This window comes from Bilophila sp. (assembly GCF_057864385.1).
Genome location: NZ_DBMAFI010000004.1, coordinates 1 through 115,343, shown reverse-complemented (window position 1 = coordinate 115,343; position 115,343 = coordinate 1). Strand labels below are relative to the sequence as shown.

The window sequence follows — 115,343 nt, the reverse complement described above, 5'->3', positions numbered from 1 at the left end:
AAATGCCGCAGTCATAGAACCCGCCAAAGAAAAAACGGGGAAAAAGGCCGTATTGTCACCATGCTGTGAAGAGGAAACAGGCACGTCCTATGACAGGGCCTTTTCAAAAAAGAGGTGCCCGGTATGGGAGATCACCCCGCCGACCTTCATCGTACCCGTTTCAGCCAATTGAAAGCCCAGCTTTTTGTAGAGCGAAGCGGCGGGAATGTTTTGCGCTCCCGTATCAAGCCTTACCGCTTCGCAGGAATGTTGCCGTGCCTTTTCTAGGGCATGCTTGACGAGGGAGGAACCGATGCCTTTCCTGGCGGCTTCAGGGCATACCATGACTAGATGGATGACCATCACTTTCTCGGCAGGGGCATGGCTTGGCCAGTCTATTGTTTCGTATTCATCCGGCTGGTTCCTGTCGGCAATGATGCTCCCCAATATTTTTCCATTCTCATCATAGACATACAATGCCCCTCTTGCCAGGGCTTTTGCCGCGTCCGCTCTTGTCGGATACACGCCCTCTCGAAAAACGGTGAAGGCTCCATGTTCCTTTTCATGCAGAAAGTGTTTCTGATACCCTTCTTCAACTTGGTTCAAATCCGCATCTGTTGCCTGCCTCAACATATCGTTTTCTCCTCTGTCTGATTGTCTGGGAAGATCGGCATGGAGTGCCGAAACCAAAGGCTGTGCCATAGTGAACGGCTGATGTTTATTGCTTGAAATTCCAAACAGCTAATGAATGAACTGCCTCAGCCATGGATTGTTTTATGGGGCTCTGCCATTAGGATGTGGCTGTTCCATCTCCCAGATTGGTGGACATACGGCCTTTTTCCAGTTTTCCCGTTGGCGGGCTTCATGGCTGAGGCATTGTATTGGTTGTCCCTGTGGAACTTCAAAGAAGAAGGCTGTGCTATAGAAAATGGCTGATGCTTTTTTCCTTGAAGCTCCAAAGGGATAACCGGCAAAATGCCTTAGCCGTGGATCCCGCCAAGAGGAAAACCGGAGAAAAAGGCTGTATTTTTCACCGCACTGTGAAGATGAAACAACCACATACTATAACAGAGCCAAAAAGAAAGCATCAATCATTTCTTATGACACGGCCTTTAGTGAAGGCGCTGTCAGCGTATATGGTCGTTTTATTTTTACAATATGATAAAAATATAGACTTTTTTCCGGTTTCTCGCTGATGGGCTTCATGATTGGGGCATTTTATCCGTTATTCCTTTTGAGTTTCAAGAAAGAAAGCATCAACCGTTTCCCATGACACGGCCTTTAATGAAAAGTATTCTATAAAATACTGTATATTCAATATATTGTAAATATATCAACCATATCCTGTGGCAGGGCCAAGCGGAAAAGAGGCTGGTATGGCTGTCGGCATGCCGTTTTGCCTGTGGGGGATGATTCCATTTTCCGGGGCGTCTGTTTATTTTCCACAATCGGAGGGATCGCCGTGCAGTTTTTCGAGGGCATGGCCGAGGGCCGGGAGGATGGCGGCGAGGTTTTCGGAGACGGCTTTGCGGCTGCCGGGGAGGGTAATGACGATGGTGCGCCCAAGCGTCCCGGCAACGGCGCGGGAAACGGCGGCGGTGGGCGTCTTGGCGAGGCTGGCCTGCATCATGGCCTGTTCAAACCCCGGCAGGCGGCGTTCAAAGAGTGGAAGCAGGGCCTCAGGGGTGGTGTCGCGGGGGGCGAGCCCTGTGCCGCCGCTGGTAAGGATGAGATCGTATCCCTGGCCGAGCGCCAATTCCATGACAAGGGCACGCAGCGCCTGCGGATCGTCTGGAATCATGAAACCCTGCTCGTGGCAGAGCGGCAGCTTGGCGCGGGTGTCGGAGGCCATGAGCGGCCCGCTTTCGTCCGTACGCAGCCCGGCGGCTCCCTTGTCGGAAAGGGTAATCCATGCCAAAGCCCAATGTTCGCGGCGTGCGGCCAGCGTCCGCGTCCCGGCTTCGATAGGCGTGAGTGCTTCGAGCAGCGGGCATATCTGGGTATGCGGGGCATCCAAGGCAAGGACGGAGGGGGGCAGGAACATCCGGCCCGCGACCTTGAGCCGGGCGATGCCAGAAGCGTCGTAAAGGCAGGTTCCCACGCGCCAGTCCCTGTTGCCGTCGGGAAGGGGGCGGGCCGCCATGCCGTGGGCCGGAAACGGCGTGGGTGCGGCGGTGGCGGGCAGGAAGGCAAGGGGCAGGATATCGCCTTCGGCGCAGGCGTGCAGGCTGAGGGTGTGGAACGTTTCGGTCACGGGAACCTCCTGTATGGTGCCGATGGGCATTAGGTGAAGGTGGCTGAGGAAAAGGAGCTGTACATTCGCAGCGGCGTGCCGTCCATCGCGGCATATGCTCCATGGACGGAGGCGAGCATGGCAGCCGAAGGTTTCCGGCATCAGGCGGGCCCTCCATGAACACGGAGGCGAACCCTGCCGTATTCAGCGTGTTTCTTTCATAGGCCGGTTTCTTTGTGAACGTAGGGGAACCTGCGCGGGAACCTGTCCGAGAACCATATATTGGAGCTTCCCTGTAAACGTAAGGGAGAACCCTTGCCGTCCGCAACAGCGGGACACAGTGAGAGGGGCTCTCTGTGAAGGTAGGGCGGTTCGATCCGTCGCAGTCACCCCCTTTCTTCTCTTGAAACATTCACGTTTTCAATGAAACTTATATTCAACCATCTTTTTTCCAGTTTTCCCCTTGGTGGGATCCACGGCTAAGGCATTTTGTCGGTTATCCCTTTGGAGCTTCAAGGAAAAAAGTATCAGCCGTTTTCTATGGCACAGCTTTTTTTGGGGCTCTGTCATAGTACATGGTTGTTTTGTTTCACCAATAGACTGAAAATATATGCTTTTTCTCCAAATTTTTCGCTGGTGGGCTTTGTGATTGGGGGATTTATTGGTTATTTCTTTGGAATTTCAAGGAAATAAAGCATCAACCATTTTCTATGACACAGCCTTTTTTTAATCATCGAAAAGGCGAATGGTTCCCCTTCGTCAGTTCGCTCCATGAACGCATGAGCGAAATCTTGTATTAGATCTGGCCTAGGCTACGGTTAGGGGCTCCCTATGAACGTAAGGACGAATCCCTTTCCGCGCCGAGGTCGAGGAGCTGGGTATTCTTCTCGGACAGGGCGGGCACACGCTCAGGGGGCGGAATCCGATGGGCCGCGTATGCACAGGTCTGCCGCTCTCCATTTCCACAATGAAGCCAAGCCATGCCGCGTATGGCGGGGGCCGGAGACATTCGCTGTTCTGTTCTCTTTTGCAATAGCTCATCTGGTATGTTGACCTGTTACGGCGTCATTTTCCATTGAAGGCGTGAATGTTTCGGAGGCCGCCGTCACTTGTGCGGCGGTTCAGCCTGTTGTATCCTCCCTCACTTTCACAGACAAGCGCGGAATGCTTGAGAGAGCGTTTTCCGTAGCCTTTGCCGGTTCAGGCCGGCCCCAAGGAGTTTTTGCATGACCATGACCAACGGCGGCGACCAGACCGCTCAGCTTACAGTCCTCGGCACCGGTCGCCTTCCGCAGCCCGAAGGCGGCCCGCGGGCCGGCCTTTTGGAAGTGTTCCCCAACCGGTTCCCGCATCGCCCGTATGTCGTCAGCATGGCGTTTCCCGAATACACGTCCCTGTGCCCCGTGACCGGACAGCCCGACTTCGGCACGATTGTGGTGGAGTTCATCCCCGACCAGAAGTGCGTGGAATCCAAGAGCTTCAAGCTGTATATGTTCGCCTACCGCAACCACCAGTCCTTTATGGAAAGCATCACCAATACCATCCTTGAGGATTTCGTGGAGGCGCTCGATCCGATGTGGTGCAGGGTGAAGGGGCTTTTCTCGCCGCGCGGCGCGACGTACCTGCATGTCTTCGCCGAGCATTACAAGAAGCTTGACGACCCGGCCAAGGCCGAGGAAGTCCGGCAGGCCGTCGCCGACTGGAAGCGCGAAGCGGCCCCCCATACATGGGATAAGTAGCCATGCACGCGCTGCTCATCGACATCGGCAACACGTCCCTGAAAATAGGCGTAGCGGGCATAGAGGGGCTTTTGGCCTCCTATACGCTGCCTACGGATACCCGGCAGAGCGGCGACGGGCTTGGCCTTCAGCTTGCCTATCTGCTCGGTCATGCCGGATTCGGCACGCCCGCGACCGGGCCGGGCAATGTGGCGCTCGACGGGTGCGTGATCAGTTCGGTCGTTCCCGGCATGAACCCGTTGGTGACCCATGCCTGCAAACGCTTCCTTGAGCTGACTCCCCGGTTTGCGCACCGTGATTTGCCCATTCCGCTGGAAAACCGCTATGAGCGGCCCAATGAAGTGGGGGCCGACCGTCTTGTCGGGGCTTTTGGGGCACGCCGCCTGCTGCCGGATGTCCGTTCCGTGGTGTCCGTGGACTACGGCACGGCGACGAACTTCGACTGTGTTACCGGAAACGCCTACCTCGGCGGCCTGATTTGCCCCGGCGTCATGTCCTCGCTTGGGGCGCTGGCGACGCGCACGGCGCAGCTTCCGCGTATCGCGCTGACGGCGCATGCGGACGTGCCCATTGTGGGGCGGAGCACGGTCACGAGCCTGAATCACGGTTTCCTGTTCGGCTTTGCGTCCATGACCGAAGGGCTGTATGCGCGCCTGACCAAGACGCTCGAAGGGCCGGTCGCGTTCGTCGCCACCGGCGGTTTCGCCCCGGATGTCGCCCGCGTTGTGGACTGCTTCGATCTCGTCCGCCCGGATCTCGTCCTCGAAGGGCTGCGCCTGTTGTGGCTTGAGTCGAGGGATTGATTGAAGATGTGGGGAAAGGAGGGGGCTTTCTGAAGAAAGCCCCCTCCCCTTCCCCCACGCCCCCATCCCCTCCCGCAAAGACTTTTACGCTTATTGAATCCCTGTTCGGAAGTACGGGAAAGCTGGAGGGCTGGTTGCTTGAAAATGGGTGAGTAACGGCGGGAGTGGGGGCTGTTTGGATGGTGGCGTCTCAGGAGGGAGCAGGCGGGGAAAGCCCTGTAAAAAGTAGAGGCTGTGTCATAGAAAATGGTTGAGGTTTTTTCCTCGAAGTTCCAAAGGAATAATCGGCAAATGCCTCAGCTATAGATTTCGATAGGCTGTGTCATAGAAAACGGTTGATGCTTTATTTCCTTGAAATTCCAAAGAAATAACCAATAAAATCCCCCAATCGCAGAGCCCACCAGCAGAAAATTTGTAGAAAAAGCATATATTTTCAGTATATTGCTGAAACAAAAACAACCATGTACCATGACAGAGCCTTTCGATAAAGGAAAAGCCGGATAAAAAGTCTGTATTTTCACCGTGCTGTGGAGATGAAACAACCACATACTATGACAGAGCCAAAATATAAGTGTTCCTTTATGTTAAGTGGGTTGGTTTCGGGGCAAAACGGAAGTCTGTAAAGCCGTAAGTAGCCCTGTATGGAATGGCTTTGAGTTGTTGGCGGGGCGTCACATGGCAGATAAAACGACGATGGCAGAAAAGAAAGATGTTCTCCCGCGCAGGATGCAGGACTTGCCGCCTGCCGGGGCTCGGTTGTGTATGGCTGTCGGGCGTTTTCTGAAAGAGCGGTGCGGTGCATCTCCGCGCCATGTCATCGTGGCTTTTTCGGGGGGGGCGGATTCTACGGCATTGGCTGTAATCCTGCGCTGCCTCGGCGTATCCCTCGTGTTGGCACATCTCGATCATCAGCTTCGCCCGGAAAGCGGGGAAGAGGCGGAATCCGCGCGGCGTTTCGCGGAACGGCTCGGCGTGCCGTGTATGGTGCGGCGCGTGGATGTGGAGGCGCTGGCGCGTTCGGAAGGGATCGGCCTTGAAGACGCGGGGCGGCGTGCCCGGTACGCGTTTTTTGATTCGGTGCTCCGATCCGAACGCGCTGAGTGGGTTGTTACCGGTCATCATCTTGATGATTTGAGTGAGGATGTGCTGATGCGGCTTGTGCGCGGTTCCGGCTGGCCCGGTCTCGGCGGCATGAAGGCCGTAGATCCGGCCCGGCGTCTTCTGCGCCCTTTGCTTGGGACGCCACGGGCGGAGCTGGAGGCTTTCCTCCAATCTCTCGGTGTGGATTGGATCGAAGACGCTTCGAACCGGAGTGACGCATTCCGGCGCAACCGTATGCGCAATCATGTCATTCCATTGTTGAAGGCGGAAAACCCTTCTTTTTCCCGTTCCGTGCGTACGCTTTGGGAGCTTGCCCGTGAGGACGGGCAGTATTGGGACGAGGCGCTTGCCCCGGTGTTCGCGCAGCTCAGGGAGGAAAACGGCAGCCTCCTGTTGCCGCGTGCGGCCTTTGTCTCATTGCCGCGTGCGGCGCGCCTGCGCGTATATGCCGGATTGTTCCACCGTTTTGGACGCGGACAGGCGCAGTCCGAAACGCTGTTCCGTCTGGATGAAGCCGCCGTTTCCTCGCGCAGCCGGAAGGTTTTTCAATTCCCCGGCGGTGTATGCATAACGACGGATGGTGACGGGGTGTTGATGAAGGCCGGGAGAGGGGAGAAAAAACTCTTTTGAAGAAAGGGATTCCTTTCTTTCTTTCTTTCTTTCTTTCTTTCTTTCTTTCTTTCTCTCTCTCTCTCTCTCTCTCTTCATTCACTTTCGGTTTTTCCTGTCCTCCCATCTTTCTAAAATGTTTGGCCTTGTCACAGTATGGGATTATTTCATCTCTGTCGTGCGGTGAAAATACGGCCTTTTTCTCCAGCTTTCCCATCGGCGGAATCCATAGCCAAGGCATTTTGCTGGTTATCCATTTGGAACTTCTGGAACTTCAAGGAAAAAGCATCAGCCGTTTCCTATGGTACAGCCAACCTTTTGTCGCTATTACCCCTCGCATTGGCCTTCCCAACCAACGAACAAAGCCGCCTGAACGCATTCCGTTCAGGCGGCTTTGTTGCTTCTTTGTCAGAAAAGTTCTTTCCCTTTTGGCAGGAGTGGCCCTCGCTGCGCACCTTTCCACCAGCCGAACGCCTTGGGAAAGGAGGGGAAGGAGTAGGGACGCAGGGAGGGCCTCACCCCAAAAGTGCCTTTTTTTGTCTCAACAAGTTCATTGCTCTTCCAGCAACGCCTTTAATGTCAAATAGATCCCCTCGTCATCAAGGCCAAGGCGGTGGCGGAGCTGGGCTTGCGTGCCGTGCTCCACAAACGCGTCGGGCAGGCCGATGCGCTTGATGCGCTGCCCGTGCAGGGCCCCGTTGTCGACGAGGAGTTCCAGCACGGCGGAAGAGAAGCCACCGGCAAGGGCGTTTTCCTCGGCGAACAGGATGCGGTCAAAGCGGCTTGCCATATCGAGAAGCTGCTTTTCAGGCAGGGGCTTGATCCAGCGGGCGTCGAACACGGCCACGCTGCGGCCCGTCTCGGCGAAAAGCCTTTCGGCGGCGTTCTGTGCCGCGACCACCATGCTCCCTACCGCAACAACCACGGCATCCGTGCCTTCGCGGAGCAGTTCGCCCTCGCCGAGGGGAAGGGGCGGCAGGGAAATCAGCGGTTCGGCGTTGGGCAGGGGATGGCCGGGAGCGGAGCCGCGGGGATAACGGATGACCAGCGGCTGACCGAGGCTCAGGGACGTGATCAGCGCGGCCTGCAATTCGGGCTCGTCGCGGGGGGCGAGTATCTTGATGTTCGGGATGTGGCGGAGGAAGGAAAGATCGAACGCCCCGTGATGCGTGGGGCCGTCTTCGCCCACCAGCCCCGCCCGGTCAAGGCAAAGCGTCACGGGCAGCTTCTGAATGCACACGTCATGGATGATCTGATCATAGGCGCGCTGAGTGAAGGTGGAATAGATTGCCACAAAGGGACGGTAGCCTTGCGAGGCGAGGCCCGCCGCGAAGGTGACGGCGTGCTGTTCGCAGATGCCCACATCCGTGAAGCGGGCGGGAAAACGGGATTTGAAATGCCCCGTTCCCGTGCCGCTGGACATGGCGGCGGTCACGGCCACGATGCGGTCGTCCTCTTTGGCGAGCCGGCAGAGGGTTTCCCCAAAAACGTCGGTATAGGTCGGGGGCGCTCCGGCTGGTTTGGGCTGCGTTTGGCCTGTGGCGACGTCGAACTTGCCGAGCCCGTGGAACTTGGAAGGCTGGGCCTCGGCGGGCGGGTATCCTTTCCCCTTGCGGGTGAGCACGTGCAGCAGAACCGGCTGATCGTCGATGGAAGCCGCCATTTTCAGATGGCGTTCCAATTCTTCGATATTATGCCCGTTCACCGGGCCGATGTAGTTGAAGCGCAGGGCCTCGAAAAGCATGCCCGGCGTGAAGACGGTCTTGAGGCTGCGGTGCGTGCGGTGGGCGTATTCCGCCATTTCGTCACCGATGCCGGGGATGGACTTGAGCCAGTCCTTGACTTCCCGGCGTACCCTGCGCGCCCAGCCGCGCTCCATGTTGCGGCTGAGGAAGAGGGACAACGCCCCGACATTGTGGGAGATCGACATCTCATTGTCGTTCAGGACAACAATAAGGCGCCGCCCCATGTCGCCCGCTTGGTTCAGGCCTTCAAAGGCCAGCCCCCCGGTGAGGGAGCCGTCTCCGATGACCGCGAGCACATGATTTTTCTTTCCCGCCAGATCCCGCGCCATCGCCATGCCGAGGGCCGCGGAAACGGATGTCGAGGAGTGCCCGACGCCGAAATGATCGAACGGGCTTTCCTCGATTTTCGGAAAACCGCTGATGCCTCCAAGCTGGCGCAGCGTATGGAAGTTTTCCGACCTTCCGGTCAGCAGCTTCCACGCGTAGCTCTGGTGCCCCACATCCCAGACGAGCTTGTCTTCCTCAGGGTTGAATACGGAAAGAAGCGCGAGCGTCAGTTCGACGACGCCGAGCGAGGGAGCCAGATGCCCCCCGTTGGCGGCAACCGTGCGGATAATGGTCTGGCGCAGTTCCGTCGCCAAGATTTGCTTTTCGGCGAGGGACAGATCCGCCACCATGGAAGGGTGCGTGATGCGGGCGAGAAGGGGAGGAAGGGGGCTATCCGTTTCGTTCATGAAGAGTGCGTTCCTGTGGTCTGGGCAGGTTGCCGGGGCTTGGGCGGGGTTGCCTGCTTTGTGGTGTGCGGAACTCCCTGTATAGCTCTGCCTCATTGAATTGGCAAACGGGCCTTAGAGGGGAAACTTTCGCACTTTTAATGAACCATGTATTCAACTATATGAAACTTAAAGTGAATTTTTGAGAAAACCATTGAAAAGGCGAATGCCCCTTATAGGGGGGCGGCGTCCCCGCTGCGGGACGGGGACGTTTTGATCCGCCGTTTTTTCAGGGCCGTTATTTCTTGCGCGTCACCAGCATCAGCGCGAGTCCCTTGAGGAATGCGGCATCCTGCCCGGAGAAGGCGCTCAGGCTCTCAACGGCTTTTTCGGCGAATTCCTGCGCCAATTCGCGGCTGCGGTCGAGCCCCATGAGCGAAGGGTATGTCGTCTTGCCCATTTCGGCGTCGCTTCCGGCGGGTTTTCCGAGCGTGGCGGTATCGGAGGTTTCATCAAGGATGTCGTCAACAATCTGGAAGGTGACGCCGAGCGCCTCGCCGTAGGCGCGCAGGCCGGCAATATCGGATTCCGAGGCCCCGGCGAGGAGGCCGCCGCTGACGCAGGCCACGCGGAACATGGCCCCGGTCTTGAGGGCATGGAGCGTTTGCAGGGTTTCCAGCGGCACGTCCGTTTTCCCGGTGCAGCCCATATCGAGGATCTGCCCGCCGACCATGCCCGCGGAACCGGCGGCGGAGGAGACGGACGCCAACGCCTCAAGCACCCGCCCGGCGGGAATATCCTTCACGGTGGAGGCCATAAACCCAAAAGCGTCGGTCAGCAGGGCGTCGCCCGTAAGGATGGCGGTGGCTTCATCAAAGGCCTTGTGGCAGGAGGGGCGGCCCCGGCGCAGATCGTCGTCGTCCATTGCGGGCAGATCGTCATGGATGAGGGAATACGTGTGGATCATTTCCAGCGAGGCGGCGAAGGGCATCACCGCTTCGGCGCTCAGGCCGAACAGGGCGGCGGTGGACAGGCACAGCACAGGGCGGAGGCGCTTGCCGCCCGCGAGGAGGCTGTAATACATGGCTTCCTTGAGTCGCCCCTGCATGGGAATGGCGTCGAGGCAATGCTGAAGGTACGCCTCCACCTGCGCGCCGCGTTCGGTGAGGATCGTCTTGACCTGCTGGGAATCGTAAGGGGTGATCATAAATGGATCCTTTATGTGGTTTTCTCGGACGGGGAATCATCCTGACGGCATACGTGAGGCCGCATCGTTTCCAGTGCCTTCCGTTCTCCGGTTCCAAGGCGTGTGTGATCAGCGGAGCGGGCACGCGGACGAGGGCAAAGAAGAACACAGGAAAGGCCTTTTGTCAGCACCTTCCGGTTTGTCACCGCTTATCTTTGTCCCCGTTCATCGGAGCGCCGTACCTTTTTCGCCAACCCTCCGGCTGCCCGGCTTCCGCCCGGCGGCATTTCCGCAGCTCCCCTGCCGCCGGAGTTCCACGGGAGGGGCTTTTTTACAAGGCCCTGCCATAGCATTTGGCTGCCGCCATGTTGCACGAGCCTGTTTTATGGCTCCGATATGGAGGATAGCTGTTTTAGGCTGTGTCGTCATTTGTATGTAATTATTTGAAATTATTGAAAATAATCTTTTTGTGCCTTAAAAATAGTTAAATGCTTTCAATAGATTATATCTGGATGACACGGCCTAGGCTGTGCCCTGGGAAATGGTTGATGCTTTTTCCTTGAAGTTCCAAAGGAATAAACGGCAAAATGCCTCAGCTATGGATTCCGCAGCTATGGATTCCGCCAATGGGAAAGTTAGGTAAGATCCCTGTATTTTTCAATATGTTGCTGAGATGAAGCAACCACATGCCATGACAGAGCCTTGTTTCATCCCCACAATATGCTGAAAACATGGCCTTTTTCTTCAGCTTTTCCGCTGCGGGCTTCATGGCTGGGGCCTTTATCGGCTATCCCTCTGGAACTGGGAAAGCATCAGCCGTTTCCTATGATCCGGCCTGTTTTACCGATCTTCCCGAAGGCATCCGCTGACGGGGCCAACGGCAAAAGGTTTTCCCCAGCATTTGCCTCGCACGGCACAAAAGGGAAGCTCGATCTTGGGGTTCCCGCTGCAAAGGGCTTCTTCTCCGGCTCCTATTCCCCTTCCTCATCGAGCTTCTTTTCGTCAAAAGGCTCCAGGCCTTCCCCGGTGAGAAGGCGGACTTCATTGCGGGCTTTTTCCAACTGCTCGCGGCAGGAACGGGAGAGCGTCAGCCCTTCCTTGTACAGGCGGACGCTGTCCTCAAGCGGGAGCTCGCCGTTTTCCAGCGCGGCAACGACTTCTTGAAGGCGGCGCAGCCGATCCTCGAAGGACGGGGTTTTCTTGGCGGCCATGCGGGGCTCCTACTGTTTGGGGACAAGGGAAAGGGGATCGACGGCGACGCCGAGGATATTGAGCCCAAGATGCAGGTGAGGACCGGTCACGCGCCCGGTCGCACCTACGAGGCCGATCTGCTGCCCGGCCTTGACCATCTCACCCGGCTTCACATCAATGCGGGACATATGCGCATAGGAACTGATGACGCCCTGCCCGTGATCGAGGTAAACGGTGTTCCCCGCAAAATACATATTCTGGGCGATGACCACCTTGCCGTCGGCCATAGCCTTGATCGGCGTGCCTTCCGCGCCGCGCAGATCGACGCCGCGATGGTAGGAGCGGAGCTCACCGTTGAACATCCGCCTGCCGCCGAAGGCGCTGGTCACCACGCCGGGAACGGGACGCTGGAATTCGCCGCGCCAGTAGCGCTCCGGCGTCACGCGGTTGAGAGCCTCGCCGGACTTCTTGCGTTCGGCGTTGATGCGCTTCATGGATTCCTTGGGCGGGTTCACGAAGGTTTTCTTGACCGAAATCTTCTGTTCGGGCCATTTGACTTTGAGGACTTTCACGGTGGCCTTTCCGGTCAACGTCCCGGCGGTGGCCTGTACGATCAGATCTTTGTCAGTGTTGACGGGCACGGGAAGCAGGGCTTCGGCGATGCGGTGCCCGCCGTCCGCCACCGTGGGCGCGGCAATGTGTTTGCCCAGCCATGTGAAGGTGAGCTGGGGAAGTTGCTCGTCGATGACGACGCGGACTTTGACGGCGGAACCCTGTTTGGCTTCCTCCGGGGCGTGGATGGTCAGCGATGCGGCCAGCGCGCCGCCGCACAGAAGCAGCGTCAGGCATGCGGACAGCAAAGCGATACGGCAGTTACGGGATATCATGGGATTCTCCAGTTGCGCGGACGGCGGTCACGCGGGTATCCACTTCGCCGCCGCGGATTTTGACGGTCAGGGATGCGCCCGGCTGCACATCCCGAATGCTGCGGACGAAATGGCCGTCCGCCGTAAAAGCATAGGCATAGCCCCGCTCCAGCGGCCCTTCGGGGTCAAGCCCGCGGAGCCGCAGCTCGTGGCGTTCCAGTTGGCGCTCCAGCCCTTCCAACTGCCGGGCAAAGCGCTTTTCCAGACGGGAAGAGGCCGTGTCCAGCCGCCCCCCGATCTGCCCAAGCCGCAGCGCTTGCGCCTGCCGCAGGCGGCGGGCCAAGGCCGCCGTTTGCTCCAGCCGGGCGTCCAGCACACGGGATTCCGCATAGCGGGAGATTCCGGCTTCCAGAAAACGCAGCCGCGCATCAGCCCGCTCCAGCTTCTGTTCCAGCGCAAAATCCAACCGGCGGGCAAGGGCGCCGAACCGCTCTTCAAGCCGGGCAAGGCCGCGTTCCGGCGAAAGCCACGCCAGAGCCCTGCCCAGCGTATCCAGCCGCTGATCGGCCTGGGAAAGCCTCCGCCCGGCGGCTTCCAGCAGGCCCGCCTCCAGATCGTCCACAAGCTGCGCATACCACTGGCGTTCAGGCCAGAGAAGCTGTGCGGCGTGGCTCGGCGTCGCGGCGCGCAAGTCCGCGACCATATCGGCGATGGAGGTATCGATTTCGTGCCCGATGCCCGCCACGACCGGGATGCGGGAGCGGTATACGGCATCGGCTACGCGTTCGTCGTTGAAGGCCCACAGGTCTTGGAGCGAGCCCCCGCCCCGGATGAGCACGAGCACGTCGGCCCAGCCGCGCCGGTTTTCGTCGTCCAGCGCCTCCGCTATGCGGGGCGGGGCGTCGTCGCCCTGCACGGGGACGGGGTGGATGCGGATTTCGCAGCCGGTGCCGCGTTCCCCGGACAGCCGCAGGAAATCCCGGATGGCGGCGCCGGAAGGGGCCGTGATCACGGCGACGCGGTGCGGGTGTTCGGGGATGGGACGTTTGCGTTCGAGGCTGAAATAGCCTTTCTCCGCCAGCTTGCGCTTGAGGGCTTCCAGCGCCAGATGAAGCTGGCCTTCGCCGCTGTCCTGCGCGAGCTCGACCACAAGCTGATAGCCGCCGCGCGGCGCGTACACGGTAAGGCGTCCCGCGCAGATGACCTGCTGGCCGTTCCTCAGCGTCCCGGCGAGGCTCAGCCGCGGGCCGTCCTCGAACACTTCCCCGGTCAGGGGGTCGAACGTCTCGCGTTCTTTCTGGCTGCCTTTGAACCAGACGGCCTGAAGCAGGGCGTTTTCGTCCTTCAGGGAAAAATAGATGTGCCCGGACGAGGGCCGGGACACGTTCGTGACCTCGCCGCGCACCCAGACGTAGGGGAAGCCGTTTTCCACGGCATCCTTGATTTGTGCGGTCAGTTGGCGGACGGTGAGGATGGACATGAGAGGATGATGCCTCCGGCGGACAGGGCTCCGCCCTGTACCCGCAAGGGGCGAGCCGCCCCTTGACCCGGCACGTTGTGGGCCGGGGCGGGATGGTGGTTGTTTCGTTCGCCCGGTATCGAGCTTTATGCGGCATGGCGATGAAACGGCAAGGCCGATTCATCGCCATGTGGAAAAAATTCCTTGCCCCATCCTTGGTGTTTTCTTTGCCTCAAAAGCTGAAAGTCTTAGGAGGATGAGGGGATGGGGTTTGGGGAAGGGGAGAAGGAAGCCCTTCTTCAGAAGGGTTCCTTCTCCCCTTCCCCAAGGGTACTCAGTTACATGCCCCAGCAGGCGAGGACGCCCTTGCGCCACGCGGCGAAGGCTTCCGCGAAGCCTTCCACGGGCAGCTCGCCCTTTTCGCCGGTCTTGCGGTTCTTCACTTCGACGATGCCGCGGGCGAGGCCCTTGCCTCCGACGACCACCTGCATGGGCAGCCCGATGAGGTCGGCATCCTTGAACTTCACGCCGGGGCGCTCCTCGCGGTCGTCAAGCAGCACGTCAAGGCCCATGCCGGTCAGCAGATCATACAGTTCGTCGGCTTTGGCGGCGGTGTCGGCGCTCTTGGGATCGAGGTTGAGGAGCTCAAGGTCGAACGGGGCGAGCGGCGGGGGGAAGGCGATGCCGTCGCCGTCGTTGTTCTGCTCGATGCAGGCCGCGACCACGCGGGAAACGCCGATGCCGTAGCAGCCCATGATGATGGTCTGCTCCTTGCCGTTCTCGTCGAGATAGATGGCGTTGAGGGCATTGGAATACTTGGTGCCGAGCTTGAAGACGTGGCCCACTTCGATGCCCTTGGCGAAGGCCACCGGCTTGCCGCAGCGGGGGCAGACGTCGCCTTCCGCGATGGAGCGCAGATCCGCATAGGCGAATGCCGGAACGTCGCGCTTGAGATCCACGTGCAGGATGTGCGTGTCGGCCTTGTTCGCGCCCGCGATCCAGTCCGTGCCGGCCATAAGCTCATGGTCGGCGACGATGGGACCGGCGGTGAAGCCCACGGGCCCGGCGAAGCCTACCGGGGCGTTCGTCCACTGGGTCACCTGTTCGGGCGAGGCGAGAACCACTTCATCGGCCTTGAAGTAGTTCTTCAGCTTGATTTCGTTCAGCTCGCGGTCGCCGCGCACGAGGGCCGCGACGGGCTTGCCGTCCACCACATAGAGCAGCGTCTTGATGAGCTTCTGCGCGGGAACCTTGAGGAAGCCGCAGACTTCCTCAATGGTATGCTGATCCGGGGTGGTTACTTCCTCAATGGCGGCGCAGGTTTCCTCACAGGCCTTGGCGGGCGCGAGGACGGCGGCGCGCTCAATGTTGGCGGACCAGTCGCACCCGGTGCAGTAGGCGATGGTATCTTCGCCGGTTTCCGCCAGCACCATGAACTCATGCGAGAAGTTGCCGCCGATGGAGCCGGAGTCGGCCTCCACAGGGCGGAACTGCAACGCCATGCGGCTGAAAATCTTTTTGTACGCCTCGAACATCTTCTTGTAGCTGATGTCCGCGCCTGCGTCGTCCTTGTCGAAGGAATAGGCGTCCTTCATCAGGAATTCGCGCCCGCGCATCAGGCCGAAGCGGGGGCGGATCTCGTCGCGGAACTTGGTCTGGATCTGATACAGGTTCATGGGAAGCTGGCGATAGGAGCGCACTTCGCCGCGGATGAGGTCGGTGATGACTTCCTCGTGCGTGGGGCCGAGGCAGTAGTCGCGTTCGTGGCGATCCTTGAAGCGCAGGAGTTCCTTGCCGTAGTGTTCCCAACGCCCGGATTCGCGCCACAGGTCGGCAGGCTGCACGGTCGGCATGAGGACTTCCTGGGCGCCTGCCCGGTTCATTTCCTCGCGCACGATGTTCGCGGCCTTGTTCAGGGTCCGCAGCCCCAAAGGCAGCCACGTATAGATGCCGGAAGTGAGCTTGCGAATCATGCCCGCGCGGATCAACAGTTTGTGGCTGATGACTTCAGCGTCGCCGGGGGCTTCTTTCAGAGTGGGGATGTACCATTGACTCCAGCGCATAAATGTACCTCAAAATGAAATAGGGAGCCCTTCGGGATGCGTTCGGGCTCTAAAGTGGGCAGGAGTGTAACCCCGAAGCGGCAAAAAGGCAAAAGATACCTGCCCATCCAACCCGGCGGTTTGGCTTGGGGATGCGCCGCACCGGGCCGCGGCGCAAACGGGGCGGCAGATGAACAGTGAGAACGTGAATGGATGCCGCCATTCCGGGCATGGAGGGGTGTACTTCGACATCCTCGCCGCCGAAGCCGGACAGATACCGCCATCACGGAGTGTGGAGGATCGTGGCATCCCGTTCCCCCCTTTCTTCCGCCTACCGCTGGCTATCCCGGAGCGTGGAGGGCCGGGTCATCCGCGTATGTGCCACCCTAGCCAGTAAAGTGGCTATCCCGGAGCATGGAGGGGCGGGGGTGTACAACACGATACTTTCCGGTGTATTGGATTTGTTCGTTCCGCCCGGAAGGGCAGTAAAACGCTTTTGGGAGAAAACAATGATTGCAAGACAGTTCAGGGGATTCACCGCTGCCGCATGTCTTATGCTTCTGGCGGCGCTTGGCATGCCGGCCGCTTCATGGGCATGGGAATCGGACGGGCCGCGCTTCAACATATACACGCAGGGCTATGAAAAGGCCGATGTGGACGAGGGCGGCTCGTATTCCAAGACGGAAACCGGCGTATCCGCGGGATACAAATGGTTCACGCTGTCCTACAAGCGTTCCGACTTCAGTTGGAGCGATTCCGATTCGGTGAATTTCAGCAAAAAGGACTCGCCGTGGGATCAGTTGAACAAGCTGACGCTGGATGCTTCGTTTAATGGCGTATTGAATGAGTCGGTGAGCTGGTTCGCGGGCGGCTCCATCATTTCCGGCTTTGAAGATCAGATTTGGGAGTCGTTTACGTTTGCGCCTCGCGGCGGCCTGACCTTTACGCCCACCTATGACCTGAAATTCCATGTCGGTGCGGCGGGCCTGATTTCTCCGGTGCGCCCGCTTGTCCTGCCTCTGGTCGGGGCTGAATGGCGCAGCGAGCACGATTATGGGCTGTCCGGCATCATAGGCTTCCCCGGCACGCGGGTGCAGTACCGTTTCAATGATCTGCTTGCGGCACGCGTGGCGGCGAAGTGGGAACGCGACATCTACCGCCTGTCCAACGACAGCAGCGTCGCCAAGAAGGGATATGTGGAAGAGTCCGGCTATACGGGCGGCGCGTATCTCGACATCACGCCCCTTGCCGGCCTGAAGCTGACGGTTGGCGCCGAACTGTTGTTTGATCGCCAGCTCCGCCTGTATGACAAGGGCGGCGACGAATTTTCCAAGACGGACGTGGATCGCTCCCTTGGCGCGGTCTTGCGGGCCAGCTACAGCTTCTAGGCAGTGTCGTCAATTATATAATATTAAAATTATTTAGCTATCTTAAGGTCGTAAAAAATGATTTCAATAGTTTAAAATAGTTGCATGTAACACGACGACACGGCCTAGGGCCTAGCCGATGCAAAAAAAAGAGCCGTTCCGGGGCATTCGCTCCGGGCGGCTCTTTACGTTTTCAACAACCTTTTTAAGGGGCTTTCCTTTTCAACTCCCCATCGCTTCTAGAGCTTCAATTCGGGCAAGCCCCCTTTAGGGGGATTGTCGTCGGAATAACCGAGGGAGGAGGGCGGGTCCATGCTCAAACCGTCGAGGGGGGATGACGCTTTTTCGGCAGGTTCGGAAGCGCGATCCCATGCTTGGGAGGGGGCCTGCTTCTCTTCCGGGGGGTACGGCGGCTGAACGGCCAAGGGATTGACGGCGATGCTGGCTTCAAGCTGCTGGAGCGTGGCGATGCGCTTCTCCAGTTTGGCCAGCGTGGAAAGAATAGCGCCGTGCTCTTCGCGCATGGCCTTCAACATGCTGTCCTGATTGCGCAGAATACAGAAAAACATGAAGGCCAAACCTCCGAACAACACAACCTCGAAAGCCAGCAGCATAACCGTATCCTTTTTTCATGCGTGAAATGCGCGCCCCGGCCTTGCCCCTTGCGGAGTCGTGTCACTTCCAGTACCTGTAGGCGCATTGGCTTATCTCATAATACCCATTGACCGCAACCGCAAGGATCTTACATATGGCATCTCCCTCCATCCGCCCCCGTATGCTTGTCGCTGACGAGCAGGGGAATATTTATGATCATCCCGATTTTTTGCTCCTGTGCCGCCGGGGAGAGGAATGGAGTCTGCCCCGCCCCGATGAACTGATGCCTCTGCCTGATGAGAGCGAGCTGTTTCTGCTGCCCGGACGCCGGGCCGTGGGCTTGAACCCGGAAACCGGCGAAACCGAAGTCATGGAAGACTGGGCCGTTGCCGCCTTCGCCGCGCCCGCGCATACGCTGACGGCCCACCCGGTATATGTGACCGATGAAGGCGCGCCCATGCTGCCCCTGTTTGCGTATGGGGCGGTCGGATTCGCCAACGGGCGCTTCTATGTCTGCGCCAAGAAGGTGGATGAGGACGTGCGGCAGGTCTTCAAAGGGATTTCACGAGGCAAAATCGACCGTTCCGCCCGGAAGATCATGGAAGATTTCCCGAACAACAGGCTCATGCAGCACATTATGCAGAACTGTACGCTGCGTTACGGCTGTCCGGCGGCAAAGAACTTGAGCCTAGGCCGCTACGAAGCGCCGTTGCCCACGTCCCGCACCTGCAACGCCCGCTGCATCGGATGTATTTCCCAGCAGGAGGAGGGCTCCAAGATTTGTACTACCCCCCAGTGCCGGCTGACCTTCACGCCCACGCCTGAGGAAGTGGTGGAGATCATGCGGTTCCACGCGAGCCGCGAGACGGAAAAGCCGGTCTTTTCCTTCGGGCAGGGCTGCGAAGGGGAGCCCTTGACCGAAGCGCCGCTGCTCATCGAGTCGGTGCGGCGGTACCGCGAGGCCGGAGGGCACGGCACAATCAACCTGAACTCCAATTCCTCCCGGCCGCAGGCCATTGCCGAGCTTGCGGAAGCGGGCTTGACTTCGCTGCGCGTGAGCCTCAACAGCGCCCGTCCCGAAGTGTACGAGCGGTACTACCGCCCGCGTGGTTATACGTTCGGCGATGTGCGGCAGTCGATCATAGAGGCCCGTTCGCGCGGTGTGCATGTCGCCGTGAACCTGTTGTATTTCCCCGGCATCACGGACACGGAAGAAGAAATTGAAGCCCTCATCGAGCTGTTCCAGTCCACCGGGATCAGCCTTGTGCAGCTTCGGAACCTGAACATCGATCCCGAATTTTACCCCTCGCTGCTTGAAGGGATTTCGTTCGGCCCGTCCGTAGGGCTGAACAACTTCCGCAAGCGCATCCGGCGGGCCTGTCCGTGGATTGCCTACGGCTATTTCAATCCTTATCTCGGCGACAAGGCCGACCTTGGGGATACGCCCATGCCCGGCGAGTGGAAGCCCGCCCAGCTTGAGGTTTCGGAAGCTGGAGAATAGGGCGGTAGGGGGATGAAGCATTGGGGAGGGGGAGGAGAAACTTTCTGGAGAAAGTTTCTCCTCCCCCTCCCCAAACCCCTCCCTCTCCTCTTCAAAGACTTTCGTGTTTATTGAATCCCCGTTCCCAGCGTTCCCTGAGTAATTTTGGGGGACGGCGTGCACGTCTGGGAGGGGAGGAAAGGAGAGAGGAAAGGGGTTTTAGTAAATGGGAGGTCGGGCAAGCGTATTGCCCGGCTTTTTTGTATGGCTCTGTCATATATGTGGTTGTTTTATCTCTACCGTACGGTGAAAATATGGCTTTTTTATCTGGTTTTTCCGTTGGCGGACTCTATGGCTAAGGCATTTTGTTGGCTTATTCCTTTGGAACTTTAAGGAAAAAGCATCAACCATTTTCTATGACATAGCTTTTTGTATTTGTAACGGAACTATCCTACAGTTTCTTTCTTAGCGTTATTGAAATATCCTCATTTTCAAAACCTTCCGTGTTTATTGAATCCCTGTTCCCAGCGTTCCCTGAGTAATTGTTTTTGGGCGGTGTACACATCCGGGAGGAGGGCAGAAGGAGGAAGGGGAGGTATTTTTAGTAAATGGGCGGTCGGGCAAGGGCATTGCCCATTTTTTTGCATTTATAACGGAACTATCCTATCCCATAGTATTTTTTATTTTCTTAGCGTTATTGAAATATCCTCCTCTTCAAAGTCTTCCGTGTTTATTGAATCCCTGTTCCCAGCGTTCCCTGAGTAGTTGTTTTGGGGAGGTGTACACATCTGGAAGAAGGGCGGAAGAAGGAAGGGGGTTTTTAGTAAATGGGAGGTCGGGCAAGGGCATTGCCCGGCTTCCTTTGCATTTGTAACAGGAGCCTCCTGCACTTCCTATTTTTATAGCTTTATTGAAATAGCTTAAAAGATTTTGTTAGAGCAATTGTTGATGTTTTATTTGGTGTTGTGCCATAGGAAACGGTTGATGCTTTATTTCTTGAAATTCTAAAGAAATAACCGATAAAATGCCCAATCATGGAGTCTACTAGCGGAAAAATTGGAAAAAATAATATTTTCCCCGTTTGTGGGTATGGAACGACTGCACTTTATGACAGGTCTTTATTGAAATTCAATAAAGATCAATAGAATGCTTCATATATGGAGTTGGGCAACGGAAAAACTACGGAGTACGGAATACTTACTATACCCTATGAATGGGGCGAGCATATTCTATGGCAAAATCAAGAAGAATGAGAATAGCGGAAAAGTTGAAGAAATACTGAAAAGGGGACGGCACTCCTGAAAACGGGAAAGCCGCCATGAGGGATTCGATAAGGTCGAAAGTCTTGGGAGGGAGAGGGGAGGGGCCGGGGAGGGGAGAGGGAACCTTTCTCCAGAAAGGTTCCCTCTCCCCTCCCCGATTGAATCCCCTATTGCTTGTTCCTTCTCCCAAAACGGCGGACGGCGTTCCAGCGCTTGCGGATCGGCGCCGTGCGCATGTATCCGGCGGCGATACAGATCAAAAGGAGCGCTTCGGCGGCGAACGTGCGGAACAGGCGTGCGGCGTCGGCGGCGTAGTCGGAAGACGTCCAGAGCACAGGATCGGAAGGGTCCATGTGGTAAATCAGCAGGCCAAGCCCGGCGGAGCAGACCAGAACGCTGACGATGGCGAACAACCAGCTGGGGGTGAGGTGCAGCTTCCACAAGGAAGACGGGCGACAGCACTTCCTCCGTATAGCGAGGACGGACATCAGGACGATGAGCGACATCAGGGCCACGAACCAGCTCAGGGAATGCAGCAGGGGGCCGATGATCCCGATGCACAGCATGGCGATGGTCAGCCGGAAGGCGGCGCGCTGCCGGTGCTGTATGCCGCGCGTGAGGAACAGCAGCATGACCCCGGCGACGCCTGTCGCCATGCTGGCGGACTCGACGATGCCGAGCGGGATCCACTCCCTGATCTGCGAGAGCCGTTCGGGGCTGACGGGCAGGACGACGTAGAAGCACAGAATGGCTCCGATGCCGAACACCGCGCTCGCCATGATCGTGGGCGCGAAGGCCCGCATCCAGCGCCCGGCATCGTGCAGCACGCCGGATTCCTGCATGGCCTGCTGGCGGACTTCGTAGACGGCGAAGATGACCGCAGCCAGCAGCAGCGGCAGCAGGTAGTAAATGACGCGGAAGCAGAGGAGGGCCGCGAAAACGGCCTGCGGCGAGGCCGTGGTCAGGTGCAGGATGACGACTTCCAGCACGCCCGCGCCGCCGGGGACGTGGGTCAGCACCACGGCCACCATCGCCATCAAATAGGTGGGCAGGAACTGGAGGAAGGAAACGTGTGCATCCGGGGGAAGCAGGGTGTACAGGCAGGCCCCCGCCGCGACGAGGTCGGCCCCGGCCACCACAGCTTGGGCGACGGCGATTTTGAAGGGCGGGAACGAGAATTCCTTGCCGAAGATGTGGATGGGCTTATGGATGAATTTGCAGACGACCAGATAGCTGACGGCAATAAGGAACAGGATGGCTCCGAGGGGGCGGATGTCCAGCGGCATATGCATGCCCAGTTCCGGCGGGATCTCCGGCGGCGCGATCATGAAAATCGCCCCAACGAGCCCAAGCGCCCCGACCCAGAAGGTGATGGCGAGCATCAGCACCAGCCTGACGATGTCCATTGGGGAAAAGCCCCAGCTTGAATAGAAACGGAAGCGCACCGTACTGCCGCCGAGCAGCGCGCCGAAATTGTAGCTTACGGCCTGCCCGACGAAGGAAACAAGCGACACGCGGGAAACGGGGAGGGTCTTATGGATGCCTTTGAGCGCCAGCCAGTCATAGCCGATCAGGATGATATAGTTGATGATGGCGAGCAGGACGGACAGGATGATGCTTCCCGTGGAAATCTGGGCGAGGCTCATGCGGATATCCGCGAGGCTGTATTTGCTGATTTCCCTATAGAGAAGATAGACCGCACCCAAGAAGATGCAGCCGACGAGGACGGGGCCCAAGGCGCGCAGCAGCCGTTTCAGAGCGAGTAGAAGTTGTTTCAGCATCATGTCTCCGACATAGACGGTTTGCGGAACGGGGACGGGATCTCCGGAACGGAAGAATGGATTCCGCTCTTTCTTGATACCTGCTCATCCCTCTTGGCGCAAGGTGGCTGTCCGAAAAGGGCGTTGATTTCCCGCCGCGGTTTTCCCGGTGGCTTGACCTATCCTCCGGGATGGACTACTTTGGCACCGTGGCAATCGCACTGAAGCTCCACCCATCGCGCAGCGACGGGGGGTGTTTTTTTTTGTATCGGGCGATTTCCGCAAGAATATTCAGGAGATTTCAACATGAGCAGTATCCCCATTTCCAAAGAAGGTTTCCAAGCCCTTGAACAGGAGCTGGACCGTCTGAAGAAAGAGCGTCCTCACGTTATCCAGGCCATTAAGGAAGCCCGCGAAGAAGGCGATTTGAAAGAAAACGCCGGCTACGACGCAGCCCGCGAACGCCAGGGGATGCTTGAAGCCCGCATCAAGTACATCGAATCGCGCATGGCGCTGTTCAATGTGATAGATCTTTCGACCCTTTCCAGCGAAAAGGCCATCTTCGGCGCGACCGTGACCGTGGAGGATGCGGATACCGGCGAAGAACGCGAGTTCACGCTGCTCGGCCCGGACGAGGCCGACTATGCCAAGGGGACCATTTCCATCCAGTCCCCCGTCGGCATGGCCCTGCTCGGCAAGGAAGTCGGCGACGAAATCACGGTCAACGCCCCGCGTGGCCGGATCAACTACGAGATCATCGACATCCAGTTCAAGAAAAAGACCGCCTGATTCCCATCCCTGCCAGGGGACTGGTGTTTCCCCCGTGCGAGTTGCCGCCCCGGCCGAAACGGCCTGGGCTGTTCCCCGATTCGTACACGCGAACCGGAAACCGGCAGGCGCTGCGGGGGAGACCCATCATATGCACTATGCCCCTTGGACTTTCTGCATCCTGACCTTCGGCTGTAAGGTCAACCAGTACGAATCCCAATCCGTGCGTGAGGCATGGCAGCGCATGGACGGCGCGGAGACGGACGTGCCCGCCGAGGCGGACGTGATCCTCCTCAATACGTGCGCCGTCACCGCCAATGCCGTGACCGACGCACGGCAGGCCGTACGCCGCCTCCAGCGCGAAGCGCCCGGCGTGCCCGTCGTCATCGCCGGGTGCGCCGCCGAGGTGGCCCGCAGGCAGCTTGCAGCCCTGCCCGGCGTGCTCCGCGTTGTGGAGCAGGATCATAAATCCCGGCTGCTCGACGCGCCGCCGCTCGTCCTTTTCGCTGGTGAGGAAGAGGGAGGCGCAGTGCCGTTCCCTTCCTCCCCCGCCGAAGCCGCCGCCCGCGCCGCCACGCGTGACCGCACGTTCCCGCCTTTCCATATCGACGGGTTCCGCCGGGCCCGTCCCGTGCTGAAGGTGCAGGACGGCTGTTCGCACAGGTGCGCCTATTGCATCGTCCCCCTGACGCGCGGCCCTGCCCGGAGCCGCCCCCCGAAGGAGTGCCTTGCCGAAATGCGCCGCTTGCTTGAGGCGGGCTATCGCGAGATCATGATTTCCGGCATCAACCTGCGCCAGTATGCTATGCGCAATGAGGGGTGCCGGGACTTCTGGGACTTGCTGTCGTATCTGGATCGCGAACTGGCCCCGGAGTGGGGGAGCGGCGCCCGGCCCGATCCGGCGCGTTTCCGCATCAGTTCCGTGGAGCCCGCACAGCTTACGGAACGGGGCATCGCCACGCTTGCCGAAACCCGCATGGTCTGCCCGCACCTGCACCTGTCGCTCCAGAGCGGGAGCGCGGACGTGCTGAAGGCCATGCGCCGGGGGCATTATACGCCGGAGGCGCTGCTTTCGGCGGTGGAGGGCGTAGCTAAGCTGTGGCCCCGTTTCGGGCTTGGGGCGGACATTCTGATGGGGTTCCCCGGAGAAACGGAATCGCACGTGCTGGAGACGCTGGAAGTGGTGCGGAGCCTGCCGCTGACCTATGCGCACGTATTCCCCTATTCCGCGCGTCCGGGAACCGTGGCGGCGGAACTGCCGGATCAGGTTGGGAAGGCCGTCCGGCAGGAGCGTGCCGCCCGCGTACGCGCGGTGGTGGAGGCCAAGCGCGAAGCCTTTTGGACGGATACCCTTACGTGTGGGCGGCTGCTCGTGGCGCTGGACTGCAACGAGGATTCTGGAGCCGCCTCAGGCCAGCACGGCGTGGACGAATGTTATGTGCCCTGCCGCCTGCGGACGCCGCTGCAGGGGGAAGGGCACACGCTGATCCCCGTGCGTCCGGTTTCCGCGGACAGGAAGGGGGTGCTCGTGGAACCCATCCTTCCGTGAGGGCCCCATTAAGATTGGTTGAATGGTCAATCTAAGGATTGTGCATTTTTGCAATCTTTTTTTAGAGGCGATGAAGGATAAGAAAGAACTTCGGGAAAGATTCCTGAAAAATTTTTATGCAAAAGATAGGCCTAAAATGTTCCTTTTTTGTAAAAAGAGGAGGAACAATCCCTGATAAAGTGCTTCCCGTTTTTTTCCATAAAGAAAAAGACTGGGAAGAAGATCAGAAAATTGATGAGAAGAAGGATAAAAATTCGGGAGGGCATTGACTTCCATTGTCGTGTCGGGCATGCTTCAGCCATGAGGAACCGCGTCGTTTCCAAGGTGTTTTGGAGATGGCCAAGCGCGGGAATACGGTGTCTTTTTTGATGAGGTTTATTTCATGGCTAAGTCTATCTATGTCGGCAACCTTCCTTGGTCCGCTACCGAAGAACAGGTTCAGAGCCTTTTTGCCGATTACGGCCCGGTCGTTTCTGTGAAACTCGTGAGCGATCGCGAAACCGGCCGTGCTCGTGGCTTCGGTTTTGTGGAAATGGAAGAACCCGGTGCTTCTGCTGCTATTGAAGCTTTGGACAACGCTAATTTCGGTGGCCGCACCCTGCGTGTCAACGAAGCCAAGCCCCGTGCCCCGCGTCCTCCGCGCTACTAGTTTGGCTTGATCCATCAGCGCCCCGATGTCCGCATCGGGGCGCTTTTTTTATGTCCGATCTACCCTCGGAGCGGCGGGCCGGGGCATGGGGCCGCGGCGGAAACGCAAGTTTTGCAGAAGGCCGGAACATCTTCCCCCACCTTGAAAAGAGATGCGCACGTCAGGTTGCCTTTGGGGGGGCGGCGTGGGGGCCCTGCTGGTGGGGGAAAAGGCTTCAATGGATCGTTTCCGGTTGTTGGCAAAGGCTGTGCCGTAGGAAATGATGAATACCTTACTTTTGAAGCTCCAAAGGGATGACCAATGGCTGTGTCATAGGAAATGGCTGGTGCTTTATTTTCTTTGAAATTCCAAAGGAAGAACAATACAAGACCCCAAATATGGAGCCCATCAATGGAAAAGGCTGGGGAAAATGTCCGTATTTTCACCATACTGCGAATATAAAACAATTACATATCATGACAGGGCCTAACCAATAAAATGCCTCAGCTATGGCGCCGGCCAACAAAAAAGCTGGAAAAAGGCCGCATTTCCATCATTACTGGGGGGATGGAGGGGCCACATCCTATGGCCGAGCCTTGGCAAAAAGGGGGCTCTGCCGTTGAGGGATAACGGGCTGGGAGGTATCCGCTTATTGAGGGGCTGACGGGTGTGGAAATGAAGCCCTGAATGATGTCGCGTGGGGAAGGAAGATGCGGGCCTGAAAGCCGCACAGCGCCCCAGTGCGGCTTGTTATGAATTTTTTAGGCCCTGTCATAGCATGTGATGGTTTCATATTCACAGCACGGTGAACATACAGCCTTTTTCTCCAGTTTTCCCCTTGGCGGAATCCATAGCTGAGGCATTTTGCCGGTTATTCCTTTAGAGCTTCAAGGGAAAAAGCATCAACCATTTTCTATGGCACAGCCGTTTTCTAGATTGTGTTGTTGTTTTTGTGTGTAATTATTTTAAATTATTAAAAATATTTTGCAATTTTGAAAATGGTTAAATAATTTTAATAGATTATATCTGATTGACGGCACGGCCTAGCCCATGCCGTGAAAAATCATGTCTTCCGCGCCTGTCCGGGCTTATCCCGTACAGGGGGCGCTGCGTGGAACCCCATCCCCGCATGGATGGCCTTTCCATGCGTGCCCGGTCGCCTCCGTGCCCGTCCATTTGGGGTGCGGGGAATAAAACGGATGGGGTGAGTCTTGCCGGACGTGCCGTTGTCCGTTATGAAGCATCAATCGGCGTGCTCCCACAGCGTCGGGATTGCCGCTCGGTGGAGCAGCCGTTACATTGGGATGTTGCCGGTGTTTGGGAAGATGGCATAAAACGGACAGGCCATAGGTTGCTGTTGGCGCACCGCTTAGGGAAAGACGCGTCCCCATGCGGCTTCGTGCCTCCCGGAACGGCGGTTCCGCTGCTTTTTCTCACGCTATTCCGATTTGTTGGATGATTCTAGTTTTCGTGAAAAAATGTGCATTTTCGGGGTAGCCAACCGGGAACATTTGGGTTAGTGAGAGTCGTGTTTGGTTAATCACTCAAAACTCCTTGATGACGCCGTACCGCGGCGGTGGCTATGGTGCCGCCCATGAAAGCGCATCCGGTCGAGGCTTCTTTTTCACCTCTCTTTTTGACGGTAAGGATTGAACATGTCTGTTCCTGGCAAAATGCACAGTTTTTTTGTTCCGGGCATTTCCCTGATCGGCGTGGGCGCGTGCCACGGTATCCCTCATTATGTCCGCACCTATCATATCACCAAGCCGCTGATCGTCACCGATAAGGGCATCGTGAACACGGGGATCCTCAAGATCATTACGGACATTCTGGACGGCGACAACATCCCGTACAGCATCTATGACAAGACCGTGCCGAATCCCACCGATGAAAACGTGACCGAAGGCGTCGCCCAGTATAAGGCCGACGGCTGCGACGGCCTGATTTCCATCGGCGGAGGCTCTTCGCACGACTGCTGCAAGGGCATAGGCATCCTGCTTTCCAACGGCGGCGCGATCTACCAGTACGAAGGCGTGGATAAGGTCAAGCACATGCTGCCGCACTACATCGCCATCAACACCACGGCGGGCACCGCTTCGGAGCTGACGCGCTTCTGCGTGATCACCGACAAGGAACGCCATGTGAAGATGTCCATTGTGGACTGGTTCCTGACCCCCAACGTCGCGGTCAACGACCCCGTCCTTATGGTCGGTATGCCTCCGGCCCTGACCGCCGCCACGGGTATGGATGCCCTGACGCACGCCATCGAAGCGTATGTATCCACCAACACCACGCCGATGACGGACGCTTGCGCGGCGCAGGCCATCCGGCTGGTTTCCAAGTATCTGCGCAAGGCCGTGGCCAACGGCAAGGACATGGAAGCCCGCGAAGGCATGGCGTATGCCCAGTATCTCGCCGGGATGGCCTTCAACAACGCCGGATTGGGCTACGTGCACGCAATGGCGCATCAGCTTGGCGGCTTCTACAGCCTGCCCCACGGCGAGTGCAACGCCATCCTCCTGCCCCATGTGGAATCTTTCAACCTGATTTCCCGCCTTGACCGTTTTGTGCGCATCGCGCAGATGATGGGCGAGTGCACTGACGGCCTGTCCGAACGCGCCGCCGCTGAATTGGCGATTTCCGCCATTAAGACGCTGTCGAAGGACGTGGGCATCCCCACGACGATCACCGAGCTCGCCGCCCGGTATGTGAAGGCCATCGATCCCCGCGACATCCCCGCAATGGTCGGGCATGCCCAGAAGGACACCTGCGCCGCCACAAACCCGCGCACAATGAGCTTGGAGACCATCAGCCAGCTATACAAAGACGTTTTTTAGGAACCGGCAAGGCGCCCGTTTGTGAAGCGGGCGCCTTTGCTTTCTGGTTCCGCCCGCCTTCCCTGTTTCCCGAATGCAGCCGACAGGAGGCGGGGTGCCTCTCATGCAAAAGTTTTTTTCCCGGTTTCTCAGGTGAGGGCCGGGATTTGTTTGGAATTGATGGGGAACGTATTTTTTGAAGGCCCTGTCAGGGGATGCGGCCGGTTTGTTTTTACAGCAGGGTGAATATACAGGATTTTTATACGCGGCCCTGTCATAGGATATGGTTGTTTTATCTCCACGGCGTAGTGAAGATACGCTTTTTTTCAGCTTTTTCGTCGGCGGGCACTATGCCTGGGGCCTTTTATCCGGTATCTTTTGGGGGCTTCAAGGAATAAAGCTGCAATCGTTTCCTGCGGTGCGGCCTCAGGCGCCTTTTTCGCGTATTCCCTTTTTCAGCGTGTCACGGAAACAGTGATGAAGCCTTATGCGCCTTTTCCTTGGCGGCTCCGCCATTGAGGTTTGCCGCTGATTGTTCATCGGGAAGTTCAAGAGGCTGTGCCGTGGGAAATGGCTGACGTCTTATTTCTCAAAAATTTTAATGGAATAACCAATAAAATGCCCCAACCGTAGAGCCGTCAACGGAAAAATGAAAGAAAAGGCTGTGTCATAGAAAATGGTTGATGCTTTTTTCCTTGAAACTCCAAAGGGATAACCGGCAAAATGCCTTAACCGTGGAGCCCGCCAAGGGGAAAATCGGAGAAAAAGGCTGTATTTTCACCGCACTGTGGAGATGAAACAACCATCTGCTATAACAGGGCCAAAGAAAAAGCCTCTATTTTCATCATACCGTGGAGATGAAACAGCCATATCCTCTGGCGGAGCCTTTCAAGAAAGGAAACGGGAATGGTTTGCCGTGGCAGGGCCTTGGGGAAAGGGCGGCTGGGCGCCGTAACGGGTTTTGGGGGAGGCGGATAGGGGCGTTGGATGAGAAAAGGCGCCGCTTTGCTTTTTTTCATGGCCTCCGTGCCTTCGTTTGGGCATCCTATATACGCAACCCTTTTGAAGTGCAGATTTTTTAAAAGTATGCGCATACAGTTGAGCCGATATAATTTCTTGATGCCCCATAGTGTTTTCTGATACGGAATTGTTGACGCCGGAGACCCCCATAAGGAAAGCTTTTCCTGACAACCCGTCTGCCGTTGTCAAACGCTCAAAGAGAACTTACACTGTGCCCGAGGCTTGGCGGGGTTTGGCGCCGCCGGGCCATACGGAGGTAACTTTTGAATCAGTTTACGCGGAATCTTATGCTTTGGGGGGTCATCTCCCTGGCTATGGTCATTGTGTTCAACCTGTTTAGCCAGCCTCAGCACTCGTCCCAGCCGAGCGTGACGTACAGTGAATTCCTGCGTCAGGCCGCCAAGGGCGAAGTGTCCGAGGTGGTCATTCAGGGGAATACCCTTACCGGGAAGACGACCGACGGCAAATCGTTCCAGATTTACGTCCCTGACGATCCCGGCTTGGTGGACAAACTCATTGCCGAGAAGGTCGAAGTCCGGGCCGAGCCTGTCGAGGACTCCCCGTGGTATATGACCTTGCTGGTGTCGTGGTTCCCCATGCTGCTGCTTATCGGCGTGTGGATTTTCTTCATGCGCCAGATGCAGGGCGGGGCGGGCCGGGCCATGTCCTTTGGCCGTTCCCGGGCCCGCATGCTCAATCAGGAGCAGGGCAAGGTCACGTTCGATGACGTGGCCGGTGTGGACGAAGCCAAGGAAGAGCTTTCCGAAGTCGTTGACTTCCTTTCCAATCCGCGCAAGTTTACCCGCCTTGGCGGGCGCATCCCCAAGGGCGTCCTGCTCGTCGGCCCTCCCGGTACGGGCAAGACGCTGCTGGCCCGCGCCGTGGCTGGCGAGGCGGGCGTGCCGTTCTTCTCCATTTCCGGTTCCGACTTTGTGGAAATGTTCGTAGGCGTGGGCGCTTCGCGTGTCCGTGACCTGTTTGTGCAGGGCAAGAAAAACGCCCCTTGCCTCATCTTTATTGACGAAATCGACGCCGTGGGCCGTCAGCGCGGCGCTGGCCTCGGCGGCGGCCATGACGAGCGCGAGCAGACCCTGAACCAGCTCCTTGTGGAAATGGACGGCTTTGAGTCCAACGAAGGCGTCATCCTCATCGCGGCGACCAACCGCCCCGACGTGCTTGACCCCGCGTTGCTCCGTCCCGGCCGTTTCGACCGTCAGGTTGTGGTTCCCACGCCCGACGTGAAGGGCCGCCTGAAGATTCTTGAAGTGCATACCCGCCGTACGCCGCTGGATAAGCGCGTCAATCTGGAAGTCATCGCCCGCGGTACGCCGGGCTTCTCCGGCGCGGCGCTGGAGAACCTGGTCAACGAAGCGGCTCTTCAGGCCGCCCGCCTTGGTCAGGACACCGTGTTCATGCGTGATTTTGAATATGCGAAGGATAAGGTGCTGATGGGCAAGGAACGCCGCAGTCTTATCCTTTCCGACGAGGAAAAGCGGATCACCGCGTACCACGAAGGCGGCCACGCTTTGGTTGCCAAGCTGCTGCCCGGAACCGACCCCGTGCACAAGGTGACGATCATCCCCCGCGGGCGTGCGCTCGGCGTGACCATGCAGTTGCCGGAAGGCGATCGTCATGGCTATTCCAAGGCGTATCTCCAGAACAACCTCATGGTGCTGCTGGCCGGGCGCGTGGCTGAAGAAATCATTTTCGACACCATTACCACCGGTGCAGGCAACGACATCGAGCGCGCCACGGGCATGGCCCGCAAGATGGTTTGCGAGTGGGGCATGAGCGACGTCGTCGGCCCCATGACCATCGGCGAGCAGGGCGAAGAAGTCTTTATTGGCCGCGATTGGGGCCATGCGCGCAACTACAGCGAAGACACCGCCCGCATCGTGGATGCCGAAATCAAGAAGCTGGTGGAAACCGCGCGCGAGAACTGCCACAACCTGTTGCAGGAAAACATCAATCTCCTGCACGCGCTTGCCAAGGCCCTGCTCGACCGTGAGACCATCACCGGCGACGATATTGATTTGCTCGTCAAGGGCGAACCGCTGCCGCCTTTCGACGCGGACGAAGCCGCGAAGCGGGAACCGGCGGCCCCCGCCCCTGCTTCCGCTGACGCGGAGGGGGAAACCTTCAAGCTGGAAGCGGAACCGTCCCATGATGAAGGGACGGGCGGGAAAACGCAGGACGAAACCAAACTGCAGTAAACGGTTTGCCCCGGCATCCTGCGGATGTCGGGGCATTCGGTTTTATGAGGACAACGTGAACAGCGAACGCAAATGGATTCTTCGAGGGGGGAGGGTGTTGAACCCTGCCCCCTTTTGTCTGATAGGCATTGTGAACGTAACGCCGGACTCCTTTTCCGACGGGGGGAAGTATATCGATCCGCGGAACGCCGTGGCTCATGGCCTCCGCCTGTTGGATGAAGGGGCCGGGATGCTCGATCTGGGGGCGGAATCCACCCGTCCTTTTGCCGAACCCGTGCCCGAAGGCGAGGAGATCGCCCGGCTCATGCCGGTCGTGGCGGGCCTTCGCGGGCAGCGGCCTGAGGCGATCCTTTCCGTGGATACGCTGAAGGCCGGGACGGCGCGGGCGGCTCTGGAAGGCGGCGCGGACATCATCAACGACGTGTCGGCTTGTGCGGCCGATCCGATGCTGCTCGACGTGCTTGCCGAATACAAGCCGGGATATGTGCTCATGCACAGTCAGGGCAGCCCGCGCGAGATGCAGGTGAACCCCCATTACGGGAACGTGGTGGAGGAGATCCTTGCCTTTTTTGAAAGAAATCTGGCGCGGCTGGTCAAGGCCGGCTTGCCGGAGGATCGGATAGTGCTTGATCCCGGCATCGGGTTCGGTAAGAATAAGGAGCACACCGTAGCTATCCTGAAAGGGCTGGAGCGGTTTGCTTCGCTGGGGCGTCCCTTGTATGTGGGGCTTTCCCGGAAATCCATGTTCCGGGAAATCCTTGGCCTTGAGCTGGAGCAGCGGGCCGAAGCCACGCGCATGGCTGTCGCGCTGCTGGCTGCGCGGGGAATCCCTTACCACCGCGTTCACGATATTGCCGGCTGCGCGCAGGCGCTGCGGCTTGTCGAAGCTATGACCCCTCTCGCCTGATCCTTCCGGCGCACCCTATAAAGCTCATTTTGGAGCCGGATCATGGATTTCCTGTCTTTTTATTGGCGTGACGTGCTGGATATCGCCCTCGTAACGCTGCTTTTATACCGCATCCTGCTTCTTATCCGGGGAACGCGCGCGTTTTCGGCGCTCATCGGTTTGGTCGTTCTGGTGGCGGTGTACGCCCTCTCGCACTTCGTCGGCCTCTACTCCCTGTCATGGCTGCTTGAGAACCTGTTCGGTTCGCTGTTCCTCGTCATCGTGATCCTGTTCCATGATGACATCAGGCAGGCTCTTGCCGCGATGGGGACGCAGTACCTTTCGTGGAAGAAGCGTCCCGCGCCTTCAAACATGGTCGGCGATCTCGTCTGGGTGTGCCAGTACTTCGCCAAGCGGCGCATCGGGGCGCTCATCGTTTTGGAAGGCAAGGTGCAGCTCGGTGATATGATGAAGGGCGGGGTCGTGCTGGACGCCCGGATTTCCCGGGAACTGCTGCTGACCATTTTCTTTCCCAACACCGCGCTGCATGATGGGGCGGTGATCATCCGCAAAGGGCGCATCGCCGCGGCGGGGTGCATCCTGCCGCTGGCGCAGATGGATCGCCAGAATTTCGGCACGCGGCACCGTGCCGCGCTCGGCGCCACGGAAGTCAGCGATGCGACGGTCATCGTCGTTTCTGAGGAACGCGGCGAAGTGAGCGTGGCCTCCAAGGGCCACTTGGCGGTTATGCCGGATGCCGAACAACTGAAAGAGACGCTGAACAATGTTATCGAACACTGAAGAACCCCAGAAGGGCAACTGGCGCTACCTCTTGGTGGCCTTCCTCCTTGCCCTCGGGTTGTGGTATACGCTCAATGCGCGTGAGCAAATCGAGCGCGTGGTCGAGGTGCGCCTTGATTACAAGGGGCTGCCGCCCGGCTTGATCGTGACGGGGGGCCAGCTCAACAGGATCAGCGTGCGCCTTCGCGGGCCGCAGGAATTGCTGCGCTCCATGACCAACCGGGAAATCTCATATACGATGGATCTGTCCGGCGTGACGCCGGGCAAGAACGTCATCCCGCTGACGACGGGGGAAAGCAAGCCGCCGGAACTGCGGGCCTATGAAGTGCTTGAGGTCACGCCGTCCCGGATGATCCTTGAAGTGGACAAGATCATGGAGACGAACCTGCCCGTCAAGGTGGCGCTGAGGGCCTCGCCCGCGGCCTCGTCGGTGCGGCTGAAGGATTTGGTGGTCGAGCCGCCGCAGGTGACCGTACGCGGCCCGGCAAGCGTCATTTCGTCCATGAAGGAGATTCAGGCGGAGATCCCGGTGGATCTTGCGGCGGAAGGAAAGGCCGTCTCGGAAGATGTCCCGCTGCTTGCGCCGCCCGCTGTGGAGCTCAATCCGCAGGTCGTTAAGGTGACGTGGAAAATCGATGTGAAGAGGCGTACCCTGAGTTTGCAGCGTGACATTATCTTTGAGGGTGAGAACCCCAATGTAAACGCCCAGCCTTCACGGGCGAACCTCATGGTTTCCGTCCCTCAGGGGATGGTCAGAGATGCCGGGTACCTTGCGCAATTTCAGGTTTCCGTCCCCGCCGATACGGCGATGCCTGCGGAGGACGGGGCTGTGAGCGCGCCTCTTCAGGTGGCCGTGCCCCCAGGCGGGCGCGTCCTGAAAATCAGCCCGGAAACCGTGTCGGTTTCCCGGCATCCGAGCGAATAAGCGGTCTGTTCCATTGTTTTATAACAAAAGATTTTGGAGTAGTTGATGAGCGTTCGTCTTTTTGGGACTGACGGGATGAGGGGCCGGGTCAACAAGTACCCCATGACGCCGGAAGTGGCCTTGCGTCTGGGGCTTGCCGCGGGCACGTTTTATCGGGACAAAAACCGCCGCAGCCGCGTGGTCATCGGTAAGGATACCCGCCTTTCGGGATACGTGTTTGAGAACGCGCTGGCGGCGGGCCTGCTGGCTGCGGGGATGGACGTCTTTCTCGTCGGCCCGCTGCCCACTCCTGCGATCTCCTTCCTCACGACCAACATGCGGGCGGATGTCGGCGTGGTCATCTCCGCGTCGCATAACCCATTCAGCGACAACGGGATCAAGTTTTTCGACGCCGAAGGGTTCAAGATCCCGGATGCCGATGAAGATCGCATGACGGAAATGGTGCTGGATCCGAATTTCGACTGGAATTATCCCGATCCCGCGAACACCGGCCGCGCCTATAAGATCAAGGACGCTCCGGGCCGTTACATCGTGTACCTCAAAAACAGTTTCCCCGCGCACTTGTCCCTTGAAGGACTGCGTGTGGTTCTTGACTGCGCTAATGGGGCCAATTATAGGGTCGCGCCGCTGGCCCTTGAGGAGCTGGGCGCCGAAGTCGTCAAAATCGGCACGGAACCCAACGGACTGAACATCAACTACCGCTGCGGTTCCCTGTATCCTGAGGCGGTGGCCGCAAAGGTTCGTGAGACGCGGGCCGATATCGGCCTTGCTCTGGACGGCGACGCCGATCGCCTCATCGTGGTGGACGAGAAGGGCACCGTTCTGGACGGCGACCAGATCATGGCCCTGTGCGCGCAGGATCTCATGCAGCAGGGCAAGCTTCCGGGCAACATCCTTGTGGCTACGGTCATGAGCAATATGGCGCTTGAAGTGTTCATGAAGGAGCGGGGCGGCACGCTTATCCGCACCAACGTGGGCGACCGCCATGTCGTGGCGGCCATGCGCCAACAAGGGGCCCTTCTTGGCGGGGAACAGTCCGGCCATCTCATTTTCCGTGAATACAGCACGACCGGAGACGGCCTCCTCGCCGCCCTCCAGATCCTGCGGATCATGCGCCAACAGGGGCGTCCCCTGTCCGAACTTGCCGGGCTGCTCGTTCCCTACCCGCAGGAGCTTCGGAATGTGCATGTCGAACACAAGGTTCCCTTTGAGGAAAATTCGGAAATCGCTGACGCCATCGCCCGTATTGAGGAAGGGCTTGAAGGCCGTGGGCGCGTGCTGCTGCGCTATTCGGGCACGGAGCCGTTGTGCCGGGTCATGGTTGAAGGGCAGGATGCGGACAAGGTGCGCGTGTATGCCAACGAGCTTGCCGGGATCGTGGAAAAAGCGCTCGGATAGGGGAAATTGGGGGCTTCGTGTGCCTTGCGGCGTGTTCCAATAGGAATGTGGAGGGCAGATCCCCGTTGTCCTTTGGAAGAGAATAGCCCTCGATGGAACGGTGTTGCCGGAAACAAGCCGTGTGCTTGCCCGATACATGCAGGGCCGGTATTTTGTTGTCATGAGGCATTCCTTCCGAATGGGGGGAATGAGCGGTAAGGATGGGGCGCGGGGAAACGCCCAAAAGATTCCTGAGAGGGAAAGGGGCCGCATGAATATTCGTAAGGTCGTCATTCCGGTTGCCGGTTGGGGGACGCGTTCTTTGCCCGCCAGCAAGAATATTCCCAAGGAAATGCTGCCGGTCTACAACAAGCCCGTTGTGCAGTACGTTGTGGAAGAGGCTATCCGTGCCGGTGTGGAAGACGTCATTTTTGTGACCAACCGCGACAAGAGCGTCATTGAAGACCACTTCGATTATAACCTTCAGCTTGAGGGTGTTCTGGAACGCGCCGGAAAGCTGCAAATGCTCAAGGAAGTCCGTGATGTGGCCGAGATGGTCAACATCATGTCCGTCCGCCAGAAGAAACAGCTTGGCCTTGGCCATGCGGTGCTGTGCGCCAAGGAGATGGTACGTGACGAACCCTTTGCGGTCATGGTCGGCGACGACTTCATGATCGGTGATGACGCGGGGCTGGCGCAGCTTGTCCAAGTGGCGTCCGAACACGGCATGCCGGTTATCGGGGTCATGGAAGTGCCCGCGGACAAGGTGAACCGTTACGGCATCGTCATGGGTGAAGAAATCACCCCCGGCGTCTACAACATCACGGATATGGTGGAGAAACCAGCCATAGGCACGGTGGATTCCCGCCTCGCCATCGTGGGGCGCTATGTGCTGACCCCGGATATCTTTGAGCACCTTGCACGGGTAAAGCCCGGACACGGCGGCGAGATCCAGCTTACCGACGCGCTGGCTTCCCTAACCCGGGAACGGGGCATGCTGGCTGTGAAGATGGGAGGCATCCGTTTCGACGCCGGGGATTGGGTGGATTATTTGACGGCCAACGTCTACTTCGGGCTGCGCGATGAAAAACTGCGCGACGGCCTGAAGGCCCGGCTGCGCGAACTGCTCGGCTAGGCATTGCAGACAACGTTTGATAAACAAGGGAAACCATCTTTCCGGCAGGGCCTCCAACGGGAGGTGCAGCCGGATGGGGTGGCTTTCCCTTGTTTTTTGCTGCACTGCGGTGGAACCCTTTCCGTTCTTATCCCCTCTTTCCGTATCGGACCACGCAGGGGACAACGCCGCGTTTCCGAATGGTTGTGACCCCCTAACCCCTCAGGATATTCCCTTGCTCCGAACCGTTGCCTTGCTGACGCCCCCGTTTGCTTCCTTGACCTATGCCGTCCCCGATTGGCTTGCCGGGTTTGCATGGTGCCCCGGCTTGAGGGTTGCCGTGCCGCTGGGGAGGGGGATGCTGCGCATTGGGGTCGTCCTCGGCGACGGCTCCCCCTTGCCGGAAGGGGTAACGGCGCGGCCCATGCTTTGGCCTCTGGAAAAGGAACCTTTGCTGCCGCCCGGACATATGGAAATGGTGCGCCAGCTCGCTTTGCGCCAAGCCGTGACGCCGGGGCAGATCCTCGCGATGGTGCTCCCTGCTGGGCTTCGGGTGACGCAGATGCGCCTCCGCACGATGGAAGGGCAAGGCAAGGCGCAGATACGGCTGCTGAAGGATTTGCCCAAGCTGCCTGTGGAGGTTCTGTCGGCGCTTGGTGAGGCGTGGATGCGGGGCGGGGCGGAGCTGCTCGGGCCACGGGAAGACGCCGCCGCCAGCGAGCTGTGCGTGCTGCGCTGCGATCCGCCGTGGGCGGTGAGGCCGACCGCGACGCGGCAGATCGAGCTGCTGGAGTTTTTGCTGGAGCATGGCGCCGTTTCCCGGAGGGAAGTATTGCGGCAAATGGGGCAGGGGGTCGCCCCGGCGCTTGAATCCTTGCTCAAGAACGGGTTGATTGGCCTGCAATGCCTTGAGGCCGGCTGTGCGGAAGAGGAAACCGGCTGTAATCTGCTGCCCCCCGCATCGGAAGCCCCTTTCACGCTTTCCGAAGCGCAGGAGGCGGCGCTGGCTTCGTTCCGTGCGGATCTCGATGCCGGGAATCCCGCGTCGCACCTGCTGTTCGGCGTGACCGGAAGCGGCAAAACGGCCGTATATATGGAATTGGCCAAGGAATGCCTGCGCCGTGGCCGTTCCATGCTGCTGCTGGCCCCGGAAGTGGCGCTCGCTTTGAAGCTGCGCCGGGATGCCTCGCTTGCGCTGCCGGATGTGCCGCTCTATTTTTTTCATGGCTACCAGTCGGCCGCCCTGCGCGAAAAGACGTTCCGCGAGCTGGCGAAACGCCGCGAACCGTGCCTTGTCGTCGGGACGCGTTCCGCCCTGTTTCTGCCGTTGCCGTCCCTTGGGGCCGTAGTGCTGGACGAGGAACATGACTCTTCCTTTAAGCAGGATGAAGGGCTTACCTATCAGGCCAAAGAAGTGGCGTGGTTCCGCATCGCGCAGGCTAAAGGGCTGTTGGTGCTCGGATCCGCGACCCCGGATCTCAAGACGTTTTACGCGGTACGCGAGGCGAAAATCCCGATGTCCATGCTTCCGGCACGTGTGGGCGGCGGCACGTTGCCTGCGATCAGGCTGGTGGACATCCGATCCGTGGACTGCGCCGAGTCCATTCTGGCCCCGGAGACGCTCTCCGCGCTCAAGGAGACGGTGGAGCAGGGGGATCAGGCGGTGATCCTTCTGAACCGGCGTGGTTATGCCCCGCTGATGTACTGCATCGACTGCGGGAAGGTGGCCCGGTGCCCGCATTGTGATATTGGCCTGACTTACCACAAGGGGCGCGAACGGCTGGTTTGCCACTACTGCGGGTATTCGGTTCCGTTCCCGTCGCCCTGCCCAAGCTGCAAGGGGCTGCATTTCCACCCTATGGGGCAGGGAACCGAGCGGGTCGAAGAGTATATCGGGACGCTCCTGCCTCCGGGAGGCCGGGTTCTGCGCCTGGATCGGGACAGCACCCGCCGTCCGGGGCGCATGGAGGAGATCCTTGAGTCTTTCGCCCGGCAGGAGGCGCAGGTTCTTGTCGGCACCCAGATGCTTTCAAAGGGGCACCATTTTCCGCATGTGACGCTGGCTGTGGTGGCTGACGGGGATATCGGCCTCAATTTGCCTGACTACCGGGCGGCGGAACGGACGTTTCAATTGCTGGTGCAGTCATCGGGCCGGGCCGGGCGCGGCGGGAAGCCGGGGCAGGTCATTATCCAGACCCGTGACGTGAACCACTACTGCTGGCAGTACGTGAAGAACGGGGATTACGAAGGGTTTTACGAACACGAGATCGCCCTGCGCAGGCGGCGGCGCTATCCCCCCTTCATCAATTTGGCCCTGCTGCGGATTTCCTACCCTATGGACTGGGCGGACGGGCCGACGCAGCTCGCGCGGATTACGGCCCTGTTGCGTTCGGAGAGCAAGGGCGTAACCGTCCTTGGCCCTGCGCCCGCGCCTCTGCCGCTCCTGCGGGGCCGCAGGCGGTTTCAATGCCTCCTCAAGGCCGGCGACTGGCAATCGATCCGGGCCCTCTATGGCGTGCTTCTGCCCCTTGCCTCGCCCCCGAACTTGCGCATTTCGCTGGATATCGATCCGGTGAATATGCTGTAGTGTGAATCGGGGGAAGGGAGAAGGGGACTTTCTGGAGAAAGCCCCCTTCTCCCTTCCCCCGTGCCCCCATCCCTCATCCCCAAAGACTTTCGGCTGGTGGGGAGGCGGCACGGCGGCTTTCCCGTTTGGAGGCGGGCGGAACAGCTTATGGAAAATTTTTTGGCTGTGTTATAGAAAATGGTTGATGCTTTTTTCCTTGGAGTTCCAAAGGGATAACCGGAAAAAGGCCTTAGCCGTGGATCCCGCCAAGGGGAAAACGGATAAAAAGGCTGTATTTTCACCGCACTGTGGAGATGAAACAACCACAAACTTATAACAGAGCCAATTTATTAGGGGGGGACTGTCATGGAATCGGTTCATTCCGTTTGATAATGGAGTGAAAATACAATGTGTTTATGGATGTTGGCAATCTTCATAGCCGGAACATCCCATTGCTTCCTTATGTGGAGTTTCAAAAGGCCCTGTCAGGGCATATGGCTGCTTCATCTCCACAGAATAGTGAAAATACAGCCTTTTTCTCCAGTTTTCCCCTTTTCTCTAGTTTTCCCCTTGGCGGAAAAGGCATTTGGTTGTTCCTTTGGAGCTTCAAGAAAAAACATCGGCCGTTTTCTCTGGCACAGCCTTTCAAAAAGGCTCTGTCATAGCATTGGATTTCCAAGTCGAGAATAGTCAGATTTATTGTATTTTTTAAAGGCACTTTCCGGCGGGCCTGTGACGGAAAGCGCTTTCCCCTGCATCTGGCTTGAATGGCATGAAATGGAATATCAACCTGTTGCTGTGGCAGGCCCCTGGGAAAGAAACCGCCGATCGTTTTCCGCGGCAGGGCCGTTTGCTTCTTTTGCCCGCCTGCGCTTTTTCCAACACGCCTCTTCGCTTGACGAAATTCTTTGTGTCGTATAGGGCAAAGCGATTTTGGAGGTACGCTATGTGGGGTTCGTTTTCCCGTGCCCGGAAGGTTCAGACGACGGTGCGCTGCAAACATTGCGGGACGCCGCTGTTCATCGAACGGTCTTGCCATGAGGTGCATATGTTTTGTCCCAAATGCGGAAAGGCTTTTCCGCTTTCCGAGTATATCGCCCTTGCCGACGAGGCGATGGAGGAATTCCTCAATTCCGTCTATTGCGACAGGATGTAACCGCCTCGGCGCAGGGCCGAAAAAACATGGTTCCCTCCGCTCCATACCTCTGGTGATTTGGAGGTTTTTGGGTTACAAGGTGGAGATACTATGAAAGAATATCGTGATCATTACTTCCTCAAGGCCAAACGGGAAAACTATCCTGCCCGCTCCGTCTATAAGCTCAAGGAAATAGACGGGCGCTTCAAGATTTTCAAAAAGGGCATGAAAGTGCTGGATCTGGGGGCGGCTCCCGGTTCGTGGTCGCTCGGCGCGGCGGAGCGCGTGGGCGCTCAGGGCAAGGTGCTGGCCTGCGATATCCAGAGCACGGCCACCGTTTTCCCTCCCAATGTGGAATTTCATCAGGAAGACGTGTTTCAGCGTTCCGAGGCTTTTGAGCGGCAGCTCGCTGAAACGGGGCCTTTCCATGTCGTCATGAGCGATATGGCCCCGCAGACGACCGGAACGAAATTTACCGATCAGGCCCGCTCCCTTGAGCTTTGTCTGGAAGCGCTTGCCGTCGCCGAAACGTATTTGGTGAAGGGCGGCAGTTTTGTGGTCAAGATTTTCATGGGGCCGGACGTCGGGGAACTGCTCAAGGGAATGCGTCCCCGTTTTGCCCGTGTGACCTCATTCAAGCCTCAAAGTTCCCGCATGGAAAGCAAAGAGACGTTTTTCGTCGGGCTGGGCTTCAAGGGGCGCGAGGCGGAAAGCGTCCGGGATTGACTGTTTGCGCGGCCCCGGCTATGACCCTTTTCCTTGTTTGAAGGTATGGGGGAGGCCGGCCCCGCAGAGGCTTCAGCCGGGGAACATTGCTCCGGCCTTGTTTTGAAACATTCAGGAGGATTCAATGTCTGGACACAGCAAATGGGCCAACATCCAGCACCGTAAAGGTCGCCAGGATGCCAAACGAGGTAAGGAATTTACCAAGGCAGCCAAGGAAATCATCATCGCAGCCAAGAACGGCGGCGATCCTGCCGGTAATTCCCGCCTGCGTGCGGCCATTGCCGCTGCCAAGGCGATCAACCTCCCCAAGGATAAAATCGAAGCCGCCATCCGCAAGGGTACTGGTCAGGATGCCGGCGGCGATCTCACGGAAATCAACTACGAAGGTTACGGTCCGGGCGGCGTCGCCGTCATCGTGGAAACCGCGACCGACAACCGCAACCGTACTGTGGCCGAAATCCGCCATCTGATGAGCAAGGGCGGCGGGTCTATGGGCGAAAACGGCTGTGTGAGCTGGAAGTTTGAACGTAAGGGCGTCATCCAGTTCTCCAAGGAAAAATATACCGAAGACCAGTTGATGGAAGCCGCGCTCGAAGCGGGTGCCGATGATCTGCGTGATGAAGGCGACGTGTGGGAAATCCAGACCGCTATGGCCGATTTCAATGCCGTCCGCGAAGCCTTTGAAGGCGCCGGGCTGGAAATGATTTCCGCCGAGCTCAATCAGGTTCCCCAGAGCACGATGGAAGTCGATCTCGAAACCGCCCGCAAGCTCCTGCGCTTCATCGAACTGCTTGAAGACAACGACGATGTCCAGAACGTCTATTCCGATGCGGACATCTCCGACGAAATCATGGCCCAGTTGTAAGGCTGTTTAGGCCGTGCTGTTTTGAAAGTAGAGGGGAGGGAAAGCGTTTTCCTTTGGAAATGTTTTCCCTCCCTTTCCAAAATCTGCCATTGTGGCAAAAACAGCGCCCTGTTGCTCCTTCTCAAGATGGAAGCGCCCCGGCGTTTTCCGGTGGGGGCGCCCCGCTTTTTGCCGTGTCTCCATTCGGGGCGCGGAAATCTCTTCCCTCTTTTTTTCATGTCGCAATCCATCACCATCATCGGCATCGACCCCGGCTCCCGGAATACGGGGTGGGGAGTGGTGCGCGAAGTGTCCGGCGTGCTCCAGCTTGTGGATTGCGGGGTTATCCGCCCTCCGCTCAACGGCGAGTTCGCTTCCCGGCTTGGGGTCATCTTTAAGGAAATGCATCAGGTGCTCGGCCGCCTGAAGCCGGATGAGGCGTCTGTGGAACAGGTTTTTACCGCCAAGAATGCGGCGACCGCGCTCAAGCTCGGCCAAGCCCGCGGCGCGGCCATTGCGGCCTGTGCGGCCTACGATTTGCCTGTGCGGGACTACGAACCCACGGTGATCAAGAAATCGCTGGTGGGCGTCGGCAGGGCCGACAAGGAGCAGGTCAGCTTTATGGTCGGGCGCGTACTCGGCGTGAAGCCCGATTGGGCCGTGGACACGGGCGATGCGCTGGCCGCCGCGATTTGCCATTTGACCCACCGCCGTTTCGAGCGGCTTGCCCGCCTTTCCGCCCGCTGATGCCTCTTGCCTTTCATGGCCTGCCAACGGTATTAGAAGACTGTAGTTCTACTTGAAACCATCCCGCAAATATGTTCCCTTTGAGGAATCACGCGGCAGCTATGCGGCGAAAAGGAGGTTTCTTATGATAGCTCGATTCACCAAGGTTGTCTTTGCGGCGGCGCTCGTTTGCGCATTGTGCCTGCCTGCGGCTGCGGCGCAGTCTACCGCGGATTTGACCGGCAAGCACTGGCTGCAGTCTTCCCAAAACGAAAAGCTGGCCTTTTTGTATGGTGCATCCAACATCATCGCCATCGAACAGTTGATCGCCCAGAAACAGGGGACGAAGGCCTCTCCGTTCGTTACGGCATGGATAACAGCTTTCGGCGACACCAACTGGACGGATATCCAGAAAAAGGTGGACGCGTGGTATGCCGCGCATCCGGATCAGGCGAACCGCGAAGTCTTTGACGTGCTTTGGTACGAATTCATGGTTCCCGCCGGCAAGTAGCCCGGCGGCATATCTTGATAATCCCACCCCGGAAGGGGTGACAGGAGAAGTGCGATGAAACGTCTTTCCGCCATACTTTTGGTTGGCACTTTGGTTTTTGGGGCCGTTGGCTGCACGAACATGAACAAGACCCAGCAGGGCCTCTTGAGCGGCGCTGCCGGGGGTGCGATCCTCGGTGCGGGCCTTGGCGCCCTCACCGGCGGAAGCGGGACGACCGGCGCCCTCATCGGCGGCGGCCTCGGCGCCCTTGCCGGCGGCATTTACGGGCACAGCAAATAGGTAGGGGAGAATGCGGGGGGAAGGGAAACTTTCTGGAGAAAGTTTCCCTTCCCCCCGCGCCCCCCATCCCTTCAAAGACTTTCGACTGGTGGGGAGGCGGCGCGACGGCTTTCCCGTGTGGGCATAGGGGAAATTGATGCTGTCGCCAAGCACAGCATTTGCCGATGGGCTTTCCCGTGTGGGAATAGGGGAAATCAAGAGCGCCTATGGTGCCCCGCATGGCTTGGGTTTTCCTGTGCGGGAACAGGAGACGTGCCTTCGGTACCAGTCTATTTTATTATAAAAAACAATGAGCTGGAATGGAGAACCATTTCAGCTCATTGTTTTCTAAAAACTCGTTTTATTGAAGGTCGAGAATATGGGGAGGGTCTCAATGCGGCCCGTCCCGTCACCCAACGCACATCTGAAGCCCGCTTGTAAAAGTCTTGGGAGGTGGAGGGAAGGGGGTTCGGGGGAAGGGAGGAGGAAGCCTTTCTCCAGAAAGGTTCCTCCTCCCTTCCCCCGATTTCTCACACATTAAACAGGAAGTGCATCACGTCGCCGTCTTTGACGACGTATTCCTTGCCTTCGGTGCGGAGGACTCCGGCTGTGCGGCAGGCGGCTTCCGTCTTGTACTTGACGTAATCGTCGAAGCTGATGACTTCGGCACGGATGAAGCCACGCTCGAAGTCCGTGTGGATGACGCCCGCGGCCTGCGGAGCCTTCCAGCCGTCCTGAATGGTCCACGCGCGCACTTCCTTTTCCCCGGCGGTGAAGTAGCTGGCAAGGCCGAGCGCCTTGTACCCGGAGTGGATGACGCGCAGAAGGCCGCTTTCCTCAATGCCGTACGCACCAAGCATTTCACGCTGCTCTTCGTCGGAAAGCCCCTGCAATTCTTCTTCGATGCGGGCGCAGATCTTGACGACTTCGATGTTGCGCGTGGCGGCGAATTCGCGGAGGCGCGTCACATGGGCGTTGTCCCCGGCAAGGCTGTCCTCATCCACGTTGGCGCAGTAGATGATCTTTTTGGCGGTCAAAAGGCCGAGTTCATGCCACGCGGCGGCAAAGGCGGGGCAGTCCTTGGCCTCAAACGTGGAGGCGGGGCTGCCGTTGTTGAGGTGCTCCAGAAGGCGGCCCATTTCGTCGGCGGCTACGCGGGCATCCTTGTCGCCCTTGGACATCTTGACCATGCGTTCGTGGCGCTTGGACGCGCTTTGGATGTCGGCGAGCAGGAGTTCCGTTTCGATGGTTTCGATGTCGCGCAGCGGATCGACCGAACCGTCCACATGGGTGATGTCGTCATCCTCAAAACAGCGCACAACTTCAAGGATGGCGGCGCATTCGCGGATGTTGCCGAGGAACTGGTTGCCGAGCCCCTCGCCTTTGCTGGCCCCGCGCACGAGCCCGGCGATGTCGATGAAGTCCACGGTGGCGTTAATCGTTTTTTGCGGGTGCACCAAATCGACGAGCGCGTCGATGCGGCGGTCGGGGACGGGAACCGTGGCCTTGTTGGGCTCGATGGTGCAGAAGGGGTAGTTTGCGGCCTGTGCGTTCTGTGCCTTGGTCAGCGCGTTGAAAAGGGTGGACTTGCCCACGTTGGGAAGGCCGACGATGCCGATGCTCAATGCCATGAGTAGCGTCTCCGGGCGGTTGTTTTTTGTTGCTCAGGATTCCCGGCCTGTTGCCGGAACGGGCTCCCTCCGCGCCGCCTCCCCATCAGCCGAAAGTCTTGGGAGGTGGAGGGAAGGGGGTTCGGGGGAAGGGAGGAGGAAGCCTTTCTCCAGAAAGGTTCCTCCTCCCTTCCCCCGATTCCATAATCACTTACTTCTTAATCCACGTCTTTTCCTCGCCCTTGGCGAGACGGCGGATGTTTTCTCGGTGGCTCCAGAAGACCAGCGCGAGGATGATCAGCGAGAGCGGCAGGAGGCTGAATTTGCCGGAAAGGGCCAGCAGGATGGGCATGGCCGTTACGAGGGCCAGCGAGCCGAGCGAAACGAAGCCGGAACGCCAGATCAGGAACAGGCAAATGCAGACGGCGATGAGGAGCTGCCAGAACGCCAGCGGGATAAGCACGCCGATGGAGGTCGCCACCGCCTTGCCGCCCTTGAAGCCGAGGAAGCAGGAGTAGAGATGCCCAAGGATCGCCGCCAGCGCCGTGAGCGTCCAGACGAGCTCCGACGTCGAATACTGCATGGCGACGAAGACCGGGATGGCGCCTTTCAGGAGGTCACAGGCAAGCGTGGCCGCCCCCCATGCCTTTCCGCAGAGGCGCGCTACGTTGGTCGCCCCCACGTTGCCGCTCCCGGCCGTGCGGGGGTCGATGCGGCAGAAGGTTTTGGCGAAGACCAGGCCGAACGGGACGGAACCGATGCAGTAGGTAAGGCATATCCACAGGATGTCGAACATGGCGTTTCCTTAGATTTCTCTGGTTTCCAGAAGCTGGAAGTCGTTTTGCAGAGGATGCACCTTGCCGAGGCGGATTTCAAGCTCCTGCCCCGGATGCGCGCGCTCGCCGAAGAACTGGCGGCGTGCCCGGACGATCATCTGTTCCTTGGGCATGTTGACGGTGACGAAGGCGTCGTTTTCATCAGTGATGACGGCGGGCCACCAGCGGTCGCCCTGCTGCTTGAAATAGAGCAGCTTCCAGTAGCGGGGCCGGAAACGCTGCACCTGCCCGGCGGCGTCGAGATGCGCATTGAGCAGGGGAAGCAGGGCATCGAGCTCTTCCTTGCTCCAGCGCGGCTTGCCGTCCCGGAGCTGGGAAATGATCTGCGTTTCGTTGATCATGTCAGGATAGCGGCGCAGCGGGGACGTGGACGGCGCATACATCGCTTCCCCAAGCCCTGCATGGGGGCGTGGATTGGTTTCCAGCACGGCGGGCGCCAGCGCCTTGACCACACGGGCGATTTCAAGGGGCGTCTGCCAGATGCCTGAAAATTCCTTGGGGATGGCGACGTCCTGCGTCCGGTGGAGCAGGGCGACGCCGTGTTCCTTGGCCCATGCCGCCAGCGCCGCGTTGGCCAGAACCATCAGTTCGGAAACGAGCAGGTGGGCTTTGGGCGCGGGCGGATCTTCATCCAGCGAAACGGTGACGTTTTCGCCGTCCCCTTCAAGGCTGATCACGATGTCCGGGCGCTCGATGATGACGGCGCCCTTTTCGATGCGGCGTTCCTGATGGGCCCGCGCAAGTTCGAGGGCCTGCCGGAGCTGCCCCAGATAGGGGGACGCCGGGGACTCCCCGCCGTCCAGCGCGGTTTCGCAATCCTCATAGCATAGGTTCGCCGCAAGCCGGGCATAGCCGACGCGCGGCTCGCACGCGGTCACGAGCCCGTCGGCCCCCACGGTGCATTCGATGAGCAGGGAAGGCCGCGTCTTTTGGGCGAGCAGGCTGTAGGCCCCGGTGCCGAGGGCTTCCGGCAGCATGTGGTGGGTGGCTTCCGGCAGATAGATGCTGGTGGCGCGGCTGAAGACGGCCTTGTCCAGCTTCCCCCCGAAGGGCCAGCGGAAGGCGGGGCAGGCCAGCGCCAACGTCAGGTTCCAGCCGCCGCCGGGACGGGCTTCGATGAAGAAGGCGTCGTCCACGTCGCGGGTGGTCGGGGCGTCGATGCTGATGATGGGACTGTCCGGGAAGGTCGGCTCTTGCCGTTCGTCCTCCTCCGCTTTCGCAAGCAGCGCATCCAGCTCGTCCCGGTGCCCTTCGCTCCAGCCGTTGCCGGGGGCGTATCCGGCCCTGTCCAGCCAATAGTTGTGGTGCGGTTCCACGAGCCCCCATGCCTGCGCGAGGTGGAGCGGCATGAAGGGATCGTCGGGCAGCCCCTTGACCATGAGCCTCCAGAGCCCGTCATCCTCCGAGGTATCGGGATCGGCGATGCGGTTCATGATGGTGCGGCGCAGCCGTTCGCGGACATCGGGCTCCAGCGATTCGGCGGCCCGTTCTGGGGACTGCGTGCTTTTTTTCTGGTGGATTTCCCACAGCAGGCGGATGAAGGCGCTGCCCTTGTTGACGAGCTCTTCACGCTTGCGGGCGGCTTCCTGTTCGGCCATGCGGACGGCGACGACGCTTTCGGGGTAAACTTCAAAATTCGGCGGGTTGAACTTGAAATGGCTCTTGGCCTGCATGAGCGCGTGCCCGCAGGCCGCCACAGCGTCCATGTCCGGATCGCTCATGGCGAGTTCCGCGAACCATTGGGCCGGAGCCTGTTCCACTTCGCCCTGCGCCAGTTCCCAGAGTTCCAGCGGATCGACGTTGGCGACCTCCCGGCGGCTCTTGTGGCGTTCGAGGATTTCCAGCGCCGCGTCGCGGGAGCAGTTCTTTTCGTAGGCCGGGCCGGGCCACGGCAGGATGCGCGCGGCTTGCAGGGCCGTTTCCCGGCGGTTCGGAAGCAGTAGGCGGAGCCTGCCGTTCTGTTCCTCCAGCACCCATGCGATCTGGGGCGCGTTGCCCTGCATGAATTCAACCACACACCCCGCGCCGGGGTAACGAACCAAGCCTTGAACCATCTTGAATCCTTCTGTTGCCGGGGGAGGGAGGAACCTTTTCGGGGAAAGGCTCCCTCCCCCGAAAACCTTCCTGTCTCCCTCCCAAAAATTGTTTTGGTGCAGGGGAAAGGCGGCCTTTTTATCCTATGAGAAGATTCCGCACACGCAAGGGCCCCGGCCTGTACGGGCAGGCGGCGATGGCGGCGTCACGGGATATTCCGCACACGCAAGAACCCCGGCGTCATACATCCTCATTACCGAATGTCCCGCGGGATATTCCGCCACACGCAAGGGCCCCGGAAAGGCCGTAGCCTGAACATCCGCGCCCTCTTTGCCTTTATGGAATCCCTGAGAGGGGAAGGGGGCTCCTTCATTTTGAAAGGGCCCCTTCCCATCTTCTTAGTGCTTGAACGAACGTTGCCCGGTGAAGACCATCGCCACCTGAGGGGAGGCTTCGTTGACGGCCCCGATGACCTCGTAGTCGCGGAGGGAGCCGCCGGGCTGCGCGATGGCGGTCACGCCCTGCGCGATGCACACGTCCACGCCGTCGCGGAAGGGGAAGAAGCCGTCGGAGACGAGCACCGTACCGGCGAGGCCGCCCTTGGCCTTTTGGGTGTCCGCTTCGATGGCGGCGAGCTGCCCGGCGGCTTCGGCGTCTTCCTTCGCCTTGAGCTTGAGCTCATAGAGCGTCATGCCGTGGCGGGTAAAGGCCAGCGTGTCCGCGTACTTGGTGTACGCCTTGAAGATGGCCAGCTCCACGCAGCCCACGCGATCCTGCTCGCCGGTGCCGATGGCGACCGTGGCGCCGTTGCGGGCGAAGATGACCGAGTTGGAGGTCACGCCCGCTTCCACGGCCCACGCGAAGACGAGGTCGTCGGCTTCCTGCGGGGTGGGCTTGCGGGCGGAGACGGTCAGGCCGTCCTTGGTGGTGGCGACCGCCGGGATGAAGTCCTCGGCGGAACGGATGCGGTTCACGAAGGACTGCTGGAGGATGATGCCGCCGTCGGCCATGCTTTTGACGTCAAGGAAAGGGACGCCCGCGAGTTCGCCGAGGCGGGCGAGGGCAGGCAGCTTGAAAATACGGAGGTTTTTGCGGGAGGCGAGCTTTTCGAGAACGCCTTCCTCAAAGTCGGGGGCGGCGACCACTTCAAAATAATTGGCGGCGATGAGGTCGGCGGCCTGCATGTCCAGCGGGCGGTTGACGACCACGGCCCCGCCGAAGGCGGCGATGCGGTCGCACCAGAAGGCCCTGGTCAGGGCGTCGCCCACGCTTTCCTTCGACCACGCCGCGCCGCAGGGGTTGTTGTGCTTGAGGATGACGGCGGCGGGGCGTTCCGCGAGGTACTGGAGGATGTTGCAGCCGTTGTCCACGTCGGTGAGGTTGGTCTTGCCGGGGTGCTTCCCGGCCTGCAGCATCTGCGCCTCGGTGAGGGCGGACATGATGCCCTGCGGCCCGCGCCATTCGACGCCGTCGATGGCGAGTCTGCCGGATTCCATTTCATACAGGGCGGCGGGCTGATCGGGGTTTTCGCCGTAACGCAGCCCCTTGGTTTCGCCGTCGATGTGCCATGTGCGTTTCTTGTAGGTGAGCACGGCGTCGCCGAGCGTGATGGTCATGGTGTCCGGGAAGGTGTCCTTCAATACGGTCCGATACATATCTTTGAGGCTGGACATGGCGTCTCCTGAGGTTGGTCGGGTAAAAGCGGATCGGTATCCCCTATCATAACCCGCGCTGGCGGGCAAATTCCATTTGAACCCCTCGGCGGATTGGCGTAGCATGTCGCGGGTGTGCGGCAAGGGAAGAGGCGCGGGGATGTTCCGCCGCCTTGCCCGGAAGGCCGCCGAGGCGCTCATGCCGCCCCCTGCATCCCGTTCGAGGAGGAAGCCCCCCTTATGGAACAGCTTTTGATCAAAATGGCCCGCCAGCTCGATGCGCTGGACGAGGCTTCCCTTTTGGCGCTCTGGGACAAGTACGCCGCCGCCGTTTCCCACTTCGAGCCTACGAAGCGCTGGGAAGAGGCGGCGTTGGTTCTTTCGTTCATTCAGGCCAAGCGGTGGAAAAACCAGCTTTTCAATTACAGTTGGTCGGCGCAGGTGCATCCCGGCGCGGCCTCGCAGCCCGTGGCGGATCCGGGCTTTTTCCCTGCCCCCCCGAAGGAAGCCCCCGTTCCCGCAAAGCCCAGGCGCAAGGCCACGGTCATCCCGTTCCGCCCGCACCGCAGCCCGGAGCCGGACGCCTCCAAAGAGCCCGGCGGAAAAGGCTGAGGACGCAGGAAAACCGTTTTTTCGGCCCGATTCACGTTGACGATCCCGCTGAACCTTTGTAGACTCCAAGCTGGATCTTCATGGACTGTTGCGGGTTTCCCCCCAGCGATCCTGACGGATCGGAAACGCGAAGCATAGTGAATACAGGTATCAAGGAGTAACCCATGTCCAATGTGGTGATCGTCGGCGTCCAGTGGGGCGACGAGGGAAAGGGCAAGTTCGTCGATCTTCTGGCTCAGGAAATCGACTACGTGGTCCGCTTTCAAGGCGGAAACAACGCGGGGCATACCGTCATTGTGGACGGCAAGAAAGCCGCGCTCCATCTTGTTCCCTCGGGCATTCTGCACGAAGGCAAGATCTGCCTGATCGGAAACGGCGTCGTCCTTGATCCCGTCGTGTTCGTGGAAGAACTCGATACCCTCATCGGGCAGGGCGTGGACGTTTCCCCGAAACGCCTCAAAATCAGTTCAAAGACCCACCTCATCATGCCGTACCACAAGCTGCTGGACAAGGCCCGCGAGAACAAGCTCGAAAAGGGCCAGAAGATCGGGACTACCGGCCGCGGCATCGGCCCCTGCTATGAGGACAAGGTGGCCCGCGTGGGGGTGCGCGCCTCGGATCTGGCCGATCCCGGCCTGCTCAAAGCGAAGATCGCCGCCGCCCTCAAGGAAAAGAACGTCCTGTTCACGGCGCTGTACGGCGTTGAAGCCTTGTCTGTTGACGCCGTGTTCGATGAAGTGATGGCCGTCGCGCCGCGCATCATCCCGCATCTGACGGACGTGTCCTCCGAGCTTGAACAGGCATGGGGCGAAGGCAAGAGCGTGCTCTTCGAGGGCGCGCAGGGCATCCATCTGGACATCGATCACGGGACGTATCCCTTCGTCACCTCGTCCAATACCGTATCCGGCAACGCCGCCGCCGGTTCCGGCGTGGGCCCGGACAAGCTCGACCGCATCATCGGCATCCTCAAGGCCTACACCACCCGCGTGGGCGAGGGGCCGTTCCCGACGGAACTCCACGATGCCACCGGCGAGCTGCTCCGCACCAACGGGGGCGAATTCGGCGTGACCACCGGCCGCCCGCGCCGCTGCGGTTGGCAGGACATTCCGGTGCTGCGCGAGAGCGCCCGTCTGAACGGCCTCACCGACATCGCACTGACCAAGCTGGACGTGCTGTCCGGGTTCGATACGATCCAGATCTGCGTGGCCTATGACTACAAGGGCAAGCGCATGGACTATCCTCCGCAGGAGCAGGGCGCGCTTGACCTTGTGACCCCGGTTTACGAATCCATGCCCGGCTGGAAGGAAGACATCACCGCGTGCAAGACGTGGGACGAGCTCCCCGAAGCCGCCCGCGCCTATGTGCAGCGCCTTGAGCAGCTTTCCGGCGTGCCGGTCAGCATGGTATCCGTCGGCCCCGACCGCAATCAGACTATTTTCAGATAGAAGGGAAAAGGCACGGGGGAGGAACCTTTCTGAAGAAAGGTTTCCTCACCCGGATCCCCTCTTCCAAAGGCTTTCGACCAGTGGGGAGGGAGCCTTTTTCTGATGCTTTTTGAAAGCGTTCAGTTGTTGTTTTGATGTGTCATGGCGCCATTTCCATTGAAAATGCGGATGGCTCCAGCGGGGAGGTTGCTCGACGGCAACCTCCTTTTTCTTTATAGAAAACGTACCTCATGTATTTGACTCTTCCGTGAAAGTCTTGGGAGATGGGGGAGGGGAGAACGGTTCCCGCTTTTTTTGGGGGGGGACGTTTCCTTGCGCTCATTTTTCAAAGGCTGTGCCATAGAAAATGGTTGATGCTTTATTTCTCAAAATTCCAAGGGAATAACCGATAAAATACTCCAACCGTAGAGCCCGTCAACGGAAAAATGAGAGAGAAAAGCTCCTCTTTTCACCATATTGTGGAGATGAAACAACCACATTCCATGACAGAGCTTTTTCAAAAAGGATTTCTTTATGACGATAGCCGTAGCCGTAAGCGGCGGGGCGGACAGCCTGTATGCGATGGCGTCCCTGCAGCGCGAATATCCGGGACAGGTGATTGCCTTCCATGCCCTCCAGAAAGACACCCCGCCGGAGGATGATCCCGTTCCGGGGCTTGAGGCTTCGTGCCGAGCCTTGGGTGTGCCTTTGCATATCCTTGATTTGCAGGAGGCGTTTTTCCGGCAGATCGTCCGGCCTTTCGCGGAGGGGTACGCCCACGGGGAAACGCCCAACCCGTGCGTCCGGTGCAACGCGCTGGTGAAGTTCGGGTTGTGGATGGATGAAGCCCGCAAGCTCGGCGCGGACAGGTTGGCGACCGGTCACTATGTTTCCCTTGCCGAGCATCCCCGTTATGGCATGGCGCTGCGTCAGGGGGCGGACGAGGCCAAGGATCAGAGCTATTTTCTTGCCCTGACGCCCATGAGCCGCCTGAAAAATGCGGTGTTTCCCCTTGCCCGCATCCGTAAGAGCGAGGTTCGTGCCGCGCTTGCGGAATGGGGGCTTTCGGTTCCGCTGCCCCGCGAGAGCCAAGAAATCTGTTTCGTGCCCGGCGACGATTACCGCTCCTTTCTCAAGGGGATCGGCGTGCGCCTTCCCGCCGGGGGGCCGATGGTTCTGCTCGACGGGCACGTCGTGGGCAGGCACGGCGGCCTTTGGCAGTATACCGAGGGGCAGCGCCGTGGGCTTGGCGTATCGTGGACGGAACCGCTGTACGTCATCGGCAAGGATCGTTCCCGCAACGCGCTGTTGCTTGGGACGGCCGGCGAGCTTCCCGTCAACGCGTGCGCGGCCGGCGAATTGAATTTCCTTGTCCCCCCGGAGCTCTGGCCTCACGAACTGCGGGTACGCACCCGGTACCGCCAGAAGGCGGTTCCGGCGGACGTCCGGCTTGTTGGCGGCGGCGAGAGCGGCATGGACGCCACGGCCCGGATGCTTATCCGGTTCCACCAGCCGCAGCTCCCCTCCGCCCCCGGTCAGCTTGCCGCCGTTTTCGACGAACACGGGCATGTGCTCGCCGGGGGGATCATCTGCAAGGAACGGTAGGGCTGTTGAAGAAGGCCCTGTCACGGGGTGGAGATGTGGCTGTTTCCTCTCTACGGAGTAGAGTAACATACAGCTTTTTTCTCCCGTGTTCCGTTGGCGGGCTCCATAGCTGAAGCGTGTTTTGGGCATCTCTTGAGGCTTTTTTGGGGGTAACCTCAAGAAATAGGCTCTGTCATAGTACATGGTTGTTTTTGTTTCAGCAATATACTGAAAATATATGCTTTTTTCCTGAATTTCCGCTGGTGGGCTCTGCGATTGGGGGATTTTATTGGTTATTTCTTTGGAATTTCAAGGAAATAAAGCATCAACCGTTTTCTATGACACAGCCAAGAAATAAAGCGGCGGCCTTTTCCTTTGGCCCGGCCTTGAAGGAATCAAGGATGGGGAAGAGGGGGAAGCCCTTGGCAGGGGGGCTTTTCCCTCCCATGCCCCTTTTCCGCCTTCCAAGGTTTTCGGTCGGCGCGGGGCGAAGCGGCAGCCGCGCTGTAAGCCCGTTGCCGCAGTTCAGCCCTTATCGTCTTCAAGCGGGGGAGCTTCGCTTGTTGCGGCATACAGGCGCATGGGAACCCGGTCATCGCCGATGGCCATTGTCAGGAATTCCCACCCGCATTTTTCATAAAACGCCGTGTGTTCCGTCACCAGATACAGCTTGAAAATCCCTCTTTTTTTGAGATCGCTGCGGACAAAGCCCAGAATGGCTTTCGCGATGCCTCTGCCGCGATAGGCTTCTTCGACAAAAAGGGCGCACAGGTTCGGCGCCAAGTCTTTCCGGTCATGGAAGTCGTTCTCTATGACGCCCGCCCCGGCGATGATGTCCCCTTCTTCATTCAGGACGATATACCATTGCGGTATTTCCGTTTTGCGGCTGATGCAGTCTGCCATGCTCTCACGATAGGCTGGGGTGGGGATTCCCCATTTGTCGCTGAACCAGCAGGCGGCTTTCTCCAAAAGGGAAGGCTGCTCCCTCAGGCAAACGACTTGGCCGTATTCCATAGCGGTATTCTCCGTCATATGCGTCAATCTTTCAGGAAACTTTCCCTCATCTTGTGCAGGGTTGTCCAGCGTAGAGCCCCGGTACAGGATCAGATGGCTCTTTTTCCATGAGCAATAGCCGGTTGTGCTTGGTAGAGCCCGGTGCGGAGTGAGGGGCAAAGAGATGCACCGCGGACATCAGCGTCGCCGGGAGGGCCCCGGCGCGGAGTCATAAGGTTCCTTTTTCATAGGCTTATAGTATCTGGTTGTTTCATCTCCACAGTGCGGTGGAAAATACAGCCTTTTTCCGGTTTTCCCCTTAGCGGGATCTGCGGCTAAGGCCTTTTTTCCGGTTATCCCTTTGGAACTTCAAGGAAAAAAGCGTCAACCATTTTCTATAACACGGCCTTTCCATGAGCAAGAACTGTTCACGCTTGGTGGAACCCCAGCGCACAGTGAAGGGCAGTCCCCCCATGCGTTTATGTGCGGGGGCGGTGCATCCCACTTTTCGCTGACCGGACGGGTATTGCCCCCATGTGTTTGTACGCGGGCTGGGCAGGGCCCCGGTGCAGGGTAAGGGATGGACAGGGAGGCGATAAGGCCAAAAGTCTTTAAAAGGAAGCGGAGGGGGAACATGGGGGGCCTTTTCCATAAGGCTGTGTCATAGTATATGGTTGTTTTGTTTTAGCAATATACTGAAAATATGTGCTTTTTCTCCAAATTTTCCGCTGGTGGGCTCTGTGGTTGGGGGATTTTATTGGTTATTTCTTTGGAATTTCAAGGAAATAAAGCATTAACCGTTTTCTATGACACAGCCTTCCATAAAGGTTCCCCCTCCCGGTCTTCGGTTTATCCCTTTTCCATTGCGCGCCTTTTCCTGACAAGGCCCCTGGAGATATTCGCTCATCTGATGTTTTTTGAACTATTTCATCTGTTGTTTAAAGTCGTTATGGCGTCATTTCCTTTGAGGGCATGAATCTCTCGGCCCTTGACCCATATGGCGAGCAATAGTATTTCTTTGCATTACCGCGTACTGTGGCGTGTGGATCACGCATGGCGCGATACGAAAGGCTGACAGACACCCCCTGCGGGGGGCGTTTCTTTCTAGACGATTTTTGCGAACTATCTCAAGGAGTCCTCATGATCGGCATTTCCAAATTGTACTGCGGGCAGGTGGAGCCTTCCGACGCTCTGCGTTACGGTCGGCATTCCAGCCAGCTCCCTTCCCACCTGCTTCAGTTCTCCGAAGACAAGAAGCCGGTGGTGGTCTGGAACATGACCCGCCGCTGCAACCTCAAGTGCGTGCACTGTTACGCTCAGGCCGTCGATCCTGACGGCAAGGATGAAATCTCCACGGAACAGGGCAAGGCCATCATCTCCGATCTCGCCGCATACGGCGCCCCGGTCATGCTGTTCTCCGGCGGCGAGCCGCTGGTCCGTCAGGATCTGCCGGAACTCGCCAGCTACGCCACCGAAAAGGGGATGCGTGCGGTCATCTCGACCAACGGCACCCTGATCACCAAGGAAAAGGCCCGCGAGCTCAAGGCCATCAACCTGTCCTATGTGGGCATCTCGCTGGACGGCGCCGAAGAAATCCACGACAAGTTCCGCGGCGTGCCGAACTCCTTCAAAAAGGCGATTGAAGGCCTTGAAAACTGTAAGGCCGAGGGCCTCAAGGTCGGCCTGCGCTTCACCATCAACAAGCGCAACGTGGTTGAAATCCCGAAGGTCTTCAAGCTGCTGCGCGAGCTTGAAGTGCCGCGCATTTGCTTCTACCACCTCGTCTACTCCGGCCGCGGTTCCGAAATGATCAAGGAAGACCTCAACCACGCGGAAACCCGTTCCGTGGTCGATCTGATCATGGACGAAACCCGCGCCCTGTTCGATGCCGGGATGCCGAAGGAAGTCCTCACCGTGGACAATCACGCCGACGGCCCCTATGTCTGGATGCGTATGCTGAAGGAAGATCCCAAGCGCGCCGAGGAAGTGTTCCAGCTTCTCCAGTACAACGAGGGCAACAGCTCCGGGCGCGGCATCGGCTGTATCTCGTGGGACGGCAAAGTCCATGCCGACCAGTTCTGGCGCAACCATACCTTCGGCAATGTGCTTGAACGCCCGTTCTCCGAAATCTGGGACGATCCGAAGATCGAACTGCTCCACAAGATGAAGAACAAGAAGGCCCATGTGAAGGGGCGCTGTGCCTCCTGCCGCTTCCTGAATATCTGCGGCGGCAACTTCCGCGCCCGCGCCGAAGCCTATTACGGCGACGAATGGGCGCAGGATCCCGCCTGTTACCTGACCGACGACGAAATCCGCCGCCCTGAATAAGGGAGGGGCGCGGGGAGAGGCTGGCTTTCCCCGCGCTTTTGCGGAATGTTTGGAGGGCGGGGAGGCTTGGGCCGCAAGGATGGGAAGCGGTGGCTCTCTGGAAGGCGGGAACAGCGGTGTTCTTGCCTGTTATCATAAAAAGGACAATGTGTTATGAACGAATTTTATCGTGGGCGCCGTCTGCGCCGCAATCCCGTGATCCGTGAAATGGTGCGTGAGACGCAACTGTCCGCCGCTGACCTTATGATGCTGTATTTTGTGGTGGATACTACGGATGAGGATTTCAAGAAGGAAATCCCGTCCATGCCGGGCCAGTACCAGCTTTCTCTCAAGCAGCTTGAAAAGGCCGTGGGCGAAGCCGTGGACGCGGGGCTGCGTTCGCTCATGCTGTTCGGCATCCCCAAGCACAAGGACGCCATCGCCAGCGAAGCCTATGCCCCGAACGGCATCGTACAGCGCGCCATCCGCATGCTCAAGGCGAAGTGGCCCTCCCTACAGGTCGTGACCGACGTGTGCCTGTGCGAATACACTTCGCACGGGCATTGCGGCATCCTGAAGGAAGGCGACACCTGCGGCGAAGTGGTGAACGATCCCACGCTGGAACTGCTTGCCAAGACCGCCCTCAGCCATGTCGAGGCCGGTGCGGACATGGTGGCGCCTTCCGACATGATGGACGGGCGCATCCTGGCTATCCGCGAAACGCTGGACAAGGCCGGGTATGTGAATACGCCGATCATGTCCTATGCTGTGAAATATGCCTCCGCGTTCTACGGCCCGTTCCGTGACGCGGCGGAATCCGCCCCGCATCACGGCGACCGCAAGACCTATCAGATGGACCCCGCCAACGCGATGGAAGGCTTGCGCGAAGCCGCCGCCGACATCGACGAGGGCGCGGACATCGTCATGGTGAAGCCCGCAGGCCCCTATCTGGACGTCATCCGCATGGTGCGCGACAACTTTGACGTGCCGGTCGCCGCCTATCAGGTGAGCGGCGAATACGCCATGATCAAGGCCGCCGCCATCAACGGCTGGATCGATGAAGAGAAGGTTGTTCTGGAAGCGCTGCTCGGCATCCGCCGTGCCGGGGCCAAGCTCATCCTGACCTACTATGCGGAAGAGGCCCTCAAGAAAGGATGGGTGCGCTGATGAATTGCCATGAGCCGCCATGCGGCATGGGGCGGGAAGAGTCCCAGTCCGGCACCGGGCATCCCGGCGGCCGCACCGGGCATCCGGGCGGTATGCCCGCCGGCCCGCGCACGCTTGAGGACGGTTCCCCGCTGTGCCGCCTTATCGCGTGGGAAGTGACCCGCTCCTGCAACCTTGCCTGTAAACACTGCCGGGCCGAGGCGCACCCGGAACCCTATCCGGGCGAGCTGTCCACGGAAGAAGCCAAGGCGCTGATCGATACCTTCCCGAACGTGGGCAACCCGATCATCATCTTTACCGGCGGCGATCCCATGATCCGCCCCGATGTCTACGAGCTGATCGCCTATGCCGGTTCCAAGGGCCTGCGCTGCGTGATGTCCCCCAACGGGACGCTCATCACGCCGGAAGCCGCCCGCAAGATCAAGGAAGCGGGCGTACAGCGCTGTTCGATCTCCATCGACGGATACAACGCCGAGAAACACGATGCGTTCCGTTGTGTGCCCGGCGCGTTCGACGCCACCATGCGCGGCATTGAGCATCTCAAGGCCGCGGGTGTGGAGTTTCAGATCAATACCACGGTCACTCGTGATAACCTGCATGATTTCAAGAAGATATTTGAACTCTGCGAGCGCATCGGCGCGGCGGCGTGGCATATCTTCCTGCTGGTGCCGATGGGCCGGGCCGCCGAGCTTGCGGATCAGGTGATCACGGCGCAGGAATACGAGGACGTGCTGCACTGGTTCTATGACTTCCGCAAGACGACCTCCATGCACCTCAAGGCCACCTGCGCACCGCACTACTACCGCATCATGCGCCAGCGCGCCCGTGAGGAAGGCGTCTCCGTAACGCCCGCCACGTTCGGCATGGACGCCATGACGCGCGGCTGTCTCGGCGGCACGGGGTTCTGTTTCATCAGCCATGTGGGGCAGGTTCAGCCGTGCGGGTATCTGACGCTCGACTGCGGCAACGTCCGCACGACGCCGTTCCCGGAAATCTGGCGCAAATCCAAGCCGTTCCTTCAGTTCCGCGATCAGTCCGAGTACAAGGGCAAGTGCGGGATCTGCGAGTTCCATAAGGTGTGCGGCGGCTGCCGCGCCCGCGCGTGGAGCATGGACGGCGACTACATGGGCGAGGAGCCCTTGTGCACGTACCAGCCCCGCAAAGCGAAGGAGGCGGAATGACGGAAGTGACTCTCGACACGATGGACAAGCGCATCTTGGACATCATCCAGACGGATTTCCCGCTGGAGCCACGGCCTTACGCCATCATTGCGGAGCGTCTCGGCATCACGGAGCAGGAAGCGCTTGATCGTGTGAACGCCCTGCGCAAGTCCCGGATCATCCGGCGTCTGGGGGCCAATTTCCAGTCAGCCAAGCTCGGTTTCCGTTCCACGCTGTGCGCGGCCAAGGTTCCGGCGGACAAGATGGACGCCTTTATCGCCGAAGTGAACCGGCATGTGGGCGTGACGCACAACTATTTGCGCCGCCATGCCTACAACGTCTGGTTTTCCGCAATCGGCCCCTCGTGGGAGGCCGTGTGCGCCATGCTTGACGACATTACCGCCAAGACGGGCATTCCGATCCTCAACCTGCCCGCCACGAAGCTGTACAAGATCCGCGTTGATTTTCAGATGGAAGGGTAAGACGAATCGGGGGAAGGGAGGGGGAAACTTTCTGGAGAAAGTTTCCCCCTCCCTTCCCCCGTACCCCCTTCCCTCCCTCTTCAAAGACTTTTGCCCTTATCGAATCCTTGTCCCCGGCATTCCCGTTTGCAGGGGCCCGCCTTTGGGACATGGATTTGAAAAGGCAGTAGGGGCAAGGCGCGACGCCGCTCAAACGGATTTTCCCATACAAAGGGCATACACCGGACGGGCCCGTTACGCCGCACAAAGCCGGACTGAGGCCCGTTACGAAAGTCTTGGGAGGGAGAGGGGTGGGGTTTGGGGAGGGGAGAGGGAAGCCTTTCTCCAGAAAGGTTCCCTCTCCCCTCCCCAATCTTCAACCGGGATTACATGACATCGCGGAAGCGCTGCTGGAGGGCGGTGAGCTTCACGCGGGCGTCGGTGAGCTCGGCGACGCGGGCGCGCTCGCGCTCGACGATTTCGGCGGGCGCTCGGCTGACGAAGCCTTCGTTGGCGAGCTTCTGGTTGAGGCCGCCCAGCTCCTTGTCGATCTTGCCCAGTTCCTTTTCAAGGCGGGCCAGCTCGGCGGCGAAGTCCACAGCGCCGGACAAATGCACGATGACCTCGCAGCCCTGCGCGACATGGCTCGCGGAAGCCTTGGGCGCTTCGCCGTCGGCGTCGATGATGAGCTCGCCGAGGCGGGCCAGCGTCACGATGACTTCACGGTTCGCCTCAAGGACATCCTTCTGGTGGGCGTCGGACGGGCGGAGCAGCACGGTCAGCCTGTAGGACGGCGCAATGTTCAGCTCGGCGCGGATCGTGCGGATCATGCCGATGGCTTCCTGCACGAATTCCATGCGGGCGGCGGCTTCGGGCTTGAGGCAGCCGGGGCGCGCTTCGGGCAAGAGCTGCACCGCTACGTCGGAACCGGCCCCGCCGGGCAGGGCCTGCCAGATTTCGGCGGTCACGAAGGGCATGATCGGGTGCATGAGGATGAGGAACTCGCGCAGGGCCGTCCACAGCACATATTGGGCTTCCGCCTTGCGGGGGCCTTCTTCCTTCATGTCCGGCTTGATGAGCTCCAGATACCAGTCGCAGAACTCGTTCCAGAGGAACTTGTAGAGGGTCTGGGCGGCGTCGTTGAAGCGGTAGGCTTCGATGGCGTCGTCCACATCCTTCTTGACCTCTTCGAGGCGGTGGAGCAGCCACTGGTGATGCAGCCCCTGCACCTTGCCGAGATCCACGGCGGCGGGCACGTCTTCGGGCAGGTTCATGAGCGCGAACCGGGAGGCGTTCCACAGCTTGTTGACGAAATGGCGGTAGCCTTCGATGCGCTCTTCCGAAAGGCGGATGTCGCGGCCCATGGCGGCGAAGGCCGTCAGGGTGAAGCGCAGGGCGTCGGTGCCGTACTTCTCGATCATCACCAGCGGGTCGATGACGTTGCCGGTGGATTTGGACATCTTGCGGCCCTGCGCGTCGCGCACGAGGGCGTGCAGGTAGACGTGCTTGAAGGGCACCTGATCCATAAAGTGCAGGCCCATCATCATCATGCGGGCCACCCAGAAGAACAGGATGTCGAAGCCGGTGACGAGCACGGAGGTGGGGTAGAACGTGGCGAGATCCTTGGTCTTGTCCGGCCAGCCCATGGTGCTGAAAGGCCACAGGGCGGACGAGAACCACGTGTCGAGCACGTCGGATTCCTGCACCAGCTCCGTGCAGCCGCAATCGGGGCAGGACGTGGGATCTTCCTCGGAGACGATGAGCTTGCCGCACTGGGCGCAAGTCCATGCCGGGATGCGGTGGCCCCACCAGATCTGTCGGCTGATGCACCAGTCGCGGATGTTGTCGAGCCAGTTGTAATAGGTCTTCATCCAGTTTTCAGGGAAGATCTGGGTCATTTCCGGCACGGCGGCGCGGGCGCGGGGCGCGAGCTTCGTGGAAGCCACGAACCACTGTTCGGACATATGCGGCTCGACCACGGTCTTGCAGCGGTAGCAGTGCCCCACGCTGTGATCGAGATCCTCGATCTTCACGAGCTGGCCGGAAGCCTGCAAATCCTCGACGATGCGCTTGCGGCACTCTTCCTTGGACAGGCCCGCATACGGCCCGGCCTCGGCGGTCATGTTGCCGTCCTCGTCGATGCACTGGATGAATTCGAGGCCGTGGCGTTCGCCGAGCGTCCAGTCGTTGGGGTCGTGGCAGGGGGTGACCTTCAGGGCGCCGGTGCCGAATTCCTTGTCCACATAACGATCCGCGAACAGCGGGACGGCGCGGCCTACGATGGGCACGATGATTTTTTTGCCCACGAGCCCGGCATAGCGCTCATCCTCAGGATGGACGCACACGCCGGTGTCCGCCATGATGGTTTCGGGGCGGGTCGTGGCGATGATCACCGAGCCGGATCCGTCCTCGAAGTCGTAGCGGACGTGGTACAGGTGGCCCTTTTCGGGCATGTGATCCACTTCGTCGTCGGCAAGGGCGGTATGGCAGCGGCTGCACCAGTTGATGATGTACTTGCCCTTGTAGATGTACCCTTCCTTGTACAGCTCCACGAACACCTTGCGGACGGCCTTGGAAAGGCCCTCGTCCATGGTGAAGCGTTCGCGCGTCCAGTCCACGGAATCGCCGAGCATACGGATCTGGTTGAGGATGCGGTTGCCGTAGTCCTCTTTCCACTGCCATACGCGCTCGACGAAGGCTTCGCGGCCGAGGTCGTGGCGGCTCTTGCCTTCCTTGGCGAGGGCGCGTTCCACCACGTTCTGGGTGGCGATGCCCGCGTGGTCGGTGCCGGGCAGCCAGAGCACCTTTTTCCCTTTCTGGCGGGCGTGGCGGCAGAGCACGTCGATGAGCGTGTGGTTCAGGGCGTGGCCGATGTGCAGCGCGCCCGTGACGTTTGGCGGAGGGATGACAATGGAGAAAGGTTCGCCCGGGCCGTCGGGGTCGGGAGTGAAGGTCTTGTTCTTTTCCCAGTACTCACGCCAGTGGTCTTCCACGGCATGGGGCTCGTAGCCCTTGGGTAGCGCGTTTTCGGACATTGCCTGCTCCGATGAAAGGGTTCAAAGGCTCGTGTCAGCGAGGGAGGGCGGGTGTTGTCAACGGCGCCCGGTTGTTCTATGCAGAAGGGACCATGACTGACATAGCCATATTTTGGGATGCTTCACAGCTTTGGGGCCTGCTCGTGTGGCGGGCCGCCGAAGCGTTCGGGCTTCCGTACCGTCTGGTCAAAGCGAAAGAGATAGCTCAGGGCGCGCTTTCTGACAAGACGTCTCTTCTGCTTGTACCCGGCGGAACGGCCCGGCACAAGTCTGCCGCATTGGGGGAAAAAGGGCGGGAGGCCGTCCGTGCATGGGTGCGCGGCGGGGGGCGCTACGTGGGCTTCTGCGGCGGGGCCGGGCTTGGCCTTTCCGATGCCGCCGATCCCGTGCGCACCGCCGAAATCGGCACCGGCCTGCAACTCTGCCCGTGGCACCGCGCCGAAATCGGCGAGCGCGTGCAGCACTTCGTTTCCGGGCATGTCCGCGTCCGTTTTCAGGGCGGGCATCCGCTTGTCCCGGAATGTTTTTCCGATCCCGTCCCCCCCGGTTCCGAACCGGCCATCCCCATCTGGTGGCCGGGGCGCTTTGCGGCATCCTCCGGCGGCCCCGGCGACGGCGTGGACGTGCTGGCCCGGTATGCGGGCTCCGATCCCCGCACCTGCCCGCCGGATCTGTGCGTGGCTGATTTGCCCCTTTCCTCGCTGTCCCCCGCCGTGCTCGAACAATGGATCGAGCTGTACGGCGTCGCGCTGGCGCCGGGATTCCTCAACGGGCAGCCCTGCGCCCTGCATGGGCGGTACGGCGAGGGGAGCTATACGCTCAGCTACAGCCATCTGGAGACGCCCGGATCGCCGGACGCGAACCGCTGGTTTGCGCACATCCTGCGCACGCTGACGGGGTTCGAGCCGAGGGCGGATACCGTCCCGGCGTGGCGTCCCGGCGAAATGCCCGTATTGTGGCATGATCCCGATCTGCTCGAAGCCCGGCGCGGCATGGGCGAGCTGATCCGGCTCGGCATCGCCCACGACCTGCTGTTTGAGCGCGCCCCGTGGCTGACGGGGTGGCGTTCCGGCGTTCCGGGGTCGGGCCTCAACACGCTGTTCATGGGGCTGTGCGTACTTACGGGCGTGGCCCCGTCCGCCGAGGCCGAAAGGCTTTGGGCCTCGCAGCGCGTCCGGTTCGGCGAAATGTTTTCCCTGTTCCGGCAGGGCGTCGAGGGGCTCCTGCTTGGGTTGCGCCTCGCCACGATCATGCCGGAAGAAGTGCCGCGCAAGATTCTCGCCGGGCAGCGCCTGACGCTGTTCGGTTCCGCCATGCAGGGCGGGGGCCTTTACAAGGAACTGATGGATATGGTCGACGCATTGCTGTTCTTGAGTTTGGGAAGGCCCGGAGGGTGCGATGGTTCCGCCTGACGAAGGATCGCGCATCCTGTTTTTCAGCGGCGGCACGGCGCTGGCTCCGGTGGCGGCGGAACTCTCCCGGCATACCCGCAACGCCGTCCACGTCATCACCACCTTTGATTCCGGGGGCAGTTCCGCCGAACTGCGCCGCATATTCGACATGCCCGCCGTGGGGGACATCCGGGCCCGGATCATGGCGCTGGCCGATCGTTCCCTTGAAGGCAATCCTGAGATCGTGGAGCTGCTCGGCTGCCGCCTGCCCAAGGATGCCGGGCCGGAAGCCCTGCACCGCGAGCTGGCCTCTCTCGCATCCGGCGCGCACCCGCTGGTGGCTGCGATTCCAGAGCCCATGAACGAGGTCGTTACGCAGCACCTTTCGGCTTTTCGGGCGCTGATGCCCGCCGATATGGATCTTGCCGGGGCGAGCATCGGCAACCTGATCCTGACTTCCGGCTACCTTTCCCTTGATCGCCAGCTTGAGCCCGTGGTGCGGGTGTTTTCCGGCATGGTGCAGGCGCGGGGCGTGGTTATGCCCGTATCGGATTCCTGCGCCCACCTGTGCGTGCAGCTTGAAAACGGCGAGGTCATCGTGGGGCAGCACCGTTTCACCGGCAAGACCGCGACCGCCGTCACCTCACCCATACGGGATATGTGGCTTTCAGCCTCGCTGGATGATCCTTCCCCCGTTTCCGTGCCCATCCAGCCGCGCCTTGCCCACGTCATCCGGGCTGCGGATCTTATCTGCTATCCCGTGGGCAGTTTCTTCTCTTCCGTGATGGCGAACCTGCTTCCCCTCGGCGTAAGCTGCGCCGTCCGCGAGGCCGCCTGCCCCAAGGTATTCATTCCCAATCTCGGCACCGACCCGGAGCTTTTCGGGCTCACGGTGCAGGATCAGGTGGCGTATCTGCTGCGTTTCGGGGCCGACGGCTGCCCGGCGGGGCAGGCGCTCAACTGGCTTCTGGTGGACGAGGACGAGTCCCGCTATCCCGGCGGCATCCCCTACGAGTGGCTTACCCGGCTCGGCGTCCGCGTCCGCAAGGCGCATCTTGTTTCCGAGCCCCCCTACCTCGACGCGGGGTTGCTGTGCCGCGAGCTTTTGGGTGAGTGGACGTAGGGAGGATTGGGGAAGGGAGGGGGAACCTTTCTGGAGAAAGGCTTCCCCCTCCCTTCCCCAACCCCCATCCCTCCCTCTCCAAAGACTTTCGTAATGGGGTGTGGGAGCTTCATGGGCGTTCCCTTTGGAAAAGGGCGGGGTTTACCGCAGGATATTTTTCTCAACAGATGTTGGCTGAACAGTCGGTGTATTATTGCCTGAAATTCCAAGCATCCCTGTCATAGGATGTGGCGTTTTAGCACCACAGTATGATGAAAATACAGCTTTTTTCTCCAGTTTTTCGTTGAAGGACTCTATGTCTGAGGTATTTTATTGGGTTATTCCTTTGGAATTTCAAGAAAGGAAGCATCAACCATTTTTTATGGAGCAGTCTTCCAAGCAAAGAATCAATGAAATGCCTCAGACAAGGGCTAACCAATAAAAAAGGCCATAGCAAAGGCTCTGCCATAGTATGCGGTTGTTTTATATTCATAATACAGTGAAAATACGGACTTTTTCAGATTTCCCCTTGGCGGAATCCATGTCTAAGGCATTTATTGGTTATTTCTTTAGAACTTCAAGGAAAAAAGCGTTAATCCTTTTCTATGGTGCAGCCATAGCAAAAAGTTGATATTTTATTTCAGGCAATCCACGATAGGTACTGAGGAAGGCTTTTTTTACTTTGGGCCCGCCAGCAAATACCTTCAAAAAGCCCAATGAAGTCAACTGCTGTAACATGGCATCAATCAAATATGATGATAGGGTCATAAAAAGGTTGTAAAAGGCCGTGTTCGGAAATGAATTGTATTCTTTTATATTTCAATTAAATAAGGAATAAAACATGACTTTGTCATAGTATGCGGTTGTTTCATCTCCGCAACGCGATGAAGATACAGCCTTTGTATCCGTTTTCCCCCTTGGCGGAATCCATAGCCAAGGCATTTTGCTGGTTATTCCTTTGGAACTTCAAGGAAAAAAGCATCAACAATTTCCTATGATACAGCCCAAAACATATTAGCCGCAGCTCCCTTCAAAGGAAAAGCGGGATAAAAACACCGTATTTTCACCATATAGATATGAAACAATCACATCCTATGGCGGAGTTTTGTAAAAAATATTGTATATTCAGTAGATTAAATATCTATGCCTTTCATTAGGGAAACTATGCAGCATCATTCAGGAGGGGAATGTTCTTATCAGGAAATGAACTGAAGTAATCTGTTTCACCGTGGAATAATTGAAGAACAGCGCAGAATCCGAAAAAGACTGTTGCGCTTTCCGGCTACTTTTGGGAAGAAAGAATGTTTGCGGGCGATAAATGGGGGGATTCCCCTCTATGCGTACGGGGAACATCCCCTTCATTTTACTCAAGGGACTGACGATGAAGACTGAATTGACCTGTCCGAAATGCGGTGCGATTGTTGAGAAATATCTGAATCCCAAGCCGACCGTGGATATCGTGATTTATGAGCGCGAGCGTGGCCTTGTGCTGGTGGATCGCAAGAATCCCCCCTACGGCAACGCCTTGCCGGGCGGCTTCATCGATCTGGGCGAGTCCGCCGAGCAAGCTGCCGTCCGTGAAGCCTTTGAGGAAACCAATCTGCGTGTGAAGTTGACCGGGCTGCTCGGCGTGTATTCCGCACCCGACCGCGATCCGCGTCAGCATACCATTTCCATCGTGTTCATCGCCGAACCCCTGAACCCTGATCAGCTCCGTGCCGGTGATGATGCCGCGAAGGTTGCTTTCTACTCAATGGAAGCCTTGCCCGCCCTTGTTTTCGACCACGCACAGATACTCGCCGATTTCAAGGGCGTCCTGTACGGCGGGCGCCACGCCGCCGGGCTCACGACGCCTTGGTAAGAGGGAAAGAAAAGCATTGGGGAGGGGAGAGGGAACCTTTCTGGAGAAAGGTTCCCTCTCCCCTCCCCAAACCCCACCCCTCTCCTTCCCAAGACTTTTCGTTTATCGAATCCCTCTTGGCGGCTATTCCTATTGAAAAATAAGGCCCTGTCATGGTATGTGGCCGTTATCTCCACAGCATAGTGAAAATACAGCCTTTTTCCAGTTTTTCCCTTGGCTGAATCCAAGGCTAAGGCATTTTGCTGATTATTTCTTTGAAACTTCAAGGAAAAAAACATCAACCGTTTTCTATGGCACAGCCAAAAATAAACAGCCCTGAACAAAAATGTTCAGGGCTTTTAGGTTGTGTCTTCAATTAGATATAATCCATTGAAACTATTTAATCACGTTTAAGCCTCAAAAATATTTTAAATAATTTCAAATAACTACATGTTAAATAACGAAACAACCTACGTAACATTATGTACTTTGAGCCTTGCAACCTTAACAAGTCCTACGCCGGAACGGACTCCCGCCGCGTAACCTCCCCACCAGTCGAAAGTCTTTGAAGAGGATAGGGGAGGCTTGGAGGGGGAAGGGGAAACTTTCTTTAGAAAGTTTCCCCTTCCCCCTCCAAATCTTCTCTCTCTCTCTCTCTCTCTCTCTCTCTCTCTCTCCTACGCCTCCACAGGCCGGGGGCCGAAAATGTCTGTCCCGACGCGGACGAGGGTCGCGCCTTCCTCGACGGCCTGCATGCAGTCGCCGGACATGCCCATGGAAAGCTCAGGCAGCTTGATGCCGAGGCGGGCTTCAAGGGCGTCGCGCAGCTCGCGGAGCCGGGCGAAATAGGGCCGGGCGGCTTCGCCGTCGTCAAAGAACGGGGGCAGGCACATCAGGCCGCGCACTTCAAGGCGCGGAAGCGCAAGGACGGCTTCGGCAAGGGCGGGCAGATCGTGCTCGTCTACGCCGGCCTTCTGCGGCTCGTTGCCGATGTTGACCTGAAGGAGCACGCGCTGTACCGGAATGTCCTCAGGCAGGCGGCGGGCCAGCGTTTCGGCGAACTTCAAGTTGTCCACCGTGTGGATGAGCGCGAAACGCCCGGTGACGTCCTTGGCCTTGTTGGTCTGGACGTGGCCGATACAATGCCACTCCACATCAAGATCGGGAAGGGCTTCCTGCTTGGCAAGCGCTTCCTGCACGTAATTTTCGCCAAAAACCCGTTGTCCGAACCCGTATGCCGCGAGGATGGCCTCCACAGGATGGAGCTTTGACACGGCAATGAGATGTACATCTTCCGGCTTGCGCCCCGCGATGCGGGCGGCCCCGGCGAGGCGCTCGCGCACGGCTTCGAGGCGTTCCCCAAGCGCTGCTGTTTCTGACGGATTCATGGGCTAGTACTCCGCTTCAGCTCCAAAGCCGAGGCTGTGCAGGAACTGCGGGTCATCGACCCAGTCCTCACGAACCTTGACCCAGAGTTCGAGGTGAACCTTTTTATCGACCAGATCCCGGATTTCCTTGCGGGCGGCCGTGCCGATGGCCTTGATGCCTTCCCCGGCCCGGCCGATGACCATGGCCTTATGCGAAGGCTTCGCTACGTAGATGGCGGCGTGGATGAGCACGCGGTCGTCTTCTTCGTCCCACACTTCAACGTCCACGGCGACGGAGTAGGGGACTTCCTGATACAGCTTTTCAAAAAGTTTCTCGCGGATGATCTCGGCGGCCATGAACTTCATGGGAGCCGTGGAAAGCTGATCTTCGGGGAACTGCGCTTCGCCTTCGGGCAGGTGGGAGCGGATGAGCTCAAGGAGCTGTTCCATACCGTTGCGGCGCAGGGCCGACGCCGGGAAGATCTCCGCCTTCGGGAACATTTGGGCCACGGATTCCAGCAGGGGCAGCATGCGCGACTTGTCATGGAACAGGTCGACCTTGTTCACCACAACGATGACGGGGCGTTCCTCTTCGGACAGGGGCTGGATAAGGGGCGCGAGATCGCGCTCCATAAAATCGGGCTTGCGCAGGTACAAATCGCCGTCGATGACGAGCACGATGCAGTTCGCCACCGCGAAGCTCTGCCACGCCGACTGAACCATGATCTTGCCGAGCTGGCCCCTTGTCTGGCCGCGCAGGGCGTGCACGCCGGGCGTATCCATAAAAATGACTTGGGCATCCTTCTGGGTCAGGATGCCGACGATGCGGTTGCGCGTCGTCTGCGGCTTGGCCGTGACGATCGCCACCTTTTGGCCCACAAGGGCGTTGGTAAGGGTGGATTTGCCCGCATTGGGCGGCCCCATCAGCGCTACCCATCCACAACGGTGTGCTGTTGCCATATCGTCTCCTCAAAAAACGCAAAAATGTTGGTTTCATACTTCCGCTTCGGAGCGGGATGTCATCAAATCTCAAAATGCCTAAAGCGCGACGAGCTGGGCCGGGCGCCGCATGCGCCATTCGCCGGGCCGCACTTCCACGACATCCTCTTCCCATACGCCCTCAAGACGGTACACGCGCCAGAGGCCGGGGAGGAGTTTATGATCGTGCTCCAGCCGTTCTTCGAGCATCCGGGCCATTTCTTCCGTACAGAAGACGGGGAGATCCTCATAGCGGCCTTCCGAAGCCAACAGCGTCGCTTCGTTGTGCTGAATATACTGCATATATGACGCGGGCGCGAGAACAAAAATGCCGTCGCATTCGGAGCGCTGCACCGGCACGGGTTCCTCGCCAAGGGTTCTTTTTTCGCCGCACCCGGAAATGCCGAGGCAGGCCGCAAGCGCCAGACCTATCGAAAGGCTCCCATATTGCATCGTTTACTCCAAGGAACACCGAAAAAGCCATGATTCAGGATGGATGGCGGACGGCTTTGGGAATCGCTCCCGGAAGGCCCCGCAGCTTCTGGCCTGTCCCCCGTCAAGTGGACAGGGGGCAGACCAAGGTGAGAGTCCTAGTGGGGCTTTTCAACTTGTCCACCCAAACGGGGACATATCATTCCCGCCGGGGCCGCCGCCCGGAAAATGCTTCCGAAGGGCCTGTTTCGCTACCGGAATATGCGCCCAGCGTCAAGGATGATAGAAGCGGCTGGAAAGGGGAACCCCCCATGAAGAAGGAAAAATGCCCTCCGCCGCGTCCCTGTTTTTTTGTGCGCCCCTTCGAGGAGAGGCCGAACAGGTGGCGCCCACGCCCATTAAAAGGGAGCATTCAGGGGCGTTCGAGCGGAGGAAAGGATCATATCCCTTTCGGCCTGCTGCCAAGGGAGTGCCTGATTGTCCGGGGATAAAAAAGGTTCCGCATCCGGTTCGTGCCGGGTACGGAACCTCTCTCATTGGCTGGGTCATGGGAATGGTTGATGCTTTATTTCTCTCAATGCCAAGGGCATAACCAATAAAATCCCCCAACCATAGCGTCCATCAACGGGAAAATGAGAGAAAAAGCCTCTCTTTTCACCATACTGTGCAGATGAAACAACCATATTCTATGACAGGGGCCTCTCTTTTTGGGGCGGGAGGAAAACGGCCTGCCGTATTTGGAGTGAGCTGGTCTTTCCTTGTCTTCTTTTGAGGCGTGGAGAAAGCGCAATATGAACGACAGGGCCGTGTATTTCGGTGAAAGTGCTGGCCTTGCCGGAAAGCGTTCGAGCGGCTCACTTTGAGGGGGGCATCGGGCGGGAAGCAGCCACAGGCAGGGCCCGGCGGGGCAGGCAAGGCGCATTTCCCCGGAAGGGCAAGGGCAATGCCCCTGCCCGCCGGAGTTTTTTTATCTGACGCCCGCCATTTCGCGGAGACGGGCGATACGGTCGTTGATGTCGGGATGGGTGCTGAACAGCTTGGCCATGCCGCCGCCGAAGAGGGGGGCGACGATGAACATTTCCGCCGTGGTGGGGTTGCCGTTCTGCATGGGGATGCGCTGGTTCCATGACTGGAGCTTGCCGAGCGCGGCGGCGAGGGCGAGGGGCTGCCCGCAGTAGCGCGCCCCGCTGGCGTCGGCGAGGTATTCGCGCGAGCGGGAGATGGCGAACTGGATCAGCGACGCCGCGATGGGCGCGAGGATGGCGAGCACGATGGCCATGAGCGGGTTGCCGCCGCCTTCTTCGCCGTCTTCGCTGCTGCGGCCCATGCCAAAGATGGCGGCGAACTGCATGAAGTTGGCGATGGACACGATGGTCGAGGCCATGACCCCGGCGATCGTCTGGATCAGGATGTCGCGGTTGGCGATATGTGCGATTTCATGGGCAAGCACGCCCTTGAGCTCTTCCGGGGACAGCAGGCGCAGGATGCCCTCCGTGACGGCGACCACGCTGTTTTCGGGGTTGCGGCCCGTGGCGAAGGCGTTTGGGGCTTCTTCGGGAACCACGGCGATGCGCGGCATGGGGATCTGGGCGTTGGCGGCCAGCTCGCGCACCATGCTGTAGATCATGGGGGCTTCGCTTTCCGACAGTTCGCGGGCCTGATACATCCTCAGGACGATTTTATCGGAATACCAATAGCTCCCCACGTTCATGATCAGGGCGAGGCCGAAAGCGATAACGATCCCCGTCTTGCCGCCCAGGGCGCCTCCGAGAACGATGATGAGGCCGGAAAGCAGGGCGAGCAACATGAATGTCTTCAGTTGGCTGGTCACGTAAGTATTCTCCTTTGGTGTTGCGACCGATCCCGGATCGGTTGCCGATCCGGTTCTTTTCCTTGTAATAGGGGAAAGTATAGGGTCGGGGGGGCCGTTTGGCAAGGGCGGCCGGGGTTTCCCTGCGCCGGGGTTTTGCGTTACGCTGCACCGGGCGCGGCGATCCGTTTCTGGAAACAGGCGCCTCAGGAGGCCATACGTGTCAGAAGAAAGGAAAAAAACGGTCGTGCTCGGGCTGGATATGGGCGGGACGCATACCGACGCCGTGCTGTTGCGCGGCGGGACGCTGCTCGCGTCCGTCAAGGTTCCCACCAACCATCAGGATTTGCTTGTTTCCACACGGGAGGCCCTGCACGCGCTGTTCGAGTCGGGGGCGGCGCTTCCGGCGGATGTGAGTCGGGCGACGTTCGGGACGACCCTCGCCGTGAATGCCGTAGTGCAGGATGCCTGCGCGCCTGTGGGACTGCTGATCAGCGCGGGGCCGGGCCTTGATCCGGGCTGGTTCGGGCTGGGAAGCCATACGGCGCTCGTGCCCGGCGGCGTGGATCATCGGGGAACGGAAGTCGTGCCTCCTGATTTGAAGGCGATCCGCCGCGTTGTGGCCCAATGGCGGGAGGAAGGGCTGACCGCGTTCGCCTGCGTCGCCAAATTTTCGACCCGCAACCCGGCGCATGAGGACGCGATGGCGGAGGTCATACGTGAAGCCTTCGCGGACGGCCCGGAACCGGTGATCGCGCTTGGGCATCGCTTGTCCGGGCGTCTGAATTTCCCGCGCCGCATCGCCACGGCCTACTGGAACGCGGCGGTCTGGACGTTGCACAACCGATTCGCGGATGCTGTGGAAGCCAGCCTGAGGGACATGGGGATCGGCGCGCCAGCCTATCTTTTGAAGGCCGACGGGGGAGCCATTCCGCTTTCGGTGTCCCGCAAGCGGCCTGTGGAAGCCCTGCTTTCCGGCCCCGCCGCCAGCGTCATGGGCATGATGGCCCTGATGCCGTCCTGCTCCGAAGATACCCTTGTGCTCGACATGGGCGGAACGACGACGGACATAGCCTTGCTTGCCGCCGGGCAGCCGGTCTTGTCGCCTGACGATCTGGCGGTCAACGGCCGCTCCACGCTCGTGCGTGCGCTCAAGTCCGTTTCCATCGGGCTTGGAGGGGATTCTCAGGTGACGGTCACGTCCGGCGTTCAGGTTGGCCCTTTGCGCAAGGGGCCCGCGCTGGCGTTCGGCGGGACGGACGGCCCTACGTTCCTCGACTGCCTCAACGTGCTTGGGCATGCGGACGCCGGGGATGTCGCCGCGTCACGCGCGGGTGTGGAATCCCTTGCCGCCGCCCACGGCTTGCGTGCGGAATCCCTCTCGCGGCAGGTTTTGGACTATGCCCGTTCCCGCGTCGCCTCCGCCGTGCGTTCGCTGCTCGATGATGTGAACAGCCGTCCCGTGTACACGCTGGCGGCCTTGCTTGAGGAACGCGCCGTCCGTCCTGCCCGCGCCGTGCTTGTGGGCGGCCCAGCCGAGGCGGTGGCCCCTCTGCTTGGGGACGCTCTGGGGATTCCCGTGGAGACGCTCGGCGATCCCGTGCTTGGCCCTGTCGCCAACGCCATTGGTGCGGCGCTCACCCGCCCCACAGCGAGCCTTGATCTGTTTGCGGACACGGCGGCAGGCGTGCTGCTGGTTCCGAGCCTCGGAATCCGCAAGTCCATTACACGGCGCTACACGCTTGAAGAGGCCAAGGCCGAGGCGTGCGCGCTTCTCCGTGAACAGGCCGCCTTTGTTTCCGCGTCTCCCGAAATCGACGTTACCGAGGCCCAGCTGTTTGCCACGCTCGACGAGTACGGGCGCGGGGGCCGGGACATCCGTGTCCGTTGTCAGCTTCGGCCCGGCGTCGAACGGTAGATGGGTGAAAGATTGGAGGGGGAAGGGGAACCTTTCTGGAGAAAGGTTCCCCTTCCCCCTCCAAACCTCCCCCTTCCCCTCCCAAGACTTTTGACCTTATCGAATCCCTGACCGCAGCTTTCCAAGATATATGGATTATATTTTATTATGTTGTTTTTACAATGAAAGAGAAAGGTATGCACAGATGAGGTGCGCTCGGAAGGCGCTGTCGGGATAAAAGGCCGATATTCCATTTTTTTGCAATCCCCCAAACACCATCTTGCTGATATCCACCTCTGCGGAATGCTGTAGATGGGGCCTGTTCTCGGTGAGAAGAAGGCGCAATGGTATCTACCTACAGGGAATATTGCCGCATGGCTCCAGCCTGTCCCTTTGCCAGTATCCGCTTATAGGCAGCCTGTAGATGGGTTTGGGCCTCGGCGGGAGAAGGTACACTGATATCCGCCTACGGGGAATGCTGGCAAAAGGGATTTGATAAACACAAAAGCCTTTGGAAAGGGAGGGATGGGGGCTGTCCTCGGTGAGAAGAAGGCACAACGTTTCTACCGACAATGAATGTTGCCGCATGACTCCAACCTGTCCCTTTGCCGTATCCGCCTATAGGGAGCCTATAGATGGGGTTTGGCCTCGGCGGGAGAAGATGCACTGATATTCGCCTACGGGGAATGCTGGCAAAAGGGATTCGATAAGCACGAAAGTCTTTGGAAAGGGAGGGATGGGGCTGTCCTTGGCGATGAGAAGACGCAACGTTTTCTACCGACAATGAATGTTGCCGCATGACTCCAGCCTGTCCCTTTGCCAGCATCCACCATAGGGAGCCTGTAGATGGGTTTTGGCCTCGGCGGGCGAAAGTGCACTGATATTCGCCTGCGGGGAATGCTGGCAAGAGGGGTTCGGTAAACACGAAAGCCTTTGGAAAGGGAGGGATGGGGTCTGTCATTGGCGAGGAGAAGGCGCAACGTTTTCTACCGACAATGAATGTTGCCCATGGCTCCAGCCTGTCCCTTTGCCGTATCCGCCTATAGGGAGCCTATAGATGGGGTTTGGCCTCGACGGGAGAAAGTACACTGATATTCGCCTGCGGGGAATGCTGACAAGAGGGATTCGATAAGCACGAAAGCCTTTGGAAAGGGAGGGATGGGGCTGTCCTTGGCGATGAGAAGACGCAACGTTTGTTGCCGCATGGCTCCAGCCTGTCCCTTTGCCGTATCCGTCTATAGGGAGCCTATAGATGGGTTTTGGCCTCGGCGGGAGAAAGTACACGATATCCGCCTACGGGGAATGCTGGCAAAAGAGATTCGATAAGCACGAAAGTCTTTGGAAAGGGAGGGATGGGGTTTGGGGAAGGGAGGGAAAAGCTTTTCTTCAGAAAAGTTTTCCCTCCCTTCCCCAATAACTCCCATCAATACAACCCATACTTGAAATACGCGGAACAGCTCCCTTCGGTAGAGACCATGCAGGGCCCGACGGGGTTGGCGGGCGTGCAGACCTTGCCGAACAGGGGGCACTCGTTGGGCGGCATCTTGCCCTTGAGCACTTCGCCGCAGCGACAGCCGGGCAGGGGCTTGGTTTCGGGCAGGGAAAGGCCGAGGCGGGCGAGGGCGTCGAAGCGCTCGTAGGCCGGAGCCAGCGCGAGGCCGCTGCCGGGGATGGCGCCGAGGCCGCGCCAGAGGGCGTCGGCGGTGCTGAACACCTGCGACAGGATGGCCCGTGCCTTGGGGTTGCCGTCGTCGTTGACGGCGCGGGGGTAGGCGTTCTCGACCTTGAATTCGCCCTCGCGGTACTGGCGGGCCATGCGGCAGAGCGCGTCGAGGATGTCGGCGGGCTCGAACCCGGCGACGATGGCGGGGCGCTTCCAGTCTTCGGCTACGAAGCGGAACGGCGAAAGGCCGAGAACCGTGGACACATGCCCCGGCAGCAGGAAGGCGTCGATGCCGTTGTCGGGATCGCCGAGCAGGGCGGCAAGCGCCGGGGGCACGAGCTTGTGGCAGGAGAAGACGGCGAAGTTGTCCAGCTTGCGCTGCTCGGCGGCGAGGACGGTCGCCGCGACCGCCGGGGCGGTGGTCTCAAAGCCGACGCCGAGGAAAACGACTGTGGCGTCGGGGTTGTCGGCGGCGAGGGCCAGGGCGTCGAGCGGGGAATAAATGACGGATACGCGGGCTCCGTCGGCCTGCGCGTGCTTGAGGGAGCGCCCGTCCGGGCCGGGGACGCGCATCAGGTCGCCGAAGGTGGCGATGATGACGTTCGGCTGTTCGGCCAGCTTGAGGAAGGCGGCGACTTCGCGGTCGTGGGTCACGCAGACCGGGCAGCCCGGCCCCGTGAGGTGGGTGACCTGTTCGGGAAGGAGCGTGCGCAGGCCGCCCCTGAAGATGGATACGGTATGGGTTCCGCAGACTTCCATAAACCGCATGGGGCGGTCGAGGAGGTCTTCGAGGCGGCGGAGCAGGGCTTGGCAGAGTTTGGGATCATGCAGCGTTGGCGTGGGCATGGGGTTCTCCGGGGCAAAGCGGTTGAGGCCGGATAAGGGGCATCCGGGGGCGTCGGCGTGGGCGTCACGAACGGCGGCCCGCCTGTTGTAGCCTGTTTCCGGCATTCCATAAAGCCTTGATTTCCGCCGGAGTGAGGCGCAATCGAGTGCGCTTGATCTTGTTTGTGCCCTTGGCTATGGTCAAGTGAACCTCCCAGAGCCCTATTATGTCCTACTCCATTGTCCGTCGCCGTCGCCGCCCCAACGCCTCCCTGCTTGCCGAAGCGGTCAGAACCATCGGCAAGCGCCGCTTTGAAATCCGCCAGCAGGTGTCCTGCCCGCTGGAGGACAGGAAGCTGCACTATCTTGTGGAAACGTGGTTTTTCTTCCCGCAGAGCCTTCAGATCAACCGCTGGAGCTATACGGCGACCGATTATCAGCAAAGCCTCAAGAATTATATCCGGCTCGGCGTGCCCATCCGTCCGCTGGAGTCGCTGCTTGGCGGCGAACTGCCCCCGGTTCTGCGGAAACTGGAGGCGGAGGAGGGCGGCGGTGAGGAAATCATTGATTTGACGCTGCCGGAACAGGTTCCGGATATTCTGGAGGACTGTTCCAGGCTGCTTGACGATTTGCTTTGGCAAAATACGCCGGAGATCCGTGAACGCTATGAGGACAGCCTCAAACTGTTTTGCATCGCCTTTCGGGTGTCCCTGCTGGCACGGAAAAACGCGGTGCTGGCTATTGAGGACGGTAACAAGCGGACTCGGGCCGCCTATAATCTGACCCGTCTGGCGGTGGCCTGTCTGAAGCGTTACCGCAAGTTGCTCGGCAGGAGGGCGAAGGAGGCGCAAAACCTTTTGCGGGCCCCGGCGTTCCTGTATTGCGACGAGTATCTGTCCATCATCACGACGAGGACGCTTGGGGAGATCGTGCGCCGCCTTTCGCCAGTGCATAAGTGTTCCACATACATTTTGGCGTGTTTCGGGGCGCAGCGCGCCTACCGCCGCTACCGTTACCCCGAAAGCATGCCCACCAAGACCGGCGACAACGAGCTGCCCGTATTCCGCTGGGGGGTGCTCAAGAAATACGTGGACATGCCGCTGTTCCTGAACGTGCAGCGGCACTCTGGAAATTCCCTGCTGGAACATGCGCTGTACAGCCTGATCGCGGCGGTGGCCATGAGCCTCGCGCTGACCGTGACGCTCCTGTGGGAAGGGGCCGGGGCCCTCAGCGCGCCGATCTTCGTGATTGCCGTCTTCGCCTACATCTGCCGCGAGCGCATCAAGGATGTGCTCAAGCACAAGCTGTTCAAGGCGTTCGGCAAATGGATCCCCGATCGGGTGCTGCGCGTCTGCGACGGCTATGGCAGGCGTCTGGGGCACTGCGTCGAGCAGTTCCGGTTCGCGGACTGGGACAAGCTCCCCAAGGCCGTGCGCGTCCTGCGGAACAGGACGCATTTCGTGGACATCCTGAATGCGTTCCACAATGAAGACATTTTGTATTATTCAAAGCGGATAGACATCAAGGAGCTGCCCGATCCCTTCCACGAGGGCAAGAACCTGCTGCTGGACATCTCGCGCTTTGACATTTCGGACTTTCTGCGGCATGCCGATGAAGTTCTTGACGAACCTCAGGGCGGTATGGACGATGCGGTGGGGGGCGACAAGGTCTACCATATGGACATGGTGCGCAAGATCACCCACCGCTGCGGCTCCGATCTGGAGCGGTTCCGTATCGTGCTAACCCATGCGGGCATCCGGCGCATCGACGAGATCAAGCCGCTGTTCATCACCACCGGCGACAACGAACATTAAGGACGACCATGAGCACAGCTTTTACCGACACCGAGCGCGCCATCCTGCGCATTGTCCAGTTCCAGCTTCCCGACACCCTGACCCCGTATGCGGACATCGCCCGCGAAGTGGGGACTGATGAGGAAACGGTGCTGAACCTTCTGCGCCGCATGAAGGAAGACGGCGCCATCCGCCGTTTTGGGGCCAGCATCAAACACCAGAAGACCGGCTGGACGCACAACGCGATGGTCGCATGGATCGTCGATGAGGCCGACAGCGACGCCATCGGCGAGGTGGCTGCCAAGAACCAGCGCATTTCCCATGTGTATTTCCGCCCGACTTCGGCCCCGGACTGGCCTTATACGCTGTATACGATGGTTCACGGGCGCAGCGAGGAGGAATGCCGTCAGGTCATTGAGGAATTGCGGCGCGAGACGGCGCTTGACGAGTACGCCGTGCTTGACAGCCTTGAGGAATTGAAGAAAACGTCCATGACGTATTTTTAAGCCGGCTGGCCCGGAAGGGCGGCCTTTTTTGATGCGAAGACAGCGGCGCTTGCCGCTTAACCCAATGTTCTGAGGAGATTATGAAGACGACTCGTTCGGAAAAACTGTTTAAGGAAGCCTGTGAACTGATCCCCGGCGGCGTCAACAGCCCCGTGCGCGCCTGCCTCGGCGTGGGGGCCGATCCGCTGTTCATCGCTTCCGCCAAGGGGAGCCACGTGACCACCGTGGACGGGCAGGAGATGATCGATTTCGTGGAATCGTGGGGGCCGATGCTGCTTGGGCATTCCCATCCCGAAGTGACCAAGGCGGTAGCCGAAGCCGCCGGAAAGGGCACCAGCTACGGCGCGCCCTGCCCCGCCGAGGTCGAACTTGCCCGCATGGTCGTGGATGCGTTCCCCGGCATGGATATGGTGCGCATGGTGAACTCCGGCACGGAGGCGACCATGTCCGCCCTGCGCCTTGCCCGCGGCGTGACCGGGCGCACCAAGGTGCTGAAGTTCATCGGCTGCTATCATGGGCATGCCGATCCCTTCCTCGCCAGCGCGGGTTCCGGCGTAGCGACCCTTTCCATCCCCGGCACGCCGGGCGTGCCGGAAAGCACGGTCCGCGACACCCTGCTTGCCCCCTATAATGACGTGCGGGCCGTCGAGGACATTTTCCACCTGTACGGCAAGGACATCGCGGCGATCATCGTGGAGCCCATTGCCGGAAACATGGGCCTCGTGCTGCCTGAGGAAGGCTTCCTCAAGGCGCTGCGGGCCCTGTGCGACACGCACGGAGCCCTGCTCATCATGGATGAGGTTATCACCGGCTTCCGCGCCGAATACGGCGGGGCGCAGACCCGTTTCGGCATCACGCCCGATCTGACCACCCTCGGCAAGATCATCGGCGGCGGCCTGCCCGTGGGGGCGTTCGGCGGCAAGCGCGAGTACATGAGCCGTGTGGCCCCCGCAGGGGACGTGTACCAGGCCGGGACGCTTTCCGGGAATCCGCTCGCCATGGCCGCGGGCATCGCCACGCTCTCCGTGCTGAAGTCCAGCGATTACGCCGCGCTTGAGGCCCGCGTGGAAGCCTTCGCCGCCGAGCTGGAATCCATCCTGCGCGGCAAGGGCGTGCCCGTGACGGTCAACCGCCTTGCCTCCATGTATACGGTGTTCTTCTCCGACGGGCCGCTCCGCAACTTTGAGGATGTGAAGAATTCCGATACGGAGATGTACTCCCGTTTCTTCCGCGCCATGCGCGAACGGAACATCTTCGTGGCCCCGTCCGCCTTTGAAGTGGCGATGGTGTCCTTCGCCCATACCGAAGAGGACTTTGCCAAGACGCTTGACGCCGTGCGCGGCATCAAGCTGTAGGAGGGGGCCCGCGGCGGCAGGTGAAGCCTTCCGCGGGCTCTGTCCGTCCCAAGGGCACACCAGGAAACCTCTTTGATGGGGAATCTCCCGCGTGCCCGGTTCGTCCCGATGGGCAAGGCGGCGGGATGGGGCGGCGATAAGGATTTTCCGTGTGCCCGATCCGCCCGGCGGGGCTTCGCAGGGCTTGGGGCATACGCTTTTCAACACGTTTAAAAAGAAACGGTTCCGTATCCGGTTTTTGCCGGGTACGGAACCGTTTTTTAGAGCGTTTTCACGTTGAAAATACCCTTCCGCTGCGGGAAGCAGGAGGCCGCTGTGAAGGCATAAGCGCAATGTATTTGCGCTGTTCAATGCCGGAGCAAGCGTGACCTAAACTTTAAAAATCGTAAATTTTTGGCTGCATCATAGAAAACGGTTGATGCCTTATCTTGAAGTTCTAAAGAAATAGCCAATAATATCCCCCAATCATGGAACCCGTCAGCGGAGAAATTGAGAAAAGGCATATACTTTTCAGTGTATTGCTGAGAAGGGAACAACCATAATGCTATGGCAGGGCCTAATTTTTAGGTTCTGCCATAGCATTATGGTCGTTTCATCTCCACAGTACGGTGAAAATGTAGCTTTTTTCTCCAGTTTTCCCCTTGGCGGAATCCTTAGCTAAGGCACTTTGCCGGTTATCCCTTTGGAGCCTCAGGGAAAAAATATGGCTCTGTCAGAGTATATGACTGTTTTTGTAATATGCTGAAAATAGAAACTCTTATCTGATTTTTCCGCTGGCGGGCTCCATGATTGGGGCATTTTATGAATTATTCCTTTGGAATTTCAAGAAATAAAGCATCAGCCGTTTCCTATGGCGCAGCCAAAAGCATCAGCCATTTTTTATGACTTGGCCTCCTTTTACAGTACTTGGAAAGGGGGCGGCAAGGTTCCGCCGCTGTGCCGTCATTCCGTTCCATTTATGGACGGTTTTGAAAGGTGAGGGCTCCTTTGGAACGTCTACCGCCTCCCCGCGGCATTTTTACCTCCAGACTTCTACCTCATGGACAACATGGGCGCGGGCGTCTTCGGGCAGCTCGGCATATTCGACAGGGGAGAAACGGAGGCACTCGGAGCCGTCGGGACGCCGCACCGAACCGAAAAATTCCTCTTTGGGACGGGTAAAGAGGGACGGTTTTGAAAGGTGAGGGCTCCTTTGGAACGTCTACCGTCTCCCCGCGGCATTTTTACCTCCAGATTTCTACCTCATGGGCAACATGGGAGCGGGCGTCTTCGGGCAGTTCGGCATATTCGACGGGGGTGAAACGGAGGCACTCGGAGCCGTCGGGACGCCGCACTGAACCGAAAAATTCCTCTTTGGGACGGGTAAAGAGGGACGGTTTTGAAAGGTGAGGGCTCCTTTGGAATGTCTATCGCCTCCCCCGCGGCATTTTTTACCTCCAGATTTCTACCTCACGGACAACATGGGCGCGGGCGTCTTTGGGCAGCGCGGCATATTCGACGGGGGTGAAACGGAGGCATTTGGAGCCGTCGGGACGCCGCACCGAGCCGAAAAATTCCTCTTTGGGACGGGTAAAGAGGGAGTACTCGGAGGGGTACAGCGTGCGGTAAACGATAACGAGGGTGTCATCTCGTGTGTCGAGGGCCTCTCCCACGAGCTGATAATAACGGTTTTTGTAGTGTCGGAAGAAAGTTGCCATGAAGATCTCCTCTAATGGGGAAAAAGGGGGGAGTACATGGGGGAGTACTCCCCCATAAACAGATGGCGAAAGGGCTTCGCTATATGCCCGCGAATGAGGCCCTTGATTCTAACCTGTAAGAAAATCAAGTGATTTTTCTCGATCCCACTACGGGGTACGCTCAAGGGGGTAGGAAGGTTCCGAGGGCGTAATTGGGGGGAGTACAGGCGGTTCGCATCGTTTTTGCCATGAGAATACTCCCTCTCATGTGAGGTTTTTTGATATAAGTACTCCTATGATACTCCTTACGGAAAAGCTATTTTTTTGCCAGAAGTGAGTTGCCGGAGGTGCTCCGGTTGAAGCCGGCCGGAAACGGCCACTGTTCGCAAAGCAACCTGCCATCAACTTTCAAACGTATGCTTTATGCAGGAGAAAACCATGTCGAACGATCTTATCACCACTGTCCATGATCTCGTTCTCGAAAGCCCTATCGGTGCTAAGGCTATCGCGCAGGCTGTCGGGAAGCCCTATTCGACCCTTCTGCGTGAAGTGAACCCCTATGACACCGGCGCAAAGCTCGGTGCCGAAACGCTCATGCACATCATGAAGACCACCGGCAATGTGACGCCGCTGGAAAAGATGGCCTTGGAAATGGGGTATCGTCTGGAACCCGCTGAAGGCATGGGTTCCACGGTGCGCGCTTAACCCGGCTGGACGGCTGTCCGGTTCGTGTTCATCAGCGGGAGGGCGCCGTTGGGCGGCCCTCCCGAAAAGTTTAGACGCTGTCACGATATGAGCTTGCTTCATCTCCACAGCGCGGTGAAAATGCAGCCTTTTCTCCAGCTTTCCCCTTGGCGGAATCCATAGCCAAGGCATTTTGCTGGTTATTCTTTGGAGCTTCAAGGAAAAAAGCATCAACCATTTTCTAGGCTGTGTCGTCAATTAGACATAATATATTGAAATTAATACCTATTTAAAAGTTACGAAAAAGATTGTTTTTCAATATTTTCAAATGGTTACATGTAAAATAACAGCACGGTCTAGGACACAGCAAAGTTTATAGGGAATTGAGCGATTCCTGAACGGCGTCGATGATGCTTCTGGGGGTTGAAGCCCCCGCCGTGAGGCCGATGGAAGCGTACCGCTTCAGCTCTTCGCGCGGAAGCTCTTCCGGCACTTCAATGTGCCACACAGGAATGCCGCAGCTTTCCGCCACATCGGCCAGACGGCGCGTGTTTCCGCTGGTTTTCCCCCCTACGACGATCATAGCCTCAGCCTGTTGCGAAATCATCAGCGCTTCCTGCTGCCGCTTCCGCGTCGCGTCGCAGATGGTTTCGAGCACGGTGAGGGCGTGCCTTTCCGCAAGCAATTTTTTGATGGCTTCAAATTCCTCGCGTTCCTGCGTGGTTTGGGCCGCCAGCACTACGTCGTGGGTATCTTTGAACGTCTGTTTTTCTTTCAGTTCCTTTAAGCTCCCAAATACGAGGCATGGGCCGTTGGCGTAGGAGACAAGCCCCTGCACTTCCGGGTGTTCGGCCTCGCCGAACAGGTAGAGGGAAGTCCCCCGCCGGGTGGCCTCGTCGATGGCGAGCTGCGCCTGTTTGACCTTAGGGCATGTCGCATCAAGGACATGCGCCCCGAGGCCGAGCAGGCGCGCCTCGTCTTTTCGCGGTATGCCGTGCGCCCGGATGATGACGGTGTCCCCCGGCTGTACGGCGTCAAGCGAGTGCGCGAGGATGACCCCCTGCCGCATGTACGTATCCATGACCTGCGGGTTGTGGATGATGGGGCCGAGCATGACCAGCCTGCCGGAACTGCGGGCCTTGTGTTCCTCGATGGCCTGATCGAGCTTGCGCAGGGCAAGCCCTACCCCCATGCAGAATCCCGCTGTTTTGGCGCGCAATACTATTGCCATTGTCTTCTCCTCGGTACTGCCGCTGGGTTATAGCGGATTGGCTGTAATTAGGTCTAACGAGCTGGAAAGGGCATTTTTCTGAAGGCTCCGCCAAAGCTGACGGTTCTTTTTATTCTTGAAACTCCCGATAGATAACCGACAAAATGCCTTAGGCGCGGCGTGCGCCAATGGGAAAACTGGAAAAAGCTGTATCTTCGCATGGGTAGAGATGGAACATCCACGTTCCATGACAGGGGCTTCCCGAAAGGCCTTCTCTCCCTGAGCTTGTCGGCACAAAGCCCCTCCCTCATCCTTTGCTCTGATCGGCTCCCTGCCCCGCAACGTTCCCGAAGCTGGATTCCTCTGGAATGGCGGGCCTTGCAAGGCAATCCGTTCTACCGCCGTCTTTGCCCTCCCTGAAGCCGCGGCCTGAGGAACCGGATGGTGTACGGGACGATGAGGATTTTGCCGGGGCCGTCTTCCGCAGGATCGGAAATAAGGCTCTCACGGGGAAGCTGATGGAGGGCTCCGGGCTCGATACTGGAATCGAACAGCATGAGCGTATCGCCGGCCACATCATTGCAGCAAGTCCAATGCCGTATCACCGCCTCCGTGGGGTATAGGCTCCGTACGAACTGGAGCAGTACGGCGTTGCGTTCGCCGCGCCGCAGCCAGTCGGCAATGGCGTCCCAGAGGGCGGCGGGGGAAGGTGCGCCCGGACCGGGGAAATGGGTCGGAAAGGGGCGGGCCGTCAGCAGCGAGCCCTGTTTTTCCAAGCGTGCCAGCATGGAATCCACCCAGTCCACATAATCCGTCCGCTGATCGAGGAGGGCACGGAACGATTCCTCGTCACGTGCGGCGTCGAGCAAGGCTTCGTGCAGGATGGATCGGCAGGCGAGCAGCCGCGTGGCGTTGATGTGCCGCATGGCGTTGATGACCGCATAGGCGGCGCAAAAAACATCGAGTTGTCCCTGATAGGCCGGATTCATGGCAAATTCCTCACGGGGAGGAAGTGTGCCGGGAGCGGGGAGGGAGGTCAACCGGATTTTGGGCCATAAAGGGCCTTATGGGGCGATCCTCCGGGATGACGGCGGGTTCCGGGAAAGGAAATCATGCCGCAGGTACTGGACAACGGGAAAGCGTCATGGTAAAAAGGCAACTGTATGTGTATATCTGGATACCTTGATATAGATGCTCGGAGATTCCGCATCCGGCATATCAAGATGGAACAAGGTCAATTTACAGGCGGCGCACGTTGCACCGTCCGATGAAGGAGCTACCCCATGCAGCCCGAAAAAGGCAGATATTTCTTTACGTCCGAGTCCGTGACCGAAGGTCATCCCGATAAGGTCGCCGACCAGATTTCCGACGCCATCCTTGACACGCTGATTGAACAGGATCCCAATTCCCGTGTGGCGTGCGAAACCCTCGTGACGACCGGCATGGCCGTCATCGCCGGTGAAATCAGCACCAAGGGTTATGCCGACCTGCCGAAGGTCGTCCGCGAAACCATCAAGGAAATCGGCTACAGCAGCTCCGAAATGGGCTTTGACTGGCAGACGTGCGCCGTTATTTCCTCCATCGACCATCAGTCCGGCGACATTGCGCAGGGTGTGGATCGCGAGGACCCGGAAAATCAGGGCGCCGGCGATCAGGGCATGATGTTCGGCTTCGCGTGCAGCGAGACCCCCACCCTGATGCCCGCCCCCATCTACTGGGCGCACCAGCTTTCGCAGCAGCTCACCAAGGTTCGCAAGGACGGCCTGGTGGACTTTTTCCGTCCCGACGGCAAGACGCAGGTTTCTTTTGAATACGTCGACGGCAAGCCGATCCGCATCAACAACGTGGTGGTATCCACGCAGCATGCCGCGTCCGCTTCCCAGGCCGACATCATCGAAGCCGTGAAGCGCACCGTCATCCGCCCTGTGCTGGAACCCTCCGGCCTGTTCGATGAGAAGGATTGCGAAATCTTCATCAACACCACGGGCCGTTTCGTTGTCGGCGGCCCTATGGGTGACTGCGGCCTGACCGGGCGCAAGATCATTCAGGATACCTACGGCGGTTCTGGGCATCACGGCGGCGGCGCCTTCTCCGGCAAGGACCCCTCCAAGGTCGACCGTTCCGCCGCCTATATGGGCCGCTATGTGGCCAAGAACGTGGTCGCCGCCGGTTTGGCCCCGCGCTGCGAAGTGCAGATCGCGTATTGCATCGGCGTAGCCGAGCCCGTGTCCGTGCTGGTGTCCTCCCTCGGCACGAGCGAGATCCCGGACGAAGTGCTCACCAAGGCCGTGCGCGAAGTGTTCGACCTGCGCCCCTACCACATCACGAAACGCCTCGATCTGCTCCGCCCCATCTACAAGAAAACGTCCTGCTACGGTCACTTTGGCCGTGAACTCCCTGAATTTGCGTGGGAACGCACCGACGCCGTCGCGGATCTCCGTACCGCCGCGAAGGTTTGAGCGTGGCCGCATACGGCCATACCCTCGTAAAGTCCCTTTAAGCGCCAAGCCCGGCGTTTGAGGCTATGGGACGGAAAAGGCGCCTCTCTGCGGAGGGCGCCTTTTTTTGCTGGAAAATCGTCCGCGTTAGAGATAGTCCTGAGAGGGATTATATCTATGCGGAGGTGCCCAGTGAGGGTCAGCAAAAGTCAAAAGCGGTTCTTTTTGGAAAAAGCCTTTTGGGAGCAGCTTCGGAACTGGGGCTGGATTTATCTCTTCTTTGCCGGTTTTTCTTTGTTGACGGGATTGATTTCATTCGGGGCCACGCTGCGCTGGTTTCCCCTTTCCGACATGCTGCGTTCGCTGCTGCTCGATACCCTGTTGACGCTGCCTGTGATGTTTCTTCCCGGTGTGCTTGGCGTGGGGTTCCTCATCCTGTCGTTCGTGCCCTTTCTTGCCGTCACCCTCGCCAATGTCGTGCATATCCTGCTGTACCGCGCCCCCATATCAACCTTTGCGATCCAGTCCATTTTTGAGACGACCTCCAATGAGGCGAGGGAATTTGTCACGGACTTTTTTTCTATCCCCAATGCGCTCATTCTCGCGGCCGTTTTTGTGATACCGTTTTTCCTCCTTGTGAAGGCGGTACGGGCCAGACGTTCTCTCTCTCTCTCTCTCTCTCTCTCTCTCTCTCTCCAGTACACGTATTGCTCTTAATCCTTTGCATCCCCATCGCCTATTCAGCCGTGCGCAAGGGGCCGCGCCTGCTTGCCTCCCACGGGGTATACCAGTTTTGCACGACCCTCTGCCGCTATGCCGATGAAATACGGGCTGTGGATGCCGTACGTACCGAGAGGCAAAGCCTGTCGCTGGCTCCCGTGGCTTTTCTGGACGGCGATCCCGCCATGCCGCGCACGTATGTGTTCATCGTCGGGGAGTCGGCGAACCGGAACCATTTTTCCCTGTATGGCTACAAGCGGAACACGACGCCGAGGCTGGAGGCCATGCGGGATGAGCTGGTCATTTTTGACGATGTCATCAGCCCGGACACCCATACCATCCCCAGCTTGCGGAAAGTCCTCCTTTTCCCGGAACTGCGGCAAGGCGATTCCATCCTGAGCAGCCCATCCGTTTTGACCCTTCTGAACAGCGCGGGATTTACGACATACTGGATCTCCAATCAGGCCGTGAATGTGGAGGGGGCTACGGGGGTACGGCTGTTCGCTGAAGACGCAAAGCATGTTTCGTTCCTCAATATGGCCCGTGATGAGGGCCGGAGCGTGAGCTATGACGCGGTGGTGCTGCCGGAACTGGAAAAGGTGCTCGGCAACGCGGTGGAGCGTAAGGCCGTCTTTATCCATTTGATGGGCTCCCACCTGACGTATGCGCTGCGGTATCCCCCGGAATTCGGCGTGTTTTCTTCCACGGACGACATCCCCACAAAACCGTGGAGGCCGGAAAGCGCAAAACGGTATGTCAATACGTACGATAATTCCATACTGTACACGGATCTTATCGTGTCCGGCATCATCAATGCCGTAAAACGGAAGGGCGGGAACGCCTTTGTGGTGTATTTTTCGGATCATGGGCAGGAAGTGTATGATACGCGCCCGGTACGCGGGCAAATAGCCAATGATCCCTCGAAGCATATGCTGGATATTCCCTTCCTGTGCTGGTTTTCTCCCGAATATCAGCGCAGGAACGCCGAGTTTGTGGGGCGGGTGAAAGGGGCCGTCCATAAGCCTTGGGTGACGTCGGAGTTTGCCTATGCCGCGGCGGAACTTGCCCGGCTTTCGTTCGGGGGGAGCAAACCGGAAAAAACGCCCTTCTCGGCGGGCTATGAGCCTTGGGCCCGGTACGCCCCCAATGGAAGCGAGTACGGCTCGTTGGATAAATAGCCGTTCCGTGCTTGACATCGGCTTTGTTTCCTTGAACTGTAGCCGATGCGCGCTGCGGCGCGGCGTTCCCGTTTTTTCGGCGGGGCCAAAACAAACCACGAGAGTCAGGCCATGATAGTTGCAGACGTTCATAACCATACCAACGCGTCCCACGGCAAGGCGTCCGTCGGCGAGATGTATGCCGCCGCCAAGGAGCGCGGCCTTGCCGTATACGGCTTTTCCGAGCATTCCCCCCGTCCCGAAGCGTATTCCTACCCTGTGGAATACCGGGAACATCTGCGCCGGAATTTCGTGCGCTACGCCAGTGAGGTCATGCAGCTCCGCGCCTTGTCGAGTTCGCCCAAGGTGCTGCTCGGCATGGAGCTGGACTGGTTCCCCTCCGAGCGGGCCTTTATGGAGGCCGCCGTTGCGGCGTATCCGTTCGACTACATCATCGGGGGCATCCATTTCCTTGGTTCGTGGGGGTTCGACTTCACGCAGGACGACTGGAAGATCAGCCCGCAGCAGTGCCATACGCGCTATGAAAATTATTTCCGTACGCTGGCGGATATGGCCCGCAGCGGGCTGGTGGACATCGCCGCGCACCCCGACATCATCAAGCTGTATTCCGTGGACGTGTTCCATCAATGGCTCGCCATGCCGGAGAGCCTTGCCTTGATCCGTGAGGCGTTGACGGCTATCCGCGACAACGGGCTGGCGATGGAGGTTTCCTCCGCCGGGCTGCGCAAGCCGTGCAATGAGATTTATCCTCACCCGGCGATCATGGAGCTGGCTTCGGAGCTGGGGGTGAAGATCAGCTTCGGGTCTGATGCGCATTGCCCGAACACGCCCGCCTATGCGTTCGACAAGCTGGAAGCCTATGCCCGTTCCTACGGCTACACGTCCAGCGTCATTTTTGAGAACAGGAAGCCCCGCGAGATCGGTTTTTAGAAGGCTGGGAGGAGATTGGGAGGGGAGAGGCCCCCTTTCTGAAGAAAGGCTCCCTCTCCCCTCCCAAACCCACCCCTCTCCCTCCAAAGACTTTCGGCTGGTGGGGAGGCCGCGCGGCGGGAGTCCCGTTTTGCGGAAAGGCAAAAGGGGCGTTGGCTGTTTGTCCCCTTTTTCCAACGGCTATGTCATGGAATGTGGTTGTTTCATCTTCGCAGTATGATGAAAATACGGCCTTTTTCTTCAATGGTTCCGTTGGCGGGCCCTATGGCCGGCATTGTATTGGTTTTTCCTTTGGAGTTTCAAGAGGTTCTGTCACGGCATATGGTTGCTTTGTTTTTGTAGTGTACTGGAAATAGATACTTTTTATCTGGTTTTTTCGCTGAGGGGCTCCATGATTGGGCACTTTATGGGTTATTCCTTTGGCCCTGTCATCGTATGTGGTTGTTTCATCTCTACAGCACGGTAAAAACTACAGCCTTTTTCTCCAGTTTTCCCCTTGGCGGAATCCTCGGCTAAGGCATTTTGCCGGTTATTCCTTTGGAACTTCAAGGAAAAAAGCATCAACCGTTTCCTATGGCACAGCCCTTCAAGAAAGCAGGCATCAACCATTTTCTATGGCACAACCTTTCCAATAGGGCGGTTGCCGTGCCGGAAAGGTGCGAAGGCGGTGGAAAGACGTTGTTTTTGGTTGTGCCGCAGGAAGCGGCTGAAAGTGTATCTCTTGAAGTTCCAAAGAGATAATTGACAAAAGGGCTCGGTATGGAGCCTAGCGGCGGAAAAAGCGGATCAAAACGGCATGTTCACCATATTGTGGATATAAAGCAAATGGCGCGGTCACAGTATGTGCTTGTTTGTTCCCCACAGTATGGTGAAAATACAGCCTTTTTCTCCAGTTTTTCCCTTGGCGGAATCCTCGGCTAAGGCATTTTGCCGGTTATTCCTTTGGAACTTCAAAGAAAAAGCATCAACCGCTTCCTATGGCACAGCCCTTCAAGAAAGTAGGATCAACCATTTTCTAGGTTGTGTCGTCAATTTGATATAATTTATTGAAATTATTATATTATTTTTTAAGTTGCAAAAAATTATTTAGATAATTTTAAATAGTTATATGTCAAATGACGATACGGCCTAGGGCACGGCCAAACAAACAGATCCCATGACGGGGCCTTGTTTTTTTATCTCATTGGCATGAAAGGGAATCGCAGGGTTCTCTTTTTTCTTTGCAACCCTTTGGAGCGTATTGTGGAACCTTCGCGTCGCCCTCTCATTGAAGTTGAGCATGTGTTTGTGACCTATCCGGGTACGGAGCGGCATATCCTGAACGATTGTAACCTTACCCTCTACAAGGGGGAGCATGCCGTCATCCGCGGCGGCAACGGCGCGGGCAAGTCCACGCTGCTGCGGCTGTTGCGCGGCGAGCAGTGGCCGGATCAGATCGATCACCGGCGCGCCGGGCGGGTGCTCTGGCATGGGCCGGAAGGGGAGGATCCGTCCCCGCTTACGGGGCGCAAGGTGACGTCGCTGGTGTCGGCCATGCAGCAGGAGCGGGTTGTCCATCAGGAATGGCGGGTGGACGGCGAGCGGCTGGTGCTCGGCGGGTTTTCCGATGCGATCTACATCGCGCAGCAGCCTACGCCCGAAATGTGTGAAACGGCGTATCAGCTCGTGCGTCTTCTTGGCGGCGTGCACCTGTTGAAAAAGCCCGTAACAGCCATGTCCCAAGGGCAGCTTCGGCTGATGCTGGTGGCGCGCGCCCTTGTCCGCAAGCCGGAAGTGCTGTTGTTGGATGAAGTGACCGACGGTTTGGACGCACGGGCGCGCAGCACCCTTCTGGACGCGCTGGGACGCGCCTCCGAGCTGTCTACGCTGGTCATGACCACACATCGCCCCGAAACGCTCCCCGGCTGGCTGAGCCGCCAGATCGTGCTGGAAAACGGGAAGGCCGTGGACGGCCCCATGCTGGAAACGGCGGCGGAGCCGGAAAAGGAACCGGTTCCGGTTGCCGGTGCCCCTGAGCTGAAAGGCATCCGGGGATGTTCGGCCCGCATCACCATTAAGGACGCGTCGGTGTTTATTGATCGCGTGCCCGTGCTGCACGACATCAACTGGACCATCAATCCCGGTGAGAACTGGGCCGTGCTCGGCGGCAACGGCGCGGGCAAGTCCACATTGCTGCGCCTGCTGGCGGGCGACGAAATTGTGGCCTACGGGGGCGAAATCGTGCGCGAACTGCCCCGGCAGGGCGGCGTTGTGGATCGGCTCGAAGTGCTGCGCAAAGGCGTCCGTCTGGTGTCGGATCGCCAGCAGGCGACCTATACCTACGACATCACGGGCGAGGAGCTGGTTTTTTCGGGCATCGACAATTCCGTGGGCGTGTACCGTGAACCCTCCGGGGAGGAACGGGCGCAGGTTGCGGCTATCCTCGCATCCCTGCATCTGGAATTTTTGGCGAAACGGACGATCCGTTCCTGTTCGACCGGGGAGTTCCGCCGTTTGCTCCTTGCCCGCGCCCTTGCCGGGGAGCCGGATCTCCTGCTGCTTGACGAACCCTTCTCAGGCCTCGACGCCCCATCACGTAATGAGTTTTTCACGCTGCTCAACCAGCTTGCGCGGCAGGGCGTGCAGATGATCCTCGTCACCCATCATAAGGCCGACATTTTCCCCGCCATTACCCACATGCTCCAGCTCGAAAACGGGCGTATCTCCGCGATTTGGGAACAAGGGTAAAGAGAGGTCGGCGCCTGAAGGCGGGGAACCCATTTGGCTCTGTCATAGCATATGGTTGTCTTGTTTCAGCAATATGCTGAAAATATATGCTTTTTCTCCAATATTTCCGCTGGTTGGCTCCGTGATTGGGGGATTTTATTGGTTATTTCTTTGGAATTTCAAGGAAATAAGGCATCAACCGTTTTCTATGACACAGCCACCCATTTTAGGGTGTGTCGTCGTTTGACATATAACTATTTAAAATTATTAAAATAATTATTTTGTATTCTGAAAATAATCGAATGATTTCAATAGACTATATCTAATTAACGACACGACCTAGAAAGATTCACCCGTGTAGAAGGCCGAGCACAATCGGCCTTCCTGCCCAACGAAAAGCTCCCCATGCGGCTTTGCCGTATGGGGAGCTTTTCGTTGGGCCCTGATGGGGTCCGGGGGAAATCATTTCCCCCGGACAGGGTCAAGGGGCGGTAGCCCCTTGCCGCCGGAGGCCCTTATTTCTTCTTTTTGCCGCCGGGGGTCGCGGGCGGGGTCGCCTTGGGGGTGGGCTTGGGCTCCTCAACGGGGGCTTCGGCCGGGGTCTCCACGGCGGCTACGACCTTGGGCGGGGGCGTTTCGGAATGCACCTCGTTCGGGGCGACCTTGGGCACGGAGGCCAGGCGCGGCTTCGCTACGCGGGCAGTACCCTTGTGGTATACGACGAACTTGGTGGGGACCGGCGAACGGTGGGTCGAGAGCATGAAGAGGCTCTTGGTCGGGCAGACTTCCACGCAGATGCCGCAATAGACGCAGGAAAAGGGATCGTACCCCCAGAAAGCTTCCTTCGGGTCTGTGGAGATGCACTGTGCCGGGCACTTGTTCGAGCACATGCGGCAGAAGATGCAGGATTCCACATTGTTGATGAGACGGCCCCGGTAGTTGGAGAAGGGGTCGCGTTTCACCATCGGGTACTTCCGCGTCGCGGGGCGCTTGAGGAAGTTGCGGAATATGGTGTTGATCATGAGCATGACGAGTTCCTCCTACCGTTCGGTGCAGCTGATGCAGGGGTCGATGGAAAGCACGACGACGGGAACGTCGGCAAGCTGGATTCCCTTCACCATATGGAGCAGGGGCGGAATGTTGGCGAATGTGGGCGTGCGGATGCGTACGCGGTCGAGGTACTTGGAACCGTTGCCCTTGACGTAGTACATGCACTCGCCGCGGGGCTGTTCGACGCGGGAAACGACTTCGCCGGAGGGGTTGCCCTTGACCTTTACGTTGATTTCCGTGTCGGGCAGGTGGCTGATGGCCTGGCGGACGATTTCCATGGACTGGAGCACTTCGAGGAAGCGGACTTTGGTACGGGCCCAGCAGTCGCCGTCGAGGACGGAAACGGGCGTGAACCCAAGTTCCGCGAAGGCTTCGTATTCCGTCTGGCGCACGTCCTGAGCCACGCCGCTGCCGCGCAGGGTCGGCCCGGCGGCGCCGAGCTGGATGGCTTCCTGAGCGGTCATCACGCCGATGCCCACCGTGCGCTTTTTGACGGTGTAGTCTTCCATGGTCACCTTTTCGAGGCGGCGCATTTCGGCTTCAAGGGTATCCAGTTCGTCGAGGATCCAGCGCTGGTGCTCACGGGAGAGATCCTTGCGCACGCCGCCGACGATGTTGGTGGAGATGATGACGCGGTTGCCCGCCGTGGCTTCGTTGATGTCCATGATGCGTTCGCGGATTTTCCAGAACTGCATGAACAGGCTTTCAAAGCCGAGGGCGTCCGCAAAAAGGCCGAGCCACAGCAAGTGGCTGTGCATCCTGTGGAGTTCCGACCAGATGATGCGCAGGTAGGCGGCGCGGCGCGGCACTTCGACGTTCATGAGGTGCTCGATGGCGCGGCAGAAGCACAGGGCGTGGATGCAGGAACAGATGCCGCAGACGCGCTCCACGATGTAGATCATCTGGTTGTAGTCGCGGAGCGTGGTGAGCGTTTCGAGACCGCGGTGGACATAGCCGAGCTTGGGCAGGGCTTCGACCACGGTTTCGTTTTCCATGACGAGCTGGAGATGGATCGGTTCCGGCAAAACCGGATGCTGCGGTCCGAAAGGAATGATCGTACGGGACATGACGCGCTCCCTACTTTTTGGTGACGGTGGAAAGGGTGCAGGAAGGGCCGCGGAGAAGCGGCGGCGGCGTGTCCTTTTCCAGATAGAGGCTGCCTTGGAAGTCAAGGATCAGCCCGTCCCATGTGATGCCGTACTGGTCGCGGCTTTCGTTTTCCACGAGCAGGGCGCAGAAATAGATGTCCGAAATGCTCGGCACCGCCTGCCCCAGCGGGACGGTGAGGCGGTAGCTGCGCATGTTCAGGTTTTTGTCGTAGTGGTAGATGATATCGAGATTGCCGTCGCCGAGGTTGTGTACGGACAGGGTCACGAAACGGTACCCGGCGTCGAAATTGGCCTTGGCCACGGCGCGGACCGTTTCAAGCGTGATCGGCTCGGCTTCGAGGCGAGCAACTGATGGGGGCATATGTTCCTCCAGAGCGCGGCACGGGGCCGCGCGTCGTCGATTTATTCAAAAATGGTCGTCTGGGGCATGTCCCGCAGGCCGAGCTTGCCCTTGACCACTTCAAGCGCGAGCACGACGCCGTCGATGATGGCTTCGGGCTTGGCCGCGCAGCCGGGCACGTAGACATCCACGGGGATCACATGATCCACGCCGCCCACGACGTTGTAGCAGTCCTGAAACACGCCGCCCGTGCAGGCGCAGGCGCCGATGGCGATGACGGCCTTGGGCTCCGGCATCTGATCGTAGATGTTTTTGAGGACGTCCTTGTTGCGCTGGTTCACGGTTCCGGTGACGAGCAGCACGTCGGCGTGCTTGGGATCGCCGATGTTCACGATGCCGAAGCGTTCGACGTCGAAGACGGGCGTGAGGCAGGCCAGCACTTCAATGTCGCAGCCGTTGCAGGAACCGCAGTCGTAATGGACGACCCAAGGGGACTTCAGGCGTCCCTTATTGATGTATTGGTTCAGTTTTTCATGCAATGCCGAAAAATTCATGGGGTACCCCCGATAGTCTGGGCTTCGGTTCTAGCGGACGTAGAGCCAGAGGATGTTGAAGATGGCCAGGCCCAGCGTGATGCCGAAGGCATGCTTGAGCATCCAGCGCCACGTCATGCGCGCACAGACGTTGTCGACGACGATTTCAAGCGCGTAGGTCAGCACGAGCAGGACGGCCATGCCCGTGATGCTCGTGTGCCAGAACAGGGAGCACAGGCCGAGCAGCAGGATGACGTCGAGCCAGTGGGAGATTTCAAGCAGCGCGAGCTGGGGGCCGGAATAGTCGGTCAGCACGCCGCGCACGATTTCCTGATGCCCGTGGTGGCAGGAGGCGATGTCGAAGGGCGACTTGGCGAGCTTGATGGTCAGCGCATAGCCGAGCGCGATGAACAGGAACGGCAGATGCGGCAGCAGCGGCACGTCAAGCGCGTAGATGTCGGAGATCATGAAGCTGCCGGTGGCGGCGGACATGCCCACGAAGGTGAGGATGACCAGCGGCTCATAGGCGAGCATCTGGAGCAGTTCGCGCTGCGCGCCCACGTTGCTGTAGGGCGAGTCGGCGGAAAGCGCGCCGGCCACCTTGAACACCGCGCCGACCGTCATGACGAAGAACAGCAGCAGCATGTCGCCCTGCATGAAGAACATGAGCAGCGCGATGGCCGAAGCCATGAGGCAGACGTAGGACGAGAAGATGAGCCACGGGTTGGTTACGCACGGGGCTTTCCCAAGGAGCTTCAGGACATCGTAGAAGGGCTGGAGCAGCGGCGGCCCCTGCCTGGACTGGAGACGGGCCGTCAGGCGTCTGTCCACCCCGGCGAGAAGTCCGCCCGCGGGAACGGCTACAGCGACTGCGATAAGGGCGAAAATGAGCTTCAGCATTAGAGCAGACCTCCCAACATGACCACCATGAGGACAATGGCGATGGTGTTGATCCTGCCGGTGAGCGTCTGTTCACCGAACCAGGCTTCCATGTAATAGTTGGACGACTTGGGTTCCACGAGGGTGTTCAGGGGGCCGTTGAAGCCCACCTTGCCGTCCTGCACATACTGGATGCCGGAAAGGTAGGGCAGGGCGCGGGGGCCGCGTTCGGCCTTTCTGGACTGGCGCAGGGCGTACCACATGCCGATCGCGAGCAGGAAGAACATGGGGTAGACGGCGAACAGCCCCCTGCCGTTGGTCAGGATGCCCCAGTCGGAGGCGAACATGCCTTCAATCCCGAACAGCGAGGCGATGCTCTGTTCGATGCCGCCGAAGATCCACGGCACGAAGAGGGAAAGGAGGATGGCGCCGTAGAGGAGCGTGCGCAGGGCGAAGCTCATGGAGCCGTCGAGGTGTTCGGGGACGGGGCGCTTTTCGCTCAGCGGGTCGCTGCCGAGCAGCAGGCCGGCCCAGCGGGCCCAGAACAGCACGGTGAGGGCGCTGCCGAAGGCGATGAGCACCACGAGCACGGGCATGAAGGCCGGGGCCGAGGCGGACGCTTCGATGGCGATCCACTTGGCGAGCAGCGCGCCGAAGGGCGGCAGCATCATGGTCACGATGCCGAACAGGGTGATGACCGCCACGCGGGGCATGATCTTGTACAGGCCGCGCATGGATTCGATGTCACGCGAGCCGATGTGCTGTTCGATGGTGCCCACGCAGAGGAAAAGGAGGCCCTTGGAAACCGCGTGGAAGATGATGAGCAGGATGGCGGCGGTGATGGCCGCCGGGGTCGCCATGCCCGCGCACGCGATGATGAGGCCGAGGTTGGCGATGGTGGAGTAGGCGAGGATCTTCTTGCCGTTGCTCTGGCCGCAGGCAAGGGCGGAAGCGGCCACGAAGGTGAAGGCGCCGGTCAGGGAAACGACGCCCGCGAGCATGGTTCCCGCAAAGGCCGGGGAGAGGCGCAGCACGAGGTAGACGCCGGCTTTGACCATCGTGGAGGAGTGGAGCAGGGCGGAAACGGGCGTGGGGGCGACCATGGCGCCGCACAGCCAGCTCTGGAAAGGAAGCTGCGCGGACTTGGTGAACGCGGCGAAACAGAGGAAGGCGACGGGCAGCATGGCGGCCGTGGAGTGCATGACCACGGACTGGGCCAGCATGGCCTGGATGGACAGGGTGCCGATGGCCTTCTGCATGAACAGCATGGCGGCGAGGAAGCCGATGCCGCCCACCATGTTCATCCACAGGGCGCGGGTCGCGTTGCGCTTGGCTTCGCGGGTGCCGTCATGGCTGATGAGGAAGAAGGAGCACAGCGTGGTGATTTCCCAGAAGAAGAACACCCACGGGAGGCTGTCGCAGAGGACGAGGCCGTTCATCGCGCCAAGGAACAGCAGCAGGAAGAAGAAAAAGCGGGACTGCCTGGATTTGGCGAGGCGGAGATGATCCTCATGTTCCTGCATGTAGCCGAGGCCGAAGATGCACACGATCCCGCCGACGAGGGAGATGACGAGCACCATGACGAGCGCCAGCGGATCCGCAAGGAATGCCGTGGCCTGATGGCCTTCCAACATGAAGAAGTCGAGGTAGACCATGCCGGCCAGTTGGCCGAGCGCAAGGCCCATGGACAGCCTGTGGCGTATATTTACGGCCACATACAAGATGAACACGAGCAAGGCGAGATCGAGCACGGTCATCAGGGGCTGGAGGGAACTGTCCGGCGATATGGGCAGCACGAAGCTGCCGTACAGGGCTAGGCCCAGTGCGGACAGAGCTGTGATCCCGGTGCCGGCGTAGACGATGCGGCGGCGCAGGGTTCCTTCTTTGTCCAGGGCTACAGCGACAGCCGCGATCAGCGGAAAAACGATGCAGCCGAAGAGGAGCAATTGCAACATGGACGCCTCACTTGACTTGCGGGGTTGACCCGAACGCGGCCCCCCTTCGGGGGCCTTTGGTTTCCTGAGCGCTCAGGACCGTACAAAAACGGGATCGGCCGGCGGGATTCGCGTCCCGGGCGCGGTCGGGCCCGAAAAGAGCGGATGCCGGGAAGGGAAAAGTCAGCCGCGCAATCGTCAAAAGCGGTTCGGACATGAAAAAATCCCCCCTCCATCCGATTTATTTTCATGGATCAAAAGCAATGGGGCGTCAAGGAAGAAATGACGCAACTGGTTGGTTAAACAGTTTATTAAGGAATGTTTTCACAGGCGGTTGGGAACATTTTTGCGGTTACACCTTTTGACGTATCGTAACACGGCAGCCTTTTGGGGAATCCCCTTTCGTCTTTTCGCTTGACTTTTGAAGGCGCTTTCGGCTTGTTTTCCCCATGAATATGCTCTGGTGGATTTTTTGCGGCGCGGCGGGGCTTTGGATCGGCATGCCCAACCCCGTGGCGTCTTTTCCGGCTGCGGCGCTCCTGTATCCGGCCTCCCTGTTCCTGCTTGGGACAGGTTCCACAAGCTGGAAACGCGCTTTCCGGCTCGGCTGGCTCTGCGGCCTGGCGGGGGCTTCGGCCTGTCTCTACTGGCTGGCCATCCCCGTCCACGATTTCGGCGGCCTGCCGTGGGCGCTCGCCGCGCCCTGCCCGCTGCTCATGGGCGCGTACATCGGCTTGTACGGGGGCCTGTTCGCCGCGCTTGCCCATGCCCTGAGGGGGGAACCGGCGTGGAGGAAGGGCGTGGCGCTTGGGCTCGGCTGGTATCTTATGGAATGTTTCCGGGGCTGGTTCTTCACCGGTTTCCCGTGGATTACGCTGGCCTCGGCCTTCACGCCGTGGACGCCCGTCATCCAGTTGGCCTCGGTGATCGGCGCGTATGGGCTCGGCGGCCTGCTGGCGGGCTTGTCCTGCCTGTGCGCGGAGGGGGTTCTCCGCGCGCGGCATCCCCATGCGCTTCGGAGGCATTGGCTTCCGGCCCTTGGGGGTTCCCTCGCGGGCATGTCCCTGATCGTTGCCTTCGGCGTCTTTTCCCTCGTTTCCGCGCCTTCAGGCCGGCAAGGGCTATGGGTATCCCTGGAGCAGGGCAACCTTGATCAGAACGTGAAGTGGGAACCAACCATGCAGCGGCTCACGGTCAAGCGGTATCTTTCCCTGAGCGCGGCATCCCTGTCCGTGCCGGAACCGGAGCGCCCCGCGCTGTTGATCTGGCCTGAAACGGCCATGCCCTTCGATTACCAGAGCGCCCCGGAACTTCCGGCGGCGATCCGCGCCTTTGCAAGGGATCGCGGCGTGGCCCTGCTGTTCGGCGCGCCGGGGTTCCGCAATCGCGGGGACGGGGTTGTCGACGCCTTCAACCGTGCTTACCTTATAGCCTCAAACGGGGTGGGCGAAGGATGGTACGACAAGGAACATCTCGTGCCCTTCGGGGAATACGTGCCGCCGTTCCTTGATTTGCCGTTCCTGCGGCCCTTGTTGCAGGGGGTGGGCGAATTTTTGCCCGGCGAGTCCACCGGGCCGCTGGCCTTGCCCGCCATGCCGCAGCTTTCGCCGGATCGGGGGCCGCTTGTTCTGGGCGTGCTCATTTGTTATGAATCCATCTTTCCCGAACTGGCCCGCAAGCAGGTTGCCCAAGGCGCTACGCTGCTGGTGAACATCAGCAACGATGCGTGGTTCGGGCGGTCTTCCGCTCCAGAGCAGCATCTTTCCCTTGGCATCCTGCGGGCTGTGGAGCAGCGCCGCTGGCTGGCCCGTTCCACAAACACCGGCATTTCCGCCTTCGTGGATCCGGCCGGAACCGTTGTAGCCCGCAGCGGCCTGTTCAAGGCCGAGAGCCTGTCCCATCCGGTCGTCCCGCTGACGGAAACATCCGTCTTTTTCACTTTGGAACCGTGGCTGCCGTGGGCCGGGCTTGCCCTTTTCCTCATATGTTTCGCGCCGGCCCTTTTGCGGTTCCGGCGTCACATCTAACCGAACGACAAGGATTTCCAATGCTTCAGCTTGCTGATTTGAAAAGCCGCATCGCGGCGTTGTCCTCGCAGTTCGAGACGCTCTGGGGGCGTCTTTGACCAGCCTTCCCTGTCCGCACGCCTCGCTGAAATAGAGAAGGAGCTTTCCGCGCCCGACGCGTGGAACGCCCCGGAAAAGCTGACCCCGGTGCTGCGCGAGAAGAGCCGTCTGGAAACGGAGCTGGGCCGCCTTGATGCGCTCAGGAACTGCCATACCTCCATGCTGGATTGGCAGGAAATGGCACAAGAGCTTTCCGGCGGCGCGGAAGTCAAGGAAGGCGACGATGCCGCCGAAGCGCTGGAGTCGTTGAGCGCCGAAATTGAGCGCCTCACCGAACTTCTTGAGGAAACGGAAACCAACCTGCTCCTTTCTTCCGAAGAGGATCACGCCGACGCCATTCTTGAAATCCACCCCGGCGCGGGCGGCACCGAGGCGCAGGACTGGGCGCAGATGCTCCAGCGCATGTACCTGCGTTGGGCTGATTCGCACGGCTTTTCCGTGGAGGAACTGGACTTCCTGCCCGGCGACGAGGCCGGGATCAAGAGTGTGAGCCTGCGCATTTCCGGCGAGAACGTCTATGGTTTCCTCAAAGGCGAGCGCGGCATCCACCGCCTTATCCGCATTTCGCCCTTCGACTCTTCGGGACGCCGCCATACTTCCTTTGCCTCGGTGGATGTGATCCCCGATGCGGGCGACGACATCGAGATCGAGATCAAGGAATCGGATCTGCGCGTGGATATTTTCTGCGCCAGCGGCCCCGGCGGGCAGGGCGTGAACACGACGTATTCCGCCGTGCGCATCACGCATATCCCCACGGGCATTTCCGTCCAGTGCCAGAATGAGCGTTCGCAGCATCACAACAAGGATTCCGCCATGCGCATCCTGCGCGGGCGCCTCTACGATTTGGAGCTGAGCAAGCGCGATGCCGCGCGTCAGGCCGAGTATGCGGGCAAAAATGCCATCAGCTTCGGCAGCCAGATCCGCACGTACACGTTGCAGCCGTACCGCTTGGTGAAGGATCACCGCAGCAATTGCGAAATAGGTGACACCGACGCCGTGCTTGACGGCCGCATCGACAAGCTGCTCCGTGATTACCTCTTGTGGCAGCATACGACCAAGCAGCAGCACTGACAGCTTCCGGCGGGCCTGAGAAAACCGCTCTGTGTGCGGCATCCGCAGGAAGTGATGTAAGGCTATGATGGGGGGGAGGATGCCTTTTCTATAGGAAAGGCATCCTCCCCCCATCCCTATTCTGCCGGAACGCTCCCCCTCCTTAAAGGCGTTTGTGTGGAGCCCCGTTTATGGTTCTTCTTTGATTTCATGTTATACTAAGTGGCTACCCTTTTATTTGGGGCTATCATATATGTGGTTGCTTTATCTCCACAATACAGTGAAAATAAAGACTTTGCGACGGGGCCTTCTTGGGAAGGATACGGTTTTCGCTGTGGACGCATTGGGAGTGGATGCATTGGGAAAGGGAACCCTGTTGGGGCGTTGCCCGAAATAACGGTACTGGCAACCAATACAAGGCTTTTTTCAGCATGGCGTCATGCCGCCTTCCACTATGCCGTAGAGAATTCCTGCCATGTGCCCCCCCTTCCGGCTCCCGATTCCTCTCAGCCCGCGAACTGTTTGCCATTTTTGAATATTGATGGCTGCATAGTGGAACAGGGCGGGCATTGCCCCGTAACCGGCGAAAACCGTTCTAAAAGCCTTGCGGGAGAAGGGGCGGCATACGCCCGGATGGGAAGGGCCGCTGTTGTGAGATTCACAACATGGTGAGAGTAAAAGTGATTTTCTGTTAGAAATCCTCTTGCCCATGCCGTTGGGCTTATGTATATTGCAGCAATACTGCACTTTTCACGGAGTTGTCATGAACAAAAGCGAGCTGGTCAAAGCCTTGGCTGATCAGGCCAACATTTCTCTGGATGAGGCGACCCTTGTGGTCAACACGTTTGTGGACAGCATGAAGGAATCCCTCCTTGAAGGCGGCCGTGTGGAAATCCGCGGTTTCGGCAGTTTCAAGGTGAAGGAATACGGCAGTTATGCTGGCCGCAACCCGCGTACCGGTGAAAAGGTTGCCGTGGAGCCCAAGCGCCTCCCCTTCTTCCGCGCCGGGAAAGAACTCAAAGAATATCTCAACGCGTAAGTTGGGATGCGGGAATTCGTCCCTGTGCATACGGACGGCGTGAAAACATCCCGCAGATGTCCGGGGGGGCCAGCCTCCCCCGGCTTTCTTGTTTTATGCCTTTTGCTGTCCTTTTTTATCGGGACGGCGGCGGCCTCCGAGCTTTTCTACGAGGGTGAAGGGCTCCGGGCGGCCCCTGAGTTTTCCGTTTCCGCCACGGCGCAGCCGATCCTGCGTATCCTGTATGCCGCCGATTCCCACGGCGCGCTCCATCCCTGCCCCTCCTGAGGGCACACGCTGGTAGGCGGCGTGGCCCGGCGGGCCACCGTTCTCGAACGCTTTCGGCGCGAACCCGTGCCCACCCTGACGCTGGTGGGGGCGGACGAATTTTCCCCTGATACAGAACTCCCCGATCCCGCGAAAACGGGCGATGCCTCACCGGAAATCGTGCGCGCCGTGTACGATGCCCTGCATGTCGACTGCGGCATGTTGTCCGCCGCCTCCGCCGCATGGTTCGGTGCGGCGCGTCCCCGGAATTTCGTCGAAGTGGGCGGCAGGCCCATAACGAAGCGGTTCCATGTCGGCGGGGTGCCCGTGGCGGTGATCCTGTTCCCGCCGCTTTCCGCAGGGGGGACGGCTGAAACGGAGACGCCCACGCCGAAGCTCCTCGCGTCGGTGCTTGCCGCGGCTGATGCCGCTTCCGACGCCGCGATCCGCATCGGGATCAGCCCGTGGGGATTTGAAGGGGAGTTCGCCGTCCGCGAAGCGTTGGAACAGCGTTACCATCTTTTGCTTGGCGGCGGCCCCGGCGCGGCGTTCGCGGGGGAGGTCAACGCGCAGGCCCCCGGTCTCATCTGGTCGCGGGCCGACAAGGACGGGCGCAGCGTCATGAGCATCGACATCATGGCCCTGCCTGAGCTGGGTATGCCCTTTGCGTGGGAATGGGGCCTTTCCATGCAGGCGCAGGAAGTGCGCCTCACTTCCGCCATCCCGTCCGATCCGCATATGGAAGCCTTGCTTCCCAAAGCAAGTTCACGCTGATTTTCCTGACGGTTATCCATGAAAAAGGCTCCGCCCGTGAGGACGGCGCCTTTTATTGTGAGCTTCAGCCTGTTGAGAATACGAAGTGAGCGAAACAGGAAACCACCCGTTATGCGGGTGGCCTTGATTGGTTAACCGAAAGGCTCTGTTATAGTTTGTAGTTGTTTCATCTCCACAGTGCTGTGAAAATACAGCCTTTTTTTCGGTTTTCCTCTTGGCGGAATACAGGGCTAAGGCATTTTGTCGGTTATTCCTGTGGAACTTCAAGGAAAAAAGTATCAACCATTTTCTATAACACAGCTAACCGAAAAAGGAACGCCCCTTTTACGGGGCGCTCCACAGGGTTATCCGAGGAATTCCTTGAGCAGCGCGCCCACCTCGCTCGGACGCTTGGCGACCTTGCCGCCCGCCTTGACGATGGCTTCAGTCTTGCCCTTCACGGTGCCGCGCCCGCCGGTGACGATGGCTCCGGCGTGCCCCATGCGCTTGCCTTCGGGGGCCGTACGCCCGCCCATGAAGGCCACGAGCGGCTTTGTAAAGGCCTTGGCTTGCATGGCTTCGGCCACTTCCTCTTCCATCGTGCCGCCGAGTTCGCCGATGATGACGACGGCGTGGGTGTCCGGGTCGGCTTCATACAGCGGGAGGAGTTCCGCGAAACGGGTTCCGGGGACCGGGTCGCCGCCCACGCCGATCAGGGTCGTGACGCCGAACCCGCCCTTGACGATTTCGGCGGTGACTTCGTTGGTCAGGGAGCCGCTGCGGGTCATGACCCCGACGTGGCCCTTCTTGTATACGCGGTCGATCCAGTAGGGGATGGTGCCGAGCATGGCTTCGCCCACGGAGATGATGCCCGACGTGTTGCCGCCCACGACCATCGCGCCGCAGGAAAGCGCGGCCCGGCGGATCTGGACGGCTTCGTGCAGCGGGATGCCGTCCGCGATGGTGCAGATCTTTTTGATGCCCGCGTCGAGGGCCTCAAACACGGCGTCCTTGGTGAACTTGGGGGGCACGAACAGCATGGCGACGTCGGCGGGGTGATCCTTCATGCCGCGGCGGACGGAGTGGTACACCGGGATGCCGTCCACGTCCTGCCCTTCCTTGCCGGGGGTGACGCCGAAAACGACCTGCGTGCCCATGTCTTTCATGTGTTTCGTCCAGAAAGCGCCTTCCTTGCCGGTGACGCCCTGCACAACCACGCGTGAATCCTTATGGATGAAAATGCTCATTATGCCCTCCCGGCAGCGATGTCCACAGCCCGCTGCACGGCTTCTTCAGTGTTGGTCAGGGGTTCCAGCCCGGCGTCGCGCAGGATGGCAAAGGCTTCCTCTTCATTGGTGCCGCGGATGCAGGTAACGATGGGCTGCTTGGGCTGGTGGGCTTTGATGGCTTCCACGAGGCCCTGCGCCATGACGTCCGCGCGGGCGATGGTTCCGAAGGTGACCACGAGGATGACCTTGCTCGGAGTCTTGAGGCAGAGTTCCATAGTGCGGACGGCCTTGGTGTAGTTGGCCCCGCCGAATTCCACATAGGTCGCCGGGTGCCCGCCCGCGTCGTTGATAAGATCGAATACGGTGGTGGTCAGGCCCGCGCCCGCGCACATCAGGGCGATGTCGCCGTTGAACTGGAGGTAGGGGATGCCTTCCTGCGCGGCTTCAAATTCGACTTCGGAGTCAAAATAGTCGCGGGTAAGCGGGTAGTTGGGCTGGCGCCACACGGAGTTGTCGTCGATGATGAGCTTGCCGTCGCCCGCGATGGCCTTGCCGTCCTTGGTGATGAACAGCGGGTTGATTTCGGCGAGCTGTGCGTCATAGGCGCGGAAGGTCTTGTAGAGGCCGCGCACGACCGCGCCGACCTGCTTGCCGAGATCCCCGGACAGCCCCATGCCGTAGATGAGGTTGTTGACGTGGTAGCCGCCGAGCCCTTCGGAGATGTCCACGCGCACGGTGACGATCTTTTCGGGGGCGGTGGCGGCGAGCTTTTCGATTTCCACGCCGCCTTCGGCGCAGCCGATGAGCATGATTTTGGATTCCACCGGGTCCACGGTGATGGAGAGGTAGATTTCGCGGTCGATGTCCACGGCCTCTTCAACAAGGAGCATACGGACATTGTATTCGGATTCAAACAGGGCCTTGGCGGTGGCCTTGGCGCTTTCGGCGTCCTTCACGACCTTGATGAGCCCGGCCTTGCCGCGCCCGCCGCGCAGCACCTGCGACTTGAGCACGCAGGGGAACCCGATTTCCGCAAACGCGCCGTCCAGTTCGTCCATACCGCGTACCAGTACGCCCTTCGGGGTCGGCAGGCCTTTTTCGCGGAAGGCTTCCTTCGCCTGATATTCAAACAGCTTCATGGCAGTTCCTTTTGGAAGAGACGCCTCCGGCGGCAAGGGGCCCTGCCCCCTTGACCCCCGCCGGGGGGCATGATGCCCCCCGGACCCCTGCGTTGCCGCGGCGCTCCTGTCGCCGGAGGTGCGGGCTGTTGAGGGAGTCAGGCGTTTCTCTTTGTGTTTGTTGTGTCTTTGGGAAAAAGCCGCTGCGCGCCTTTTTCTTTTTTTGCCGTTTGGAAAACCTGCGGGCAGGGATTCGATAAAGGCAAAAGTCTTGGGAGGATGAGGGGATGGGGTCTGGGGAAGGGGAGAAGGAAGCCCTTCTTCAGAAGGGTTCCTTCTCCCCTTCCCCAGCCTTCATATCCCGTTCATCTTCTTATTTGCCGTACTTCTTCCAGAAATCGCCCCACATCTCTTCGTCGGTGAAGGCCCACGGGGCTACGGGCTCGTTGACCCACGTGACGTTGATGAAGTGGCGCCAATGGACGTTTTCCGTGGTGCTGTTGCCGCCCCATGTGCCGCAGCCGAGGGTGGCGGTGGAGGGCATCCGGTTGAAGGGGTGCCCGCCGTTGCCCGCGCTCATGGACTGGCGCACGGTGATGCGGGAGGACTTCATATGTTCGCCGAGGTACTCGATGTACTCACGCTTGTAGGTATGGATGCCGCAGGAGTGGCCGCGCCCGACGAGGTTGGTCAGCTCGACGAGGATGCGGTAGGCGTCCTTGAAGTCCTTGGCCTTGTAGACGGTGAGGACGGGGGAGATCTTCTCGTCGTGGAACTTGTCGTCGGGGATGGGTTCCATGCCTTCGACAAGGAGGATGTCCGTGCCTTCGGGGATGCTGATGCCCGCGCCGTCCGCGATGACCTGCGCCGACTTCGCGATGATGTCGGGGTTGAGCGCGATTTTGCCCTTGGCGTTGAGCTTCCACATATGGTTCTTCAGCTTTTCGCGGTCTTCGCCGGTGACGAGGTGGCAGCCGTTTTTCTTCATTTCGGCCATGAACTGGCCGTAGACGGCTTCAACCGGGATAACCGCGTTTTCGGACGAGCAGGATGTGGCGTAGTCGAACAGCTTGCTGCCGCAGATCATCTTGGCGGCTTCGGCGACGTCGGCGTCTTCGGCTACGATGGCGCAGGCGTTGCCCTGCCCGACGCCGTAGGCCGGGGTGCCGCTGGAGTAGGCGGCCCGCACGACCTGACCGCTGCCGGTGGCGACGATGAGATCGGAAACCTTCATGAGCTCGGTGATGGCTTCGCGGCTCGGATCTTCAAGCACCTGAATGAGGTCTTCGGGGGCCCCGACCTTGCGCAGGCCGGCGCGCATCATGTTGATGGCCTCGGTGGTGCTTTTCAGCGCGCGGGAGCTGGGCTTGAAGATGACGGCGTTGCGGCCCTTGAGGATGCCTACGGCCTTGCCGCCGCATGTGGCGGTGGGGTTCGTCGCCGGGAGGATGGCGCAGACCACGCCCACGGGCTTGGCATATTTGGAGATGCCGGTCTCTTCATTGCGTTCGATGAGGCCCACGCTCTTGGCGCCCCTGATGTCGTGCAGCACGCCGCCGACCTTGCGCTTGTGCTTGATGATCTTGCTCTGGACGTTGCCGTAGCCGGTTTCTTCCACAGCCATCTTGGCGAGCTTGGCGATGTTTTCGTCTTCGTAGACTTCCCAGCCGATGGCGAGGCATATCTCGTCGATCTGTTCCTGCGTGTAGTCGTTGACGATTGCTTGCGCCTTGCGGGCCAGTTCCATCTGTTCGCTGACGGTCTTCATGAAATCCTCCGTTGTGTGTTGGTCGGCTTTATGGTGGAGTTGCAATGATGACGAGTAAGGTTTGCCTGTAATTGTCCTATGTTAATGCCAGATGTCCATCCCGGCAAACTTGCCGAATACCGCCACCGAGAACGTAACGCACAGGATGGCTATGATGGTCATGAAGACGCCCGACTTGGCGAAATCCGATATGCGGAAGTAGCCGGAAGAGTAGGGAATGACGTTGGTAGGGCTGGACGTGACCATGATGAAGGCCATGCTGGTGGCGATGCCTGCGGGGCCGGCGAGCACCCACGGGTTCATGCCGATGTCGAGGCCGAGGGCGATGATGAGGGGCATGACCACGGCGCCGGTGACGCTGTTGGAAGAGAAGAAGATCTTGAGCAGTTCAACCATCGTGATGACGGCAAGGACGCGCAGGACGGGGTGCAGTTCGCCGACGCCGGAAAGCGTTCCCCAAGCGATCCAACGGGCCGCCCCGGTGCTGGCAAGGAGCATGCCTGCCGAAATGCCGCCCGCGATGAGGATGAGCCCGCCCCAGTCGATGCTGCGAGAGGCTTCCTTCCAGTCGTCAAAAACGCGCAGGCCGGGGAGGAACAGGAGGACGAAGCCGAATAGGGCGACGAAAGCTTCGGGGGCCTTGAAGCCGATATACGGTTCAAGGTTTGAGCCGCCGAGCCACAGGAAGACCATCGTTACGAAGACGACGAGGGTGCGGATTTCCTTGACCTTCAGGCCGCCGAGGGCTGCGAGCTCGGCCTTGATGCTGTCGAGGGTGATGGGGATTTCCTTAAACTCAGGCTTGAAAAGCTTCATGAGGCAGAACCAGCCGAGGGGGATCATGAGCAGCGCACCGGGAACGCCGACAGCCATCCACTGCGCAAAGGAGACGTCAAGCTGTGCGATGTCGCGGACGTATTGCATGGCAAGGACGTTTGCGCCGCAGCCGGCGGGGGTCGCCGTGCCGCCGATGAGGGAGCCCCAGACGATGCCGATCATGAGGGCACGTCCGAAATTGCTCTCCAAGGGCTTGCAGCCGCTGCCCTGAAGGATGCTCATGCCGAGCGGGAGCAGCATGGCGGCGACGGCCATGTCCGTGACCCACATGGACGTAAGTGCCCCGACCGTAATGAAGGCGAGCACGATGCGGTCAGTACGCCGGCCTACCTTGGTGAGCATCCACAACATGAAGCGGCGGGCAAGCCCGGATTCCGTCATGGCTGCGGAGAGCCCCATAGCGCCCATGAGGAACATGATGGATGAGTTGCCGAGGCCAAGCTTCACAAGGTTGCTGAACTTGTCGATGTTCATGACGTGCAGGAGCACGATCAGGGAGAGCGACGTCGCGGGGAAGGGGATGGCTTCCGTCATCCACATGATGACCGCAAAACAGAGCGCCCCCATAACGCATTTGGCGCTTTGCGTGAGCGGGATGGCTTCTGTTCCTTTATAGAAAGGCTCCGGGGTAGGCAGTGCAATGACGATCAACATGACGATGATGCCCACTAGGAAGAAAAAGGTCTTCCGCGCGGTTTCCAGAGGCACTCTATCGCCGACAATGGCAGTAAGGCAGTTGTCCAAGCGACTCATGTGGTATCTCCGCTGAGTATGCCGGTTGATGGGAAATCCTAAAAAGTACCAGTTGACTTTGTTCTTTTTATAGCAATGGGCATGCCAGATTGTGATTTTAAGTACGAATTTTGTGGATCAACTGGAATATACGGTGGTTATAAACGGAATCCCCAAGGGGTTCAGTGATAAGTGCCGCGCAGAAGTGTCTTTATTTTTGGACATGCACGCTTGTATGTCTGTATATCCAGACATACTGTGTAAAGAAAAACGCCAGCCGTCTTTTCAGGGCGGCTGGCGTTCGCGCACGGAATGCTTGGAACTATATTATTGTGCAAGCTTTTTCAAATAGATGTCTGTAACGTCATTGAGCCGGTTCTTGCCCCCAACGAAGGAGGCCAGCTCCTGAAGCCATGTGTGCAGCTTCTTCTGGGCGGGATCAAAGAGCATGAGCTGCCCTTCCAAGCTGTAGACGGGGTGTTTCGCCAGTTCCCACGCGGTAGCCTGCGGGGGCAGGTTCCGGCCCGTCCATGCATGATAGAACGCCCGGTAGTCTTGTATGAGCTGTTCGCGCGGCGTTTCCTGAAGGGCCGTGATGCCGCGGAAATACATCTTGAGGAAGGCGGCAACGAGATCGGGGTGCTCCTTGGCGAACGCTTTGTTGGCGAGGAGCAGCGTCGGCTGGCTGGCGTCGCACTGGCTGGACAGGGTGATCGGCGCGAGCCCGTGCTGTTCGGCTTCAAGGGTATACGGCGACCACAGAGCCACAGCGTCGCCCTCGCCGTTCAGGAACGATTTCAAGGCGTCTTGGGGTGGCATGTCCTTGATGGCAACGTCCTCTTCCGTCAGGCTGAGGGCTTTCAGCCATTTGTGCACCGTGTAGTGCGCGGCGGAGCCTGTGGTGCACAGGATGGTTTTCCCGCGTACCGTGCCGCCGGTGCCCGCCATTTCCGGGTAAAGGGCGTTGTAGCCGGTATGACCGAGGATAGGGCTGTTTTTCCGTGTATAGATGCCTGTGGAGAGCGATTCGTCATTGCCGATGGCGATGATTTCGGCTTGGTTGTCCAGCGACGCGGTCAGCGCGGGAATGGCCCCGCAGGCGGCGATTTCCCAGTGCGCCGTACCCATGCCCGCCATAAGCTGTTTTCCTGAATCGTACGAAAGCATTTCCAGACGGAACCCTTCCTCCAGATCCCAGCCTTTTTGCTTGGCATACCAAGCAGCGAAGGCTTCATGTTCTCCGAGCCATGCCGTTTTCAACGGGATGGGATCAGCGGTGTGCCCGATCTGGGGCAAGCCTGCCAGAAACAACAGGGCCGCACACAGCCCACCAAGCAGCCTATGCATGTGAAACCTCCGATAACTGATTGCTTTGCAATAAAAAGAACAAGCAATTCATATGCCATGTCCCGGAAAGCCGGATATGGAAATGGCCGCCTGTCTATACAACAGGTTAGCGGCGGGAGAAAAGATGCCGGCCTTCAGTGTGGGGCATCTCTGGCGTATGGGAAAACAGACAGTCTGTCCAGACATGCATGGAAAGGCATACGCCTGGGAAGGGGACACTTCCCGCTGCCGCCGTGGGAGGGGGAGGCGGATCGGCGGAGGGGTTGGGCGGGGAGGTATGCATTGATGACAGCCAACGTTTGGGCTTTACAAAAGGCTCTGTTATAGTTTGTGGTTGTTTCATCTCCACAGTACATTGAAAATACAGCCTTTTTCTCCAGTTTTCCCCTTGGCGGGATCCACGGCTAAGGCATTTTGCCGGTTATCCCTTTGGGGTTTCAAGGAAAAAAGCATCGACCATTTTCTATAACACAGCAGATTTCTTTAAAATTCCAAATGGGTAACGAATAAGGCGTATTAACCGCAAAGCGCATCAAAGGAAAACTGGGAAAATGTAATATTTCCCCTATGCCATGGGGATGAACAATCATATTTCATGGCAGAACCAAATATTTTATTCACAAAATGGGCTAAAAGCCGCTTGGAGGCCTCCGAATGCCGAATTTGCGCATCTTTTCATACATGCTGGCGCGGGAGATGCCGAGGGCGCGGGCTGTCTTGGCGACGTTCCAGTGGTGATCGCCGAGGGCGAGGAGGATGGTTTGCGCTTCGCTGTTCTTGACGACGGACTGGAGCTTCCCGTCCGTGCCCGCCGGTTCCGCAATGGCTTGCTGGCGGAGTTCCGGGGGCAGGTCGGTCAGGGTGATCTGGTTGCCCGAACACAGGCTCAGCGCCCGGATGAGCACGTTGCGCAGTTCCCGGATGTTGCCGGGCCACCGGTAGCGCATAAGCGCATTCATGGCGCCTTCCGTACACTCGATCCCTTCGCCGCCCATGCGGTTGAGGACATCGCGCGCGATCAGCGGGATGTCTTCCACCCGTTCGCTCAGGGGCGGAAGGTTGAGGGTCATGGGATTGATGCGGTAATACAGATCCTCGCGGAACGTCCCCGCCGCGATCATTTTCTTGAGGTCGCGGTTGGTTGCGGCGACAAGCCGGAAATCCACGGCGCGGGGCTGTGATGATCCGAGCCGGCAGAGGGTTTTCTCTTCCAGCACACGGAGCAGCTTGACCTGTGCGTGCAGGGGAAGATCCCCCACTTCGTCGAGGAACAGCGTACCCTGATCGGCCAGTTCGATCTGCCCGATCTTGCCGTCCTTGTGCGCGCCGGAGAAGGCTCCGGGCACGTAGCCGAAGACTTCGGACTCGAACAGTTCCTTCGGGATGGCCGCGCAGTTGATGCTGACGAAGGGGCCGTCGGGCCGGTTGCTTGCCATGTGGATCGCGCTGGCGGCCAATTCCTTGCCGGTTCCGGTCGCGCCGAGGATGAGGACGGGCGATTCCGTCCGCGCGTAGTGCAGCAGGTACGACTTGAATACCGTGATGGCTGGGCTGTTGCCGAGGATGGAATTGATGGTGTGGCTTGCCCGGAGGGCGCTCTTGATGCGCCGGGCGTAGGAGTTCACCTTCTTGTCGAGGAAATCCACGCGCTGGAGCAGGGCCTGTATCTGTTCGGGGGTATCGAACAGGGTCAGGGAGAACGCGCCGATGACGAGCCCGTCCTGATCGCGGAGCGGGATGCGGTTGACGAGGAGCTTCCTTTCGCTGCCCTGAATGCTCCGCCACGCGCCGAGATCCGGCTCGCCGGAAGCGATGACGGCCGGAATGCCGGAATCGGGGATGAAATCCGTGATATGGCGGCCCAGGGCTTCTTCCGGGCGGATGCGCAGGTAGTTGGCGTAGGCGTCGTTGATGAACCGGATGATGCCGTCCCTGTCGCAGATGAACAGCCCCGTGGGGAGGCTGCTCATGGCCAGTTCGAGGAGGTTGCGCTGTGAAATGTCCATTCGGAATCCTTGGCATGGCGTGGATGGGAGACGTTCGCTTCTACAATGAAAGTCGTATTTCAACTCTCTTAAATTCAAAATGAATTTTTTAGAAAGGCTGTGTCATGGAAAACGGTTGATGCTTTATTTCCTTGAAATTCCAAAGAAATAACCAAGAAAATCCCCCAATCACAGAGCCCATCAGCGGAAAGATTGGAGAAAAAGCATATATTTTCAATATATTGCTGAAAAAACAACCATGTACTATGACAGAGCCTTTAGAAAATCATCAAAAGAGCGAATGTCTCGTGGATGGAGTGGAGTTGGCATGCTACAACTGGAACAAGGAGGGACGCAAGCGTCTTTCACGGGCATCGGTTCCCGGAGCCTCCCGACGCCGCAAGTTTCATGCGGGAGGAATCATTCACGGCCTGATCGGTTCCCGGCATATCCACCACCGATGAGAAGGCTTGCTTGTTTTTTCCGCAGCCTGTACTTCTCTGTCTTTCTTCGCACAGCCAATACGCCGCCGCTGCGGCGCGCCGCCCATATGGGGGCGCATCAGCCTCCGGCGTCATTTCTCGCCCGTCATGGCGGGCGACGGACAGCTTTTTTTGGGGTTCCTTATGGATTTGACGAGGCCGTTTCTTAAATGGGCAGGGGGCAAATACCGCCTTCTGGATCGCCTTTTGCCGAGCATCCCTGCGGGGGCGCGCCTTGTGGAGCCTTTTGTGGGGTCTGGGGCCGTATTCCTGAACGCGGGGTTCAGCTCCTACCTGCTGTGCGATCTCAATGCGGATCTCATAGGGCTGTACCGGACGTTGCGGCGGGACGGGGAACGGTTCATCGCGGAGGCGCGGGCCCTGTTCACGCCGGGCAACAATACGCAGGAAGCGTTCCTGCGCCTGCGGGAAGCCTTCAACGCCTCCTCGGACGCCGAAGAACGGAGCGCCCTTTTCCTGTACCTCAACCGCCATTCCTATAACGGGCTTGTCCGCTACAACAGCAAAGGCATCTATAACGTGCCGTTTGGAAAGTACAAGGCCCCATATTTCCCCGAACGGGAATTGACGGCCTTTCTGGACAAGCTCCGCGGGTGCGACGTGACGTTTGCCGTGCAGGACTTCCGGTCTACGTTCGCCGCGCTGCGTCCGGGGGATGTGGTATACTGCGACCCGCCCTATGCGCCGGTTTCCGCCACGGCGAATTTTACCAGCTACACCGGCGGCGGGTTCGGGGTTCAGGAGCAGGTGGATCTGGCCTCCGAAGCGTCCTCCGCGGCAAAACGAGGCGTGCCCGTGGTTTTGAGCAACCATGATGTGCCGCTTACCCGCGGGCTTTATGCCGATGCCCGGCTGGAATCGTTCCCGGTGCAGCGGTTCATCAGTTGCAACGGCGCACGGCGCGGGGCCGCGCGCGAACTTCTGGCGGTATTCCTATGACATCGGAGCAGGGCGGCGCCATCGCCAACAGGCAGGGCAATATCCTTGAACAGCAGGTGCGGCAGGCGTTCGCCTCGCACGGCTTCCGCGAAGTGGCTTTTGCCGAGTACGAAAAGCTCGCCTCAGGGGGGACGCTGCCCGGCGTCCCCATTCCTGATCTGCTGGTGCGGCGGGTGCCTTACCAGTCCATCTACGGGCACCGGGGGGTGACGGAGTTCCTGGCGGTCTCGGCCTCCCGCGGGCTCGCCGTCCGCATTGAATGCAAATGGCAGCAGTCGCAGGGCAGCGTGGATGAAAAATTCCCTTACCTGTATCTGAACTGCATACAGGCCATGCCTGAGCACGAGATCATCCTGCTCATAGACGGCAACGGGTACAAACCCGGCGCGCTGGCGTGGCTCAAGCAGGCCGCTGCTTCGCAGGACGCCAAGCGGATCCATGTATTCAACCTTGTGGAGTTCCTCGTCTGGGCGAACCGGAGGTTGAGGTAAAGGCTGTGCCACAGAAAATGGCTGATGCTTTTTTCCTTGAAGTCCCCAAGGAACAATCGGCAAAATGCCTTAGGTTGTGTCGGTGTCTTATATTTAAGTATTTGAAATTATTGAAATAATGTTTTCGCAACTTGAAAAGTAGTTGAATAATTTGGCTCTGTCATAGTACATGGTTGTTTTGTTTCAGCAATATACTGAAAAGATATGCTTTTTCTCCAAATTTTCCGCTGGTGGGCTCTGTGATTGGGGGATTTTATTGGTTATTTCTTTGGAATTTCAAGGAAATAAAGCATCAACCGTGTTCTATGACACAGCAAATAATTTCAATATATTATGTCTAATTGACGGCACGGCCTAGAGCGTTTTCACGTTGAAAATGCGCTTCCGACTGCGGGGAAGCAGGCGGCCGCTGTAAGGCATAAGCACAATGCCTTTGCGTTGTTTAAGGCCGAAGCGAGCGGGCCTTACATTTTAGGCTCTGTTATAGCTTGTGGTTTTTCATCTCCGCAGTGCGGTGAAAATACAGCCTTTTTCTCCGGTTTTCCCCTTGGCGGGAGCCACGGCCAAGGCATTTTGTCGGTTATCCCTTTGGAGCTTCAAGGAAAAAGCATCAACCTTTTTCTATCACACAGCCAAATTTTACTATTGTAACTTGTTAAAGTTCATTTGCTCTAAGGAGCCGGTTCGTGCAAGTCCGTAATGAAGTCAAGGAACTCCGTCTGCTGTTTGAGGTCTTGCAGATTTTGGACAGCGCTTCCGACTTGTCCGGCAATCTCGAAACCGTGCTTGAGGTCATGGCCGAACATACCGGCATGATGCGCGGCGTGATCACGCTTCTCGACGAGGCGCACGGCGAGATCGCCATTGAAGCCGCCTACGGCATGTCGGCGGAGGCGCAGAGCAAGGGCCGCTACAAGCTGGGAGAGGGCATCACAGGCAAGGTCATTGAAAGCGGCAGGCCGCTGGTCATCCCCAACGTGCTGGTGGAGCCGTTGTTTCTGAACCGGACAGGGAGCCGCAGCCGCAAGGAGGCCGTTTCCTTCATCTGCGTGCCCGTCAAGATGGAAGGCCGGGTCATCGGCGCACTGTCCGCCGACAGGCTGTTCGCGGCCTCCGAAGCGCTTGAGGAGGACATGCGCCTTTTGACCGTATTGGCATCGCTGATTTCCAAGGCCGTGAAGAACCGGCAGGAACGCCACCGGATGCTGGAGGAAAACCGTCGCCTGCTGGATGTCTTGCGGGAACGCTCCCGCCCGGAGATGTTCGTGGGGCGTTCGCCGGGGCTGCGGGCCGTCCTGACGCAGCTTGCACAGGTAGCCCCGACCAGCGCCACGGTTCTGCTGCTCGGCGAGAGCGGCACGGGCAAAGAGCTTGCCGCCAACACCATCCATGCGGGCAGCCCGCGTGCCGGGCATCCCTTCATCAAGATCAATTGTGCGGCTCTTCCGGAAGGGCTTATCGAAAGCGAGCTTTTCGGGCACGAAAAGGGCGCCTTCACCGGGGCCGTCGGTATGCGGAAAGGCCGTTTTGAGGCGGCGGACGGCGGCACGCTGTTCCTTGACGAGATCGGCGAACTTGCCGTTTCCACGCAGGTCAAGCTGCTGCGCGTGTTGCAGGAACAGGAATTTGAGCGGCTCGGCGGCATGGAAACCCATAAGGTGGATGTGCGCGTGGTGGCGGCCACGAGCCGGAACCTTGAGCAGATGGTCAAGGACGGGGTGTTCCGCAGGGACTTGTATTATCGGCTGAACGTGTTTCCCGTCTCAATGCCGCCCCTGCGGGAACGGCGGGAGGACATCCCTCTGCTCGTCGAAAATTTCCTTGAGAAATATGGCCATAAGATAGGCAAACGGGGGCTCAGGGTTACGCCTGAGGCTGAGGCGCTGCTGTTGGCCCACTCGTGGCCCGGCAACATCCGGGAGCTGGAAAACGTCATTGAGCGGGCCGTCATCCTGACCTCGGACGGCCTGATCCGCCCGGATCTCCTTCCGCCCGCCATGCAGGCCCCCTGCGCATTTTGCTCGCTGCGGGGGACGTTGCCGGATGCGCTCGATCAGTTGGAGCGGCGGCTCATTACCGAGGCCCTTCGGCAACATCATGGCAATATGGGGCATGCCGCGCGGTCGCTCGGCATCAGTGAACGGGTCATGGGTTTGAGGATGCGGAAATTCGGCCTCGGCTACAAGGCATTCCGCAGGGGGGCTCCCTGATCCGCTCAGAGCGGACGGAAATCATGGACGAAGCCTGTCTTGCTGGTGTTTCATAAATACCATGCGATGACACAGCGAGAGGTTTGCTGCATGTTTTTTCCGATTCCGGCTTTTCGGTCGTTTCGCCAGTGGATGGACACCTCTTCGGCGTTCGTCCGGGCATGGGTACGTTCGCCGCGGAGTGTTGGCATGGTATGCCCAAGCGGTATGCCCCTTGCCCGGAGCATGGCCGCCTTCGTTCCCCGCAAGGGTGATGGGCTGGTGGTTGAACTTGGGGCGGGAACGGGAACCGTAACCCGGCAGTTGCTTGATGCGGGCATTGCCCCCCGGCGTTTGGTTGTGGTGGAGCAGTCCCCGGTTATGGCAAGCCTATTGCGGGAGCGTTTCCCGCACCTGACGGTTCTTGAGGCGGACGCCTGCTGGCTTGGGGGCTGTCTCCCCAGGGATCGGCAGGTGGACTGTATCGTTTCCTCTCTGCCCCTTCTTTCCCTGAACGAGCGCGTCCGCAACCAGATCATCAGGGCCATGTTCGAGGTGCTGCACGAAGGCGGCCTGCTCATTCAATATACTTACTCGTGGCGCAAGGTGAATGCCTTTCTCAAGGACGGCTTCCGGTGCGTCGGTTCCTGTCAGGTATGGCACAACGTACCGCCTGCCCGCGTTTTTCGGTTTCGCCGGGAGGCGGGGGCGCGTGCTCGGTGAAGATGGGGAGATGTGAAGATTGGGGAGGGGAGGGAGGCCCTTTCTGTAGAAAGGG

At 59.1% G+C, this 115,343-nt stretch carries 97 protein-coding genes (1 of these 97 running past the window's edge); 56 read left to right on the top strand and 41 right to left on the bottom strand.

What is annotated here, in order from left to right; all coding sequences use genetic code 11:
• Together ACZM8Y_RS02285 and ACZM8Y_RS02280 are read right to left on the bottom strand one after the other, a co-directional pair.
• A protein-coding gene (locus ACZM8Y_RS02285; RefSeq protein WP_482330448.1) for a hypothetical protein crosses the window boundary here: on the bottom strand, nt 1–84 show its start. 243 nt of this gene lie to the left of the window's left edge; the window shows 84 of its 327 coding nt (coding positions 1–84); it begins with the start codon at nt 82–84; the stop codon falls past the left edge of the window.
• 3 nt (nt 85–87) lie between these two features.
• A complete protein-coding gene (locus tag ACZM8Y_RS02280; RefSeq protein ID WP_487480048.1) occupies nt 88–681 on the bottom strand; it encodes a GNAT family N-acetyltransferase in 594 nt (197 codons plus the stop codon).
• Between the two features lie 42 nt (nt 682–723).
• On the opposite strand from ACZM8Y_RS02280, the gene ACZM8Y_RS02275 reads away from it, so the two are divergent.
• Nucleotides 724–915, top strand: coding sequence for a hypothetical protein (locus ACZM8Y_RS02275; RefSeq protein ID WP_487480049.1), 192 nt, complete (start codon nt 724–726; stop codon nt 913–915).
• A 499-nt stretch (nt 916–1,414) separates the two neighbouring features.
• Here ACZM8Y_RS02275 and ACZM8Y_RS02270 read toward each other — a convergent pair whose 3' ends face one another.
• On the bottom strand, nt 1,415–2,233 hold the full coding sequence (locus ACZM8Y_RS02270; RefSeq protein WP_337432390.1) for a MogA/MoaB family molybdenum cofactor biosynthesis protein: 819 nt from the start codon (nt 2,231–2,233) through the stop codon (nt 1,415–1,417).
• A gap of 1,205 nt (nt 2,234–3,438) precedes the next feature.
• Here ACZM8Y_RS02270 and queF point away from each other — a divergent pair.
• Entirely contained in the window at nt 3,439–3,951 is a 513-nt protein-coding gene (gene queF, locus ACZM8Y_RS02265; RefSeq protein ID WP_482330443.1) for a preQ(1) synthase, read from the top strand.
• 2 nt (nt 3,952–3,953) lie between these two features.
• The gene (locus tag ACZM8Y_RS02260) at nt 3,954–4,754 is read left to right on the top strand and encodes a type III pantothenate kinase (protein WP_482330441.1); all 801 of its coding nucleotides are present in this window, start codon (nt 3,954–3,956) and stop codon (nt 4,752–4,754) included.
• Nucleotides 4,755–5,054: 300 nt separating this feature from the next.
• On the opposite strand, the gene ACZM8Y_RS02255 is transcribed toward ACZM8Y_RS02260, so the two are convergent.
• The gene (locus tag ACZM8Y_RS02255; protein WP_487480050.1) at nt 5,055–5,300 is read right to left on the bottom strand and encodes a hypothetical protein; all 246 of its coding nucleotides are present in this window, start codon (nt 5,298–5,300) and stop codon (nt 5,055–5,057) included.
• 129 nt (nt 5,301–5,429) lie between these two features.
• Here ACZM8Y_RS02255 and tilS point away from each other — a divergent pair, with 129 nt between their 5' ends.
• A complete protein-coding gene (gene tilS / locus ACZM8Y_RS02250; RefSeq protein WP_482330439.1) occupies nt 5,430–6,485 on the top strand; it encodes a tRNA lysidine(34) synthetase TilS in 1,056 nt (351 codons plus the stop codon).
• A 529-nt stretch (nt 6,486–7,014) separates the two neighbouring features.
• Here tilS and dxs read toward each other — a convergent pair.
• The gene (dxs, locus tag ACZM8Y_RS02245; RefSeq protein ID WP_308771533.1) at nt 7,015–8,943 is read right to left on the bottom strand and encodes a 1-deoxy-D-xylulose-5-phosphate synthase; all 1,929 of its coding nucleotides are present in this window, start codon (nt 8,941–8,943) and stop codon (nt 7,015–7,017) included.
• A 277-nt stretch (nt 8,944–9,220) separates the two neighbouring features.
• Nucleotides 9,221–10,129, bottom strand: coding sequence for a polyprenyl synthetase family protein (locus ACZM8Y_RS02240; RefSeq protein WP_302553952.1), 909 nt, complete (start codon nt 10,127–10,129; stop codon nt 9,221–9,223).
• Between the two features lie 710 nt (nt 10,130–10,839).
• On the opposite strand from ACZM8Y_RS02240, the gene ACZM8Y_RS02235 reads away from it, so the two are divergent.
• Nucleotides 10,840–10,977, top strand: coding sequence for a hypothetical protein (locus ACZM8Y_RS02235; RefSeq protein ID WP_487480051.1), 138 nt, complete (start codon nt 10,840–10,842; stop codon nt 10,975–10,977).
• Nucleotides 10,978–11,079: 102 nt separating this feature from the next.
• Here ACZM8Y_RS02235 and ACZM8Y_RS02230 read toward each other — a convergent pair whose 3' ends face one another.
• From ACZM8Y_RS02230 to ACZM8Y_RS02215, 4 genes are all read right to left on the bottom strand, one after another.
• On the bottom strand, nt 11,080–11,319 hold the full coding sequence (locus tag ACZM8Y_RS02230; RefSeq protein WP_302553954.1) for an exodeoxyribonuclease VII small subunit: 240 nt from the start codon (nt 11,317–11,319) through the stop codon (nt 11,080–11,082).
• Between the two features lie 9 nt (nt 11,320–11,328).
• Entirely contained in the window at nt 11,329–12,186 is an 858-nt protein-coding gene (locus ACZM8Y_RS02225) for a M23 family metallopeptidase (protein ID WP_482330437.1), read from the bottom strand.
• Entirely contained in the window at nt 12,173–13,645 is a 1,473-nt protein-coding gene (xseA, locus tag ACZM8Y_RS02220) for an exodeoxyribonuclease VII large subunit (RefSeq protein ID WP_482330435.1), read from the bottom strand. The genes ACZM8Y_RS02225 and xseA overlap by 14 nt, the downstream gene beginning before the upstream one ends.
• A 317-nt stretch (nt 13,646–13,962) precedes the next feature.
• On the bottom strand, nt 13,963–15,687 hold the full coding sequence (locus ACZM8Y_RS02215; RefSeq protein WP_482330433.1) for a proline--tRNA ligase: 1,725 nt from the start codon (nt 15,685–15,687) through the stop codon (nt 13,963–13,965).
• A 488-nt stretch (nt 15,688–16,175) separates the two neighbouring features.
• Between ACZM8Y_RS02215 and ACZM8Y_RS02210 the strand changes: the two genes are divergently transcribed.
• Complete coding sequence (locus ACZM8Y_RS02210; protein ID WP_302553960.1) at nt 16,176–17,054, top strand: hypothetical protein; 879 nt, start codon at nt 16,176–16,178, stop codon at nt 17,052–17,054.
• Nucleotides 17,055–17,272: 218 nt separating this feature from the next.
• Here the strand turns inward: ACZM8Y_RS02210 and ACZM8Y_RS02205 are convergent, their stop codons facing one another.
• A complete protein-coding gene (locus tag ACZM8Y_RS02205; protein WP_482330431.1) occupies nt 17,273–17,602 on the bottom strand; it encodes a hypothetical protein in 330 nt (109 codons plus the stop codon).
• Between the two features lie 179 nt (nt 17,603–17,781).
• Here ACZM8Y_RS02205 and ACZM8Y_RS02200 point away from each other — a divergent pair, with 179 nt between their 5' ends.
• A complete protein-coding gene (locus ACZM8Y_RS02200) occupies nt 17,782–19,128 on the top strand; it encodes a radical SAM family protein (RefSeq protein WP_479859581.1) in 1,347 nt (448 codons plus the stop codon).
• A gap of 1,408 nt (nt 19,129–20,536) precedes the next feature.
• On the opposite strand, the gene ACZM8Y_RS02195 is transcribed toward ACZM8Y_RS02200, so the two are convergent.
• Nucleotides 20,537–22,153: a lysylphosphatidylglycerol synthase transmembrane domain-containing protein gene (locus ACZM8Y_RS02195; RefSeq protein ID WP_302553404.1), complete on the bottom strand. Its 1,617-nt coding sequence runs from the start codon at nt 22,151–22,153 to the stop codon at nt 20,537–20,539.
• Between the two features lie 282 nt (nt 22,154–22,435).
• Between ACZM8Y_RS02195 and greA the strand changes: the two genes are divergently transcribed.
• From greA to ACZM8Y_RS02105, 18 genes are all read left to right on the top strand, one after another.
• Entirely contained in the window at nt 22,436–22,918 is a 483-nt protein-coding gene (gene greA / locus ACZM8Y_RS02190) for a transcription elongation factor GreA (protein WP_302553403.1), read from the top strand.
• A 130-nt stretch (nt 22,919–23,048) separates the two neighbouring features.
• Complete coding sequence (locus tag ACZM8Y_RS02185) at nt 23,049–24,446, top strand: MiaB/RimO family radical SAM methylthiotransferase (protein WP_482330428.1); 1,398 nt, start codon at nt 23,049–23,051, stop codon at nt 24,444–24,446.
• Nucleotides 24,447–24,562: 116 nt separating this feature from the next.
• Nucleotides 24,563–24,715, top strand: coding sequence for a hypothetical protein (locus ACZM8Y_RS02180; protein ID WP_337432169.1), 153 nt, complete (start codon nt 24,563–24,565; stop codon nt 24,713–24,715).
• 113 nt (nt 24,716–24,828) lie between these two features.
• Nucleotides 24,829–25,095: an RNA-binding regulator gene (rbp, locus tag ACZM8Y_RS02175; protein ID WP_005025453.1), complete on the top strand. Its 267-nt coding sequence runs from the start codon at nt 24,829–24,831 to the stop codon at nt 25,093–25,095.
• 1,634 nt (nt 25,096–26,729) lie between these two features.
• Complete coding sequence (locus tag ACZM8Y_RS02170; protein ID WP_302553400.1) at nt 26,730–27,911, top strand: iron-containing alcohol dehydrogenase; 1,182 nt, start codon at nt 26,730–26,732, stop codon at nt 27,909–27,911.
• 1,262 nt (nt 27,912–29,173) lie between these two features.
• Nucleotides 29,174–31,123, top strand: coding sequence for an ATP-dependent zinc metalloprotease FtsH (ftsH, locus tag ACZM8Y_RS02165; RefSeq protein WP_479859070.1), 1,950 nt, complete (start codon nt 29,174–29,176; stop codon nt 31,121–31,123).
• Nucleotides 31,124–31,178: 55 nt separating this feature from the next.
• The gene (gene folP, locus ACZM8Y_RS02160) at nt 31,179–32,030 is read left to right on the top strand and encodes a dihydropteroate synthase (RefSeq protein WP_302553398.1); all 852 of its coding nucleotides are present in this window, start codon (nt 31,179–31,181) and stop codon (nt 32,028–32,030) included.
• A gap of 42 nt (nt 32,031–32,072) precedes the next feature.
• Nucleotides 32,073–32,810: a diadenylate cyclase CdaA gene (cdaA, locus tag ACZM8Y_RS02155; protein WP_302553397.1), complete on the top strand. Its 738-nt coding sequence runs from the start codon at nt 32,073–32,075 to the stop codon at nt 32,808–32,810.
• A complete protein-coding gene (locus ACZM8Y_RS02150) occupies nt 32,794–33,735 on the top strand; it encodes a CdaR family protein (protein WP_482330424.1) in 942 nt (313 codons plus the stop codon). The genes cdaA and ACZM8Y_RS02150 overlap by 17 nt, the downstream gene beginning before the upstream one ends.
• A gap of 45 nt (nt 33,736–33,780) precedes the next feature.
• Complete coding sequence (glmM, locus tag ACZM8Y_RS02145) at nt 33,781–35,133, top strand: phosphoglucosamine mutase (protein WP_302553395.1); 1,353 nt, start codon at nt 33,781–33,783, stop codon at nt 35,131–35,133.
• 250 nt (nt 35,134–35,383) lie between these two features.
• The gene (gene galU / locus ACZM8Y_RS02140; RefSeq protein ID WP_482330422.1) at nt 35,384–36,247 is read left to right on the top strand and encodes a UTP--glucose-1-phosphate uridylyltransferase GalU; all 864 of its coding nucleotides are present in this window, start codon (nt 35,384–35,386) and stop codon (nt 36,245–36,247) included.
• Nucleotides 36,248–36,461: 214 nt separating this feature from the next.
• Nucleotides 36,462–38,813, top strand: coding sequence for a replication restart helicase PriA (priA, locus tag ACZM8Y_RS02135; protein ID WP_482330420.1), 2,352 nt, complete (start codon nt 36,462–36,464; stop codon nt 38,811–38,813).
• 925 nt (nt 38,814–39,738) lie between these two features.
• Nucleotides 39,739–39,948 (top strand): dual CXXC motif small (seleno)protein, encoded by a 210-nt coding sequence (locus ACZM8Y_RS02130; protein ID WP_302554748.1) that lies wholly within the window; start codon nt 39,739–39,741, stop codon nt 39,946–39,948.
• 90 nt (nt 39,949–40,038) lie between these two features.
• Nucleotides 40,039–40,653, top strand: a complete 615-nt coding sequence (locus tag ACZM8Y_RS02125; RefSeq protein WP_482330417.1) for an RlmE family RNA methyltransferase — start codon at nt 40,039–40,041, stop codon at nt 40,651–40,653.
• Nucleotides 40,654–40,777: 124 nt separating this feature from the next.
• Nucleotides 40,778–41,518 carry a YebC/PmpR family DNA-binding transcriptional regulator gene (locus tag ACZM8Y_RS02120; RefSeq protein WP_302554746.1) on the top strand — a complete coding sequence of 247 codons (741 nt, stop codon included), beginning with the start codon at nt 40,778–40,780 and terminating at the stop codon, nt 41,516–41,518.
• A 216-nt stretch (nt 41,519–41,734) separates the two neighbouring features.
• On the top strand, nt 41,735–42,244 hold the full coding sequence (ruvC, locus tag ACZM8Y_RS02115; protein WP_482330415.1) for a crossover junction endodeoxyribonuclease RuvC: 510 nt from the start codon (nt 41,735–41,737) through the stop codon (nt 42,242–42,244).
• Between the two features lie 124 nt (nt 42,245–42,368).
• Nucleotides 42,369–42,734, top strand: coding sequence for a hypothetical protein (locus ACZM8Y_RS02110; protein ID WP_479859698.1), 366 nt, complete (start codon nt 42,369–42,371; stop codon nt 42,732–42,734).
• A gap of 54 nt (nt 42,735–42,788) precedes the next feature.
• Complete coding sequence (locus ACZM8Y_RS02105; RefSeq protein WP_302554743.1) at nt 42,789–43,013, top strand: YMGG-like glycine zipper-containing protein; 225 nt, start codon at nt 42,789–42,791, stop codon at nt 43,011–43,013.
• 509 nt (nt 43,014–43,522) lie between these two features.
• On the opposite strand, the gene ychF is transcribed toward ACZM8Y_RS02105, so the two are convergent.
• The 4 genes from ychF to ACZM8Y_RS02085 form a co-directional block, all read right to left on the bottom strand.
• A complete protein-coding gene (gene ychF / locus ACZM8Y_RS02100; protein WP_482330412.1) occupies nt 43,523–44,623 on the bottom strand; it encodes a redox-regulated ATPase YchF in 1,101 nt (366 codons plus the stop codon).
• 190 nt (nt 44,624–44,813) lie between these two features.
• A complete protein-coding gene (gene plsY, locus ACZM8Y_RS02095) occupies nt 44,814–45,398 on the bottom strand; it encodes a glycerol-3-phosphate 1-O-acyltransferase PlsY (RefSeq protein WP_479858821.1) in 585 nt (194 codons plus the stop codon).
• A gap of 9 nt (nt 45,399–45,407) precedes the next feature.
• Complete coding sequence (locus tag ACZM8Y_RS02090; RefSeq protein WP_482333571.1) at nt 45,408–47,492, bottom strand: ribonuclease catalytic domain-containing protein; 2,085 nt, start codon at nt 47,490–47,492, stop codon at nt 45,408–45,410.
• Nucleotides 47,493–47,870: 378 nt separating this feature from the next.
• Nucleotides 47,871–49,145 carry an IMP cyclohydrolase gene (locus ACZM8Y_RS02085; RefSeq protein ID WP_487480150.1) on the bottom strand — a complete coding sequence of 425 codons (1,275 nt, stop codon included), beginning with the start codon at nt 49,143–49,145 and terminating at the stop codon, nt 47,871–47,873.
• Nucleotides 49,146–49,364: 219 nt separating this feature from the next.
• Between ACZM8Y_RS02085 and ACZM8Y_RS02080 the strand changes: the two genes are divergently transcribed.
• From ACZM8Y_RS02080 to ACZM8Y_RS02070, 3 genes are all read left to right on the top strand, one after another.
• Nucleotides 49,365–49,736: a hypothetical protein gene (locus tag ACZM8Y_RS02080; RefSeq protein WP_308770821.1), complete on the top strand. Its 372-nt coding sequence runs from the start codon at nt 49,365–49,367 to the stop codon at nt 49,734–49,736.
• Nucleotides 49,737–49,900: 164 nt separating this feature from the next.
• Nucleotides 49,901–51,181, top strand: coding sequence for an adenylosuccinate synthase (locus ACZM8Y_RS02075; protein WP_308770822.1), 1,281 nt, complete (start codon nt 49,901–49,903; stop codon nt 51,179–51,181).
• Nucleotides 51,182–51,694: 513 nt separating this feature from the next.
• Nucleotides 51,695–52,765, top strand: coding sequence for a tRNA-specific 2-thiouridylase (locus ACZM8Y_RS02070; protein ID WP_482333575.1), 1,071 nt, complete (start codon nt 51,695–51,697; stop codon nt 52,763–52,765).
• Between the two features lie 504 nt (nt 52,766–53,269).
• Here the strand turns inward: ACZM8Y_RS02070 and ACZM8Y_RS02065 are convergent.
• Entirely contained in the window at nt 53,270–53,776 is a 507-nt protein-coding gene (locus ACZM8Y_RS02065) for a GNAT family N-acetyltransferase (protein ID WP_482333579.1), read from the bottom strand.
• A gap of 1,101 nt (nt 53,777–54,877) precedes the next feature.
• On the opposite strand from ACZM8Y_RS02065, the gene ahbC reads away from it, so the two are divergent.
• The 4 genes from ahbC to ahbA all read left to right on the top strand — a co-directional run bounded on the left by ahbC (nt 54,878) and on the right by ahbA (nt 58,853).
• Complete coding sequence (ahbC, locus tag ACZM8Y_RS02060; RefSeq protein ID WP_308770824.1) at nt 54,878–56,065, top strand: 12,18-didecarboxysiroheme deacetylase; 1,188 nt, start codon at nt 54,878–54,880, stop codon at nt 56,063–56,065.
• Between the two features lie 153 nt (nt 56,066–56,218).
• Nucleotides 56,219–57,211 carry a porphobilinogen synthase gene (gene hemB / locus ACZM8Y_RS02055; protein ID WP_302552750.1) on the top strand — a complete coding sequence of 331 codons (993 nt, stop codon included), beginning with the start codon at nt 56,219–56,221 and terminating at the stop codon, nt 57,209–57,211.
• Nucleotides 57,211–58,392, top strand: a complete 1,182-nt coding sequence (gene ahbD, locus ACZM8Y_RS02050; protein ID WP_479858827.1) for a heme b synthase — start codon at nt 57,211–57,213, stop codon at nt 58,390–58,392. Before hemB ends, ahbD begins: the two co-directional genes overlap by 1 nt.
• On the top strand, nt 58,389–58,853 hold the full coding sequence (gene ahbA, locus ACZM8Y_RS02045) for a siroheme decarboxylase subunit alpha (protein ID WP_302552751.1): 465 nt from the start codon (nt 58,389–58,391) through the stop codon (nt 58,851–58,853). Before ahbD ends, ahbA begins: the two co-directional genes overlap by 4 nt.
• A gap of 365 nt (nt 58,854–59,218) precedes the next feature.
• Here ahbA and ACZM8Y_RS02040 read toward each other — a convergent pair whose 3' ends face one another.
• A complete protein-coding gene (locus ACZM8Y_RS02040) occupies nt 59,219–61,867 on the bottom strand; it encodes a valine--tRNA ligase (RefSeq protein ID WP_479859937.1) in 2,649 nt (882 codons plus the stop codon).
• Between the two features lie 92 nt (nt 61,868–61,959).
• Between ACZM8Y_RS02040 and ACZM8Y_RS02035 the strand changes: the two genes are divergently transcribed.
• A complete protein-coding gene (locus ACZM8Y_RS02035) occupies nt 61,960–63,279 on the top strand; it encodes a BPL-N domain-containing protein (RefSeq protein WP_308771678.1) in 1,320 nt (439 codons plus the stop codon).
• The gene (locus tag ACZM8Y_RS02030) at nt 63,266–64,381 is read left to right on the top strand and encodes a GAK system CofD-like protein (protein WP_479860051.1); all 1,116 of its coding nucleotides are present in this window, start codon (nt 63,266–63,268) and stop codon (nt 64,379–64,381) included. Before ACZM8Y_RS02035 ends, ACZM8Y_RS02030 begins: the two co-directional genes overlap by 14 nt.
• 582 nt (nt 64,382–64,963) lie before the next feature.
• Here the strand turns inward: ACZM8Y_RS02030 and ACZM8Y_RS02025 are convergent.
• Nucleotides 64,964–65,128: a hypothetical protein gene (locus ACZM8Y_RS02025; protein ID WP_487480185.1), complete on the bottom strand. Its 165-nt coding sequence runs from the start codon at nt 65,126–65,128 to the stop codon at nt 64,964–64,966.
• 568 nt (nt 65,129–65,696) lie between these two features.
• On the opposite strand from ACZM8Y_RS02025, the gene ACZM8Y_RS02020 reads away from it, so the two are divergent.
• Both ACZM8Y_RS02020 and ACZM8Y_RS02015 read left to right on the top strand, forming a co-directional pair.
• Nucleotides 65,697–66,221 (top strand): NUDIX hydrolase, encoded by a 525-nt coding sequence (locus ACZM8Y_RS02020; protein ID WP_302552976.1) that lies wholly within the window; start codon nt 65,697–65,699, stop codon nt 66,219–66,221.
• 157 nt (nt 66,222–66,378) lie between these two features.
• Complete coding sequence (locus ACZM8Y_RS02015; RefSeq protein ID WP_489501533.1) at nt 66,379–66,540, top strand: hypothetical protein; 162 nt, start codon at nt 66,379–66,381, stop codon at nt 66,538–66,540.
• 337 nt (nt 66,541–66,877) lie between these two features.
• Here ACZM8Y_RS02015 and ACZM8Y_RS02010 read toward each other — a convergent pair whose 3' ends face one another.
• The 5 genes from ACZM8Y_RS02010 to htpX form a co-directional block, all read right to left on the bottom strand.
• Nucleotides 66,878–67,588 carry a YggS family pyridoxal phosphate-dependent enzyme gene (locus tag ACZM8Y_RS02010; protein ID WP_489501532.1) on the bottom strand — a complete coding sequence of 237 codons (711 nt, stop codon included), beginning with the start codon at nt 67,586–67,588 and terminating at the stop codon, nt 66,878–66,880.
• Nucleotides 67,589–67,591: 3 nt separating this feature from the next.
• A complete protein-coding gene (era, locus tag ACZM8Y_RS02005; protein ID WP_302552974.1) occupies nt 67,592–68,527 on the bottom strand; it encodes a GTPase Era in 936 nt (311 codons plus the stop codon).
• A gap of 78 nt (nt 68,528–68,605) precedes the next feature.
• The gene (locus tag ACZM8Y_RS02000; RefSeq protein ID WP_302552973.1) at nt 68,606–68,998 is read right to left on the bottom strand and encodes a DVU_2496 family lipoprotein; all 393 of its coding nucleotides are present in this window, start codon (nt 68,996–68,998) and stop codon (nt 68,606–68,608) included.
• Nucleotides 68,999–69,522: 524 nt separating this feature from the next.
• The gene (locus ACZM8Y_RS01995; protein ID WP_487480070.1) at nt 69,523–69,660 is read right to left on the bottom strand and encodes a hypothetical protein; all 138 of its coding nucleotides are present in this window, start codon (nt 69,658–69,660) and stop codon (nt 69,523–69,525) included.
• A 284-nt stretch (nt 69,661–69,944) separates the two neighbouring features.
• Entirely contained in the window at nt 69,945–70,808 is an 864-nt protein-coding gene (gene htpX / locus ACZM8Y_RS01990) for a zinc metalloprotease HtpX (RefSeq protein WP_302552972.1), read from the bottom strand.
• Nucleotides 70,809–71,007: 199 nt separating this feature from the next.
• Here htpX and ACZM8Y_RS01985 point away from each other — a divergent pair, with 199 nt between their 5' ends.
• Complete coding sequence (locus ACZM8Y_RS01985) at nt 71,008–72,705, top strand: hydantoinase/oxoprolinase family protein (protein ID WP_479860097.1); 1,698 nt, start codon at nt 71,008–71,010, stop codon at nt 72,703–72,705.
• Nucleotides 72,706–74,107: 1,402 nt separating this feature from the next.
• Here ACZM8Y_RS01985 and hypD read toward each other — a convergent pair.
• Nucleotides 74,108–75,193: a hydrogenase formation protein HypD gene (gene hypD / locus ACZM8Y_RS01980; protein ID WP_482330615.1), complete on the bottom strand. Its 1,086-nt coding sequence runs from the start codon at nt 75,191–75,193 to the stop codon at nt 74,108–74,110.
• A 206-nt stretch (nt 75,194–75,399) separates the two neighbouring features.
• Here hypD and ACZM8Y_RS01975 point away from each other — a divergent pair, with 206 nt between their 5' ends.
• From ACZM8Y_RS01975 to ACZM8Y_RS01960, 4 genes are all read left to right on the top strand, one after another.
• Entirely contained in the window at nt 75,400–76,986 is a 1,587-nt protein-coding gene (locus ACZM8Y_RS01975) for a hypothetical protein (protein ID WP_482330606.1), read from the top strand.
• Between the two features lie 8 nt (nt 76,987–76,994).
• Nucleotides 76,995–77,471 (top strand): siroheme decarboxylase subunit beta, encoded by a 477-nt coding sequence (gene ahbB, locus ACZM8Y_RS01970; protein ID WP_302552969.1) that lies wholly within the window; start codon nt 76,995–76,997, stop codon nt 77,469–77,471.
• An 80-nt stretch (nt 77,472–77,551) separates the two neighbouring features.
• Nucleotides 77,552–78,826: a glutamate-1-semialdehyde 2,1-aminomutase gene (hemL, locus tag ACZM8Y_RS01965; protein ID WP_308770853.1), complete on the top strand. Its 1,275-nt coding sequence runs from the start codon at nt 77,552–77,554 to the stop codon at nt 78,824–78,826.
• Nucleotides 78,827–79,874: 1,048 nt separating this feature from the next.
• A complete protein-coding gene (locus ACZM8Y_RS01960; protein WP_489501530.1) occupies nt 79,875–80,003 on the top strand; it encodes a hypothetical protein in 129 nt (42 codons plus the stop codon).
• A gap of 253 nt (nt 80,004–80,256) precedes the next feature.
• On the opposite strand, the gene ACZM8Y_RS01955 is transcribed toward ACZM8Y_RS01960, so the two are convergent.
• Nucleotides 80,257–80,523, bottom strand: coding sequence for a DUF1653 domain-containing protein (locus ACZM8Y_RS01955; RefSeq protein WP_482330607.1), 267 nt, complete (start codon nt 80,521–80,523; stop codon nt 80,257–80,259).
• A gap of 417 nt (nt 80,524–80,940) precedes the next feature.
• Between ACZM8Y_RS01955 and ACZM8Y_RS01950 the strand changes: the two genes are divergently transcribed.
• Nucleotides 80,941–81,207, top strand: a complete 267-nt coding sequence (locus ACZM8Y_RS01950; protein ID WP_005028417.1) for a phage regulatory CII family protein — start codon at nt 80,941–80,943, stop codon at nt 81,205–81,207.
• A gap of 70 nt (nt 81,208–81,277) precedes the next feature.
• Here the strand turns inward: ACZM8Y_RS01950 and ACZM8Y_RS01945 are convergent, their stop codons facing one another.
• The 3 genes from ACZM8Y_RS01945 to ACZM8Y_RS01935 form a co-directional block, all read right to left on the bottom strand.
• Nucleotides 81,278–81,424, bottom strand: a complete 147-nt coding sequence (locus ACZM8Y_RS01945; RefSeq protein ID WP_487480072.1) for a hypothetical protein — start codon at nt 81,422–81,424, stop codon at nt 81,278–81,280.
• Nucleotides 81,425–81,559: 135 nt separating this feature from the next.
• Nucleotides 81,560–82,417 carry a 4-hydroxy-3-methylbut-2-enyl diphosphate reductase gene (ispH, locus tag ACZM8Y_RS01940; protein ID WP_302553004.1) on the bottom strand — a complete coding sequence of 286 codons (858 nt, stop codon included), beginning with the start codon at nt 82,415–82,417 and terminating at the stop codon, nt 81,560–81,562.
• A gap of 374 nt (nt 82,418–82,791) precedes the next feature.
• A complete protein-coding gene (locus tag ACZM8Y_RS01935; RefSeq protein ID WP_302553003.1) occupies nt 82,792–83,385 on the bottom strand; it encodes a hypothetical protein in 594 nt (197 codons plus the stop codon).
• Between the two features lie 294 nt (nt 83,386–83,679).
• Here ACZM8Y_RS01935 and metK point away from each other — a divergent pair, with 294 nt between their 5' ends.
• The 6 genes from metK (at nt 83,680) to ACZM8Y_RS01905 (ending at nt 90,389) form a co-directional block, all read left to right on the top strand.
• The gene (metK, locus tag ACZM8Y_RS01930) at nt 83,680–84,855 is read left to right on the top strand and encodes a methionine adenosyltransferase (protein ID WP_302553002.1); all 1,176 of its coding nucleotides are present in this window, start codon (nt 83,680–83,682) and stop codon (nt 84,853–84,855) included.
• Nucleotides 84,856–85,059: 204 nt separating this feature from the next.
• Nucleotides 85,060–85,551, top strand: a complete 492-nt coding sequence (locus tag ACZM8Y_RS01925) for a hypothetical protein (RefSeq protein ID WP_489501529.1) — start codon at nt 85,060–85,062, stop codon at nt 85,549–85,551.
• On the top strand, nt 85,542–86,732 hold the full coding sequence (locus tag ACZM8Y_RS01920; RefSeq protein WP_308770848.1) for a sulfatase-like hydrolase/transferase: 1,191 nt from the start codon (nt 85,542–85,544) through the stop codon (nt 86,730–86,732). Before ACZM8Y_RS01925 ends, ACZM8Y_RS01920 begins: the two co-directional genes overlap by 10 nt.
• 111 nt (nt 86,733–86,843) lie before the next feature.
• The gene (locus ACZM8Y_RS01915; RefSeq protein ID WP_302552999.1) at nt 86,844–87,662 is read left to right on the top strand and encodes a histidinol-phosphatase; all 819 of its coding nucleotides are present in this window, start codon (nt 86,844–86,846) and stop codon (nt 87,660–87,662) included.
• Nucleotides 87,663–88,235: 573 nt separating this feature from the next.
• Nucleotides 88,236–88,403, top strand: a complete 168-nt coding sequence (locus ACZM8Y_RS01910) for a hypothetical protein (protein WP_489501527.1) — start codon at nt 88,236–88,238, stop codon at nt 88,401–88,403.
• 501 nt (nt 88,404–88,904) lie between these two features.
• On the top strand, nt 88,905–90,389 hold the full coding sequence (locus ACZM8Y_RS01905) for an ATP-binding cassette domain-containing protein (protein ID WP_487480075.1): 1,485 nt from the start codon (nt 88,905–88,907) through the stop codon (nt 90,387–90,389).
• A 494-nt stretch (nt 90,390–90,883) separates the two neighbouring features.
• On the opposite strand, the gene ACZM8Y_RS01900 is transcribed toward ACZM8Y_RS01905, so the two are convergent.
• From ACZM8Y_RS01900 to ACZM8Y_RS01875, 6 genes are read right to left on the bottom strand one after another with little or no spacing between them, the layout of a single operon-like run.
• A complete protein-coding gene (locus ACZM8Y_RS01900) occupies nt 90,884–91,396 on the bottom strand; it encodes a 4Fe-4S binding protein (RefSeq protein ID WP_302552996.1) in 513 nt (170 codons plus the stop codon).
• 12 nt (nt 91,397–91,408) lie between these two features.
• The gene (locus tag ACZM8Y_RS01895) at nt 91,409–92,485 is read right to left on the bottom strand and encodes a hydrogenase large subunit (RefSeq protein WP_302552995.1); all 1,077 of its coding nucleotides are present in this window, start codon (nt 92,483–92,485) and stop codon (nt 91,409–91,411) included.
• Between the two features lie 10 nt (nt 92,486–92,495).
• A complete protein-coding gene (locus ACZM8Y_RS01890; RefSeq protein WP_302552994.1) occupies nt 92,496–92,888 on the bottom strand; it encodes an NADH-quinone oxidoreductase subunit C in 393 nt (130 codons plus the stop codon).
• 41 nt (nt 92,889–92,929) lie between these two features.
• On the bottom strand, nt 92,930–93,421 hold the full coding sequence (locus tag ACZM8Y_RS01885; protein ID WP_302552993.1) for an NADH-quinone oxidoreductase subunit B family protein: 492 nt from the start codon (nt 93,419–93,421) through the stop codon (nt 92,930–92,932).
• 30 nt (nt 93,422–93,451) lie between these two features.
• Nucleotides 93,452–94,300, bottom strand: a complete 849-nt coding sequence (locus tag ACZM8Y_RS01880; protein WP_302552992.1) for a respiratory chain complex I subunit 1 family protein — start codon at nt 94,298–94,300, stop codon at nt 93,452–93,454.
• Nucleotides 94,300–96,234, bottom strand: coding sequence for an NADH-quinone oxidoreductase subunit 5 family protein (locus tag ACZM8Y_RS01875; protein ID WP_302552991.1), 1,935 nt, complete (start codon nt 96,232–96,234; stop codon nt 94,300–94,302). Before ACZM8Y_RS01875 ends, ACZM8Y_RS01880 begins: the two co-directional genes overlap by 1 nt.
• Before the next feature lie 428 nt (nt 96,235–96,662).
• Here ACZM8Y_RS01875 and lnt point away from each other — a divergent pair, with 428 nt between their 5' ends.
• The 4 genes from lnt (at nt 96,663) to ACZM8Y_RS01855 (ending at nt 101,448) form a co-directional block, all read left to right on the top strand.
• Nucleotides 96,663–98,240 (top strand): apolipoprotein N-acyltransferase, encoded by a 1,578-nt coding sequence (gene lnt / locus ACZM8Y_RS01870; RefSeq protein WP_479859137.1) that lies wholly within the window; start codon nt 96,663–96,665, stop codon nt 98,238–98,240.
• A gap of 20 nt (nt 98,241–98,260) precedes the next feature.
• Nucleotides 98,261–99,410, top strand: a protein-coding gene (gene prfB / locus ACZM8Y_RS01865; RefSeq protein ID WP_479859136.1) for a peptide chain release factor 2 whose coding sequence is annotated in 2 segments (ribosomal slippage) — nt 98,261–98,335 and nt 98,337–99,410 — 1,149 coding nt in all. Because the reading frame shifts where the segments join, the coding sequence is not laid out codon by codon here.
• Between the two features lie 742 nt (nt 99,411–100,152).
• A complete protein-coding gene (locus ACZM8Y_RS01860; RefSeq protein WP_294624138.1) occupies nt 100,153–100,428 on the top strand; it encodes an HU family DNA-binding protein in 276 nt (91 codons plus the stop codon).
• Nucleotides 100,429–100,434: 6 nt separating this feature from the next.
• Nucleotides 100,435–101,448: a UshA-like (seleno)protein family 2 gene (locus ACZM8Y_RS01855; RefSeq protein WP_482330611.1), complete on the top strand. Its 1,014-nt coding sequence runs from the start codon at nt 100,435–100,437 to the stop codon at nt 101,446–101,448.
• A 344-nt stretch (nt 101,449–101,792) separates the two neighbouring features.
• Here the strand turns inward: ACZM8Y_RS01855 and ACZM8Y_RS01850 are convergent, their stop codons facing one another.
• The 6 genes from ACZM8Y_RS01850 to ACZM8Y_RS01825 all read right to left on the bottom strand — a co-directional run bounded on the left by ACZM8Y_RS01850 (nt 101,793) and on the right by ACZM8Y_RS01825 (nt 110,464).
• The gene (locus tag ACZM8Y_RS01850; RefSeq protein WP_302552986.1) at nt 101,793–102,674 is read right to left on the bottom strand and encodes a succinate--CoA ligase subunit alpha; all 882 of its coding nucleotides are present in this window, start codon (nt 102,672–102,674) and stop codon (nt 101,793–101,795) included.
• Nucleotides 102,674–103,795: an ATP-grasp domain-containing protein gene (locus ACZM8Y_RS01845; RefSeq protein ID WP_482330612.1), complete on the bottom strand. Its 1,122-nt coding sequence runs from the start codon at nt 103,793–103,795 to the stop codon at nt 102,674–102,676. The genes ACZM8Y_RS01850 and ACZM8Y_RS01845 overlap by 1 nt, the downstream gene beginning before the upstream one ends.
• A gap of 352 nt (nt 103,796–104,147) precedes the next feature.
• The gene (locus ACZM8Y_RS01840; protein WP_308770748.1) at nt 104,148–105,542 is read right to left on the bottom strand and encodes an aldehyde dehydrogenase family protein; all 1,395 of its coding nucleotides are present in this window, start codon (nt 105,540–105,542) and stop codon (nt 104,148–104,150) included.
• Between the two features lie 81 nt (nt 105,543–105,623).
• Nucleotides 105,624–107,132, bottom strand: coding sequence for an SLC13 family permease (locus ACZM8Y_RS01835; protein ID WP_337431823.1), 1,509 nt, complete (start codon nt 107,130–107,132; stop codon nt 105,624–105,626).
• A 306-nt stretch (nt 107,133–107,438) separates the two neighbouring features.
• Nucleotides 107,439–108,458, bottom strand: coding sequence for an ABC transporter substrate-binding protein (locus ACZM8Y_RS01830; protein WP_479859671.1), 1,020 nt, complete (start codon nt 108,456–108,458; stop codon nt 107,439–107,441).
• Nucleotides 108,459–109,087: 629 nt separating this feature from the next.
• Nucleotides 109,088–110,464 carry a sigma-54 interaction domain-containing protein gene (locus ACZM8Y_RS01825; RefSeq protein WP_308770754.1) on the bottom strand — a complete coding sequence of 459 codons (1,377 nt, stop codon included), beginning with the start codon at nt 110,462–110,464 and terminating at the stop codon, nt 109,088–109,090.
• 449 nt (nt 110,465–110,913) lie between these two features.
• Between ACZM8Y_RS01825 and ACZM8Y_RS01820 the strand changes: the two genes are divergently transcribed.
• The 4 genes from ACZM8Y_RS01820 to ACZM8Y_RS01805 all read left to right on the top strand — a co-directional run bounded on the left by ACZM8Y_RS01820 (nt 110,914) and on the right by ACZM8Y_RS01805 (nt 115,288).
• Nucleotides 110,914–111,885, top strand: a complete 972-nt coding sequence (locus ACZM8Y_RS01820) for a Dam family site-specific DNA-(adenine-N6)-methyltransferase (protein WP_482330614.1) — start codon at nt 110,914–110,916, stop codon at nt 111,883–111,885.
• Nucleotides 111,882–112,376: a PD-(D/E)XK nuclease superfamily protein gene (locus ACZM8Y_RS01815; RefSeq protein ID WP_308770756.1), complete on the top strand. Its 495-nt coding sequence runs from the start codon at nt 111,882–111,884 to the stop codon at nt 112,374–112,376. The genes ACZM8Y_RS01820 and ACZM8Y_RS01815 overlap by 4 nt, the downstream gene beginning before the upstream one ends.
• A gap of 686 nt (nt 112,377–113,062) precedes the next feature.
• Nucleotides 113,063–114,586, top strand: coding sequence for a sigma-54 interaction domain-containing protein (locus ACZM8Y_RS01810; RefSeq protein ID WP_302554807.1), 1,524 nt, complete (start codon nt 113,063–113,065; stop codon nt 114,584–114,586).
• Nucleotides 114,587–114,775: 189 nt separating this feature from the next.
• Nucleotides 114,776–115,288 (top strand): class I SAM-dependent methyltransferase, encoded by a 513-nt coding sequence (locus ACZM8Y_RS01805; protein WP_479859167.1) that lies wholly within the window; start codon nt 114,776–114,778, stop codon nt 115,286–115,288.
• Nucleotides 115,289–115,343: the final 55 nt, after the last annotated feature.

Coding starts and splice junctions, on each gene's coding strand:
- ACZM8Y_RS02280 (WP_487480048.1), bottom strand. CDS start 681: ATGGCACAGCCTTTGGTTTCGGCACTCCATGCCGATCTTCCCAGACAA.
- ACZM8Y_RS02275 (WP_487480049.1), top strand. CDS start 724: ATGAATGAACTGCCTCAGCCATGGATTGTTTTATGGGGCTCTGCCATT.
- queF (WP_482330443.1), top strand. CDS start 3,439: ATGACCATGACCAACGGCGGCGACCAGACCGCTCAGCTTACAGTCCTC.
- ACZM8Y_RS02260 (WP_482330441.1), top strand. CDS start 3,954: ATGCACGCGCTGCTCATCGACATCGGCAACACGTCCCTGAAAATAGGC.
- tilS (WP_482330439.1), top strand. CDS start 5,430: ATGGCAGATAAAACGACGATGGCAGAAAAGAAAGATGTTCTCCCGCGC.
- dxs (WP_308771533.1), bottom strand. CDS start 8,943: ATGAACGAAACGGATAGCCCCCTTCCTCCCCTTCTCGCCCGCATCACG.
- ACZM8Y_RS02240 (WP_302553952.1), bottom strand. CDS start 10,129: ATGATCACCCCTTACGATTCCCAGCAGGTCAAGACGATCCTCACCGAA.
- ACZM8Y_RS02235 (WP_487480051.1), top strand. CDS start 10,840: ATGGCCTTTTTCTTCAGCTTTTCCGCTGCGGGCTTCATGGCTGGGGCC.
- ACZM8Y_RS02230 (WP_302553954.1), bottom strand. CDS start 11,319: ATGGCCGCCAAGAAAACCCCGTCCTTCGAGGATCGGCTGCGCCGCCTT.
- ACZM8Y_RS02225 (WP_482330437.1), bottom strand. CDS start 12,186: ATGATATCCCGTAACTGCCGTATCGCTTTGCTGTCCGCATGCCTGACG.
- xseA (WP_482330435.1), bottom strand. CDS start 13,645: ATGTCCATCCTCACCGTCCGCCAACTGACCGCACAAATCAAGGATGCC.
- ACZM8Y_RS02215 (WP_482330433.1), bottom strand. CDS start 15,687: ATGCGCTGGAGTCAATGGTACATCCCCACTCTGAAAGAAGCCCCCGGC.
- ACZM8Y_RS02210 (WP_302553960.1), top strand. CDS start 16,176: ATGATTGCAAGACAGTTCAGGGGATTCACCGCTGCCGCATGTCTTATG.
- ACZM8Y_RS02205 (WP_482330431.1), bottom strand. CDS start 17,602: ATGTTTTTCTGTATTCTGCGCAATCAGGACAGCATGTTGAAGGCCATG.
- ACZM8Y_RS02200 (WP_479859581.1), top strand. CDS start 17,782: ATGGCATCTCCCTCCATCCGCCCCCGTATGCTTGTCGCTGACGAGCAG.
- ACZM8Y_RS02195 (WP_302553404.1), bottom strand. CDS start 22,153: ATGATGCTGAAACAACTTCTACTCGCTCTGAAACGGCTGCTGCGCGCC.
- greA (WP_302553403.1), top strand. CDS start 22,436: ATGAGCAGTATCCCCATTTCCAAAGAAGGTTTCCAAGCCCTTGAACAG.
- ACZM8Y_RS02185 (WP_482330428.1), top strand. CDS start 23,049: ATGCACTATGCCCCTTGGACTTTCTGCATCCTGACCTTCGGCTGTAAG.
- ACZM8Y_RS02180 (WP_337432169.1), top strand. CDS start 24,563: ATGCAAAAGATAGGCCTAAAATGTTCCTTTTTTGTAAAAAGAGGAGGA.
- rbp (WP_005025453.1), top strand. CDS start 24,829: ATGGCTAAGTCTATCTATGTCGGCAACCTTCCTTGGTCCGCTACCGAA.
- ACZM8Y_RS02170 (WP_302553400.1), top strand. CDS start 26,730: ATGTCTGTTCCTGGCAAAATGCACAGTTTTTTTGTTCCGGGCATTTCC.
- cdaA (WP_302553397.1), top strand. CDS start 32,073: ATGGATTTCCTGTCTTTTTATTGGCGTGACGTGCTGGATATCGCCCTC.
- ACZM8Y_RS02150 (WP_482330424.1), top strand. CDS start 32,794: ATGTTATCGAACACTGAAGAACCCCAGAAGGGCAACTGGCGCTACCTC.
- glmM (WP_302553395.1), top strand. CDS start 33,781: ATGAGCGTTCGTCTTTTTGGGACTGACGGGATGAGGGGCCGGGTCAAC.
- galU (WP_482330422.1), top strand. CDS start 35,384: ATGAATATTCGTAAGGTCGTCATTCCGGTTGCCGGTTGGGGGACGCGT.
- ACZM8Y_RS02130 (WP_302554748.1), top strand. CDS start 39,739: ATGTGGGGTTCGTTTTCCCGTGCCCGGAAGGTTCAGACGACGGTGCGC.
- ACZM8Y_RS02125 (WP_482330417.1), top strand. CDS start 40,039: ATGAAAGAATATCGTGATCATTACTTCCTCAAGGCCAAACGGGAAAAC.
- ACZM8Y_RS02120 (WP_302554746.1), top strand. CDS start 40,778: ATGTCTGGACACAGCAAATGGGCCAACATCCAGCACCGTAAAGGTCGC.
- ruvC (WP_482330415.1), top strand. CDS start 41,735: ATGTCGCAATCCATCACCATCATCGGCATCGACCCCGGCTCCCGGAAT.
- ACZM8Y_RS02110 (WP_479859698.1), top strand. CDS start 42,369: ATGATAGCTCGATTCACCAAGGTTGTCTTTGCGGCGGCGCTCGTTTGC.
- ACZM8Y_RS02105 (WP_302554743.1), top strand. CDS start 42,789: ATGAAACGTCTTTCCGCCATACTTTTGGTTGGCACTTTGGTTTTTGGG.
- ychF (WP_482330412.1), bottom strand. CDS start 44,623: ATGGCATTGAGCATCGGCATCGTCGGCCTTCCCAACGTGGGCAAGTCC.
- plsY (WP_479858821.1), bottom strand. CDS start 45,398: ATGTTCGACATCCTGTGGATATGCCTTACCTACTGCATCGGTTCCGTC.
- ACZM8Y_RS02090 (WP_482333571.1), bottom strand. CDS start 47,492: ATGGTTCAAGGCTTGGTTCGTTACCCCGGCGCGGGGTGTGTGGTTGAA.
- ACZM8Y_RS02085 (WP_487480150.1), bottom strand. CDS start 49,145: ATGTCCAGCCTCAAAGATATGTATCGGACCGTATTGAAGGACACCTTC.
- ACZM8Y_RS02080 (WP_308770821.1), top strand. CDS start 49,365: ATGGAACAGCTTTTGATCAAAATGGCCCGCCAGCTCGATGCGCTGGAC.
- ACZM8Y_RS02075 (WP_308770822.1), top strand. CDS start 49,901: ATGTCCAATGTGGTGATCGTCGGCGTCCAGTGGGGCGACGAGGGAAAG.
- ACZM8Y_RS02070 (WP_482333575.1), top strand. CDS start 51,695: ATGACGATAGCCGTAGCCGTAAGCGGCGGGGCGGACAGCCTGTATGCG.
- ACZM8Y_RS02065 (WP_482333579.1), bottom strand. CDS start 53,776: ATGACGGAGAATACCGCTATGGAATACGGCCAAGTCGTTTGCCTGAGG.
- ahbC (WP_308770824.1), top strand. CDS start 54,878: ATGATCGGCATTTCCAAATTGTACTGCGGGCAGGTGGAGCCTTCCGAC.
- hemB (WP_302552750.1), top strand. CDS start 56,219: ATGAACGAATTTTATCGTGGGCGCCGTCTGCGCCGCAATCCCGTGATC.
- ahbD (WP_479858827.1), top strand. CDS start 57,211: ATGAATTGCCATGAGCCGCCATGCGGCATGGGGCGGGAAGAGTCCCAG.
- ahbA (WP_302552751.1), top strand. CDS start 58,389: ATGACGGAAGTGACTCTCGACACGATGGACAAGCGCATCTTGGACATC.
- ACZM8Y_RS02040 (WP_479859937.1), bottom strand. CDS start 61,867: ATGTCCGAAAACGCGCTACCCAAGGGCTACGAGCCCCATGCCGTGGAA.
- ACZM8Y_RS02035 (WP_308771678.1), top strand. CDS start 61,960: ATGACTGACATAGCCATATTTTGGGATGCTTCACAGCTTTGGGGCCTG.
- ACZM8Y_RS02030 (WP_479860051.1), top strand. CDS start 63,266: ATGGTTCCGCCTGACGAAGGATCGCGCATCCTGTTTTTCAGCGGCGGC.
- ACZM8Y_RS02025 (WP_487480185.1), bottom strand. CDS start 65,128: ATGACCCTATCATCATATTTGATTGATGCCATGTTACAGCAGTTGACT.
- ACZM8Y_RS02020 (WP_302552976.1), top strand. CDS start 65,697: ATGCGTACGGGGAACATCCCCTTCATTTTACTCAAGGGACTGACGATG.
- ACZM8Y_RS02015 (WP_489501533.1), top strand. CDS start 66,379: ATGTGGCCGTTATCTCCACAGCATAGTGAAAATACAGCCTTTTTCCAG.
- ACZM8Y_RS02010 (WP_489501532.1), bottom strand. CDS start 67,588: ATGAATCCGTCAGAAACAGCAGCGCTTGGGGAACGCCTCGAAGCCGTG.
- era (WP_302552974.1), bottom strand. CDS start 68,527: ATGGCAACAGCACACCGTTGTGGATGGGTAGCGCTGATGGGGCCGCCC.
- ACZM8Y_RS02000 (WP_302552973.1), bottom strand. CDS start 68,998: ATGCAATATGGGAGCCTTTCGATAGGTCTGGCGCTTGCGGCCTGCCTC.
- ACZM8Y_RS01995 (WP_487480070.1), bottom strand. CDS start 69,660: ATGGTTGTTTCATCTGCACAGTATGGTGAAAAGAGAGGCTTTTTCTCT.
- hypD (WP_482330615.1), bottom strand. CDS start 75,193: ATGCCCACGCCAACGCTGCATGATCCCAAACTCTGCCAAGCCCTGCTC.
- ACZM8Y_RS01975 (WP_482330606.1), top strand. CDS start 75,400: ATGTCCTACTCCATTGTCCGTCGCCGTCGCCGCCCCAACGCCTCCCTG.
- ahbB (WP_302552969.1), top strand. CDS start 76,995: ATGAGCACAGCTTTTACCGACACCGAGCGCGCCATCCTGCGCATTGTC.
- hemL (WP_308770853.1), top strand. CDS start 77,552: ATGAAGACGACTCGTTCGGAAAAACTGTTTAAGGAAGCCTGTGAACTG.
- ACZM8Y_RS01960 (WP_489501530.1), top strand. CDS start 79,875: ATGGGCGCGGGCGTCTTCGGGCAGCTCGGCATATTCGACAGGGGAGAA.
- ACZM8Y_RS01955 (WP_482330607.1), bottom strand. CDS start 80,523: ATGGCAACTTTCTTCCGACACTACAAAAACCGTTATTATCAGCTCGTG.
- ACZM8Y_RS01950 (WP_005028417.1), top strand. CDS start 80,941: ATGTCGAACGATCTTATCACCACTGTCCATGATCTCGTTCTCGAAAGC.
- ACZM8Y_RS01945 (WP_487480072.1), bottom strand. CDS start 81,424: ATGGTTGATGCTTTTTTCCTTGAAGCTCCAAAGAATAACCAGCAAAAT.
- ispH (WP_302553004.1), bottom strand. CDS start 82,417: ATGGCAATAGTATTGCGCGCCAAAACAGCGGGATTCTGCATGGGGGTA.
- ACZM8Y_RS01935 (WP_302553003.1), bottom strand. CDS start 83,385: ATGAATCCGGCCTATCAGGGACAACTCGATGTTTTTTGCGCCGCCTAT.
- metK (WP_302553002.1), top strand. CDS start 83,680: ATGCAGCCCGAAAAAGGCAGATATTTCTTTACGTCCGAGTCCGTGACC.
- ACZM8Y_RS01915 (WP_302552999.1), top strand. CDS start 86,844: ATGATAGTTGCAGACGTTCATAACCATACCAACGCGTCCCACGGCAAG.
- ACZM8Y_RS01910 (WP_489501527.1), top strand. CDS start 88,236: ATGGCACAGCCCTTCAAGAAAGCAGGCATCAACCATTTTCTATGGCAC.
- ACZM8Y_RS01900 (WP_302552996.1), bottom strand. CDS start 91,396: ATGCTCATGATCAACACCATATTCCGCAACTTCCTCAAGCGCCCCGCG.
- ACZM8Y_RS01895 (WP_302552995.1), bottom strand. CDS start 92,485: ATGTCCCGTACGATCATTCCTTTCGGACCGCAGCATCCGGTTTTGCCG.
- ACZM8Y_RS01890 (WP_302552994.1), bottom strand. CDS start 92,888: ATGCCCCCATCAGTTGCTCGCCTCGAAGCCGAGCCGATCACGCTTGAA.
- ACZM8Y_RS01885 (WP_302552993.1), bottom strand. CDS start 93,421: ATGAATTTTTCGGCATTGCATGAAAAACTGAACCAATACATCAATAAG.
- ACZM8Y_RS01880 (WP_302552992.1), bottom strand. CDS start 94,300: ATGCTGAAGCTCATTTTCGCCCTTATCGCAGTCGCTGTAGCCGTTCCC.
- ACZM8Y_RS01875 (WP_302552991.1), bottom strand. CDS start 96,234: ATGTTGCAATTGCTCCTCTTCGGCTGCATCGTTTTTCCGCTGATCGCG.
- lnt (WP_479859137.1), top strand. CDS start 96,663: ATGAATATGCTCTGGTGGATTTTTTGCGGCGCGGCGGGGCTTTGGATC.
- ACZM8Y_RS01860 (WP_294624138.1), top strand. CDS start 100,153: ATGAACAAAAGCGAGCTGGTCAAAGCCTTGGCTGATCAGGCCAACATT.
- ACZM8Y_RS01850 (WP_302552986.1), bottom strand. CDS start 102,674: ATGAGCATTTTCATCCATAAGGATTCACGCGTGGTTGTGCAGGGCGTC.
- ACZM8Y_RS01845 (WP_482330612.1), bottom strand. CDS start 103,795: ATGAAGCTGTTTGAATATCAGGCGAAGGAAGCCTTCCGCGAAAAAGGC.
- ACZM8Y_RS01840 (WP_308770748.1), bottom strand. CDS start 105,542: ATGAAGACCGTCAGCGAACAGATGGAACTGGCCCGCAAGGCGCAAGCA.
- ACZM8Y_RS01835 (WP_337431823.1), bottom strand. CDS start 107,132: ATGAGTCGCTTGGACAACTGCCTTACTGCCATTGTCGGCGATAGAGTG.
- ACZM8Y_RS01830 (WP_479859671.1), bottom strand. CDS start 108,458: ATGCATAGGCTGCTTGGTGGGCTGTGTGCGGCCCTGTTGTTTCTGGCA.
- ACZM8Y_RS01825 (WP_308770754.1), bottom strand. CDS start 110,464: ATGGACATTTCACAGCGCAACCTCCTCGAACTGGCCATGAGCAGCCTC.
- ACZM8Y_RS01815 (WP_308770756.1), top strand. CDS start 111,882: ATGACATCGGAGCAGGGCGGCGCCATCGCCAACAGGCAGGGCAATATC.
- ACZM8Y_RS01805 (WP_479859167.1), top strand. CDS start 114,776: ATGGTATGCCCAAGCGGTATGCCCCTTGCCCGGAGCATGGCCGCCTTC.